Annotated in this window: 96 protein-coding genes (1 of these 96 running past the window's edge); 56 read left to right on the top strand and 40 right to left on the bottom strand. The window is 60.8% G+C overall.

Annotated elements, in window-relative coordinates; translation table 11 throughout:
• Positions 1 to 538, bottom strand: the 5' portion of a protein-coding gene (locus HUU46_14665; protein NUM54886.1) for an arginyltransferase. The gene continues 203 nt to the left of window position 1, outside the view; only the first 538 of its 741 coding nucleotides appear in the window; its start codon is at positions 536 to 538; its stop codon lies off the left edge, out of view.
• Between the two features lie 109 nt (positions 539 to 647).
• Here HUU46_14665 and HUU46_14660 point away from each other — a divergent pair, with 109 nt between their 5' ends.
• The 8 genes from HUU46_14660 to HUU46_14625 all read left to right on the top strand — a co-directional run bounded on the left by HUU46_14660 (position 648) and on the right by HUU46_14625 (position 8,867).
• The gene (locus HUU46_14660; protein NUM54885.1) at positions 648 to 1,364 is read left to right on the top strand and encodes a hypothetical protein; all 717 of its coding nucleotides are present in this window, start codon (positions 648 to 650) and stop codon (positions 1,362 to 1,364) included.
• Between the two features lie 31 nt (positions 1,365 to 1,395).
• On the top strand, positions 1,396 to 3,237 hold the full coding sequence (locus HUU46_14655) for a ferric reductase-like transmembrane domain-containing protein (protein NUM54884.1): 1,842 nt from the start codon (positions 1,396 to 1,398) through the stop codon (positions 3,235 to 3,237).
• Positions 3,238 to 3,267: 30 nt separating this feature from the next.
• Positions 3,268 to 3,792 (top strand): DinB family protein, encoded by a 525-nt coding sequence (locus HUU46_14650; GenBank protein ID NUM54883.1) that lies wholly within the window; start codon positions 3,268 to 3,270, stop codon positions 3,790 to 3,792.
• A gap of 37 nt (positions 3,793 to 3,829) precedes the next feature.
• Positions 3,830 to 4,597, top strand: coding sequence for an NRDE family protein (locus tag HUU46_14645; protein NUM54882.1), 768 nt, complete (start codon positions 3,830 to 3,832; stop codon positions 4,595 to 4,597).
• Positions 4,590 to 6,233, top strand: coding sequence for a VTT domain-containing protein (locus HUU46_14640; GenBank protein NUM54881.1), 1,644 nt, complete (start codon positions 4,590 to 4,592; stop codon positions 6,231 to 6,233). Before HUU46_14645 ends, HUU46_14640 begins: the two co-directional genes overlap by 8 nt.
• Positions 6,234 to 6,322: 89 nt before the next feature.
• On the top strand, positions 6,323 to 7,198 hold the full coding sequence (locus HUU46_14635; GenBank protein NUM54880.1) for a GNAT family N-acetyltransferase: 876 nt from the start codon (positions 6,323 to 6,325) through the stop codon (positions 7,196 to 7,198).
• Positions 7,198 to 8,034 (top strand): 1-acyl-sn-glycerol-3-phosphate acyltransferase, encoded by an 837-nt coding sequence (locus HUU46_14630; protein ID NUM54879.1) that lies wholly within the window; start codon positions 7,198 to 7,200, stop codon positions 8,032 to 8,034. The genes HUU46_14635 and HUU46_14630 overlap by 1 nt, the downstream gene beginning before the upstream one ends.
• On the top strand, positions 8,031 to 8,867 hold the full coding sequence (locus HUU46_14625; GenBank protein ID NUM54878.1) for an alpha/beta hydrolase: 837 nt from the start codon (positions 8,031 to 8,033) through the stop codon (positions 8,865 to 8,867). Before HUU46_14630 ends, HUU46_14625 begins: the two co-directional genes overlap by 4 nt.
• A gap of 28 nt (positions 8,868 to 8,895) precedes the next feature.
• Here the strand turns inward: HUU46_14625 and HUU46_14620 are convergent, their stop codons facing one another.
• Positions 8,896 to 9,774, bottom strand: coding sequence for a hypothetical protein (locus tag HUU46_14620; protein ID NUM54877.1), 879 nt, complete (start codon positions 9,772 to 9,774; stop codon positions 8,896 to 8,898).
• Between the two features lie 408 nt (positions 9,775 to 10,182).
• Here HUU46_14620 and HUU46_14615 point away from each other — a divergent pair, with 408 nt between their 5' ends.
• The 7 genes from HUU46_14615 to HUU46_14585 all read left to right on the top strand — a co-directional run bounded on the left by HUU46_14615 (position 10,183) and on the right by HUU46_14585 (position 15,623).
• Positions 10,183 to 10,701 (top strand): hypothetical protein, encoded by a 519-nt coding sequence (locus tag HUU46_14615; GenBank protein NUM54876.1) that lies wholly within the window; start codon positions 10,183 to 10,185, stop codon positions 10,699 to 10,701.
• 16 nt (positions 10,702 to 10,717) lie between these two features.
• A complete protein-coding gene (locus HUU46_14610; GenBank protein ID NUM54875.1) occupies positions 10,718 to 12,169 on the top strand; it encodes a DUF1800 domain-containing protein in 1,452 nt (483 codons plus the stop codon).
• 165 nt (positions 12,170 to 12,334) lie between these two features.
• Complete coding sequence (locus tag HUU46_14605) at positions 12,335 to 13,456, top strand: DUF1501 domain-containing protein (GenBank protein ID NUM54874.1); 1,122 nt, start codon at positions 12,335 to 12,337, stop codon at positions 13,454 to 13,456.
• A complete protein-coding gene (locus tag HUU46_14600; GenBank protein ID NUM54873.1) occupies positions 13,449 to 14,153 on the top strand; it encodes an RNA polymerase sigma factor in 705 nt (234 codons plus the stop codon). The genes HUU46_14605 and HUU46_14600 overlap by 8 nt, the downstream gene beginning before the upstream one ends.
• A complete protein-coding gene (locus tag HUU46_14595) occupies positions 14,150 to 14,728 on the top strand; it encodes a hypothetical protein (protein NUM54872.1) in 579 nt (192 codons plus the stop codon). The genes HUU46_14600 and HUU46_14595 overlap by 4 nt, the downstream gene beginning before the upstream one ends.
• 1 nt (position 14,729) lies before the next feature.
• Positions 14,730 to 15,218, top strand: a complete 489-nt coding sequence (locus tag HUU46_14590; GenBank protein ID NUM54871.1) for a hypothetical protein — start codon at positions 14,730 to 14,732, stop codon at positions 15,216 to 15,218.
• A 105-nt stretch (positions 15,219 to 15,323) separates the two neighbouring features.
• Positions 15,324 to 15,623, top strand: a complete 300-nt coding sequence (locus tag HUU46_14585) for a hypothetical protein (GenBank protein ID NUM54870.1) — start codon at positions 15,324 to 15,326, stop codon at positions 15,621 to 15,623.
• Positions 15,624 to 16,511: 888 nt separating this feature from the next.
• Here HUU46_14585 and HUU46_14580 read toward each other — a convergent pair.
• The gene (locus tag HUU46_14580; GenBank protein NUM54869.1) at positions 16,512 to 17,333 is read right to left on the bottom strand and encodes a hypothetical protein; all 822 of its coding nucleotides are present in this window, start codon (positions 17,331 to 17,333) and stop codon (positions 16,512 to 16,514) included.
• A gap of 147 nt (positions 17,334 to 17,480) precedes the next feature.
• On the opposite strand from HUU46_14580, the gene HUU46_14575 reads away from it, so the two are divergent.
• Together HUU46_14575 and ruvC are read left to right on the top strand one after the other, a co-directional pair.
• Positions 17,481 to 18,230 (top strand): YebC/PmpR family DNA-binding transcriptional regulator, encoded by a 750-nt coding sequence (locus HUU46_14575; GenBank protein NUM54868.1) that lies wholly within the window; start codon positions 17,481 to 17,483, stop codon positions 18,228 to 18,230.
• 5 nt (positions 18,231 to 18,235) lie between these two features.
• Positions 18,236 to 18,724, top strand: coding sequence for a crossover junction endodeoxyribonuclease RuvC (gene ruvC, locus HUU46_14570; protein ID NUM54867.1), 489 nt, complete (start codon positions 18,236 to 18,238; stop codon positions 18,722 to 18,724).
• A gap of 10 nt (positions 18,725 to 18,734) precedes the next feature.
• On the opposite strand, the gene HUU46_14565 is transcribed toward ruvC, so the two are convergent.
• From HUU46_14565 to HUU46_14535, 7 genes are all read right to left on the bottom strand, one after another.
• Positions 18,735 to 20,090, bottom strand: a complete 1,356-nt coding sequence (locus HUU46_14565; protein NUM54866.1) for a sigma-54-dependent Fis family transcriptional regulator — start codon at positions 20,088 to 20,090, stop codon at positions 18,735 to 18,737.
• 2 nt (positions 20,091 to 20,092) lie between these two features.
• A complete protein-coding gene (locus HUU46_14560; GenBank protein NUM54865.1) occupies positions 20,093 to 21,289 on the bottom strand; it encodes a PAS domain S-box protein in 1,197 nt (398 codons plus the stop codon).
• Positions 21,258 to 21,689, bottom strand: a complete 432-nt coding sequence (locus tag HUU46_14555; protein NUM54864.1) for a hypothetical protein — start codon at positions 21,687 to 21,689, stop codon at positions 21,258 to 21,260. The genes HUU46_14560 and HUU46_14555 overlap by 32 nt, the downstream gene beginning before the upstream one ends.
• A complete protein-coding gene (locus HUU46_14550; GenBank protein ID NUM54863.1) occupies positions 21,690 to 24,926 on the bottom strand; it encodes a tetratricopeptide repeat protein in 3,237 nt (1,078 codons plus the stop codon). It abuts the gene before it with no gap.
• A gap of 268 nt (positions 24,927 to 25,194) precedes the next feature.
• Positions 25,195 to 26,109, bottom strand: coding sequence for a dihydrodipicolinate synthase family protein (locus tag HUU46_14545; GenBank protein ID NUM54862.1), 915 nt, complete (start codon positions 26,107 to 26,109; stop codon positions 25,195 to 25,197).
• Positions 26,110 to 26,196: 87 nt separating this feature from the next.
• Positions 26,197 to 27,162 (bottom strand): alpha-E domain-containing protein, encoded by a 966-nt coding sequence (locus HUU46_14540; protein NUM54861.1) that lies wholly within the window; start codon positions 27,160 to 27,162, stop codon positions 26,197 to 26,199.
• Between the two features lie 4 nt (positions 27,163 to 27,166).
• A complete protein-coding gene (locus HUU46_14535) occupies positions 27,167 to 28,603 on the bottom strand; it encodes a circularly permuted type 2 ATP-grasp protein (protein ID NUM54860.1) in 1,437 nt (478 codons plus the stop codon).
• Positions 28,604 to 28,803: 200 nt separating this feature from the next.
• Between HUU46_14535 and HUU46_14530 the strand changes: the two genes are divergently transcribed.
• The 5 genes from HUU46_14530 (at position 28,804) to HUU46_14510 (ending at position 35,081) form a co-directional block, all read left to right on the top strand.
• Positions 28,804 to 28,986 carry a (4Fe-4S)-binding protein gene (locus HUU46_14530; GenBank protein ID NUM54859.1) on the top strand — a complete coding sequence of 61 codons (183 nt, stop codon included), beginning with the start codon at positions 28,804 to 28,806 and terminating at the stop codon, positions 28,984 to 28,986.
• A gap of 9 nt (positions 28,987 to 28,995) precedes the next feature.
• Positions 28,996 to 29,769, top strand: coding sequence for a prolyl oligopeptidase family serine peptidase (locus tag HUU46_14525; GenBank protein NUM54858.1), 774 nt, complete (start codon positions 28,996 to 28,998; stop codon positions 29,767 to 29,769).
• The gene (locus tag HUU46_14520; protein NUM54857.1) at positions 29,766 to 30,983 is read left to right on the top strand and encodes a hypothetical protein; all 1,218 of its coding nucleotides are present in this window, start codon (positions 29,766 to 29,768) and stop codon (positions 30,981 to 30,983) included. Before HUU46_14525 ends, HUU46_14520 begins: the two co-directional genes overlap by 4 nt.
• A 129-nt stretch (positions 30,984 to 31,112) precedes the next feature.
• Complete coding sequence (locus HUU46_14515; GenBank protein NUM54856.1) at positions 31,113 to 33,326, top strand: alpha/beta fold hydrolase; 2,214 nt, start codon at positions 31,113 to 31,115, stop codon at positions 33,324 to 33,326.
• Positions 33,327 to 33,395: 69 nt separating this feature from the next.
• Positions 33,396 to 35,081, top strand: coding sequence for an alginate export family protein (locus tag HUU46_14510; GenBank protein ID NUM54855.1), 1,686 nt, complete (start codon positions 33,396 to 33,398; stop codon positions 35,079 to 35,081).
• Positions 35,082 to 35,300: 219 nt separating this feature from the next.
• On the opposite strand, the gene HUU46_14505 is transcribed toward HUU46_14510, so the two are convergent.
• The 8 genes from HUU46_14505 to HUU46_14470 all read right to left on the bottom strand — a co-directional run bounded on the left by HUU46_14505 (position 35,301) and on the right by HUU46_14470 (position 51,223).
• Positions 35,301 to 36,773: a hypothetical protein gene (locus HUU46_14505; GenBank protein ID NUM54854.1), complete on the bottom strand. Its 1,473-nt coding sequence runs from the start codon at positions 36,771 to 36,773 to the stop codon at positions 35,301 to 35,303.
• Between the two features lie 5 nt (positions 36,774 to 36,778).
• Positions 36,779 to 39,718, bottom strand: coding sequence for a c-type cytochrome (locus HUU46_14500; GenBank protein ID NUM54853.1), 2,940 nt, complete (start codon positions 39,716 to 39,718; stop codon positions 36,779 to 36,781).
• A gap of 52 nt (positions 39,719 to 39,770) precedes the next feature.
• The gene (locus HUU46_14495) at positions 39,771 to 41,849 is read right to left on the bottom strand and encodes a DUF1080 domain-containing protein (protein ID NUM54852.1); all 2,079 of its coding nucleotides are present in this window, start codon (positions 41,847 to 41,849) and stop codon (positions 39,771 to 39,773) included.
• 148 nt (positions 41,850 to 41,997) lie between these two features.
• A complete protein-coding gene (locus tag HUU46_14490; GenBank protein ID NUM54851.1) occupies positions 41,998 to 43,539 on the bottom strand; it encodes a hypothetical protein in 1,542 nt (513 codons plus the stop codon).
• A 129-nt stretch (positions 43,540 to 43,668) separates the two neighbouring features.
• On the bottom strand, positions 43,669 to 46,338 hold the full coding sequence (locus tag HUU46_14485; protein ID NUM54850.1) for a SpoIIE family protein phosphatase: 2,670 nt from the start codon (positions 46,336 to 46,338) through the stop codon (positions 43,669 to 43,671).
• A gap of 72 nt (positions 46,339 to 46,410) precedes the next feature.
• On the bottom strand, positions 46,411 to 47,985 hold the full coding sequence (locus HUU46_14480) for a TolC family protein (GenBank protein ID NUM54849.1): 1,575 nt from the start codon (positions 47,983 to 47,985) through the stop codon (positions 46,411 to 46,413).
• A 241-nt stretch (positions 47,986 to 48,226) separates the two neighbouring features.
• Positions 48,227 to 50,251 carry a DUF2723 domain-containing protein gene (locus tag HUU46_14475; protein NUM54848.1) on the bottom strand — a complete coding sequence of 675 codons (2,025 nt, stop codon included), beginning with the start codon at positions 50,249 to 50,251 and terminating at the stop codon, positions 48,227 to 48,229.
• A gap of 93 nt (positions 50,252 to 50,344) precedes the next feature.
• Complete coding sequence (locus HUU46_14470) at positions 50,345 to 51,223, bottom strand: alpha/beta hydrolase (protein NUM54847.1); 879 nt, start codon at positions 51,221 to 51,223, stop codon at positions 50,345 to 50,347.
• A gap of 90 nt (positions 51,224 to 51,313) precedes the next feature.
• Between HUU46_14470 and HUU46_14465 the strand changes: the two genes are divergently transcribed.
• From HUU46_14465 to HUU46_14450, 4 genes are all read left to right on the top strand, one after another.
• Positions 51,314 to 52,189 (top strand): glycerophosphodiester phosphodiesterase, encoded by an 876-nt coding sequence (locus HUU46_14465; protein ID NUM54846.1) that lies wholly within the window; start codon positions 51,314 to 51,316, stop codon positions 52,187 to 52,189.
• Between the two features lie 80 nt (positions 52,190 to 52,269).
• The gene (locus HUU46_14460) at positions 52,270 to 53,400 is read left to right on the top strand and encodes a dipeptidase (protein NUM54845.1); all 1,131 of its coding nucleotides are present in this window, start codon (positions 52,270 to 52,272) and stop codon (positions 53,398 to 53,400) included.
• Positions 53,397 to 54,083 carry a hypothetical protein gene (locus HUU46_14455; GenBank protein NUM54844.1) on the top strand — a complete coding sequence of 229 codons (687 nt, stop codon included), beginning with the start codon at positions 53,397 to 53,399 and terminating at the stop codon, positions 54,081 to 54,083. Before HUU46_14460 ends, HUU46_14455 begins: the two co-directional genes overlap by 4 nt.
• A 192-nt stretch (positions 54,084 to 54,275) precedes the next feature.
• Positions 54,276 to 55,631, top strand: a complete 1,356-nt coding sequence (locus tag HUU46_14450) for an MFS transporter (protein ID NUM54843.1) — start codon at positions 54,276 to 54,278, stop codon at positions 55,629 to 55,631.
• A 63-nt stretch (positions 55,632 to 55,694) separates the two neighbouring features.
• On the opposite strand, the gene HUU46_14445 is transcribed toward HUU46_14450, so the two are convergent.
• The 8 genes from HUU46_14445 to HUU46_14410 all read right to left on the bottom strand — a co-directional run bounded on the left by HUU46_14445 (position 55,695) and on the right by HUU46_14410 (position 65,502).
• Positions 55,695 to 55,937, bottom strand: a complete 243-nt coding sequence (locus HUU46_14445) for a hypothetical protein (GenBank protein ID NUM54842.1) — start codon at positions 55,935 to 55,937, stop codon at positions 55,695 to 55,697.
• Between the two features lie 258 nt (positions 55,938 to 56,195).
• On the bottom strand, positions 56,196 to 57,068 hold the full coding sequence (gene lepB, locus HUU46_14440) for a signal peptidase I (GenBank protein NUM54841.1): 873 nt from the start codon (positions 57,066 to 57,068) through the stop codon (positions 56,196 to 56,198).
• 239 nt (positions 57,069 to 57,307) lie between these two features.
• A complete protein-coding gene (locus HUU46_14435) occupies positions 57,308 to 60,700 on the bottom strand; it encodes a M4 family metallopeptidase (GenBank protein NUM54840.1) in 3,393 nt (1,130 codons plus the stop codon).
• A 329-nt stretch (positions 60,701 to 61,029) separates the two neighbouring features.
• Positions 61,030 to 62,592, bottom strand: a complete 1,563-nt coding sequence (locus HUU46_14430) for a polysaccharide biosynthesis C-terminal domain-containing protein (GenBank protein NUM54839.1) — start codon at positions 62,590 to 62,592, stop codon at positions 61,030 to 61,032.
• Entirely contained in the window at positions 62,589 to 63,746 is a 1,158-nt protein-coding gene (locus HUU46_14425) for a glycosyltransferase family 4 protein (protein NUM54838.1), read from the bottom strand. Before HUU46_14425 ends, HUU46_14430 begins: the two co-directional genes overlap by 4 nt.
• 51 nt (positions 63,747 to 63,797) lie before the next feature.
• The gene (locus tag HUU46_14420) at positions 63,798 to 64,358 is read right to left on the bottom strand and encodes an MBL fold metallo-hydrolase (GenBank protein NUM54837.1); all 561 of its coding nucleotides are present in this window, start codon (positions 64,356 to 64,358) and stop codon (positions 63,798 to 63,800) included.
• The gene (locus HUU46_14415; GenBank protein NUM54836.1) at positions 64,355 to 64,867 is read right to left on the bottom strand and encodes a pentapeptide repeat-containing protein; all 513 of its coding nucleotides are present in this window, start codon (positions 64,865 to 64,867) and stop codon (positions 64,355 to 64,357) included. The genes HUU46_14420 and HUU46_14415 overlap by 4 nt, the downstream gene beginning before the upstream one ends.
• A 2-nt stretch (positions 64,868 to 64,869) precedes the next feature.
• Positions 64,870 to 65,502: a hypothetical protein gene (locus HUU46_14410; GenBank protein NUM54835.1), complete on the bottom strand. Its 633-nt coding sequence runs from the start codon at positions 65,500 to 65,502 to the stop codon at positions 64,870 to 64,872.
• Between the two features lie 123 nt (positions 65,503 to 65,625).
• Between HUU46_14410 and HUU46_14405 the strand changes: the two genes are divergently transcribed.
• Together HUU46_14405 and HUU46_14400 are read left to right on the top strand one after the other, a co-directional pair.
• On the top strand, positions 65,626 to 66,837 hold the full coding sequence (locus HUU46_14405) for an ABC transporter permease (GenBank protein ID NUM54834.1): 1,212 nt from the start codon (positions 65,626 to 65,628) through the stop codon (positions 66,835 to 66,837).
• A 39-nt stretch (positions 66,838 to 66,876) separates the two neighbouring features.
• Positions 66,877 to 67,323 carry a DUF1569 domain-containing protein gene (locus HUU46_14400; protein NUM54833.1) on the top strand — a complete coding sequence of 149 codons (447 nt, stop codon included), beginning with the start codon at positions 66,877 to 66,879 and terminating at the stop codon, positions 67,321 to 67,323.
• Positions 67,324 to 67,330: 7 nt separating this feature from the next.
• Here the strand turns inward: HUU46_14400 and plsY are convergent, their stop codons facing one another.
• The 5 genes from plsY to HUU46_14375 all read right to left on the bottom strand — a co-directional run bounded on the left by plsY (position 67,331) and on the right by HUU46_14375 (position 70,984).
• Positions 67,331 to 67,966, bottom strand: a complete 636-nt coding sequence (gene plsY, locus HUU46_14395) for a glycerol-3-phosphate 1-O-acyltransferase PlsY (protein ID NUM54832.1) — start codon at positions 67,964 to 67,966, stop codon at positions 67,331 to 67,333.
• A gap of 226 nt (positions 67,967 to 68,192) precedes the next feature.
• Positions 68,193 to 69,545: a ribosome biogenesis GTPase Der gene (gene der / locus HUU46_14390; protein ID NUM54831.1), complete on the bottom strand. Its 1,353-nt coding sequence runs from the start codon at positions 69,543 to 69,545 to the stop codon at positions 68,193 to 68,195.
• Positions 69,545 to 70,102, bottom strand: a complete 558-nt coding sequence (locus tag HUU46_14385) for a CDP-alcohol phosphatidyltransferase family protein (GenBank protein NUM54830.1) — start codon at positions 70,100 to 70,102, stop codon at positions 69,545 to 69,547. The genes der and HUU46_14385 overlap by 1 nt, the downstream gene beginning before the upstream one ends.
• Positions 70,103 to 70,143: 41 nt before the next feature.
• Positions 70,144 to 70,521, bottom strand: a complete 378-nt coding sequence (locus HUU46_14380) for a response regulator (protein ID NUM54829.1) — start codon at positions 70,519 to 70,521, stop codon at positions 70,144 to 70,146.
• Between the two features lies 1 nt (position 70,522).
• On the bottom strand, positions 70,523 to 70,984 hold the full coding sequence (locus HUU46_14375) for a hypothetical protein (GenBank protein NUM54828.1): 462 nt from the start codon (positions 70,982 to 70,984) through the stop codon (positions 70,523 to 70,525).
• 352 nt (positions 70,985 to 71,336) lie between these two features.
• Here HUU46_14375 and HUU46_14370 point away from each other — a divergent pair, with 352 nt between their 5' ends.
• The 5 genes from HUU46_14370 (at position 71,337) to HUU46_14350 (ending at position 79,355) form a co-directional block, all read left to right on the top strand.
• On the top strand, positions 71,337 to 75,017 hold the full coding sequence (locus HUU46_14370; protein NUM54827.1) for a beta-galactosidase trimerization domain-containing protein: 3,681 nt from the start codon (positions 71,337 to 71,339) through the stop codon (positions 75,015 to 75,017).
• 4 nt (positions 75,018 to 75,021) lie between these two features.
• Entirely contained in the window at positions 75,022 to 75,711 is a 690-nt protein-coding gene (locus HUU46_14365) for a WbqC family protein (protein NUM54826.1), read from the top strand.
• Positions 75,708 to 76,694: a DegT/DnrJ/EryC1/StrS family aminotransferase gene (locus HUU46_14360; GenBank protein NUM54825.1), complete on the top strand. Its 987-nt coding sequence runs from the start codon at positions 75,708 to 75,710 to the stop codon at positions 76,692 to 76,694. The genes HUU46_14365 and HUU46_14360 overlap by 4 nt, the downstream gene beginning before the upstream one ends.
• A gap of 95 nt (positions 76,695 to 76,789) precedes the next feature.
• Positions 76,790 to 77,899 carry an undecaprenyl/decaprenyl-phosphate alpha-N-acetylglucosaminyl 1-phosphate transferase gene (locus tag HUU46_14355; GenBank protein ID NUM54824.1) on the top strand — a complete coding sequence of 370 codons (1,110 nt, stop codon included), beginning with the start codon at positions 76,790 to 76,792 and terminating at the stop codon, positions 77,897 to 77,899.
• Between the two features lie 184 nt (positions 77,900 to 78,083).
• Positions 78,084 to 79,355 carry a hypothetical protein gene (locus tag HUU46_14350; protein ID NUM54823.1) on the top strand — a complete coding sequence of 424 codons (1,272 nt, stop codon included), beginning with the start codon at positions 78,084 to 78,086 and terminating at the stop codon, positions 79,353 to 79,355.
• Positions 79,356 to 79,370: 15 nt separating this feature from the next.
• Here HUU46_14350 and HUU46_14345 read toward each other — a convergent pair whose 3' ends face one another.
• Positions 79,371 to 80,285 carry a type II secretion system protein gene (locus tag HUU46_14345; protein NUM54822.1) on the bottom strand — a complete coding sequence of 305 codons (915 nt, stop codon included), beginning with the start codon at positions 80,283 to 80,285 and terminating at the stop codon, positions 79,371 to 79,373.
• A 145-nt stretch (positions 80,286 to 80,430) separates the two neighbouring features.
• Here HUU46_14345 and HUU46_14340 point away from each other — a divergent pair, with 145 nt between their 5' ends.
• Genes HUU46_14340 through HUU46_14330 form a run of 3 tightly spaced genes read left to right on the top strand, consistent with a single transcriptional unit; the run spans position 80,431 to position 85,344 of the window.
• Positions 80,431 to 82,566, top strand: coding sequence for a UvrD-helicase domain-containing protein (locus HUU46_14340; GenBank protein ID NUM54821.1), 2,136 nt, complete (start codon positions 80,431 to 80,433; stop codon positions 82,564 to 82,566).
• The gene (gene pheA, locus HUU46_14335; GenBank protein NUM54820.1) at positions 82,563 to 83,633 is read left to right on the top strand and encodes a prephenate dehydratase; all 1,071 of its coding nucleotides are present in this window, start codon (positions 82,563 to 82,565) and stop codon (positions 83,631 to 83,633) included. The genes HUU46_14340 and pheA overlap by 4 nt, the downstream gene beginning before the upstream one ends.
• Positions 83,634 to 83,667: 34 nt before the next feature.
• Complete coding sequence (locus tag HUU46_14330; protein NUM54819.1) at positions 83,668 to 85,344, top strand: peptidylprolyl isomerase; 1,677 nt, start codon at positions 83,668 to 83,670, stop codon at positions 85,342 to 85,344.
• On the opposite strand, the gene HUU46_14325 is transcribed toward HUU46_14330, so the two are convergent.
• From HUU46_14325 to rpsD, 3 genes are all read right to left on the bottom strand, one after another.
• Positions 85,341 to 86,759: a DUF1501 domain-containing protein gene (locus HUU46_14325; GenBank protein ID NUM54818.1), complete on the bottom strand. Its 1,419-nt coding sequence runs from the start codon at positions 86,757 to 86,759 to the stop codon at positions 85,341 to 85,343. The two genes, HUU46_14330 and HUU46_14325, sit on opposite strands and share 4 nt — an antisense overlap.
• A 108-nt stretch (positions 86,760 to 86,867) precedes the next feature.
• A complete protein-coding gene (locus tag HUU46_14320) occupies positions 86,868 to 89,960 on the bottom strand; it encodes a DUF1553 domain-containing protein (GenBank protein NUM54817.1) in 3,093 nt (1,030 codons plus the stop codon).
• 138 nt (positions 89,961 to 90,098) lie between these two features.
• A complete protein-coding gene (rpsD, locus tag HUU46_14315; protein ID NUM54816.1) occupies positions 90,099 to 90,707 on the bottom strand; it encodes a 30S ribosomal protein S4 in 609 nt (202 codons plus the stop codon).
• A gap of 221 nt (positions 90,708 to 90,928) precedes the next feature.
• Between rpsD and aroD the strand changes: the two genes are divergently transcribed.
• On the top strand, positions 90,929 to 91,633 hold the full coding sequence (aroD, locus tag HUU46_14310) for a type I 3-dehydroquinate dehydratase (protein NUM54815.1): 705 nt from the start codon (positions 90,929 to 90,931) through the stop codon (positions 91,631 to 91,633).
• 329 nt (positions 91,634 to 91,962) lie between these two features.
• On the opposite strand, the gene recG is transcribed toward aroD, so the two are convergent.
• Positions 91,963 to 94,005, bottom strand: a complete 2,043-nt coding sequence (recG, locus tag HUU46_14305) for an ATP-dependent DNA helicase RecG (GenBank protein ID NUM54814.1) — start codon at positions 94,003 to 94,005, stop codon at positions 91,963 to 91,965.
• Between the two features lie 560 nt (positions 94,006 to 94,565).
• On the opposite strand from recG, the gene HUU46_14300 reads away from it, so the two are divergent.
• The 15 genes from HUU46_14300 to HUU46_14230 all read left to right on the top strand — a co-directional run bounded on the left by HUU46_14300 (position 94,566) and on the right by HUU46_14230 (position 106,148).
• A complete protein-coding gene (locus HUU46_14300; protein NUM54813.1) occupies positions 94,566 to 94,868 on the top strand; it encodes a hypothetical protein in 303 nt (100 codons plus the stop codon).
• 164 nt (positions 94,869 to 95,032) lie between these two features.
• Positions 95,033 to 96,094, top strand: a complete 1,062-nt coding sequence (locus HUU46_14295) for a hypothetical protein (GenBank protein ID NUM54812.1) — start codon at positions 95,033 to 95,035, stop codon at positions 96,092 to 96,094.
• Between the two features lie 673 nt (positions 96,095 to 96,767).
• Positions 96,768 to 97,679, top strand: a complete 912-nt coding sequence (locus tag HUU46_14290; protein ID NUM54811.1) for a hypothetical protein — start codon at positions 96,768 to 96,770, stop codon at positions 97,677 to 97,679.
• Positions 97,676 to 98,605, top strand: coding sequence for a hypothetical protein (locus tag HUU46_14285; protein ID NUM54810.1), 930 nt, complete (start codon positions 97,676 to 97,678; stop codon positions 98,603 to 98,605). Before HUU46_14290 ends, HUU46_14285 begins: the two co-directional genes overlap by 4 nt.
• Positions 98,606 to 98,678: 73 nt before the next feature.
• The gene (locus tag HUU46_14280) at positions 98,679 to 98,978 is read left to right on the top strand and encodes a HigA family addiction module antidote protein (protein ID NUM54809.1); all 300 of its coding nucleotides are present in this window, start codon (positions 98,679 to 98,681) and stop codon (positions 98,976 to 98,978) included.
• A gap of 78 nt (positions 98,979 to 99,056) precedes the next feature.
• Positions 99,057 to 99,302 carry a UPF0175 family protein gene (locus HUU46_14275; GenBank protein ID NUM54808.1) on the top strand — a complete coding sequence of 82 codons (246 nt, stop codon included), beginning with the start codon at positions 99,057 to 99,059 and terminating at the stop codon, positions 99,300 to 99,302.
• 118 nt (positions 99,303 to 99,420) lie between these two features.
• On the top strand, positions 99,421 to 99,684 hold the full coding sequence (locus tag HUU46_14270; protein ID NUM54807.1) for a UPF0175 family protein: 264 nt from the start codon (positions 99,421 to 99,423) through the stop codon (positions 99,682 to 99,684).
• Positions 99,665 to 100,159, top strand: coding sequence for a DUF3368 domain-containing protein (locus HUU46_14265; protein ID NUM54806.1), 495 nt, complete (start codon positions 99,665 to 99,667; stop codon positions 100,157 to 100,159). The genes HUU46_14270 and HUU46_14265 overlap by 20 nt, the downstream gene beginning before the upstream one ends.
• Positions 100,160 to 100,182: 23 nt before the next feature.
• Positions 100,183 to 101,265 (top strand): aminopeptidase P family protein, encoded by a 1,083-nt coding sequence (locus HUU46_14260; protein ID NUM54805.1) that lies wholly within the window; start codon positions 100,183 to 100,185, stop codon positions 101,263 to 101,265.
• On the top strand, positions 101,262 to 101,819 hold the full coding sequence (efp, locus tag HUU46_14255; GenBank protein NUM54804.1) for an elongation factor P: 558 nt from the start codon (positions 101,262 to 101,264) through the stop codon (positions 101,817 to 101,819). Before HUU46_14260 ends, efp begins: the two co-directional genes overlap by 4 nt.
• A gap of 31 nt (positions 101,820 to 101,850) precedes the next feature.
• Positions 101,851 to 102,342 (top strand): acetyl-CoA carboxylase biotin carboxyl carrier protein, encoded by a 492-nt coding sequence (gene accB / locus HUU46_14250; protein ID NUM54803.1) that lies wholly within the window; start codon positions 101,851 to 101,853, stop codon positions 102,340 to 102,342.
• A gap of 115 nt (positions 102,343 to 102,457) precedes the next feature.
• Positions 102,458 to 102,895 carry a four helix bundle protein gene (locus HUU46_14245; protein NUM54802.1) on the top strand — a complete coding sequence of 146 codons (438 nt, stop codon included), beginning with the start codon at positions 102,458 to 102,460 and terminating at the stop codon, positions 102,893 to 102,895.
• 47 nt (positions 102,896 to 102,942) lie between these two features.
• A complete protein-coding gene (accC, locus tag HUU46_14240; protein ID NUM54801.1) occupies positions 102,943 to 104,286 on the top strand; it encodes an acetyl-CoA carboxylase biotin carboxylase subunit in 1,344 nt (447 codons plus the stop codon).
• 30 nt (positions 104,287 to 104,316) lie between these two features.
• Positions 104,317 to 105,249 (top strand): hypothetical protein, encoded by a 933-nt coding sequence (locus HUU46_14235; GenBank protein ID NUM54800.1) that lies wholly within the window; start codon positions 104,317 to 104,319, stop codon positions 105,247 to 105,249.
• 116 nt (positions 105,250 to 105,365) lie between these two features.
• Positions 105,366 to 106,148, top strand: coding sequence for a sugar phosphate isomerase/epimerase (locus HUU46_14230; protein ID NUM54799.1), 783 nt, complete (start codon positions 105,366 to 105,368; stop codon positions 106,146 to 106,148).
• A gap of 611 nt (positions 106,149 to 106,759) precedes the next feature.
• Here HUU46_14230 and HUU46_14225 read toward each other — a convergent pair.
• The 3 genes from HUU46_14225 to HUU46_14215 all read right to left on the bottom strand — a co-directional run bounded on the left by HUU46_14225 (position 106,760) and on the right by HUU46_14215 (position 108,783).
• Complete coding sequence (locus HUU46_14225; GenBank protein ID NUM54798.1) at positions 106,760 to 107,167, bottom strand: acyltransferase; 408 nt, start codon at positions 107,165 to 107,167, stop codon at positions 106,760 to 106,762.
• Positions 107,168 to 107,412: 245 nt separating this feature from the next.
• Positions 107,413 to 108,093, bottom strand: a complete 681-nt coding sequence (locus HUU46_14220) for a 6-carboxytetrahydropterin synthase (protein ID NUM54797.1) — start codon at positions 108,091 to 108,093, stop codon at positions 107,413 to 107,415.
• Positions 108,094 to 108,783: a radical SAM protein gene (locus HUU46_14215; GenBank protein NUM54796.1), complete on the bottom strand. Its 690-nt coding sequence runs from the start codon at positions 108,781 to 108,783 to the stop codon at positions 108,094 to 108,096.
• 190 nt (positions 108,784 to 108,973) lie between these two features.
• On the opposite strand from HUU46_14215, the gene HUU46_14210 reads away from it, so the two are divergent.
• Positions 108,974 to 110,842 (top strand): hypothetical protein, encoded by a 1,869-nt coding sequence (locus HUU46_14210; protein ID NUM54795.1) that lies wholly within the window; start codon positions 108,974 to 108,976, stop codon positions 110,840 to 110,842.
• Positions 110,843 to 111,424: 582 nt separating this feature from the next.
• On the opposite strand, the gene HUU46_14205 is transcribed toward HUU46_14210, so the two are convergent.
• Positions 111,425 to 112,126 (bottom strand): DUF1559 domain-containing protein, encoded by a 702-nt coding sequence (locus HUU46_14205; GenBank protein ID NUM54794.1) that lies wholly within the window; start codon positions 112,124 to 112,126, stop codon positions 111,425 to 111,427.
• A gap of 468 nt (positions 112,127 to 112,594) precedes the next feature.
• On the opposite strand from HUU46_14205, the gene HUU46_14200 reads away from it, so the two are divergent.
• The 3 genes from HUU46_14200 (at position 112,595) to tsf (ending at position 115,053) form a co-directional block, all read left to right on the top strand.
• A complete protein-coding gene (locus HUU46_14200; protein ID NUM54793.1) occupies positions 112,595 to 112,933 on the top strand; it encodes a ferredoxin family protein in 339 nt (112 codons plus the stop codon).
• Positions 112,934 to 113,595: 662 nt separating this feature from the next.
• Complete coding sequence (gene rpsB, locus HUU46_14195; GenBank protein ID NUM54792.1) at positions 113,596 to 114,447, top strand: 30S ribosomal protein S2; 852 nt, start codon at positions 113,596 to 113,598, stop codon at positions 114,445 to 114,447.
• A 3-nt stretch (positions 114,448 to 114,450) separates the two neighbouring features.
• Positions 114,451 to 115,053: a translation elongation factor Ts gene (tsf, locus tag HUU46_14190; protein ID NUM54791.1), complete on the top strand. Its 603-nt coding sequence runs from the start codon at positions 114,451 to 114,453 to the stop codon at positions 115,051 to 115,053.
• The last annotated feature ends 290 nt before the right edge of the window (positions 115,054 to 115,343 follow it).

Genomic DNA, 115,343 nt, shown 5'->3' with positions numbered 1-115,343 from the left:
AAAAGTTCACTGTCGAAAGCGCATCGGGCAGTTCGTCGATTACACCAAGGCCGACCAGTCGTCCGTCCTTCCACAATTGAAATTCACGCGTACGCGGGCCAAGGCACGTATCGACCAGAAACCGCCGGTAGGAATCTTCATCGGGCAACTCGCGCAAATCCTGGTCGTGCTGGTGGACGAGGTAGCGCTGTTGCAGCGCAAGTTTTTCGGCGGAGTACTCCGCGGGTGCGACGCGCGACTGAAACACCCTGACCCCGCGGTTCCAGATGCGGCGTTGCTCTTTCGACTTGCAGAACGACTCGACCGGCACGCGAATGACTTTGCACTCGTTGCAGCCCTTGCAGTCAGGCCTGTAGACGTGCGTGCCGCTACGCCGGAACCCGGCGTCGAGCAGCTTGTCGTAGATGTGCTCGACCCACAACCCGTCGAGATACAGCAGCCGCATCTCGCGGTCCGGCAAGTACGGACAAGGGCAGCGCCCGTGGCCGAGGTACGCCATCTCGACCAGTCCGGCGGTCATAATTTCCTGCAATTTCATTGCTTGTATAATCGGGCCATCGGCAAACGAATTCCAGTGACATTGTACCGCGCGCATCGCGAATAAACGGAGCGAGGAATGGTGTCGTAGGGAAGAAACCTGAACGGCGATGTTCGTCTCAATTGTCACAATCTCGGTGTATGGCGCCTGCGCCTATCTCGCGCTTGGCGCAGTGGCAACGCTTGCGCTGCACGCGCGAGGGTTACGCATCCTGGACCACGCGACGGCCGGCGCGCCAATATCCTTTCGCGTACTGGTCACACCGGGCCTTATCGCACTTTGGCCGATCATGCTGTGCAAGTGGCGAAAGGCCGCGCGCGGCGGTGACGGCGCCGGCCGGCCCGATGCGCCAATTCCAGCATTGCGCCTGCGCCAAATCCATGGAATCGCAATCCGGCTGCTCGCGCTTCTCATTCCCGTCGCGGTCGGCGCAGCGGTCATGGTGCGCGCGCCGGTCGCCGTGATCGGCGGGGCAAACCCCTTAACGGACGCTCCGCCGCTGCGCGACGTTGCGTTGGAGCGCTCCCACGCGTTCGAGGGGTTTCCGATCGTGTTGCGCGTGCGGACGGACGATCTCGGATCATGGCAAGTGGAACTCGACGCAGAACGCGAATTGGATACACCGGCGCTGGGGCTTTACTGGCTTGACGGCCCTGGCGAATCCATCGTACCGGGAACCGGCGTCTACCTCGGCAATGTCTGGGGCCCAGGCGCGCGCCGCTTCGCCGTTGACGGTGAAAGGCTCTCCAAGGGCGGCTCGCTCGTGCTCTATTCCTTTGCAGACGCCGAGGTCGTCGCGCGCGCCTCGGTCAAGGCGCCGTCATGATCGCGCTTGCGCAATACGCAGGGCGGGCCTCATGTCGGTGAAGTACAAGGGCGTCGGCTGGAACCGGCAGAAGCGCATCTACGACGCGACGCTGGCGTCGCTTGTGTCGGCGTCAATTGTGCTGTTCATCGTCGTATCCATTGTTAAGAACCCCGGTAGCACCGCCGAAACGCTGATGATTCGGTCCACATCGTGGACGGCAATATTGCTGCTGCACGTCATCCTCTGCATCGGCCCGCTGGCACGGCTCGATGCGCGGTTCTTGCCGTTGCTCTACAATCGCCGCCACCTGGGCGTGACAATGTTTTTCCTGGCGTTTGTCCACGCCGCGCTCGCCATATTTCAGTTCCATGCACTGGGCAAGGCGAACCCCGTCGTCAGCGTGTTCACCGCGTATCGCGCAGACTACGATCCGTTCAATGGACCGGCTGGCAGCCTCGCACAATTTCCGTTCGAGCCGTTCGGCGCGCTGGCGCTGGTCATACTGTTCTTGATGGCGGCGACCAGCCACGATTTCTGGCTGCGTAATCTCGGTGCGTCGTTCTGGAAACTCATGCACCTGCTTGTTTACGTTGCGTACGGGTCCTTGCTCGTTCACGTCGCGTACGGCGTGCTGCAAAGTGAACGTAGTCCCATCTATATCGGCGCAGCCGCGCTCGGCGCAGTCGTCGTACTCACGCTCCACCTCCTCGCGTATCGAAAGGAAGCAAAGACCGATCGCGCGAAAAGCGCTGCCGAACACGACGGCTATCGCTTTGCATACCGTGCGGAAAGTATTGCCGAAGGCCGCGGCAAAGTGGTGCGCGTCGGCGGCGAACGCATCGCGCTGTTCCGGCACCACGACCGCATCTTCGCGATGTCGAACGTCTGCCGCCATCAAGGCGGGCCGGTTGGCGAGGGCCGCATCATCGATGGCTGCGTTACGTGCCCCTGGCACGGTTGGCAATACAAACCGGAGGACGGATGCAGCCCTCCCCCATTCGCCGAAATCATCCCGACGTACAACGTGCGCGTGATCGACGGCGGCGCATATGTGCACCCAAATCCGAACCCAACGAAAACCGTGTGCGACGGCGCGGCGGCGAACGGCGCTTCGCCACCTGCCGAATCGAGCGACTTCTACATCGGCTACATCAAGAAAGCGCCGGCGGGACCGGCCCGGTTCGCGCGCGGTACGGTGGCCGCGATCGCATTCATCGTCCCTGTCGCAACCGTACTCATTGCCGCAGCGCAATCCTCAGTAGACCGCGGCCGGTACGAATTCGGCGTGGCCCGCACGTTCGAGGGGACGTTGATCGAGCACCCACTTCCGCTGCTTCGGATTGCGAGCGCTACCAACGACGCGCGTAGCTTTCCGTTGGCGGGGTCTGGTAAATCGGGTTTACCGGATTTCGCCCGGGGACTTGACGGCAAGCGCGTTCGGTTCGAGGGCAGCCTTATCGTGCGCGACGGGCTGGCCATGATCGAGATGAACGACCCGGATTCATTCAAGGTCCTGGGCGAGTCCGGCAGTCCTGTAAATACCAGTCGCGCTGCCGAATTGGGCCGTGTTAGACTGACTGGGGAACTGGTGGACACCAAGTGTTACTTCGGCGTTATGCGGCCGGCGACGGGCAAGGTACACCGCGCGTGCGCGGTGCGCTGCCTGGACGGCGGGGTGCCCCCGGGGTTGTTGCTGCGGTTGGAGGACGGATCGAGCCGGGTGGTCCTGCTGGCCGGTCTACAAGGACAATCGCTCGATTTTGACTCCCAATGGGCGGCGCTCACCGTCACGGCGGAAGGTCCGCTCGAACTGCACGACGGCGTCCCCGTACTGCGCACGCGCGCACTCGAATTGAAGAAGCAAGGCGCCAGTTCGGCGCCGCGCGAATGAAGTGTCCCGGAAACGAGGAAGCAAACACGTATGCAACAATCCCTTACTGCAGCACCCGCCATCGATGGTTGTTTGGTCGCGTGCGTGCGGACCCTGGACGCCGTAGATCAATACGAGAAAGCCGGCGGCCCCTATTCCGCCGTCGGACCGCACCTGCGGCACTGCCTCGATCACGTGATGTGCTTTTTGCGCGGACTTCGTTCCGGCGTCATTGAATACGACGCGCGCGATCGCGACGTGCGCGTGGAAACGGACGCCGACTACTATCGCGAAATTGTACGGCACGCGATGGACCAGCTCGCGGCGATTTCGCCCGCCACGCTCGCGAATGCCATCACGGTGTGCCAGATTTCCGCGCCGGGGGCGCCGCTCGTGACCGTCGGCAGCACCGTCGAGCGCGAGCTGCTGTTCTTGTCCGGACACACCATCCACCATCTTGCCATTGTCACCCAAATCGCCAAAGAACGCGGTATCGCGATTTCGCCGGAGTTGTCCGTCGCATTTTCGACCGCGGCGCATCGCGAAGCCCTCGAGTCCGAATCGCCCACGAACTGAGTCACCAGCGCGAAAACCCAATTACGAGACCAGAACCGTGTGTACGGTAACTGTCCATCGCACCTGCGATCGCCTTCTCGTCACCATGAATCGCGACGAACGCCGCGACCGTGCGCCGGAGAATTCCCCGGTGTTGCATCACGGTGACATCTCCTGGCTCGCCCCATCCGACTCCGAGCGCGGCGGCACGTGGATTGCCGTGAACGAACTCGGGGTCGTGACATGCATCATGAACGGGTACGTCTCCGGAGAGAGTCCAGCCCCGCCCGCGTCCAGCAACGTACCGACCCGTGGCGCAATCATTCCCCGGTTGATAGAACGCGGAGGATTGCAGGACATACGGAACGCGCTCGTGCGCGAATTCGACCCCGCGCCGTATCCCTCCTTTACGCTAATCCTCGCACACCACGGCGCGGTCGAATCCTTCGACTGGAGGGGAAACGGCATGCTTGCAGACAGGACGCACGACGACGTTTGGTCTGCGTTTTCGTCGTCATCGTGGAAAACCGACGAGGTCATCGCCTGGCGCATGCGCGCCTTCGACCTATGGCGCGCGGACGGATGTAAGATGACGAATGACTTGCCGTCTCTGCACCTGCAACACCCCGACGGCATGCGCGAATGGTCCCCGCTCATGGATCGCGAGCACACGTGCACCCGCAGCATTACGCAGGTCGAAATCGCACGGGGCCGTGACAAAGCGGTCATGCGCTACTGGCGCCGCGATGCGCTCGATGCGGGTCGCGCGCCTTTCGTCACGACTCTGCCGCTGCACCTTGAGCAATCGTTGACGCACCATGGCTGACTACTTCGCGAATGCGCTCGATCAACTCGCAGCCAGCCCGATCCTGCAGGGCATGGTGGCCGCGCTGGCGACGTTTATACTCGAAGACCCCACAACTATTACCTGCGGCGCGCTGGTGGCAGAGGGCCACATGCTGTTCACCACCGCACTGGTGGGCTTGACGCTCGGCATTGCCGCGGGCGATTTTGGACTGTACGCCATCGGACGTCTCGTAGGCCCGAGCACCGTCGCGTGGGGATTGTTGTCCCAGGAGCGGCTTGATCGCGTGAAGCGCTGGTTCGACCGCAACCTGATACTGGCGGTTGTGCTATCTCGGTTCATGCCGGGTACCCGCCTGCCCACCTACGTCGGCGCGGGAATCTTTCAAGCGTCACCCATCCGGTTCCTCGGCGCGGCAATCGCCGCGTCGCTCTTGTGGACGCTTGCGTTGCTCGCGGTTACCGTCAAGCTCGGACAAACCATATTGCCTATGCTTGGCGCGTACCGATGGCCGGTGGTCGTTATCATTGTGGCGCTTCTCGTTTTCGCGCAGCGGCGCGCCTCGAAGCACCTGTCCGCGGACGACGCTCCCGCGCAACCGGTGGTTTCTTTTTTCGAATTCTGGCCTCCCTACATCTTCTATTTCCCGGTTGGGCTCTATTACGCGTGGCTCGCACTCCGGTTTAGGGGAACGACGCTGCCGACCGCCGCCAATCCGTCAATCTATTCCGGCGGACTTATACGCGAATCGAAGTCGCAAATCCTCTCGCTTGTGCCGGAATCGCAACGGATGTGGATTCAGCCGTTCTGCATGTTCACGCGCCCTTCCGCCGATATCCCGATCGAAACCGTGCTGCGCGAGGCGCTCGATGTGATGCGTAGCGCCGGTATAGATTTCCCAATCGTCGCGAAGCCTGATAAGGGCCAGCGCGGTGCGGGCGTGCAACGGTTGCGGACCGAAGACGATCTCCGCGCCTACTTGGAATCCTTTCCGCCAAATCTGGAAATCGTGTTCCAACAACTCGCCGACCTTCCGTGCGAAGCGGGGGTGATGTACTACCGTTACCCCGGCAGTAACCGCGCGGCGATCCTGTCAATCACGCTGAAAGAATTTCCGACAGTCGTGGGCGACGGCGCGCATACGTTGCGCGAACTCATCCTCGCCGATCCGCGTGCGCGCATCGTCCGGCGCGTCTATTTCAATCGCCACGGCGCGCAACTCGATCGCGTCCTGCCCCCGGGCGAACGTTTTCCGCTGGTGTTCGCGGGCAACCACGCGCAAGGCACGGTTTTCAAAGACGGCACACACCTGGCAACGCCGGCGTTGCTCGCTCGATTGCACGGCGTCGCGTCGTCAATGCCCGGCTTCTACTTCGGCAGGTTCGATATCCGCTTTACCGAACTCGATGCCTTCCTGAATGGAGATGACGTTCATATCGTCGAAATCAACGGCGCGGGCGCGGAGTCCACCCACATTTGGGACGCCACGATGACCCTCCGCGGCGCGTACGGCGCCCTGTTCCGGCAGTGGCGCATTTTGTTCGAGATTGGCGCGGCGAACCGCAGGTGCGGCGTGAAGCCGCTCAACCCGTTTCGGCTGCTCGGCGACTGCATCTGGTACCGCGAATCGTCGCGCCGGTATCCGCTGGCGCACTGACTGGTAAACACTATCCTAACCGTTATTTTGTAAATGCATTACAATGAATAGCCCAAGGGCGGCGCACACGGGCGCTAGGAGGCGGCCATATGACGCATGACGAAAGCGGTGTCGTGCTATCCGCAGTGCATTTGGACGCCCCCCGCGCGCCGCTGCGCATAGAAGCGTCCGGCGTTTCAGCGGACTTTCGGGCCCGATGGAACTCGACCGATCTACTCGCCTTGTCCGGCGCGAAAAAGGGGAACTACGTTTCAGGACTTGCGTGCTCGGACCGCTGCCTGGACGAAGTGCTTCGCCTGCGATACGAGGTATTCAACGTTGAACTCGGCGAAGGCCTCGCCCATTCGGCGGTGACCGGCCTCGACCGCGACGAATTCGACGATCAGATGACGCATATCGTGCTGTTCGACACGGCGGGTCAGCGCGTCGTCGGCACCTACCGCGTGCAGACCGTGATGCACGCGCTGGCCCACGCGGGCATCTATTCCGCCCAACTCTTCGAGTTCGCCGGCCTCGATCGTTACTATCCGCGCATGATCGAAGTCGGCCGAGCGTGCCTCGCGCAGGACCATCGAAACCTCGCCGCGATCATGACGTTGTGGACGGGCCTCGGAGAGTTCATGAACCTGTTCGACCAACAATTCCTGTTCGGATGTTGTTCGCTCACGACGCAGAATCCCGATGACGGGTGGCGCGCAATGAAGACGATCCGCCAACGGAAATTCCTGCACCGGGAGATTTTACTCCGTACGCGTCCCTCTCACTCCTGCGGCGACGCCGCGCGCGAGCACGACCCCGAGCTCGGTCCGGCCATTCCGCTGCCCAAATTGTTCCGCACGTACATGCATATGGGCGCGAAGGTCATCTCCGGTCCCGCCATCGATCGCGATTTCGGGACGGTCGATTTCCTCGTGTTCATGGACGGCAAAGGCGTTTCGCTGTCGTCCCTGGATATCCTCCGTTAATGGATTCGCGCATCGAACACGCGCCTGCCGCAAACAGCGCGCGGGCGCGTTCCAGCGCATTGCGCGCCGCGTGGCGCGTCAGTCTGCTCTTCGTGGGAAGCGTCGTCTTCCTGCTCGTTTGGATTGTCGTGAAGAGCACCGCGCGCTCGAAAGAACATCTCTACGAGCGTGCCGCACGCTGGACTGGGCACTGGGCGCGGTACTGTCGTTGGGCGGCAGGCTTCCGAGTGACCGTATCGGGCGCGCGCCCACCCGCCGGCGCGCTCATCGCGCCGAACCACCTCGGTTACGCGGACGTGCTGGCGATCGGATCGGTGCTGCCGTGTTTCTTCGTCGCCAAGGTCGATGTCGAATCGTGGCCGTTTATCGGCATGCTGTTCACCATTTCGCACAACATCGGCGTGCCGCGCGCGCGCGTGAAGGCTTTGGTCGAGGCGACTACGCAGATCGCGGACCGGTTGCGCGCGAAGCAGTCGGTTTGCGTGTTTCTCGAAGGCACGTCGAGCGGGGGCAATCGGCTCCTGCCGTTTTATCCGCCGCTGGTACAGCCCGCGATCGATGCGAACGCGCCCGTGTGTCCCACGGCGATCCGATGGATACCGGGCGACCCGGCGATCGACATTTGTGAAGATATCGCGTATTGGCGCGAGGAACACACCTTCGGCCCGCACGCGTGGCGGCTCCTCGGATTCAGCGGCATCCGCGCTGAAATCGCATTTGGAACGCCCATCGCAAGCGAAGGACACACCCGCAAATCGCTCGCGGCGGCTGTGCAAGAATCCGTCGCGGAGTTGTTGGGCATATCCGAGTCGCCGCTGCTCGCCACGTCCCCATGAAGCGATGGCTCATTCGCCTTACCGTAGCCTTCGTCCTTCTCTTGCTGTTGACCGTAGGCGGCGCATGTGCCTTGTTCACCTTCCTTGATATTCCGCGGGAAGCGCCCGGCGTCCCGCGTGACGCGGTTTCCATTGATGACACCCATACCGTGAGTTACCTGCACGCCGGCGATCCGGCGGCGCCGCGCATTGTTTACGTGCACGGTTCCCCAGGACGCGCGACGGACTGGGCGCGCTACGTGGTAGACCCAATCGCCGGATTCGAGTCCCTTGCGATCGATCGCTTTGGATTCGGCCAATCGACTCCCAAGGGCCCCGAGCCATCGCTGCGGGAACAGGCCCGCGCCATCGAACCGTTTCTCGTCGAGCGAAATGGGAAATGGCCGATCCTCGTCGGCCATTCGTTGGGGGGCACGATTATTTGTCAGGCCGCCATCGATTACCCGGATAGGGTCGGCGGCCTTGTCATTCTTGCGGGCGCGCTCGCGCCGCAGTTGGAGACGGTTCACTGGTATCAGCGCGCCGCCGATTTTGCATTCATGCCTTCGTTGCTCCCGCGCGACCTCACAACGAGCAATCGCGAACTCATGCCGCTGAAAGCCGAACTGAGCGCACTATCGGAGCGCCTGGGCGAAATTACATGCCCCGTAGCAATCATCCACGGGAAGAAGGACATGCTCGTGCCCGTGGCGAACGCGGACTTCATGCGCGAGCATTTCGCCCGAGAAATAGTTCATGAGTTCTCAGTCTTGCCGGACCAGAACCATTTCCTGCCTTGGACCGTTGAGTCCAAGGTGCGCGAATCGATTCGCAGTCTCGCCGCGAGAAAGTAGTACCTTCAAACGCGCTTTCGGTGCAGCGTTACGGCGCGACCCACACGCGTGTCTCTTGGATCACCTCCGGTACCCACCGCTTCACCGTTTCGTAGTGCCCCTCGACGATATAGCCGGTGCGCGGGTCGCGCGCTTCGGGCACCCAAATCTGCTCGCGCTCGTAGTACCCGCCGCCGACCACTTCGCGCCGCGTCTCGTAACGGCCCGTCGGGCTCGGCTGCACATACGCCGGAGCAGGCTGCGTGTACACCGGCGCCTGCTGCACGTAAGCCGGGACCGGCGTGCGCACGCTCGGGCTCGACACAATCGCGCTCACGACGTTGCCCACCGCGTTCGCAATGGCTGCGTCGCGCATCGCGTCCGCGTACTCCTCGTTCGACTTATGCTGGTAGTACGAGTTGTAGTACGGGTACGCACCGTATCCCGGATAGCCGCCGCCATACCCCGGACCATACCCGTAGCCGCCGTAGCCGCCGATCTGCGACAGGCCGTACAGGAATTTCTCGACATCGGACGATTTGTCGTGATCATCGTCTAATCTCGACAGCGCCTCCAGAACCGGGAACGGCGTGCTTGGATAGTTGCGTCCGCTGTTGTTCGCGCGCGAGATTGCGTCCAGTATCGGGAACGGCGAGCTTGGCGCGCGCCCCCGGTCGCTGCCCGCCCGTGAGATCGCATCGAGCAGCGGGAACGGACTCGACTGGTTCCGGCCCGCGATACGTCCCAACTCACCCAACGCCTGCGGCGCACGAATGCTGGGCACCTTCCCGATACTTCCGGTGGACCGAATCGCGCGGCCGGGCTTCCCGGCGCTGCGCCCGCGCTGCGCCTCCGCCAATGGCGAGCCGACAAGAAACAGAACAAGTAGAACTGCTGACAAAATTGAGAATTGTGTTCTTGCGCCCACGGCACCTTCCTCCAGGGTTGCGTTCCCCGATGGACAATAGACGCTCAAACCATCGGGGTATTCACGGATACCGCAGACCGCCTGAAAATCGCCTCAATGTACGCTGACCGCAGACGCGATGGCTAATGCCTACATCAATGCGCACAAAGGGCTTGCAGATATTTCGTCAATAGTGTACCCCTCGTTTCGCAAAATGCCGAAGTCGGTATCACCGTCGTTTGCCGTTATGCCATAGCAGCGCCCGAGACCAATCCGCCTGCCATCCTCCTGGCTTCTGTATCGCGACTCCTCCCTCCGAGTGCAACACGTTGGGCTACATAATGAGGTCACGCGTCGCACGTCCAGGCGCGTAACCCTTCCGCCTCGGGCGGTGTACACCGGGGTAGAACCCAACGGGAGGAACTACCCATGATCATGGCGGATGTATTCAAAATCCTGTTCATCATCCTCGGAATACTGATTACGACGGTAGCGTACTGGCTCTTGTTCGAGGCCTTGTTCCGGCGCGTTGTCGAACGGGCCAGCGTGGTGTACGAGACCAGCCCGTACAAGGTCGTGCTCGTCGGCGCTGTTGTCGGTGTACCGCTGTTTATCGCGAGTCTCGGCCTTTTGCAGAGCGCGGCGGGCTTGAAACTCATCGGTGCTGTCCTCATGTCGGCGCTGCTACTGGTAGGGCTTATCGGCTCGGCGGGGCTGGCGCGGCTAATCGGGTGCCGCCTGGCCTCCGCGACCGATAGCGCCTACCCGTGGCGGCGTGTTTTGCGCGGCGGCATGGTGCTGTCGATCACGTTTGTGCTGCCCGTGGTGGGCTGGTTCGTCATGCTCCCGCTGACGCTGGCGAGTGGGGTTGGCGCATTGATTCTGTCGCGCTGGGGCCAGCGCGCCGCACAGACCGTGCCTCCCGCTGTACCGGTCGCGAATGCATAATCCCGGGTCGAGCGCCATGCGAATCTCACGCCGCAATTTCCTTCACGCCGCAAGCGCTTTGTCCGCCGCGACGGTGATGGGCTGCGATCGTGCGGTCCGTTTCGTGGGCGTTCCGCAGCCGCCCGGAATGCCGGGACCGTTCGCGGTGGCGGCTGCAGCGACCGTCGATCCAATCACGCACGTGTTGCGCCGCGTCACCTTCGGACCACGCCCAGGCGACCATGCGCGCGTCGCGGGGATGGGGATCGACGCGTACCTGGAAGAACAGTTGCATCCCGAGCGGATCGACGATTACGAATGCCACAGCCTTGTGCGCCGCAACGAAACGGTCGCCGCGCCGCTGGGCGAGTTGTTCGAATACAAACAGGACCTGCTGTTGCGCGAACTGACCCGCGCGTCGATGCAGCGCGCCATTTACAGCAAGCGGCAACTGTACGAGGTGATGGTCGAGTTTTGGACTGATCACTTCAACATCGCGCAATCGAAAGGCGACTGCGCGTGGTTGAAGACCGCGGATGACCGCGACGTCATCCGCAAGCACGCACTGGGCAATTTCAAGGACATGGTCCGCGCGTCGGCGCTGAGTCCCGCCATGCTCTGGTACCTCGACGGACGCGTGAACCGCAAGACCAATCCGGAGGAGAAACCAAACGAGAACTACGCGCGTGAACTGCTCGAATTGCACACGCTCGGCGTACACGGCGGCTACACACAGCGCGACGTGATGGAAGTCGCGCGATGCCTGACCGGGTGGACCGTGCGCTCGGAGCAACGGTTCTTCAAGGGCCGTGTCGAATTCCGCAAGCACTGGCACGACGACGGCGAGAAGTCGGTCTTGGGACAAACAATACCCGCCGGACTGGGCGAACAGGACATCGACCGCGTCATCGAGATCGTCACGGCCCACCCCTCAACCGCGCAGTACCTCGCGTGGAAACTGTGCCGCCGGTTTATCGCCGACTCACCGCCGCAACCCGCGGTGGACGCCGTCGCGAACGCATTCGCGGAATCGGAAGGCGACGTCAAGACGACCCTGCGCGCGCTGTTCGCCACGGAAGCGTTTCGCTCGTCGAAGGACGCGAAGTTCAAACGCCCGTTCCGCTTCATCGCGTCGGCGCTGCGCGCTACGGCGGCGGAATGCGATCCGAACGAAGCGCTGTATCAATACCTGCTGCGCATGGGTCACACGCCGTTCCAGTATCCGACTCCCGACGGGTACCCCGAGGAAGCCGAGCATTGGATGGGATCGATGTTGTGGCGTTGGCACTTTACCGCCGCGCTCGCGCAGGACCGAATCGCAGGCACGCGGGTCGACTGGAAAAAACTGGACGAATGCGCGGGCAGCGAGCAGATGCTGGTGGCCCATTTGCTCGGTCGCAGCGCGACGCCGCTGGAAAACGAATGCTGCGCACAATCCGCCGCCGGCCCAGTCTTCATGATCGCGTCCCCCGCGTTCCAACGGTTTTAGAATGAGATTGATGACACCCATGGAAGGAATGCGAACCATGAGAGCCCTGGGAGAATCCTCGCAATTTCGCCGACGTACATCTGCATCTCCTGTTCGTCTCATTGCTCCCATTCTTCCCATAGCTCCCATTCCTCCCGCAACCCCCATCGGCTTGGACTCCTAACCATGCAAAACACAGGCTTCATCAACGGAAACGGCGACTCGAAGAACGCCCTCGTCGTCATCTTTCTCCGCGGCGGCGCGGACGGCCTCAACATGGTCGTGCCAGTCGAGGACGATGCGTACTACAACGCGCGTCCGTTAGTCGGCATATCCAAACAATCGACTGCACCCCTCGACGGGACCTTCGCGCTCAATCCGCAGCTCGCGCCGCTCGCCGATCTCTACCGCGCCGGCGACCTCGCCATCGTTCATTGCGCCGGCTCCGAGGACCAGACCCGCTCGCACTTCGAAGCGCAGGACTCGATGGAGCATGGCGGTACCGGTGGCGGCGGCTGGCTTGGACGGTATTTGCGCTACCGCCCAAACGGCCCCGGCGGCCCACTGGCAGCCGTTGCCATCGGCAGTGCCGCCCCGGAGGCCTTGCGCGGCGCTCCCGCGACGGTCGTCATGGAATCCTTCGCAGATTTCGCGCTCGGCGAACGCGCGCCCGCCGCGATGTCCGCGCTCGAACGCCTCTACGCACCCGAAACGGACGCGCTCGGCGTCGCCGCGCGCTCGACACTCGCCGCGCTCGGAAAGATCACGCAACTCGACGAGAAGAGTTACACGCCAAGCAACGGCGCAAACTATCCCCAGGGCCAACTTGGCGATGGACTCTGCCGCATCGCGCAAATGCTGAAAGCGAATGTCGGATTGGAAGCGGCCTGTCTTGATCTCGGCGGGTGGGATTCGCATTTCGCGTCGGGCGCCTTGATGGACCCCCTCATGAAGCAGTTGGCCGAAGGCATGGCCGCGTTCCACGCCGACCTGAACGGTGCGATGCGCAATACCACACTCGTCGTGATGACCGAATTTGGCCGCCGCGTGTACGAAAACGCGTCGCTCGGCACCGACCACGGCCGCGCCAGCGTCATGTTCGTCATGGGGGGCGGCGCGCGCGGCGGCAAGGTATACTGCGACTGGAAAGGTCTCGCTATGGACAAACTCGAAGCCCCCGGCGATTTGCCGGTGCAGAACAACTACCGCGACGTGCTTGCGCCCATTCTCGCGCGGCACAGCGGCATGTCGGATTTCTCGCGCGTATTTCCGGACTACGCCGTGCTCCCGTTGGGGATCTATGCCTGACACCGCGTGGTTGACCGCGTTTGTGCGCTGGCCCGACAATGGCCCGCGCGGCCGCGCCGCATCGCGCTGGCCTGGCCGTGTGCTTGCGCACGTGCGTCAACAGGAGAACGCGGTGGCGGGGGAGACCCAGGGCCAGAGTGCCGGTGCCGCATGGGAAGCCGAATGCGTCGCGCGCGTGCTGTCCGGCGAGCGCGGCGCGTTCGACGCGCTCGTCGATGCCTACACCGCGCGCATCTATACGCACGTGTATCGCATGACGCGAAACCGCGAGGAAGCCGAGGACGTCGTCCAGGAAACGTTTCTCCGGGCGTACCGAAATCTCGGAAGTTTTGACCGCGCGCGCCCGTTTCGCAACTGGTTGTATACGATCGCAACGAACCTTGCGCTGAACGCAATTCGATCGCGGCAGCGGCGGGGATGCGGTATTGCGCTCGACTTCGATGACGTTATGGACGCAGTCCATACGCAAGCGGAAGACGCGCGGGACCTCGCGGCGCGCGGCGAGTTGTCCGACCGTCTGGCGCGCGCGGTCAGCCTGTTGCCCGCGCAGCCGGCCGCGCTCGTACACCTGCACTACATGGAAGGAATGACGATTCGCGAGGCGGCGGACACGCTGAACATGAACGAAGAAGCGGCGAAAGTCGCGTTGCACCGCGCCCGCAAGCGCCTGCGCGAATTATTGGATAAAGAGACATGACGAACGAGTGCGGCATATACCGCGCGCAATTGCGCGAGGCGTTCGATGCGGGTGCGGGACCTCCAGACGGCGGCCACGCTTCAACGTGCGCCGAATGTGCCGTGTATCGCGATACCTTGTGGTCAATTGCCGCATCACTTGCCGCGATGCCGCTCGAAGTCCCGCGCAATGCGCTCAAGCAACGCGTAAAAATGCGTCTGGCCGCGGAACCCTCGTACGCAAACGACGCCCGCTGGTGGCTGCCCGCGGCCGCGGTTGCCGCATGTGCGTTACTCGTCGGTTTGACCGTGTATTACGCTGTGCCCACGGACCCGTACCTGTGGTGGGACTACGCGAACCAAACCGCCGCCACGCCGGATTGGCTGCTGCGCGAGATGTCAATCACGGAAGACGTTGCGGCGGTGCAGCGGTACTGGAGCGACTTCACTGCCGTGTTCGCGTCAGTCTCGTCGCCGTTACTCTGGGCGGTCGCCGCGGCGGCTGTCGTGCTGCTGGTGTGCCTCAACGGCGCCGAAGCGTATCGTCTGCGCCTCGCGGCCGGCGAACCCGTGCGCAACCGAAAGTGGAGAGCGTAGGATGACCCCGGAGAAAGCCCTTGGTTTCATGGCGGCGCTGCTCGGGCTGCTCGCCGTAAAGGCCGGGTGTGTCGCGATGAGCGTTTGGCTCGACAAGTCCGCGCCGGCGTTCACCGCCCGGGCATTGAACGTTTACCAGACGCGCGGAAAGCGCTCGTTTGTGTTGGGGGTGGTCAACGGCCTCCTGCTTTTCTTTCTGTTCACCGCGCTTACAAACGCGCAGCTCAAACCGCTGGGCGTACTGGGAATCGTGATTCTGCTCGCAACGGCGGCCGCGGCGTTGACGGGCTACATGATCGCGTACAACGACATCGGTCAACGGCTGCGCGGCGAACGCAACTGGTCGGCGACACAAACGATTATCTACGGCGGCATCACCATGGAAGCGGCATTTATGGCGCCCGTCATCGGGCAAGTTTTTTCGATTGGCGTGCTATTTCGTGGCTTCGGCGCGGTAGTCAGCGCGCTGTTGTCTCGCGGTAAAGTTTGAAATGACGCAACCTTTTGGGGTTAAACAAGCTTTGTTTGGAACGAGGCGATTCCGCTATCATCTTATGGTGACATGATTAGGGCGTCCAGCGGAGATACAAGTTAGATGCAGAATCAGCAGGCAGGGCTCGGAGAGGTGGTCGCAAACGCCATCGAAGAGGCACAAAAGGGCACGATTCCCCACATATACGCCAACGGATTTACAAACGCGCTCGGATCCGGCGATATTGTTGTGGTGCTGCAGCGGAACGGCCCACCCGCCGCTGTTTTGAATTTGTCGTTTACGGCAGCGAAAAGTTTGTCACAGAAGTTGAATGAGCTCATCGCCAATCTCGAAGCTTTGACCGGTAACACGATCATGACAACAGACGACATCAATAACAGCTTGGAAAAAAGTCGGAAATGAACGGCTACTCAACGATGCCTTGTCTTCCGCCAACTCAACCGCAGATAGATCCGCGACCGCTCGCCGTACGAAAGATCGAGACGTTTTCAAGACTGGGCGAAGGGTGGTCGTTTGGTGATGGCCTGCGGTTCGAAGATTCTGTGATTAATACTGCTAAGTCTCTCGTCCTTCACGCGCGCAAACACGGATTTCTCGAATCGGATGCCTTTCCTGGCATGCAAGGCGACGTTCTAATAAGGATCTATCAGGGTCTACATTGTTTGGAGTTTACGGTTAGAAACGAGCGATGCATAGATTATGTCCATGAAGTGGAAGACGCTGAGATAGAATCAGAGGACGATCTGACACTTGATGCGTCCACAAGCAAGATTCAGGAACTGAGAAAGGATCTATGCGAGTCATTCGACTTCTCCAAGCCATACATTTCGACAGAAGGGGGCGTCGCTTCACAAGTCCTGCCTTCCAATCGTCTGGAAAAGATGGTGGTATATCGGTCGTGGATGAAGTTTGCATACGACAATTGGGACATACAGTCTGCGAACACGTCTCCAAGTTTTACACGAGCGTTGCAGGCAGTCTGATCGTCTTTTGGTCCTTCGATACCGATAATCTTCCATTCGAATGCACGTTGGAATACGTCCCGAGTCCAACCGGTGACAAATGCCACGTCAATATCAGGAATGTTCGAGACAAAGACGCGAAACGCTATTTCAAGACTGTCGCTACAACTGATTTCTACGTTTGCGAAGGTACTGCTGCTCGTCATCTGACCGAAGAAGACTTTGATAGAATCGCGCGCATTTCCGATCGGTATTTCTTTGGCCAGCAAGGTTAGGTGGGGCGTTGCGCTCCTGCTAAGATTCTTTTGGTCGGTAGATCGATTCCAACCTAATTCTCGTAGGCTTTCAGTGCCCGTGTGAAATCGTCCGCATCGAACACAAACCCGAACAGCAGCGCCACGCGCCACAACGCCAGTTCTTTCGCGAACTGATTGTGCGCCGACTCCTTGCTTTCAATCGCAACAACTGCCTGCCGAATCGCGGAGCACATCAGCCCGCGCTGGTTCATGTCCACCATTCCGCCGGGCGAGATCAGCAGACATCCGTCGATCGCGAATCCCGCATAGATCAAATGGTTCACGCCGAGCTTTTTGCACACGGCAAACAATTGGTGTCCATCCTCGCAGATGTACTCGTTGTCCAGCGGTCTTGCATACGGATCGAAATCGAGCCGGCCGAATCCCTTATCGATGTCCGCGAGGTTCGCAGTCCCCGGAAACACATGCGCCTGCTTGAACTCCGACAATTTGTCGCGCAACGGGTCCGATGCCGCATGCTCCGGCCCGTCCGGCGCGGGCCCCGCCAGATCAACGGCCGCCTTGTGACCGGGATACTTCTTGTAGTAACCCGCGCTGCTTACGACATGCATCAGCGGCAGCGGCGATTTACGCACCGCACTCAGCAGTTCGGGGAACACATGTTTCGCCACGTCCGCCGCGCGCGGAATATACGGCACCGCGCAATGCCACCCAGGGAACTGCTCGTAGGTCCCGCAGTCCCACGCGTGCATCACTACGACCGCGGTGTGGTCCGGTGCGAATTCCAGCTCAGCCTTCTTCCACCCGCCGAACCCATGTTCCGGCACCGGCAGCGTGAAGTCCGCGCTGAAATGCTGGTAGTAGTTCGTGACTACTTTGAGCGGATTGGCCATGATCGATACCCACGTAATTGCCGCAGCTTGTGTGAACTATAGTCCTCGCGGGAATTGCGCGCAAACGGCATCGGTTGGTATACTGTGTGCCGCAAAATCGGGTCTTTGAAGGGCAAATGCGGCCCCGCGCCGCGCAGAAGGGTAGTCATGTCCGGACATAGCAAGTGGAGCACCATCAAGCGCAAGAAGGGCGCGCTGGACGCCAAGCGCGGCAAGATATTCTCGAAATTGGCCAAGGAAATCACCGTCGCCGCAAAACTCGGCGGGGGCGACCCGAACGCGAACCCGCGCCTGCGCACGGTACTGCTCGCCGCGCGCGGACAAAACATGCCCAAGGACAACATCGATCGCGCCATTAAGAAAGGGACCGGCGAAATCCCCGGAGTCGTGTACGAAGAGACGCGCTATGAGGCCTATGGCCCCGCGGGCGTCGCCGTCCTCGTGGATGTCCTTACCGACAACAAGAACCGCACCGTGTCCGAGATTCGCCATATCTTCACGAAGAACAATGGCGCCATGGCTGAGGCGGGCGCGGTCGGTTGGAATTTCGACCGCAAAGGTCTCATTACCGTTGCGAAAACAGGCTTGACGGACGACGAAATCTTCGAGAAGGCCATCGAGGCCGGCGCCGAAGACGTCGACACCGATGGCGACATGTACGAGTTGAAGACACTCGATGCCGACCTTCACGCCGTTGTCAACGCGCTCGAGCAGATGGGCATCAAGGTTGAAGAAGCGAAACTGACCATGATTCCGAAGACGACGGTTAAAGTCGAGGGCGCAAACGTCGGAGCGATTCTGCGGCTGATGGAATCGCTCGAAGATAACGACGACGTGCAAGATTTCTATGCGAACTTCGATATTTCCGACGAGGACATGGCCGCGGCCATGAACTAGCCCGCATGCGCGTGCTGGGGTTCGACCCGGGTACCGCGACGACCGGCTACGGTGTCGTCGAGGGCAAGGGCACGCGGCTCACGCACATTGCGCACGGCGTCATCTCGACCCCCGCGAATACGCCCTTCTCCGCGCGCCTGCACACGATCCACGAGGAAACCGCGCGCCTCATCGCTGAATACCGCCCCGACGCCGTCGCGGTAGAAAAGCTCTACTTCTCGCGCAACGTGACCACCGGAATTTCCGTGGCGCAATCGCGCGGCGTCATCGCGCTCGCCGCGGAAATGGCGGGCCTGCCGATCGGCGAGTTCAGCCCGCTGGAGGTGAAGAACGCCGTTGTCGGCTACGGCAAGGCGACGAAGCAGCAAGTGCAGAACATGATCAAGATTCTGCTCAACCTCGACGCGGCGCCTCGCCCCGACGACGCTGCTGACGCACTCGCACTCGCCATTTGCCAAGTACACGCGGGAAAAATCACGCGGTCACTCGAATGACCGCTACCGGTTAACGCCCCTGGTATTCCTTCAGCTTGTTGCGCAGGGTGCGCACCGATATGCCAAGCACCTCCGCCGCGTGCGTGCGGTTTTGGTTGTACTTTTCAAGCGTGCGCAGAATCAGCTCCTTCTCCATGTCGCCAACCGTCGTCCCAATGCGCACGGTCACGCTGTTGCCGTTACCGCGATTGGCGCGGGAAGGTCCGAACGAGAAATGTTCCGGTCCGAGCACGCGCGCGGACGACAGTACCACCGCGCGTTCGACCGTGTTCTGCAACTCACGCACGTTGCCGGGCCAGTCGTATTCGATAAACAATTCGACTGACTCCGGCGCGAAGCCGGTAATGGGCCGGTTGTTCTCCTGCACGTAACGCTTGAGGAAGCAGTCCATCAGCGCGGGGATATCTTCTTTGCGCTCGCGCAGCGGCGGCAACACAATGGGGATTACGTTGAGCCGGAAGAACAGGTCTTCGCGCAACTGGCCTTTTTCGACGGACTCCTCGAGATTTCGGTTGGTCGTGCAGATGATGCGCGTATCCACCTTGATCGGCGTGCTGCCGCCGACGCGCTCGAACTCGCGTTCCTGCAGCGCGCGCAGCAGCTTGGGTTGCAGCTCTATCCCGATCTCGCTGACCTCGTCCAGCAACAACGTGCCGGAATCGGCCAACTGGAACCGGCCTATCTTGCGTTCGTGCGCGCCGGTAAACGATCCCTTCTCGTGTCCGAACAGTTCGCTTTCGAGAAGCCCCGCGGACAGCGCCGCGCAGTTAACCTTGATGAACGGACGATCGCGCCGCGCGCCGCCGAAGTGGATCGCGCGTGCCACGAGTTCTTTGCCGGTCCCGCTCTCTCCTCGGATGAGGATTGTCGCTCGGCTGTCCGCGACCTTCTGGACTTGCTCGTACACGCGCTGCATCGCCTCGCTCGATCCGACCATCGCGGAGAAATCATAACGCCTGTTCAGTTCCGCGCGCAGGTACTGGTTTTCCTGCGCGATACGCTCGCGCTCGAGCGCGCGCGACACGGCGAGTTCCAACTCGTCGGGCGTGAACGGTTTCATGATGTAGTCGAACGCGCCTTCTTTCAGCGCGGTTACCGCAGTGTCCACCGTCCCGTAGGCTGTCATAATGATGCACGCCGTCGCGGGCGAATGCGCGCGGATGGCCCGCAACACTTCGATACCGTCGATTGGCTGCATCTTCAGGTCCGACACGACGACATCGAACGTCTTCGCGCCGGCCATCTCGATGCCTTCGCGGCCGTTCGATGCGATCGATACGTCGTGCCCCGCGCGGACAAGCGCTTCCTGCACGTACTCGCGCATCAACGACTCGTCGTCGATTACCAGAATTGCTGCCTTAGCCATATTCACTCCGCCCGCGGTAACGCGATAGTAAAGGTGGACCCCGCGCCCGGCGCGCTCGTCGCCGCTACACGACCTCCATGTGCCTCGACGATTTTCAACGCGATTGCCAGCCCAAGTCCTGTGCCTTTTTCCTTCGTCGTGAAGAACGGCGAAAATATCTGTTCCAATTGCCGCGGCGTCATGCCACACCCGTCGTCGATTACGCGCAGTTCGATCCATCCATCCACCAGCGCAGATTCAATCCGAATCTGACCGTCCTGCTGGATGCTTTGCACGGCGTTCAACAGCAAATTCAGCAGCACCTGCCTCAGCTTGTCGGGGTCGCCGGCAACATGCACAGACCCACTTACCGCATTCTCGATCGATAGAGTCCGTGCGCCACGGTCCACATAGCTGAGCGCGGACGTGACCAATTCGCGCAGCGGAACCGATTGCCGCCGGAGTTGCAGCGGCCGCGTAAACTCGAGCAGATCGGTGACGACGCGTTCGAGTGCCTTTGCGCCAGCAAGGATTTTCTCGACGAGCCGCGCGCGGGGATCCTCGTCGACAATATCGCGCGCAAGCAACGCGGCAAACCCGCGAATGCCCCCGAGCGGATTGCGAATTTCGTGCGCGACCGTCGCCGCCATCTGTCCAATCGCCGCAAGGCGATCCTGATGTTGTAGCCGTGTGCGCAGGGATTCGATCTCGGTTTGGTCCTGAAAAACCTTTACTGTGCCGATGCGCCGTAGCGATCGATCGAACAGCGGCGAATCGCATTCGCTGACCCGCACCGCGCGTCCGTCCTCCGCGCGCAATTCCCGCCCGTGCCGGCCGGACGGCACGGCAAACTCGCGCCCAAACACGTCGATAAACGGCTGGCCGACGGCGTCGCGCGCATCGTAGCCGAGCACGCGACTCGCCGCGGTGTTGAACGTGGTCACGATTCCCAGCGTGTCAACCGCAATGACGCCGTCGGACATGCTTTCCATGATCGAACTAAGGTAGTCGGTCGTGATTGCGAGTTCGCGGTTCTTCGATTCCAGTTCGCGATCGAGCTCTTGGAGGCGCGCTTCGAGCCGGCGATAGGACTCTTCCATCGTCTGCGTCGTGCGTGTGAAGATTTCGAACGCGTCCGCGAGGGCGCGGATGTCCGCGTCCTGCCCAAACGGCGTCAATCCTTGCGCGCTAGGCGCGTTTGTCGATGCGATCGAATTCACTGGGGTCGATGGTCCTGTACCGGTCGATTACGTTTTGTCCGCGCCGGATCGCCTCCCACTCGCGTTTTACGGCCTCGCGCCGTTCGCGCGCGTTACCCGCTGCGACGGTTACGAATTCCTCGAGGCGCCCGGCGAGGCGCGCCGCCTCCGCGGCGAGCGCGCGGACCGGCGCATACTCTTCCGCGCCGTGCAACTTCGAATTCCATTCGCGCAGCAGCGCGTGAAACTCCTGTTCGAGGGCGGCGCTTTCGCGCGCATGGGCGGACGCGAGCTTCTCGGCGTCCTCCAATTCGCCCGCGTTCAGCAGCGCGAGAATTTGGTCCTGTTCCGCGAGCATTTGCTTGTAAAGTGCGATTTGCCGCGCGAAATAGTCGCTGATGCGCTCGACGATGCCCGTCATCTACCCGCCCTCGGCGATCACGGCGCCGCCGCCGCGCAAGCGTTGTTCGAGCCGCGCATACTCCGCCTTGATACGCGCATCCTCCGCGTAAGGCGTATCGCCCGACGCGAGCTCGTCCAGGATGGGAATGCTGCTCGCGTAATCGTCCAGTTTCAGCATCGCGTTCGCACGCTGAAACGTGGCCCAAAGCGCATCGCCCGACGGCGCGGTCGCCTCGCCGGCGGGTTCCTCGTCGTCCTGCGCGGGTTCCGGCGCCGGTGGGACTGCGAGCGCGTACGCGTCCAACGCTCCGCGGTAATCGCCCGCGTTAAACAATGCGTCGCCCCACAGCGCGGCGGTTCGCTGCAATCGCTCTCGTTCTTCCGGGTGTTTCTCGACGTAGGTGTCGAAATCGCTCACGAGGATGCGCGCGTGCGCCGTCTTGCCGGTTTCGAGGCAGGCCCGCACGAGGTACTCGAAGTCTTCGGGTGTCCGCTCGACGGGATACAGCTCGAACGCCTGTTGCATCTTGTCGAGCGCCGCCACCGCGTCGAGGTCAAGCATGGCGCGGCCTTGCGCCATGAGAAAATCGAAACCGGCTTTTGACGGCAACCGTGCCGTGTCCACTTTACGAATCACGGGAAGCGCGGAACCGATCGCCCCATTTTCGAGCAACACAGTCGCCGCGTGCGCGAGCGTTTCCGGATCGGTTGCGAGCGAGGCGACCTGTTCGTACGCGGCGGTCGCACGCTTCTTCAGGCCGAGGTCCGTATAGATATCGCCGAGGGCGGACTGAATGGCGAGTTGCTTGCTGGACGCATTGGGCGCTTCGGTCAGCGCCATAAGCCGATCGATCGCGCCCGCGATATCGCCGGCCGCATACTGCTCGCGGCCCAATGCGACGCCTGCCTCGACTGCCTGCTCAGTGTCCGGATATTTCTCGATGACCTTGTTGAATACTTCCAGCGCTTTTTCTTTTTCCGCAAGTTCCGAATACTTCCGGCCGGCGTCGAGCAAGACCTCGGGATCGTTCGCGCCCAGTTCGTCGGCCTTCACCAGCGCTTCGGCCGCGGCCCGCGTATCGTTCGTCTTGCTCAGCATCAGCGCGCGGTTCTTTGCGACGGCCGCGTTCTTGTCGAAACGCTCCGCCGCCTGTTGCGCCAGGTCAATCGCCTGCCGGGAATCGCCGCTCTCGTCCATGGCCTTGGTCAGCTCGACAACAGCCTCAGGCACGCGCGAACTATCAGGAAAGAAATTGAGCAACTCACGCGCCACGCGCACGGCGTCAGCCGGTTTGCCGGCCTTGCGGTAGGCCTTTGCGAGCTCCACGTACACGGCGTCATTGCCGTCCACTGTTGTCGACGTTTGCAGCCGGTTCTCGAGCGCCCGGATCGCGCCTGGCGTGTCGCCCGACGCATCGGCAATTCGCGAAAGCGCAAGTGCCGCTTCCGCGCCGACACGCGATTCCGTCCGCTCCGCCGCTACCGTCGCATACGTCGCGATTGCGTCGGCCACGCGGCCCGTGGACTCGTAGCACTTCGCGAGCATCATCTGCGCTTCGCTCTTGTGCGGCGAATCGGGAAAATCCTGAACGATGCTCGTCAAGGCCTTCTCAGCGTCATCGAAGTAATTCAATTGAAACGCGAGCCGCGCGAGCTGCAGAAGCGTGTGGTCCCGGTTTGGTGTGGTGGGATAGTTTGTCAGGATGCGCTCATACGTGTCCCGCGCCGTGGTGATGGCGCCGGTTCGTTCGTACAACTCCGCCTTCCACTCGAGCGCCTCCGGGTTGCGGGAGTACTTTGGCGCGAGCGCGATGACGTCCTCGATGTTCTTCAGCACCGTCTCGATATCGACCGCTTTTGGCTTTGGCGGCAACGATCGATAGCCGGCCTCGACGTGCAAGAAGCGCGCTTCGTTCAGCAGCAGACCCGGTTCCGCATGGCGGATTGCCGCGCCCAGCTCCCGCATCGCGCTCACGTATTCCCCCTTTCCCATCAACTCGCGCGCGACTGCAATAACTTCTTCCAGGTCGCGGTGTTCCACTTCGGCGGCCGGTTTTTCGAGTGTTTCCGGAGTGGCCCGCTGTGACCATAAGTACGCAAAGGTACCCGTTCCCACCACAAGCGCGGCCGCGATGGACGCCGCGACCTTCGCGGGGAACTTTGCATCGCGATTGAGCCGCCGTTGCACGACGGGAGAGGCGTCTTCTGCCGGCTCCCGCGCCTCGTCGGCCGGCTCACTGACGAGCGACACTTGCGGAGTCGGCATCGAGATGCCTAAATCGGCAAAATCGTCGTCCGAAAGCGCGACGGCCTCGGCCTCGCCTTGTTTCAGGTCCACGCCTTGCGGGGCCGATGCGGCCTTGGGTGGCGCTTCCGGCGTCGCCGCGGCCTGCGCAGCCTGCGCCAAGAGCGAATCGATCAAGTCTTGCGCGAGCGGCTGTTCGCCTGCCGTCGGGTCCGGCACGGCGGCGGCAAGGTTCTCAAGGCCAACGTTCGCCTGCGCGTTCTCGCGCGCCGCACGTTCGACGGGGTCGTCTTCATCCGTCCGCGTCGCGATGGGTAGTGGCGCGACGGGTTCGGCCCGCTCCATCGGGTGCGCAGCAAGCAGGGCCTCCAGCTCGGCTTGCCCCAGCGTTACGGGCGCGGCATCCACGCTAATTGCCGCCTCAGACGGATCGACCGGTTCGATGGGCGACAGCACGGCGTCCAGTTCGCCGCCGCCCAATTGCTGTTCCGGTTCGCCACCGGAAATCAGCTTGTCCAATTCCGATTGAGTCAGAGTGGCATTGTTCTGGTCCATACCCGCCAGCGGGGTGTCGTCGCCCAACGCATCCGCTGCGTTGCCCGACGCGGCCAAGGCGTCGATATCGGCCTGTTCGACTTTTCGCAATGCCTGTTCGGCGGCAGCGAAGTTTGTCGGGTCCGCTTCGGCTGCTGCCAAAAGCCGGTCGATCTCCGACTGGTCAACAGCCTGGGATTCCTGCGGCGGCTGCGTCGAGGATTGCGATCCCGACTTTTGACCATGCAGTACCGCGTCGATCTCGTTCTGGGACAAGAGGCCGAGGTCATTTCCGGGCACGAACGGTGGCGGGGCAGGGACGTCCTCGGGCCTAAGCTTCACGTTGCCGGGCGGTGGGGCTGACTTGGTCACCGACTGCGCCTGCGCCAAGGCTGCGTCTATCTCGTCTTGGTCGATGAAACGAGGAACCGGCGATGAGCCACCGCTCGCCGGATTACCGGTGTTAGGTCCGCTCATGTCCCCTGAACTCCGTGCCGAGATTCCCACTGCCAGCAAGGCACGAACCGTGCCGACTCGCCAATTCGCTTCATCGCACAATATATAGTGGTATTCACAGGCATAGTGGCATATCTTGCCCTATGCTAGCAGAATGCTTTAGATGAAGCAAGAAAAATCGGCAAATTTTTCCATCGACATCGACAGGTAATCGGCAATACTTTCCCAGAAGGATGGAACTGTGCAGAAGTTGCCGACCCGTCGCGTCGGCAACTGAGGCGTGTCGAGGCTACCCGATGACAGCGCGAAGGTCGTTTTCTATTTCGACTGCCAGCGCGATGAGTTCTGCCGCTCGGCGCTCCTGATAGGCGTCGAAGGGCGTAATCGGATTCCGCACGCGCGCTGTCGCGTAGATGCCCTGCGTGTGCAATAGGCGTTTGAAGAAGTGAATCGAGATGTCGAGATGTTGGTTCGAGAAAGCGAGAATCGGGCAGAGCCGATGAAACAAGGCGACTGCGCCGCTGCGGTCATCCTCAGCGTATTGCGAGAATATGCGCGCATACGCGCGGTGCAATCCCGTGGGCATGAACGCGTGTACGCCGCGGTCGAGTCCTTCGATCATCTGCGTCACTGCCCACCCGCCGGAAACGTGCAGGCGCCCCGCCGTTGCATTCAGCACATTTGTGTACTTTGCGCCGGCATTAGCAGTCTCTATCTTAAGGCACCGAAACGACTCTACCTCGTCGAACAATTGGACAATCAAGGGAAGAGGAAGTCCGCTTCCGGTGAAATCCCAGTCTTGCAGCATAAGAAAGTTGGGCTGCAACTCCGCCAACCCGTGCACGTCGCGGCGGTAGGATTCATCGCTTTCGTACGGAATGCTGACCAATATGCCCGCACAGCCCAATCCGATTAGGTCGCGCGCCGCCGCGAGCCGATCGGACTGACAGGGCGCGGATGCGCCGCCGATGACCGGCACCCGTCCCGACGTGGTCGTTACCACGCAGTCGACAACGGCCAACCGCTCGTGCGCGGAAAGCTTGCCTACCTCGGACGCCATCGCCGGAACGAGAAAACCCGCCACGCCTGCATCGATCGCGTAGGCTACGTTTCGACGGACCCCATCGAGGTCCAACGTGTCGTCACTAAGGAATGGCGTATTGAGGACGGTGACAATACCACGAAGTTCGAGCAGTTCTTTCATATGGCCCGATTATCGCGGAGAATCGGGTGCGATTACGAGCAGCGTGAAGCAGGAAGCGTGCGCGCCCCTCGGTATCGTGATGCCGAATTACCTGCGCACCGGTTCCACGGGATGCAGCGCAAAGTACGTATCGAAGATCGCGTCGCCTACCTTGTTGAGCTTGAGCTGCAAATCGTCGAGATACTCGTGCAATCCTTCGGTGACAATGGATTGAATATCGGCGTACGCCAGTTCCGAAGCGAGTTGGCCGATGCGTTGTTCCGCCCTGTTGCTGAAGGAGTCCTCCGGCGTGTGTGAGATGGCGTGGAGCGAGTCTTCCGCGGCATGCACGCAATAAAGCACGGCGCGCGGAAACTCGCGGTCGAGCACGAGAAACTGCGCAACGCGGTCGGGCTCGATGCTGCCGTGGCGTTTGCGGTAGGCCTCGAACGCGCTCACCGAACGCAGCAGCGCGGACCACTGGATGGAATCGAAGGCGTCGCCTACGTCGACCCGGGACGGCAACGCGAGAAAGGTCTTGACGTCCAGAATGCGCAGCGTCTTGTCCGCCCGCTCGATGAACCGGCCAAGACGCGCGAAGTGCCAGGCTTCCCCGTGCGGCATGCAGTTTTCGGTAATGCCGGTGAACAGGTGGCTTTCGCTCTTGACTTGTTCGAGAAATTCGTGCGGCGAATCGAAGAACGAACGCATTTGCACGGCTTCACGTACCATGATGTAGAACGTGTTGACGTGCTCCCAGATTTCCGACGGAATAATCTCGCGAATCGTCCGCGCGTTCTCGCGCGCAGCGCTAAGGCACGAGAGGATCGAGTTTGGGTTCAGGGTATCGAAGGCCAGGAAGCGGAGCGCCGTTTCGCGCGTCGGTTTGCCCAACCGCCCGACGAACGCGTCGTAGTCACCGGTCGTCTGAATCGGCGCTTCCCACTGCTCACCGTTCATCGACGGCAGGTCGAGGTGCAGATGGTAATTGACGTCGACGAACCGCGCGACATTGTCCGCGCGCTCGATGTATCGGTTCATCCAGTAGATCGAATCGGCAACTCGGCTCAACATACGGCTACTGCTCCTCGACCACCCACGTGTCTTTGCTGCCACCGCCCTGCGACGAATTCACCACCAGCGATCCCTTCTTGAGCGCCACGCGCGTGAGCCCGCCCGGCAGCACGTAGATGTCCTCGCCGTACAAAATGTACGGGCGCAGGTCCACGTGACGGCCTTCGAAATGGTCGTCGACGATCGTCGGCACGCGAGACAGCGACAGCGTGGGCTGCGCGATGTAATTCCGCGGGTTAGCCTTGATCAAATCGGCAAACTTGGCGCGGTCCTCGGCGGACGCGTGCGGCCCGACCAGCATCCCGTATCCGCCGGATTCGTTGGCGGCTTTTACGACCAGTTTGTCGAGATTGGCGAGGACATGGTCCCGCTCCTTGTCGTCCCAACAGACAAAAGTCGGCACGTTGGGAATGATCGGGTCCTCGTTTAGATAATACTTAATGATCTTCGGCACGTACGCATAGATGACCTTGTCGTCCGCCACACCGGTTCCCGGCGCATTTGCAAGCGCCACCCGGCCCGCTTTGTACACGTCCAGAATACCCGGCACCCCGAGCATCGAATCCGGCCGGAACGCCATCGGGTCGAGGAAATCGTCGTCGATCCGGCGGTAGATGACGTCCACGCGCTCGAACCCCTTCGTGGTGCGCATGACCACGTAGCCGTCTTTCACCAGCAGGTCGCGCCCTTCAACGAGTTCGACGCCCATCTGCTGCGCAAGAAACGAATGCTCGAAGTAGGCGGAATTGTAGATGCCGGGGGTCAGCACGACGACTTTCGGGCGCGCCACGCCTTCGGGCACCAGCGAGATCAGCATGTCCAACAGGCGCATCGGGTAATCGACCACCGGACGCACCAGCAACGCCTCGAACACGAGCGGAAACGTCTGCTTCATTACGTCGCGGTTTTCGAGCACGTACGACACGCCGGAAGGGCAGCGGAGATTGTCTTCCAACACGTACACGGTGCCGTCGCGGTCGCGTACGAGGTCCGTGCCGGTGATGTGGCACCACACGCCGCGCCGCGGGTTCAGTCCGATGCACTGCGAACGAAACGACGAGGCCGATTTGATCACGTGCTCCGGAATCACGCCATCGCGCAAGATTGCGCCGTCGTGATATACGTCGTCGATAAACTTGTTCAGGGCGAAAATGCGCTGCTTCAGGCCCTTCTCGATGCGCTCCCATTCGCCGGCCCTGACGATGCGAGGGATGATGTCAAACGGGAAGATTCGCTCCGTGCCCGCGTTGTCGCCGTAGACGTTGAATGTGATGCCCATTTCAAAGAGCGTTCGCTCCGCGGCGTGTTGGCGTTCGCGCAACAAATCGGTGCCGAGCAAATTGATCTTCTCGACGAGCACCTGTGCCCCGGGGCGGGGCTCGCCCGGCGCCTCGAACATCTCGTCATAGAACCCCTCGGGGTCGTACGCGCTAAAACCCATGCGTATGCATTACGCTCCACATCCCGGAAAGCCCACGTGGCGGCGCTGAAGGCTCCTAGCGCGAAAGGCGGGTCCACGTGCTGCGCCATTGATACGGCGGAAGTATACATGGGGGGCGGCGGATTTCCAACAAACTGGCGCGTGGCGGTTGCATTGCGAACCACCGCCGGGAATACTACTTCCCAGTGGAGGTGTGAACCATGCTCAAAGTTACGTGGGACGAGGATACCTGCATCCACAGCGGCGATTGCTGCACGCTGCTACCCAAAGTATTCCGCGAGGAGAACGACAAAATCGTCATCGACAATACCCAGGCCGCCGAGGACGCGATCCGCGACACGGTCCATCGGTGCCCCTCGGGTGCGCTGCGCATCGAATCGTAGTGTCAAGCGATGCAGCCAGGTAATACGCGACGGCGCGGGTCTCGCGCAGCCGCAGCCGCAATCGCTGTCCTAATCCTCGCCGGCATGAACCTGGGCTGCCCCCGGCGTGACCCCGTCACGGCAGGAAACTTCGCGCACCGCCTGTATCGATACCAGATACAAGTCGGAGGAGAGAAGCCTTGGTACATCGTATACGTACCGGACAATTACGACCCTGCGACGCCAACCCCCCTGATTCTCTATTGGCACGGCCTGTTTCAAGCGGGGACGGATGGCGCCGCGCCGTACCGGGACGGAATCGGGCTCGCTCTCGATTCGCACCCCGAACTGTACCCCTGCCTTGTCGCGCTTCCGCAGCTACCCTATTTCATTTCCATAGAGGACGGAAACGCGATATTCAACGCGGTCCTTGAGCAACTCAAGCAGGACTACAGCGTAGACCCGGAGCGCATCTACGTTGCGGGTGCGTCGACCGGCAGCATCCGGGCGATGCATTACGTCATCGACACGCCGGACATCTTCGCGGGTTTGTTCGCCATTGCCGGTTCGGTCGACGTGGAGTATGCACCCATGTTGACCGACATTCCGATCTTCATCGCCCACGGCGACGCGGACCCGGCGACGCCCGTCCAGACATCCCGTGATTTGGTGGATGCGATCAGGGAATTGGGTGGCACCGTCGAGTACGTCGAAATTCCCGGCGCGGACCATCAAATCTTTTACATGACGTATTCGCGCCCAAGCCACGTAAACTGGCTGCTGTCCCAGCGCCTAAACCCATGAAGTTCGTCTTCTTCCCGCTCTCTCAGGTTCTCGCGCACGTATCCCGGAGTTACGAGGTCGCGCGTGTCCTGCGCGACCGCGGACACGACGTAGTGTTCGCGGCCGAAAATACGACGCACCATCGTTCCCGAATGGACATTGTGGCGAAGGCGGCTTTCAACACGGTACCCGTGCGTGAGCCCAACTTCTCTTACCTCTGGGAAAGGATGACGACAGCGGGATTTCGCGGGACCGTGGGCGCCGTCTGCTCACCGGCTAAATGGATGCCCGTTGGCGAGATCATGGAAAGCCAGGTCGAGGTCATCAAAGCGGAACGGCCGGACGCCGTGGCCGGATTCGCAACGATGTCCATGAGCAACGCCGCGTATATCGCCGGCGTGCCCGCCGTCAACGTATACAACGCCTACTATATCGACGGCATTCTCTCTCGCCGGATGTGGCGCTTTTATTGGGACGCCTACGATGCCGTGTTTCTCGCGGCAAAACGCCGCGGCGTGTACGCGAAACACGGCAAACCCGCAATACGCGCCGTCGACTTATTCCTGTCCGTACCGCTGCTCTCGCCGGACCTGCCCGGCATGTACGAGACGAGCGGCGTGTTGCGCAACGCGCGCATGACAGGACCGATCCTGTTCGACTATCCGGCGCCGGCGCCTGACTGGTTTTCGGAATTGGACGACGGGACGAAAAACGTTTATCTCACGATGGGCTCGACCGGCGTCCTGGACGTCGTGTTGCGGGCCGCGCTCGATTCGCTTGCGAAGCTGCCATACCGTTTCATCGTTACCACAGGCGGACAAGTCGATCGCGGCGCCCTGGGCGATCTGCCCACGAATTTCCGCATGACCGATTTCGCGCCCGGCGCGGAGATTCTGAAGCGGTGCAGTGCCCTCGTCTTTCACGGTGGAAACGGCAGCATGTACCAGGCGCTGCAGCACGGCGTGCCTATGCTCGCCGTGCCCACGCACAACGAACAACGCATCAACGCGCGCATCGCTGCGGGTCACGGGTTCTGCCGCATATTGGAATTGCGCGACGCGGTGAACGGAATGCTTGCAGGCGCGGTTCGCGAAATCGTCGAGAGCGAATCGTGCCGATCGTCGGCGCAACGCATGGCGGGACTCGTACGAGCGAGCGATGGCGCAAACACCGCGGCTGATATCATCGAAAACACGGCGCGTGAAGGACGGCCGCCGGGCGCAGCATCGAATTAGGCCACCCGGCGCTCAAGGTTTCGCGGCATGATACCGATAGATTGTCGGGGAGTCATCAATGGGCTATAGTGCCGACGCTAGCCGGCGAGTCCGGCGCCGTCCAATGGAGTCGCTCACAAAGGGATCGCGATGGGAGCAATCGCACTAAAGTCCACCAAATGGGCCTTGGACATCGCCACGAAGCTCATCAAGGCCAACATTCGCGTCCATAACATCGACGGGATCAAGGACGACATGGCGATCATCTATGTCGTTAACCACTTCACTCGCATCGAAACCGTGCTTCTCCCGTATGTCCTCCATAAGTACACCGGCAAGGAGATTTGGTCGCTGGCCGCGGCGGAACTTTTCGTCGGCAGGATCGGCCAATATTTGTTGTCGATGGGGAACGTATCCACGCAGGATCCCGATCGCGACAAGATCATCGTCAATTCGTTGCTCACGGGCGAGCACCCGTGGATCATCTTTCCCGAAGGCGGGATGATTAAGGACAAAAAGGTAGTCGATCCGAAAGGCGAGTTTAAGGTCTACAGCAAGGGCATCCGCCGCCCGCCGCACACCGGCGCGGCCGTGCTCGCGCTGCGCGCGGAGTACTACCGCCAACGGCTTGCGTGCTTCAAAGACCGCGCGGACAAACAGCCCGCCATCCAGCCGATTCTCTCGCATCTCGGCCTGCAAAATGTCGAGCAGGCCCTGCAAAAGCGCACCTTCGTCGTGCCTGTGAACGTTACCTATTTTCCGATTCGCGCGCGCGAGAATATGATGCTCCGCGTAGCGCGGGCGTTCGCGAAAGACCTCAGCAAACGCGCCATCGAGGAGTTGTCCGTCGAGGGCACTGTCCTGTCGAAGGACACCGACATCGACGTGACCTTCGGCGATCCCATCGAGGTGGGCCACTACCTGCAGGAAACCGACTGCAAGCTGCTCGTCGAATCGATCGAGACCGATCTGAACGCGCTGGAAGAAGACCCGGAATCCGGGTTTAACGAGGCCGCTCGGCGTTTGATGATTCGGTTCATGGCGGACATCTACCGCAACACCACGGTAAACTACGATCACATTTTCGGAACACTCATTCGTTATCAGCGTGCCCGCAAGTTTACCGAGCGCGCGTATCGTAACCGCATCTTCCTGGCCGTACACCAGATCAAGCAACTCAATCAGCACCGGCTGCACCACTTTCTGGACAAGTCATACCGAGACATCATCTACGAAGATTCCGCGCCGATTTTCACCGACTTCCTCGACTTGTGCATTAACGACGGAATTCTCATCAAAGAGGGAAATGAGTACGTGCGCAACTCCCAGATGCGCACGGGGCAAGGCGACTTCCACAGTGTGCGCAAGGACGAAATCACGACCGTCATCGCAAACGAGGTCGAGCCGCTCTCCATCCTCACGGGAATCATCCGAAATGTCGCGGCAATTCCCAGGCCCGTGCTGTCCGGAAAAATCCGCGAACTCTTTCTCAAGGAAGACAACGAACTTTTCGAACTGGACTACGCGAACTTCGCGAAACCCGGTGAAAGCCGGCCGATGGACGTCGGCCGGCCGTTCCTGATTGCGCCGCCGAAATACAAGGCAGGCATGGTGCTCGTGCACGGCTACATGGCGGCGCCGCTGGAAGTCCGCGCAATGGCCGAGTTTTTCGCGCACCACGGGTTCGCGGTGTACGGCGTGCGGCTGCGCGGGCACGGCACGTCGCCCGAGGACCTTGCACGAACGCCGTGGGAAGACTGGTACGAATCGCTGAACCGCGGCTACGCGATCATCAAGAGCCTGACCGATTACATCGTGCTTGGCGGCTTCTCCACGGGCGGCACGCTTGCCCTACTGGCGGCGGGGCGCAAGAAAGACAAGATTAAAGCGGTGTTTTCCATCAACGCGCCCCTGCAATTGCGCAACTACATGGCGCGTTTCGCCTCGCAACTGGTGTCGATGAACAGCCTCATTACGCGCCTGCGCGGCGGGCAGGGCTGGGAATTCATCGAGAACCACCCCGAGAACAAGCACATCAACTACGCGCGCAACCCTATCACCGGCGTGCGCGAACTGGGTAAAGCGATGTCCGCGATGGAGGGCGTGCTGAAAGACGTCTGCGTCCCTTCGCTCGTCATTCAAGGGTTCCGCGACCCACTGGTCGAGCCGTCGAGTGGCCAAAACATATTCAGCCAGATCGGCACGCACCAGAAGGAACTGGTCGTCCTAGATTCCAGCCGCCACGGCATTATCAACGGAGACGGCGCAATCGAAGTCTATGACCGAATCGAACGCTTCCTGATGTGGACTCGCGAGCGGGAATCCGCGGGAGGGATGGCCGAGGCGCGCGCCGAAGCAGGGTAGGTTCAAGAAGGTGCTTGACGAAACGCCCGTCATTTGCATAACTACACTTCACGACCGGGGGTGTGAAACATGCGAATTCCGACGTATTTACTGGTGGCCGGCATCTTTATTCTCGCCGCTGCGCCGGCGCCCGGCGATCTCCAGAATGTCGAGATCGGCGGCAAAATCGAAATCTACGGCGCGTGGTATTCGAACTTGTTCGAGCGGAGCGGGAACGCCGAGCGCATTCCAAACTTCTTCTTGCCCTCGCGGCCTATAGGCCCATACAACACTGCGTCTTGGCTGCGCGCGGGTGACGGTGGACACAACGCCGATTATTGGGAGCAGCGCACACGACTCCACGTGCTTGCCGACTTCACGAACGAAGTCACCGCGTTCATCGAGCTGGACAACGTGTCAGGATGGGGAGACGATTTTCGTTCCGACTACCTGACTGGCCGCGACGCCCGCGGGAACTCGATCGACGGAATCGATATCCATCAGGCTTATATCAGTGTCGACAAACTCTTCGGCCTTCCTGCGCAATTACGCATCGGGCGGCAGGAGTTGGAGTTCGGTTCCGGCTGGCTCATGGGAAGCGATTCCGGACCAGACCCGTTCGTCGGCCTCTCCTTCGATGCAATGCGCCTTACGATCGGAGATGAGACAATGCGCATCGACGCGTGGGCAAGCAAGCTCGCCGAGCGTGGCGCAAGCGAGCAGGATGGAGACGTCGACTTCTACGGCATGTACGCCACGTGGGCAATTGGTGACGGCAGCGCGGGTATCATGCCCCAGAACATGCGCCAGATGCTGTTCCCCATGCGGGTCGTCTATGGCATGTACGACGCATTCATGCGCAACGGCCCGTTTCGCGGGCGTACAGCGCCCGTATCGTCCAACCTGCAGTTCGACGCCTACTACATGTATCTCCGCGACGCGGGCAGCCTGAACGACACTAATTTCGCCGCGCCAATCGAATGGCTGGAAGACGCCGCAAATCTGGATGACTACGATGCCACGCAGTTGCACACCGTGGGCGCGCGCGGGGCGGGCACGTGGAGCGGGTTCGACTGGGAAGCGGAGGCGGCCTACCAGTGGGGCGATGCCGATTCCACCGGGTTCCTGTTCAAGCCAGCCAACCAGCTCTACGGCGACGATGACGCCGAATACGATTCGTGGGCCGGGCACTTCGAAGTGGGATGGACGACTCCGCTCACGTGGAGCACCCGCGCGTTTCTGGGCGGCGCGTATTACGGCGGCGAGGACAACCGGGACATTTCGTTTCTCGAGTGGCTCAATCCGTTCGACCGTCCGGATAGCAGCGTTTCGTTCAATCGCCTGTTCACCTCGTGGCTCGAAGACATGTTCATCGACGTGACCGCAATGTCGAACTTCTGGAAAGGTTATATCGGCGTAAACGCATACCCGAGTGAACGCGTGGAACTCGGACTGACATTGTCGTACCTCGAATTGATCGAAGGGTTTGACAGTCCGGTTGGCGTTACATTCGGTGACTGGAAGGTTCCTGTTGCGCCCGCGCTTTCGTTCTGGACTGAGGACGGCTCGAAAGACCTCGGCTGGCAGACGTCCCTTTGGGTTACCTACGCGTACTCCGACAACCTCACATTCGAGCTTGGCTGGTCCCACTGGTTCACCGGCGACGCAATTGGAGAGGGTATTGCGTTTACCGACGAATATGGCCTGCGCAACATCGGCGGCCGCAGCGACGACGACCAGGACTTTGTCTACTTCTATACTTCGATCGAGTTCTGATCTCGATGTGAACGACTGTTGCCGCCGAATGCGAGGCCGGCTACGAACACGAAATCGGCTGCGCCGGCGGTGGGTGTCCCCGAATTCCCGAACGCCGATTTGCACTGGCCTCGCTTGGGCGGATTACGGTCGAGTCTGGCCACAAACCCGGACGGTACGTGGTTACCCCTTTTTGAGTTTCGTACACGAGGCGCAGTGGATACCGCCTCGACGCGCGCCCTATTCCGCGCCCACGATGTTCAACGCGTATAAGCGCGCGTCCTTCAGCGCAAACTCCAGCCGAATCAACTTTCCGCGCAACGCGACGGCTTTTGCCTTCCATTCAATCGGAGCATCGAGCGAGTCGCCCGTAATCGGCGTGCAATCCTCGTATGAAAACCCGCGAACGGGCCCTCCCGTGTCGTCGAGTACGCGCACTCGAATCCCACCGCCGCTCGCATTGGCGTTGATGGACAGCGATTCGCCAATGAACGTGAATGGAACCGTGCGCAACACGCCAGGCGTTTTACCGGCCACGCGCGCTACGTACCGGTCGCGCTTCATCGTCACCAACCCGATCTGCCGTTCCTCGAATCGGTTCACCTTGTGGCCGCGCGCGTATCCACCGTAGTAGAGATACACGTCGCCGCCAACCGGGACCTGCTCGTCGATCCACGCGTGTGCGTGGTCCCACGCCCCCTTGCGCGGGTCCGGATCGAAGAAGTGCGCGGTGTCGCGAAGCCAATGCACGCCGTCGTGGGACCACGCCAGCGCCGTATACCCGACACCGTACGCGTCGGGCGGGTCCGGCGGATCGTCTGCTTTCAAATCGTCCCGCAACACTTTTACCATGCCGATCACGGTGCGCCCACGGGCAAGGTAACCGTCCATCGCGTAGAACTGCGTCTCGCCGTCATCGACTTCCGTAGACGGCAGCACGACGTAGTGCGGGACCGACCACGACTTCAAATCCGTGCTGAGACTGTGCATGGTCACGCGCCGGTTGTTCTTCCAATCGTAGCCGGGTCGATAGACGGAAATGGTAGCGACGAAGCGGTTGCGGACCGGATCGAAATACAAACCGTTGATGTCATGACTGTGTTTGACCACCCGCGAGGGATCGAGGGGGGACCATGCGATGCCGTCCGCGGAGCCGGCCAGACTCAACCAGCCGTCGATATGCCAAGCGTAAATGTACCGGCGCGTCAACTCGGGCGCATTCGCGCCGGTATCAACGACCGCGACACCGAACTGAATTGGCCCGGGATCGTTGAGCGTGCGCGCCGGGCGTTCCCAGCGAATTCCGTCTGTGGACTCCAAGTACCCAATGCGCGAACGGTTCGAATCCATGGCATCGGTGTGCCGCCCGTACCACAGCCGAAACACATCCTTCTCCTCGTCGCGCAGGACTGTCATGTACGGCTGAAAACACCCATCCTCTTTGCCGGTCACGATGGGGTTCGGAATCGATTCCCGACGCTGGGGACTCTCAACTTCGCGCGAGACGTTTTCGCTCGCGTCGATGAAGTACTCGTCCAGAAACAGGAGCGGGCCCGGCGGGGGCGTGAACGTGGGGGGCGCGTGGACCACGCGAGCGTGGCCATAGATCAGTTGTTTCGGATCCTGGGGTAACGGCGTGTCGTCCGCGTTTCGTTGCGCATTTGCGCCCATGGCGGCAAGCACCGCCAGAATCGCGGCCCAGTAGGTACGCATGGCTCTTACTCCTGTGGCGGCAAGGCTGCTCTCGCGGCGTCCTCCAACATTTTCCGGTCGGGATGGTGCAGGAATTCGAGCAGGTCCGCCATACCCTGCACGTCAAACGCTGCCTCCAATCCTTGCGGCATCAGCGACTGATCGCTGACGGTCATCTCCTCGATGTTCTCCCGCAGCACGGTCGTTTCGATTCCCGCCGCCTGTCTCAGCGTGATGCTCGACGCCGTCTCGCCGCCGAGCACGCCGTTGACGATCTCGAAGTCCACGGTCGAGATCGTGTAGTTGATGTAGTCAGGCGAAATCTCCGCGCTCGGATCGACGATCGAGTGCAGCAGTTGCTCCTTTGTCTTGCTCGCAATGCCGCTCAGATCGGGTCCAACGTGCTGGCCAACGCCTTGAATCGTGTGGCACGGCAGACAATTCAGCGCGAACACGCCCGCCCCGCGCGCACGGTCGCCCGCAAGATCGAGCGCCGCGGAATACGTCCTAATCACGTCCGCCTTCGCGCCCGCGGTCGAACTGACGAAAAGCGATGCCGCGCGCTCTCTTAACTTGGGGACCGGATACGCTTTCAAGGTTTCGCGCGCGGCCGGATCGATCTCCAACGGCGACGGCGTGCCGGCGCCGATGGCGTCCAGTAGGACCGTTGCGGAGTCGGGCGATCGTACCATGCTCGCGACCAACGCCCGCTGAGCGGGCCGCGTCAGCTTGCGCCAGTCCGCGATCATTGACGCGACCACCGCCTGGTCCCCGCCGTTCACCAACGCATCCAGCGCGGCGTTCCGCACGGCGTCGTTGTCGCCACCGGCCAGCAGCTTCTTTACGGTCTCGACACCGGACGGATCGGGGTCCTGCGCCAACACGTACACCGCTGCGGCGCGGAGAAAGTCGCGCGCGTCGTCCTTGTGCGCAACGTAATCTGCCGACGCGAACACGCGGCCCAGCGCGGCAATCGTCTCTCCCGTTAGTCCTGCGGGCGGATCGATGAGCCATTGACGCAAAGGCTTCTTGGACTGCGAGAGTCCCCGCGCGAGGCCGGAGAACATCGCCAAATCCGGCACCGCCGTGATGAATTGCTGGCGCGCGATCGCCGCCAGCAGCGCCGTGATATCTTCCGAGTGCCCGGACTTGCCCACAACTTCGCACAACGCGCCGAGGAACTCGAATCTGGCGAAGGCGTACGCATCCATGTCGCCTTGTGAACGCTCGAATAGCGCAAGAATGAACTTCAGGGTCTCGGCATTCGTACTGCCAAGCAGTGCGAGGCGAAACCACGGGTCCACCGCGTCAGTCTGCGCGATCTCGAGACAAATCCCCACGCGCGCATCCGCGGAAAGACTTCCCGCGGATGCCGCCAGTTGGAACCGAACCGCGGGATCGGGGTCGGCGGACAACTTCGCCATCGCGACAAGGACCTTTGGGTTTGCCGCGCGCGTTTCGCCCAGCAATACGGCCTGGCGGCGCACGCGCGCGTCGTGGTCTTCCAGCGCCCCGGCCACGGTCGCGTCGTCAAGCGCCTGCATTCCTTCCAGCGTCCACAGCGCATGGATGCGGCCCTGCGGCGTGGATGCGGAACGTACGACTTCTTTTAGCGCGGGCACGGTCGATGCATCCTTCCGCGTTACCAACAACCGCTGCGCTTGTGCGCGGTACCACGCGTTTGCGTGATCCAGGATCTGCACCAGATCGCCCGGCGCCGCGCTCGAAAGTTTCTGGACTACATAGCCATCCGCCGGCCACTGTCGCGGACGAACGCGCCAGATGCGTCCCAGCGTGTCGCCGTTGCGCCAGTTCACGGCGCTGCGCATTCCCTCCGGCACGAAATCAGGGTGCTCGGTCCACTCGCGCGCGAAGTCCACCACGTACAACGCGCCATCGGGTCCCGTCGCAAGGTTCACTGCCTTGAACCACAGATCGGTTGACGCAAGAAATTCGACGCCCGCGTCGCCGCGCCGCGCCGCGAAGGTCGGGCCGTTGGGCTCCAGCACCATACGGTGCACCAGGCTGGTCACCGATTCGCACACAAATGCGTTGCCGGCGTAAGCGGGCATTTTGTCGCCACGATAAATCGTCAGGCCGCAGCTCGCATTCCACGAGTCGATGACCTCAGTGTTGAATCGTTGCTGCTTCGGGACAACCGGGAAGATTCGCAGGTCCTTCGCTGCTATGAGGGATTCGGTCGAAGTAACGGCAAGATGCGGATTGCGCGTGAGGTAGCGCTCCTCGATCGCGACGTGACGGATCGGGACGGTGTTCCACGAGAGAAAGCGATTGCCCCAATCGTCCTGACAGATTCCGAATTGACTGAAACCCGCAATCGCTTCGACCGCGCTGCCGTCAGGCTTGAAACGCAAGTCTCGATGCCGAAGCGGAATTGCCGTCTCCGGCCCGTCGTCTGGCTTGCGTACCTCACCGTCGCTACGGCCATTGGCCGCGTAAATCCAATTGTCCAAGCCCCAGAACAGCCCGTTGATCCGCAACTGCTCGTTGCCTTCGCCGAAGCCGGTGAGCACGACACGCCGCTCGTCCGCGACACCATCCCCGTCATTGTCTCTTAGAAACCAAATGTTCGGCGCCGCCGTCACGAGCAGCCCGCCGTCGTATGCGAGCGCGGAGTTCGGAAACGGCAGGTTGTCCGCAAAGACCGTAGCGTGCTCGTAACGTCCGTCTTGGTTTTCATCAGTCAACCGGCGAATGGTTCCACCCACTGGCCCGGCCGGGTAATCGCGCATCTCGACAACGTACATGCGTCCGTCTTCGTCCCACGTCACAGCGACGGGGTCGATGACGTCCGGCTCGCTCGCCACACACTCGATTGTCAACGAGGAATCGGCCAGGCGCAGTGCGGCCCGCACTTTGTCAACCGGATGATCGGCCGGATTGTCTTGAGCATGGCCCGCAGCGGCCGCAACGCACATCAAAACGGCAAGCACAATAGATTTCATGTTTACTTCTTTTTCCCCCTGCGGACTGACTCTCGATATTCCTACGAGAGCGTTACATTGCGAACAGCTCGTCCAGCATTCGCACAACTTCGTCCACAATGGCTTCCCCGGTTCCAATCTCGCAATAACTGTGGTAGCCGAACCACGTTTGGTAGCCCCCGCGCTCGTAGCCCTTTCGGTCGCCGACGTAGCCGATCCAATCGTTGCTCAACTCGGCAACCACCGTGTTTGCGAACGGCGACCGCCGCTTAATTTCGATTCCCAACACCGTGAAGTACTCCGCCGGCACACCGACAACGGCGACATCGCCAATCCGTATCGCCTGCAGGTACGTTTCCCGGGCTTCGCCCTGCTGCGCGCGCATTTCTTCGCGCATCGTGCGGAACACGCCAATCGTGTACTCCGCCCCCGCGGGGGCGCGCTTATTCACGTAGGAACTCACCTTCTGTTCCTCGGCTTGCTCGTCGAATGTGCGCACCTTAAAGGTGAAAGGACGCCGAATTGCGCCCAACTTTGGGATGCGCTGCGGCGCTCCTTTATCGATCGTGTTTTTGATCGCAGCCTTCATTCGCTCGATCATTACCGGTGTCGTCAAGTACAAGTTGTGCGTGGAGCCGGAAGCGCCTTCGAGGAAGCACACAGTCGCCCCATTCTCTTGCTCGATTTGCTGTGCCGCGAGTCCGTAGTACGATGGCGAGCGCACGCTGCCCGAAACGGTGCCAATCGTATGCGTCGAGTGGTTATACAGGATTGAGCGCAGCTTTGCGTCTGGGCCATAAAACGCGAACACCGGCAGCTCCGGATCGAACGGATCGGTCGGGCGCACGCGGTCTTCATGCGGTCCAATCCAAAAAATCGTATTGTCGGCCAATAGCAGCCGGCTGTTTTCGCCGACGCCGTATTCCGCGCCTAGCGCATAGTTGAACGTGCATCCGTCTTCGAGTTTTGCGTGCGCCCGTTTCACGGCTTCAACGATGCCGTTGCGCACGGCCTTGCGAAACCGCTCCTCGGGGCCGTACCCGTGTACGCGAATCGTGCTCGGCGCGCTGTGCGTATGCGATGCGTTCACCAGCACGCGTTCCGGTGGAATGCCTGTTGCGCTCTGAATCTCGGCGAGCGCGGAGTCCACAACCTCGCGCGTTACGAACAGGACGTCACAGCCGACGAACGCGAGCGCGCCGTACGGCTCCTTACTCACGACCAAGGCCGTCGCGCGCAGTTGGCCTTCCTGCCCGTTTGGCTTCCACGGCCCGATGCCGCCCGCCATGACCATGTCGTTGTCGCCGATAAGGTTCGCCGCGGCGGCGCCGACCGCGAGCGTCGCGTCCGGCCCTTCGATGGGCGCGGGCTTTTCTCCCGGCGCGGGCAAACGCTTGATCTCGATGTTGCGGTAGAAGAGTTCCGCTGCTTCGATCTCGAGCGCAATGCGCCCTTTACTCAACGGCCGCGGCGGCGCGCCCGACTCGTGATCGGCATAGCGGATATTCTCACACCGGTTCACGAGCTTGCCGTTGAGAATGTGCATCGAAGTGCTGCCGTGACAGATGATTTCGAGCGTGTTCCATCCCTCGAGTTCGTACATGCCGCGGCGCTTTTGATACGCGATACCCGGGCCGCCGAGCGTGCGCGCCTCGCCGCCGTCAATAGAATCGAGAAACGTCGCCATCTCGTCCGCTTTCGTAGCGGGATCGATCCAGGTGTCGCACGCGACACCGTACAACGCGATCAAGTCGCCCACGTCGTCTACTTGGATTTGATATTGCAGCGATTTCGGCCAGACTGCGTCGTCGCCAACGATGTGGTAATAGACTCCGGCGTCGCGCGGCAGCGCCAGGCGCGGCTCGAACGTCTTCCCGCCCCACTTGTACTCGATGCGAAGGTGATAGTTCTCGAATTCCGTCTCCGTGGAAATATAACCCATCACGACGTTGCCGCCCTGCGGCGCGTGCTTGTAGAGGTGAATAACGCCGTCTTCTACGGAAACGACCTGGTCCGGGTCGGCGCCCTTGCCGAGTTGTTGAAGGAACGTGTACCAGCCCGTCAGGTCCTTGCCGTTGAACAGCGGCTCCCAACCCGCCTGATTGCGCACGCCGCCGTCGATTTCAGCGTGTACCGCGAAGGCGCCATTCAAAACCGCGACAGCCGCAAGCGCCGCATGGGTCCACCGAACTCGCACGAATTGCACTCCACGTTTCGCCAAGAAAATGGCGCCACCCAAGAACAGAAAGTATGGCGAATTCGCGCCGGGACTGTCCAGAAATCCGGGGGTGGAAATCGCGTTACGGGATTGTCACCGCGTAACAATAGAAATGCTCGCCGTATCTGCCGAGCGGCTCAATGCGAAGCGCCTTGGCTGCTTCGTGTTGAATCGCCGAGTCTTGTTCCGTGTTCCGATCGCCGAATGCAACGAACAGAAAACGGTCGATATTCCGGGCGCGTAGCCCATCGAGCAGTCTTGCGAATTTCTCGTCATCGAACGCGGCGAAGAAATCTTTTTCGTCCATCAATCCGCCGAGTTCCAGCGTTGCCTCAACGCGCGACACGGCCAGGACGCTCTCGTCGCGCTCGGCAATGAACGTGTAGGCGGGCAGTACGCGCGTTCGGTACGCTTCGGCGAGCCAACGTGTTTCGTGAAGCGCGCTTCGTTTCATGCCCAACAGTACGGTCAACAAGAGAACGATGGCCGCCGCGGCGCGAAGCGCCCGCGATCGCGGTAGTGTCCGCCATGCAAACGCGCAGATAAGGATGATAAGAGCAAACTCGATAAACGCGAACCGAGGCCCAATTTGAAACCCACCATCGGATGGGACCATGAATACCATCAGCGGAAAGAAAAGCAGGGCAACCGCAAACAAGTACGAGGATTCGTTGCGCCAAGCGAAACGTTTCGTCGCGGCAAGTGCGCCGAGGAGGAAGACCATGAACCCGCCCACGGGCGCATAATGCACGGTCAATCTGGCGAGGCGCGCGAAGCGTTCCGCCAATACGCCCCATCCCAGCGCCGAATGTTCCCCGCTGGTCATTTGAATCCCGTGGGTGCCGAGCGCGTAGCCGTAGAAAAAATAGTTGAGCGCAAAGAACAGGACGATCATCCCGGCTGCCGCGCTCGAAAACAGAAACCAACCCCGAATCCCGAGCGCCGCCTTGCGCCACACGAACATCGCGGGTATCAGCACGGCAATAAGCGCCAGAGTCTCCGGCCGAAACCACACCGCGAGTCCTAACGACGCACCTGCGAGCGTCGGCCCAATCCTGCCCGGCTCTTCGTCGTCATAACGCAGTGTGTACAGAACGGGGATGATCGCGAGTGCAAGGCCCGGCGTATGCTCCCAGAATGTAGCTCCGTATAACGTGACCGGCATGGCGAATATAAACGCAAACATCAACAGCGCGATCTTCCATGCGTCAAGACACGCGCGCCGCATCGCCAGGTACATCGAAATCCAAAGCGCCCAGAGCGACACCACCGGAAGGATATAGTAGCCACGCACGCCAAACAGCGCATAGAACGGCGCGCTGAAAAGTGGAAAAGGGTATGGAAACACCGAAAAGTATTTGCCGTCCATGTCGAACATGTAGTTGCCGACCGCGCCCGGGTGCAGGCCGGACGACCATAACTCGCGTACCCATTCCTTTTCCGTCAGTCGCAGATCGACGTGCATCGTTCCGCGCGCAAACTGTTTCGCCATGAGGTTCTTCAGGCCGCCGTCGCCGGACCAAAACACTTCCTCCGCCGGAACGAACGCCTGCAACGCGACCGTCGTCACGACACCCGCCGCGATCACAACCCAGCAGGCCCTCCGGCCCCATAATTCAGTCACAGGTAGTTACCCCCAAGTCTCGGTCAAACGCTGCGGATACCAATTGGAATTGCGTCAGCTCCGGCGCCGCAATTGTAATGGAGGAAATGCCGCCCAGGCATACGTTCGGAGTCCATCCGTGGCGGCGCCTCAACTCAAATACCGCAACGCCAGCAGCGTTATGTCGTCGTGCCGCGGCGCGTCGCCGGCGAACGATTCAACGTCCTTCACCACGTGCGCTACCAGCGGCGTCGCAGGCATTCCCGAAACGCCGCGCAGCGTCTGTTCGAGCCGTTCCTCCGTATACAGGATGTTGGATTCGTTCATGGCCTCGGTTACGCCGTCCGTGAACAACAGGACGCTCTCCCCCGACTTCAGCGCGATCTCGCCCTCACTGTACTGTGCTTCCTCGAATACACCAAGTATCAACCCGCCAGTTCCATCAAGCGGCTTGACGCCCCGCGTTGAGGATACGCGAAAGGGGGGAGGATGCCCTGCGTTCGCGAAGGTAATCTTCCCGGTCGGAACATGCAGCACGCCGTAGAACAAGGTCACGAAGAACGCCGCCTCGTTCTCCTTGCACAACAGCCGATTAACCTGCGAAACGCAGTCCGATACCGACGGCGTCGAAGCCGCCGTCGCTTTCAAAATTGTGAGGGTCATTGCCATTACCAGTGCACCGGGCACGCCTTTGCCCGACACGTCGCCGATCGCAAAGGCGAGCCTTTCGTCGTCGAGAAGATAAAAGTCGTAGAAGTCGCCCCCGACGTTTGCGGCGGGAATCATTTCCGCGTAAACCTCGAATTCGCATCGATGCGGAAACGCCGGAAATTGTTGGGGCAGAAACGATCGCTGAATCGTTCGCGCAAGTTCGAGTTCGGTCTCAATTTGGTGGAGCTTCTCCTTCATCTCCTGCGCGCGCTTTTGTTCCGTGATGTCGCGGACGAACGAGGTATAGATAAACCGCCGCCCCTCGCGAGACGCCGAAACCGAAAACTCGGCGTAAAACTCCTCGCCGTTTTTTCGCTTCGCCAGCACATCGCGCCGCGTACGCCCGCGGCCGGAGCGAAGGATATCGAGAAACTCCTGCGCAACAATCTCGTGGATGGACTCCGGCACAACGAGCGAAATAACCGGCTGTCCGATCGCTTCATCGCGCGCGTAACCGAAGACTTCCTCCGCCTTGGCGTTCCAGCCGATCACGGTACCCCGATTGTCCGCGATGATGACCGCGTCCAGCGCCTTCTCGATGATGAGACGGTTGCGTTCCTCGCTCTCGCGCAGGCGCGCCTCGGCCGTTTGTCGCTCGTGCGCTTCCAGCGCGAGCGCGACAAAATCCGCAAGCGATGCAGCGAAGTTTTCTTCCTCCAAGTTCCATTCCCGCGCGGCGCCGGTATGCTCGTTGCACAGAATCCCGATGAGCCGCTGTCCTGTGCGGACCGGCGCGTCCAGCATGGATGTGATTCCCAACGGCGCGAGGTAACTATCCGCGAACTCGTATGTGCTCGGATCGCGCGCGGCGTCCGACGCGGCAATGATTCGGTTCTCGGCGAGCGCCCTGAAATAGATGGGGTAATCGGTTCGCGCCAGCTCGGCGCCTTTGGAAAACTCGCCCTTTGACCGAACGAATAGGCAGATACAGCGAATCGCGGAGAGGTCCGACTCCGCAATCCACACGCTCGACCGATCGACGTCAAGCGTCTGCGCCGCGGCCGTCGTGATTTGCCTGAGCGCGGCATCGAGATCGCCACGGTCGATCGCGTCGCTTCGCGCAAGCGTCATGAGCGCTCTGCTTTGCGTCGACAATCGTTCACGCCCGGCCTGAAGCAAGGACTCGACGCGTGCGCGCGAAGCGATCTCCTGCTCGAGCTCGACGTTCTTAGCGGTCAATTGCGACGTCTTGCGGCGTACCTCGAGCCGCAGTAGCGAGTTGACGCCGACGCCTATCAACGCAAAGGCCGCTAGACCCAGCACCGCCCACTTCCACCACCATGGCCACTCCATCAGCGGGACGTTTCCGAGCCATTTGTCCATCGCCACGCTATAAGCCGAATTCGGGTCGCGCTTCATGCGGCGCAGGTCGGCGTCAATCGCGTCGCGAATGTCTCCATTCTTGCCCTTGGGAAACGCGATACGCACCTGGATCGGATCGAGCACGATCGAGCTGCGGCGCACTCCGTAGTCGCTTTCGAGCTGCAAGCCCGCGATGCGGCTGAACAACCCTGCGTCCACACGCTTATGCTCGACCGCCTGCATCAGGTCTTTGTAGTCGTCATACTCGACGTAGTGCACGGCGATGCCGAAGTCGCGCAATAACCGCTGAAGCGCCGCGTAGTGCACGTCGCCGCGCATCACCGCAATGTGTTTCCCCTCGAGGTCCGGTATGCCAAGCAACGTCGAGCCCGGGGGCACATAGACCTGCGCCCACGTCGAAAACAGAGACTCGGACGTAAAATCGAATCGCTGGGCGCGTTCGTCCGAATACCCAATATCGAGCAGGACGTCGATCTCGCCGTCTTCCAGCCGGGCGAGGCAGTCCTGCCACGTGCCGTATACAAATTCGATCGGCCACTTTCGCGCTTTGGCAATCTCGGAAACGATATCGACCTGCAACCCCGCGGGCCGCGTGTCGTCGTCGAGGAACACCATGGGCCGGTTCTCGTAAATGCCGACCTTGATGGGCATGCTGCGTTCCGCCGCGATACTTGGAACGGAAACGGTAAACAGCGACGCGGCGAAAACCACTGCCGCGTGACGCAACCGGCCGAACAACCGGCGCATTAGAACGGTGACTTTGTCTTTGTGTGGGTGCACTTGCATCAACCGGGCTCGCGAGTGCGTACTCTACGCCAAGACCTCGGTTGGAGTCACGCGCAGAACCGGAGACGGACACTACTTGCCGGCGGGTTTCTCGTCCTTTGAGACGGTCGCGACGCCATCGGCAACGGAATAGCCGGCAACCGTCTCGCCGGTGCTCGTGCGCACCCGGTGCCATGTCGCCTGCAATGCGACGCGCGCGAACGCGAGGTTGGCCTGGGCAGAAATCAGGTCGCGCTGTGCCTCGTTGAGCCGCACCAGCGGTTCCACTTGGCCTTCATAACCCTTCTGCACGAGGTCACGGTTCTCCTGGACCAGGACCGCGTTCGCGCGCTGCAAGACGAGGCGTTCCTGGGCGGCGCGCAGATCCTCGACGGCGGTCCGCACGTCGGACGCGACCGACAGTTCGGTCTCTGTTACAAGATGTTGCGCTTCGGCCCGGGCCGCCTTTGTTTCGCGCAGCCGCGCCAGATTGCGCCCGCCTGCAAACAGTTCATATGTTCCGGTCACACCAATCGTGGTGCCGAAGTCGTCCTCGCGAAACTCGAGGTTGTTGTTCCGCACGGCATCTTTCGAGACGTGCGCGCGGACTGTCGGATAGAAAAGCGATTTCGCGCGGCCAATCACTGCGTTCGCGCGTTCGATGCCCAACTCGTTCACCTGCAAGTCGGGGCGGTGCTCCTTTGCGTACGCCACGAGCCGATCGGGGTCGGGCGGCTCTAGCGTTTCTAACGACGCTTCTTCGAGCGGCGCGAGGTCCATCGTTTCCGGAAACTTCGCCTCCGGCATGGCAAGCAGTTCCGCCAATGCGATGAGCGCCATCGCGTAGCTCTGGCGCGCCGTGATCAACGCCGCACGCGCCGCGTTCACACGGACCTGGAAGTTCAGCACGTCGCTGCGCGATCCCGTACCGACTTTCTTGCGCAATTCCGCCTGTTTCAGTTGCAGTTGATTGAAGGCTTCGTCCGCTTCCGCGATGGCAATGTTCTCGCGAGAAAGCTGCGCCGCATAGTACGCTTGTGCGACCGCGTCGAGCAGAATGCGGTGTGCTTCAATCAGCGCGGCCTCCGTCTGCAGCTCGCCGAGGCGCGCCTCCAGTATCGCGAATTTCCGATCGAACCCGTTGAATACAATCCAGTCTGCCGCCACGCTGATTGTGTACGCCTCGAATTCGTCTTTCACCGCATTCCGCGCGTCGATCGAATACAGCGACGTTTTCAGCAAGTCCTGCACGATTGCCCGGTCCGTATTCGGGACGACGAGCGGGACGGGTTGAATCGCGGGATTGAACAGGCTCGAAATATTGTTGCTCACGATCTGCGCAAAGGTCAGCACTTCGCCCTGCAAGCGCGCCTGAGTGCCCAACGCGAACGACGTCCAAAACCCGTTCGATGCGGCCCGCTTGGCGAAACTGTAGTCGCTCTCCGAAATCCACGTGTTTGACGCCGACGCCGTCGCGAACACCGTCGGAAACCAAGCAGCCCGCGCTTGCTTCACGCGCGCCGCCGCCTGCGTCACGCGAGCTTCCGCGGCGTCGATAGACGGACTGTCCCGAATTGCCATCTCCTGCGCCATGGCAAGGTCGAGCAGCGTCTCGACCGCGGCTTTCCGCGCTTCCATTTCGGTGGCGGCGGCACTCGGTGAACTCATTTGCTCGGCGGTTCGCTCCGGCTCTGGAGTCGCTTCCTGTGCTTGGACGCTAATCGCCAGACATGCCGCCAGGGCAAACAATCGAAAGGTCATAATCCTGCCTGTACTTCTGTTGTTGCGGATCACGCTCGGGACCCGGAACGAACCGCTCCGTGTCTATTTCGATGCCGGCCAAGCGACAAAGGATTAATCCCTCGCATCCGGCGCTGAAAGCCTAACAGGGACTTGCGCACGATGCCAGCTACCACGGCGCTGGAGCGGTCGGAGCCTCGGCAATCTTTTGTTCGCAATATGCTGCAAGCGTCTTCGCCGTGGTGTCTTCCGGCGCGGATGCCGGCACCCGGTCAAACTCCGCTTTCGCGCGTTCGAATTGACCTTTCTTCATGTGTGCGCGCCCAAGATTGAGCCGCGCCATATGAAATTCGGGATCGAGTGCGCACGCCAGCTCGAAGTAGCGCTGTGCATCATCCATCAACCCGTAGCCCGCGGCCGCGCACCCGATGTTATTCAGCGACTCCTTGTTCTCCCTCGCGACGTGGGCCGCCCGCTCGAAGGCGTTCAGTCCCGCCGCCCGGCGGCCCGCGTCGAACTCCGCCCGGCCGCGCGCAAAATAGTATTCGGACAGGATGACCTCCGCAGACCAGTCATCCTCGAAATCCGACTCGTCCACCGATCGCCACGCATAGCGGTCCCACGGCGAATCGGGTTCGATGGGTTGCGCCGCGGGAGCATAACGGTAGAGCAGACCCTCGTTATACACGAGGATACCGTTCGCGCGGCGTTGTGCGGTGGTGTACACCGGACGCCCGCTGTTGTGTACCAACCACTCGAAGATGACCTGTTCGTCCTGCTCCGTCGGAATCTTCTGGAACGTCGCGCGCACCTCCTCCGGCATGTCGCGATACACACTCGCGATGGGATATCCATACGGGTTCGCGATCAGCACGTCCGGCCGCATCCGCTCCACGATTTGAAAATACATCACGGGAAACAGCGACAAATCGCTGTCGCCGAAATAAATCGCGCCCGGCGCGAGCGTCGCCAGAATATTTCGCGCGTAGTCGGACGCCAGGAAATACCTGCTCTTGTCGTTGCGGGAGAAGTTCGCGATGAACGGCGCAGCGACTGCAGCCACGCACAACCCCAACGCAACGACCGCGCGTACCGGCAGCCGCGGCGTCGCTGCGCACACCCCGGCGATCGCCGCGCCAATAAAGATGGCCGAAACCAAATACGCCGGAATCCAATACGTTGTGTTAAGCCAGATCGATAACCGGTCCGGGCCAAAATTTGGAATAAGTATGCCGCCAAGCACCGTGCCCAGCCATGCGAGAACCAGCATGACGCATAACGCAGGATGTTCGCGTTTCCACAACACGAGAAGGCCGAACGGCGCAAAGAGGCCGACGCCCATTGTGAATTGGCTCAGATAGACGCTTCCGAACGTCCTCGCCTGATCGAAGAACCGCTCCCATGATCGCGGGCCGTCCGTGATCATGAATCGGTACTGCGCCCGCGTCACCACGTCGACAAATGCGGGCCACGTCTCCGGGTTTCCCCAATCCATAGCCGGGTTCGCCATCGATCGAATAGGCAGGTACAGGTATACCGAAAGCCCAAGGAACGCGGCCAGCAGGGTGATAAGGTGCATCGTCCAGGCGCCCCACCGAAGGCCGCCAATCATGAGCACATACGCGGCGAACGCCGGCGCGCACAACAAAAGCACGTGGTGGTTCGCCAACCCCACGCCGAACAGGAATCCCGCCGCGTACAACAGACCGTTTCGGCGCGACTCCGCCCACAGGATGAGCAGCAAGATGCACGCCGCCGTAACGAGCGCGTTCAGCGAATACACTTCCGCGATCACGCTCTGTTCCCAAAACTCGAGCGAGAACGCCAGCGACAGCGCGCCGGCCAGTGCCGCAATCCGGTTGCGCGCGACAATGCAGAGTATCAGCGCCGTGCACAACACTGCGCCGCTTCCGCACAGCGCGGACAGCAGGTTGGCCCGCCACGCCGCGTCACCCGCGTACACGATCGTCATCACGATTTTCGCCGCGATGCACCACAGCGGATAGCCGGTGGGGTGGGGGATGCCGAGTGTCTCGGCCGCCGCAATCAGTTCACCGCTGTCTTCGCCATAGACGGTCGGCGCAAGCGTCCTCAGGTACACGGCAAACGAAATTGACAACGCGGCGGCGCCGGCTGCGTAATCCGCGAAACGCAACACGCGCGGGTACCGCACGTGCAACCGCGGTTGTGGCATTTCAGACGCACTGGCCATGATCAAGCCGATTGTAGCGGCTTGCCCCGCGCCATTTCCTGCTTCCACAAATGTGGCGCAAGTATGCCGCCGTGATTACCGCAGCGTTGTGACGAATGAATCGAACGCCTCGAGTACCTGCTCCGGCGCTTCGACCTGCGGATAGTGCCCAATCCCCTCGATCAGTACCACGTCCGCGTCTGGGACAATCCTTGCATACGTCTCCGCCATGTGACGCCCGGACACCGGGTCTTCCGGCCCGTTCACGAATCGGCGCGGCACGCTCGCCGCTTGCAGCGCGTGGACCCACCGGTCCCGATACTGCATGCGCTCGCGCATGTATCGAATGACCTTGTGCAACACGTAACGCCCGCCGTTATGCTCGATCAGCCTCCAAAACTGGGCCAGTTCTTCGCGAGACGGTTGCGTGTTCGGCCCGAAGATTTCGGAGAAACTTCTGTTAAAGGTCCGTTCGTTCGTGAGGCGGCCGATCAGCGCGCCGAACGGCCCCGCAAGCAGCTTCTGCATGGGCCGCGGCCGGTGTTCACCGGGAATGATGCCGCCGTTCAGAAAGCACACGCCGCGAATGCGCAATCCATCCGCTCCCGCCGCGTTTCGCTCTTCAAACCGCGCGAGCAGTTCCTGCGCCACGGTGTCCCCATAGTCGTGTGCAAGGATAATTGCAGCGTTCACGCCAAGGTCCGCCAACAACTGCTCGTGCAGCGTCGCCTGGTCCCGCAGCGAATACTCGTACGCGCGCGGTTTTGCCGAGAAGCCAAACCCAATCATGTCCGGCGCAATGACCCGAAAGCGCTTCGTCAGTTCCGGCCAAACCCACGCCCAGTCCCACGAGGCGGTCGGAAATCCGTGTATGCACACCAGCGGCTCGCCCGACCCTTCCTCAACGTAGAATATTGGGTATCCCCTGTAATCAAAATGCTTTCCTTTTGCGCACCATGCGTCCAATGAAGTCATACTCAGGCCTCTCCTCGCCTCGTCGTCCTCAGATACAGCCTGTGTATAATACGCACTTCGCGGATTGGCGCGACAATGGGAGCCCATCGAATGAGGTTTTATGCAACGCTCTGCGCGGCAGTACTTGCGTTCGCGGCTGCCGCGTCCGCGCAATCGCCTGCGCACAAGCCTTTCTTTTCCAAGCAAATCCTTCTCGGTGCGCACCGTGGCGGCGCCTCCCAATGGCCGGAGAACACGCTGTATTGCTTCCAGGAAGTGTTGAAGGCCCATCCTGACGTGCTGCTCGAAACCGACGCGCGCCTTACGTCGGACGGGGCCGTCGTTCTAATGCACGACAAGACCGTCGACCGGACGACAAACGGCACGGGCGAAGTCTCCACGATGTCGTTGGCGCAGGTGAAGGCCCTCGACGCGGGACACAAATTCTCGACCGACAACGGCGCGACCTTTCCGCACCGTGGAAAAGGCCTGACAATTCCGACTCTCAAGGAAGTGCTCGACGCGCTACCGGGCTCCCATGTCCTTGTCGAGCTCAAAGGCGAACCCGCGCTCGCCGACGCGGCAATCGCCGTCATTCGCGATGCCAAGGCCGAAGACCGCGTATTGCTCGCATCGTTCGTCCCGCCGACGATGGACCGCGCGCGCGAACTGGCCCCGTCGATGGCCTACTGCTACGACATGAAAACCGGCACGTCCCTGCTGATGGCATTGCGTGGTCCCAAGTGGGCGGACTATTTGCCGCAAGCGGATGTCCTCTCGATCGATCAGGGTATGATCGCCCGCTATAACATGACCTCCGAAGAAATTAAGAGAATGCAGGAGAAAGGGATTCGATTTCAGGTCCACACGATCAACGATCCGCACCGTATGAGGGAGTTTGTCATGCAGGGCGTGGACAGCATTCTTACCGACAACCCGTCCGAGCTCGCCGCGGTCATTGCCGAGTCCAGGACGGCAACGAAGTAACCCCGGCATCACGTGACAAGCGGGAACCCGTGTTGAAGAAACGGTTAATACAGGCGGCCGGTTGCCTCCTGACACTTGCGATGATCGGCGGACTTGCCGCGTTCATGTTCGTGCCGCCCTTGTTCGACTACTACAACAACGCCGTCGTTCGCGACGCACCGTTCGCGCCTTCCGCCGAGGCAAAAACGTTGCACGACGCCCTGTTCGTGGCGGATTTCCATTCGGACTCGCTGCTGTGGAACCGAGACCTCCTCGTCGAGAACGCGCGAGGCCACGTCGACCTCCCACGACTCGCGAAGGGCAATGACGCACTGCAGGTGTTCTCCGTGGTTACGAAGACGCCCAAGAAAATGAACTTCGAGATGAACTCCGGCGATACCGATAACATCATTACGCTCGCGATCATGCAGCGTTGGCCGAGAAACACCTACTCGAGCCTTCTTGAGCGCGCCATTTATCAGGCAGAGAAGTTGCATGCCACGGCGCGCCGGTCGAACGGCGCGCTTACCGTCATCACTTCCGGCCGCGGATTGGACGCGTTCCTCGACAAACGCAACGAAAATCGGAATGCTGTCGCGGGTATCCTGAGCATCGAGGGTATGCAATGCGCCGAGGGTAAACTCGACAACATTCAAACGCTCTACAGTGTAGGCTTTCGCATGATGGGTATTACCCACTTCTTCGACAACGAACTCGGCGGCTCTGCGCACGGCGTGTCCAAGGGCGGCCTTACTCCGTTTGGCCGCGATTGTGTGAAGAAGATGGAAGAGCTGCACATTCTCGTCGATGTCGCTCATGCGTCCCCCGCGGTAATCGACGATGTGCTTGCCATGGCTACGCGCCCGGTCGTTCTGTCGCATGGCGGCGTCAAGGGTACCTGCAACAATGTTAGGAACATCAGCGACGAACATATCAAAGGCATCGCAAAGACCGGCGGCGTTGTCGGTGTCGCGTACTTCGATACCGCCGTGTGCGGGAATGACGTAAAGGCCATCGTCGCTGCGATTCGATATGTCGCGGACATCGGCGGAATCGATCACGTCGGGCTCGGCTCCGATTTCGACGGCGTCGTCACGACTCCGTTCGATACGGCGGGTCTCGCCGAGATCACCGAAGAACTCCGAAAGCAGGGTGTTCCCGGCGTCGACATCGCGAAAATTATGGGCGGCAACGCGCTGCGCTTGCTTCGCCAGTCCCTCCCCGAATCGTGACGCGCGTTCTCCGCGAGGCGGACTTGTATCCGCCGCTGCGCGACTATCTCGAAGCCATCGGTTACACCGTCCGCGCCGAAGTGAACGGATGCGACGTCGCCGCTACCAGGGGGGACGAGCTGATCGTGATCGAACTCAAACGAACGCTCAACGTTTCTCTGTTGGTCCAGGCCGTCGAGCGCCAACGCGCAACCGATTCCGTCTACATTGCGATTCCCCGGCCCAAGGGCGGCGCATGGACGCGTCAATGGCGCGGCGTCCGGCGCTTGTTGCGGCGGCTCGAGGTCGGCCTCATCTTCATTGCGCCGCGATCGCGCATACGCCGGGTCGAGATCGTTCTCCAACCCGAACCTTCCCAACGGCGCAAGCAAAACAAGGTCCGCCGCTCCATGCTCGAAGAAATGACGGGCCGCAGCGGCGACTACAACACCGGCGGCAGTAGCCGCCGTAAACTGGTCACAGCGTACCGCGAGGCCGCGCTCCGCATCGCGCTGAAGCTCGCCGAAAGCGGCCCCATGACCACCCGAGCGTTGCGCGCCCTCGGCACAGGCCCACGCACGACGCCTATTCTCTACGATAACGTCTACGGCTGGTTTCAGCGCGTCGCCCTGGGCACCTACGCCCTCACCGAAAAGGGCCGCAACGCCTTGGTCGAATATGCCGAACTCGTAGCGCGTTTTTGATCGTTTCCATGTTTCTCCGCAGTCATTTCGTTATCGTGTACCGGTTCCGGTAAACTATCACGTTTAGGAATCCGCCCGTCTCCGGGAACGAATTCCCCGCGCTGCGGATTGCTACTGGGGCGGCCCCGGTACGCATATACCCGCGTATCCGCATAGGGCGCGCGTCCCGGCCCGTTGGCAAAAGGACTTATTGTGGGTATCCCTGTCATAGCGGACTTCAGCAGGTTGACCGGCGGTTCGCGCCGCTTCCTGTTCTTCATCGTCTTCAACGTTGTTTCCTGGCAATGCATCGTCGGCCCGGCGATGATCCTGTTCGCCCGCTCGCTCGATATTCAGCCCTCGCTGGTTGGCTTCCTGATTTCCTTTATGCCCCTGTCCATGCTGCTCGTCGGCCTGACCGTACCGCTGGTAAACCACTACGGCCCGAAACGCGTCATGCTCACCGGCTGGCTGCTGCGCAATCTGCTCGCCGGCGCGGTCTTCCTGATCCCACTCGTGCGCGGATGGGGTCTTCACTACGCGCAGTTCGTGCTTGTCGCGAGCATCCTCGCATTCTGCATTTTGCGCGCAATGGGTGCCGGCGGTTGGTTGCCCTGGCTTCACGAGCTGGTGCCCGTCGATCAGCGCGGCGCCTATTTCAGCATGGAAGCCGCGATCACCCAGTTGACCAGTGTCGCCGTTGCGCTGGTTCAGGCGGTGCTCCTTACCGGCCCAGCCGACGACTGGCGCTTCCTCATGGTCTACGGCATCGGCATAGCCGCCGGGTTGGCCAGCCTTGTATGGATGGCGCTGATCCCCGGCGGCGGTCCGACCCGCGCCACGGCGGCGCCGGAAGTAAGTTACGTCGGCTACCGTGCCGCGTTTCGAGACCACGCTTTCATGGCGTTCGTCGTCACTGCGGCGTTCGGCTATTCCGCCCTGACCTGGCTGCTCGGTTCCGCGCTCGTGCTGTACATGCGCGACGCGCTGACGCTGACGCCCGCTGTCATCATGAGCATTACGGCGGCAGGCAGCATGGGAATCTTCCTCACAATCGCATCGTGGGGACGTTTCGCCGACTACGCGGGCAGCGCGGCCGCGATGTTTTGGTCGATGCTCGGCCACGCCGTCTGCGCCCTCCTGTGTATGGCGCTCGTGCCGGGCGCGGCATGGACCAAGGTCGCGCTATGGTCCGTTTTTGTCGTTGCCAGCGTGTTCAACGCCGCGTTCAACGTTGCCGCGAACCGCGCGATGCTCGGTTACATCTGCGCGCAGCGCCGCGTCGTCTACTCGAACATTTGGAGTATCGGCACGTCACTCGCCATCGGGATTACGCCGATCGCGGCTGGGTACCTCATCGACCATCTTCACGGCGTGGGGTTCTACGCATGCTTCTCCCTGGCGGCGTTATTCAGTGTCGCATGCGGGTTCTTGAGCCGCGTCTTTGTGCGCGAGGCGAATCGCGGCGCCGCGGCCGCACCCATCGCGCAGGCCGAGCCGGCAACCGCGCTAAACCAACCCGCCGGCGCGGCGCCTTCCGCTGCGGACGCGACTCGGCTCGCATCGTGAAGAAACGGTGCAAGCTGCGTACGGAAGCTTCCGCGCACGCGCAACGAAGACGCTCGCCGGGAACTATCTCGCCCGGTTGAATTCCGGTCGCATTCGGTAGGGATCGGACGATTCGGCTATCTTGAGGAGGTGCGTCTGCTGCTTTTGCAGCGCCTGCGAGATGCGCCGCAGCAATTCGTGGTCCACCTTGCGATCGGCGGCAATCGCACCGTCGATCTCCGTCGATAAGTACCGTAAGGCAGTACTCATCTCTTGCAGCAGGTGCATCGCCTGCTGCCGATACTCGTTGGCCTGTATGGTTCTCATGGGTGTCTAGCGCCCTCCAGCCGCTATCCCTATGCGGCCCGCATGGGACCCCGTGCCACTTCGCCTCGACGTCGAGACTTGGGCTTAAGTGACGCAAGACATGGGCCAAACGGGACTTCGACCTTAAGTCATTATCTTGCAGGCGGGTAGGCGTTTTCGCGGGAACAGGCAAGTACGTTGTGTGTTCGACCACAACAACTGTGTTGTCACGCGTGACAACCTGTTACCAAGCGAATCTCGCCGAATCCGGGTGCGCCGTTACGGCGCCGGAACGTCTGAAAACGCGGCGGCATGGTTTGCCAGCGAACCTCGCCTCCCCGACGGCGCGTAGACAAACCACACGCGGCCCACCAAATCAGCAATTGGCCTTGGCCCCCACGCGCGGCTATCCTCGCTATCGTTTCGGTTGTCGCCAAGCAGGTACACGTTTCCGTCAGGGACCGTCGTCAACGCAAGCTTTCCTTCCGCCGGTCCGTTTGTGTACGTCTCGCCGACGGGCTGCCCGTTGACGAACAGGTTGCCGTTCGCGATCTCAATCGTGTCAGCGCCGAACGCGACAAGCCGCTTGACCAGGAAGTCGCCGGGATTCTGCGGATCGGGCAGCACGACCACGTCGCCGCGTTCGTAGCGCGGCGGGCGGACCGCGATAATCCGGTCGCCCGGCTTCAACGTCGGCTCCATGGATTTCGTCGGCACTTCGTAAAAACGCATTCCCTTAACGAAGTACAGGTAGAAAAACGGCAGCACGATGATCAAAAGCGCGACGCTGACGATGTTTCGAATGTCTTTCGCCGAAATCATCGATCCTCCCAGGCCCCCGGAAACTGCGGCCCGCTGCTTAACGTTTACCGCCGCCGGAATCTCGTACGGCTTCGGTTCGAAGATGGACATGTCAATGGCCTCGCCGTCCGAGTCGTCCTCCTGCTCCCGCGGCACGGCGTCGCCCGCCGCTTTTGCCTCGTTCAAACGCGCCTGAATCTGCTCGTACCGCTTCCTCAGATGGTCGCGCTGCCGCAGTAGATCGATATTCTCCGGCGAACGCTTCAGGTCCTTGTGAATGTAGCGAAAATTCTTTCGAATGCGTTTCGCTTCCGCATGAAGCTTTGCGATTTCGTCGCCGTCTATTGCCATTTTGCCCTACCCAGTATGAATCCCGACGCGCACCGGACTATTCCGTCATGATACTTGGCGCCGAACTCGAAAAACGAACAAGACAGCACGAGACTCTTCAGGGGGCATCGGTCCGCGTCGAAGGTACTTTGGCGGTCGCACGATACGGTTTGCACGCGCAGTCCAATGCGCCGGCCCCAAACGAAAAAATGCGAGGCGCCAACTGCGTTGACGCCTCGTCATACGGTATCGACTAATACCTAACGCTTCTCGAGTATATAGTTGATCATCGTCTGAACGTCTGAGGCGTCTTCCTTCCCGTCGCCGTTCACGTCCGGATCGATGCCCTGCTCGGATGTACCCAACAATCCGCGCACCACGAGTTGCAGATCAACCGAGTTCACCTTGCCGTCGCCGTTGGTGTCCAGCTTCATGTCGGCCCCGACGCTTACCGCGTTCGATAGTACCGGGGCGCCGCGCAGGTATATGGGTTGCCCGCCATACGTCCCGATGGAAACGGTCGCCGGAAGCACCTGGAAGTACCATAAGTCGCCCGGCTTTGTCGCCGCGCGCGGCACGACCGTCAGGTTCGTGTACGCCGGCACGATGGCATTGTCCTTAAACCAGTAGATCGTGGACGGACCCTGCGGCAAAGACGGATGCACGTACGTGTAGCTCGCAACGAGATTGTCGCTGTCCGTCGGCGAGGTCGGCGTGAGCGACAGATTCGTCGCCTGCGGCAATACATCTGATGTAACAACAATAGCGGTGATAATCTGGCACGACGTGAGCTGGCCCGCAGCGGCACACAGGATCATGCCGTACACACCGTCTGAGACGCCTGTCGTGTCCCAACTGAACTCCCCAGTCTGTGCGTCGAGCGTTGCCCCAGTCATCTGAGGTACACCGAGCTCAGTCAACGGGAACATCGCGTAGGTCGGTGGACCCTGCGTCGAAAGCGCCGTTGCCGTGAACTCGTGGACCGTGCCCGGTTCGAGGAACGCAATCGGTACCGGTTGCAACTCGAGCCCTACCGAATCCGGCAATGAATTCAGGTTGGAATCGGCCGGGTCCGCGCTTTGGCCGTTGAGTATGTCGTTGACGTCCAGCGGTACGCCGTTTCCGTCGGAGATGCCGACGACGGCGCGCTCGGCGGTAAGGGCAAGATATGTGAACCGGATTTGTCCGCCATAGAACAACTCGCACTGCACCGTGTTTCCAAACGTTTCGCCGGGTGTGCCAAGGTTGCTCGAATCAAAAGACGGTACCTCTTCGAATGTGATAACCAGTCGATCATCGAGTGTGCGCGCCCAAACCTCTCCGCCGCTCCTCGGGTCCAGATCGGAGTAGAGGAACGAAATTCGCGGCGTCGCAAAGTGGCTCGTTCGGCTTATGGTTGGGTTAAGGGTCACTGCCTCGTACTGGTCGGTCGCCGCGGCAATGAACCCGTTCGCCGAGACAATCAGGTCACCCATTAATCGTCCAAAAAACGGGATCGGAATACTCGATTCGAATGCGACCGCCCCGTCATCCGCCATCGAGAGCAAGAAGTAGTCCTCCTTCGCTACAGGAAGCGTCCCGTCAAAATTGGGCGCAATTTTTACCGCGCTTGCACCGTGCGCGTCGTACGTCGTGTAGTTAAAGTACACCTCAGGCTTTTCCGTAGCGGGGCCGATAAGCGGCACTGCGCCGGCGGGAACGATCGTAATCTGCGTGTTCGATAGGTCAGTCCCGTTCGAAAACGCTTCAGTCAAAAAGTTCACATCAACCCCGACTGTCCCGCGCGCGAACAGCGGTAGGTTGCCTGGGAAGCTGCCACTACGGGGAAAGATGCCGTAATAAAAGTCCGTCCCCGCGCCGCCGCCCGGCGTATCCACCAGGCTTTCAGCCCCATTGATGACCGAGGCGATAACGGTGCCATCGGTATTGTTCACCGGGAACCGGTCGGAATTGCGGACAACATCTACTCCAGTAAAATCGCCACCTGTCGGGTTTTTCCACGTCAAGGCGACGCGGCTGTCACCCGACCGGCCCGCGGCGCGGAAATGGCGCAGCGGATCGAACTTAAACTCGAGAATCCGCGTCGCGTACAGCGCCCGCTCAACATTGTCGATTTCGTCATCGTTCAGCCCGAGGTTCTCCGCCGCGACAATCAACTGGTTGCCGAAGTCGGGGTAATCCGAACCCTCGCCGAGGAGATTGGTCTGGCACTCATAGTAAAGTTCGGCCACGGTCGGAATGCCCATGGGGTCGATGATGTAGCCATTGAACGTGTCGCCGTCGGTTAGGAGATAGCACAGTTTGTTGCTCACGCCGGAATTCGTGTGGACACCTCCATTGTCACTCGAATCGAATACCCAGAATGGCCCCAAATACGTGTCCGGATCGGACATGGCCGGCGGGTTTTTCATGCTGCGAATCGCTCCGCGATTCGCAATGTCCTCACCAACTAGCCACTTGACTTCCGGCGTATCCGTTCCGGCTGCATTCGCCAAATCGATAAATTCGCCCCAAACATCTGAGAATGATTCATTAAGCGCGCCTGACTCATACGAATAGATTAAATTCGACTCATGTTGCGTTACGCCGTGTGTAAGTTCGTGGCCGACGACGTCGTCAGTCACCCAGCCTTCGCCGAAGAACATCCGCACGCCGTCCCAGAACGCATTTCGGAAAGGGCAGAATCCATAGCAAAAGCGCACGGTGGCATCCATCGTCATACCCGCGCCGTCTATGCTGTCGCGGCCGTGTTCGGATAAGTAGAAATCATACGTGTCGCCGTAAAAGTCGTACGCGGCATCCACATCGTGGATGTTTGTGGCGGGCTGACCTTCCGCGCGCCGCAAAGTTCCGATTGCGTCCGGCACGTTCTCCGCGTCGTAGATGGTGCGATTCTTCGCCTCGAGGATCATGGGTATGCGCAGGGCCGTTGCGCCGCTGTGCGCGTCTATCAATATCCGCTCCGCGATCACCACGGCGGCGCCTGCGTTGCTCGCTTCAACGATGTAGACCAATCGCACTGCGCCTGTTGCGCCGATCACCGGAGGCGCATACAAGTATAGCGCGGGATCGTTTGTCTCAAAGTCGATGCCCGGGTTTTCGTCTTCCAGTACCCCGGCCGCTAGAATCGCCGCTTCGTCGCCATCCAACAATGGAGTCAGCGACAACTCACCCGAGTACACGCGCGGAGCGTCACGCATTATGTCGCTCAGGATGGAAACAATTCCGCCGTCGGGCTTCATCTGAACAATCGCCTGCGCGCCGAACACCGGGACGCCTTTGTACACCTGATCCAATTTGACGAACGTGCGCGCGTTTTCCGACTTCACACGGTTGGTTGTGAACGTCACCCCGGCGTGAATTCCGAACGCAGCGTCGTGTTCTTTCAAGAACGACTTGGCGATCGCGTCTGGCGCGCCCGCCTTCTTTGCCGATGGACTTGGTTGAAATGCGTTACCGGAAGGCGCGGCGACGTGGCGCAGGTAGCCCTCCGGGGTTGTCGAACTGCGGGGATTGTCCAGCATGTTAGGGCCGGACATCGTCGTCAGCACGCCGCGCACCGCATCTTCGGTATCCGCCAGCGCGTACGGCGCCGACGCGGCGCACACAAAAGCCACCCCCACTGCAAAAATCACAAGCTTGCCGGACCGCATGAAACCTCTCCCGCGTGAGAACATTGCGCCATACTGCCTCGCGGCGTACAGCACATCCTCCGTTGTTCACGCAATGGTGCGTCCCGTACCGCTCTGCTTGCGAAAAGCGCCCCCGCGGCAAGCACATCGGTACACCCTAGGCCACTACCCAGTCAGTACCTCTACTGGTGTACGTTAAAATTCGCAGACCACACACGCGCCATCGCCGCGCCAGAAGATTTCAACACACCGGTAGTTAATGGCATCAGAATACGCGTGCGATCAATACGTGTCAAGTGCCATCTCGACGTGCCTGGAATGTGCACTCGTGCCGGGGGCCTGCGTAAGCGTCAATCGCATTTCGGGTTGTGCTCGCGGATTGTTTGCACCTGCCCACCCTTGATGGTGGTTATTAAATGACGCAAATGAATAATTCCAATAAATTCTAGCGCGGCCAGCGCCAACGCGAGAAGGAGCGCTCCCGATACGGCGCTCGTGACCGGGTGATCGAGATGTATGAGCCCATAGCGCCTGAGCACGTGCGCAGCGAGCCCGCAGCCGGCGCTTATCAGCACGCTGACCATGATCGCCTTAATGGATACCCGAATCGCCAACGCGCGGCGAATGACGACAAGGCTGGTACCCATGACGCAGGCATATCCGAGCACTCCCGCGATGGCGGCGCCGCGGATTCCAAATGCATACGTAAGCGGCACGCTGAGCGCGACGTCGAAGACGAGTCCGCAGATGACCGCTACGCCCGCAGCCCTCGCCTGGTCGATTCCCGCGAGCACGTGCAGGTTGATATACGAAAGGAAGAACGCAATGCCCCCGACTGCCAACACGTCAAACGCGTCCCCTGCGTTCAGCACGTTTTTCCCGAACAGCGTCGTCATGAGCACGTCCGAGCCGGACGCGATAAGCACCCCCGCGGGCAACATGACTCCAATCGCCGTGTCGTAGATGCGTTGCACACCCTCGGTCAATAACGCGTACTCCTTACGGAGCCACAAGGTCCGCACCATCGGCAACAGGCTGATGCCCGCCGCGATCATCAGGCTGTACATGATCGTGATGGTGGGCAGTGCAATCTGGTACGCGGCCGCGTCGAGAAGTTCCTTGCGCACGAGCGAAATGATCATCGTATCGACGGAAGAAAACACAACGATCCCGCCGAACCCGGCGCTCAGCCACTTCCCCGAATCGAACACGTGGCGCACGGCCTCCGGACGCCACGTGAAGCGCGCGCGAACTATATGCGGGAAAGACACCCACAGCGCAATGGCCAGCACCGCCGCCTCGGCAAGTGCGCCGAGGGTGTACGCCGCGGCGGTCGCGCGGATTCCCCAACCGGCGTGCAGCAACGCAACAGCGCTGCCCAAGCACAAAATCGCGCGCGCAAGGTCGGCGGCGTTGCGCCAGGCAATGGCCTGCAAGCCAAGCAGCACCTGCTGCGCGCATTTGAACATCAGCACCAGCACCGCGTGCAGCGCGAGAATGCGGAACAACGACGCCGACGCCGGGTGCGCAAGCGTGCGGAACAACGCGGGCGCATCCGGAAACGCCGCCACCCACGGCGCGGCCAGGGGCGGCACGGCCAAAAAGGCGGCAACGACGAATGCCGTGATGAATCCCTGGGGAACAAGCGATCCCAACGCGATCGATTTGATTGCGCTGGGATCTCCTTCCTCGCGATAGCGCGTGATGAACGGCACCAGCCCCGGATCGAAACCGAACGTGACGATGGTCTGTACGATCATGACGCAGGAAAACACGACGTAGAACAGGCCGTACTCGTCCTGCGACAGGTTCTTGTACAGGACTATGCGCAACACGTAGAACAGCGCCCCGGTCAGCAGCGTTGTCAGCACTGTCAGAGCCGCGTGCTGCGCAAACTGCCGGGCGTAATTCATGCCCGATTACCCATGGCGCAGCGCACAGCGTCTACAAATGCGTCCGCGGCGCGCTCAATCGTGAACGGCGCGATCGATGCTCGCGCGGCATCGCGCATCGCACGGTGCCGCTCCGGGTGAGCGAAGTACGCGTCAATGGCGCCTGCGAGCGCGTCGGGGTTGCGCGCGGGAACGACGAATCCGTTTTCGCCGTCGCGGATGAGGTCGGGCGTCGCGCCGCACGCGTCGGTCGCAATCACCGGCACGCCGCAAGCCAGCGCTTCGTTGATTACCAGCCCCCAAACTTCCTTGCGCGAGGGCACGATCAAGGTATCGCCCAAGGCGTAATACGCGGACATATCGCCTGGCTGGGCAAACCCCGCGAATACAACGCGGCCGGAGATACCCAATTCCTTCGCGCGCGCGCGGTACTTCGTTTCGTGTTTGCCACTTCCCACGAGTACAAGCGTTATGTCGCTTTCGCCCAATTTCGAAAATGCTTCTATCAAGTCTCCAACACCCTTCAAGTCGAGCAGGTTTCCGCAGTAAAGCACAACATATTTCGTCGCTATTCCCAGCCGCGCCCGCAATGCAACGCCATCCGATGCCGCACACGCATTTGCGAAATCTGCCAGTTCGACGGTGTTGTGGGCGAGGAACGTCTTGTCCGTGTTCGCGCCGAGCGACACGAGATATTCTTTTGCGCGCGACCCGTATGCGACCCACGCGCCCGCGCCGCACACCAGCGTGCGCACCCACGGCTTGGTCACGCGCCGCACGAATGTCGTTTCCGCCGGCGTGCTGCCGCTCCACACGATAAACGGCGTTCCGGTTCGCCTCGCAAATCGCGCAGCAAGGAACGCCGCCGGCGTATCCCACCCGCAGCAAATGATTGCGTCTGGCTTCAGACGCGCCAATTCGCGGCGCAACGTGTAGTTAATGAGGACGACGTTGTATCGGCTGCCAAGAGGAATGGTGTAGTGGGGCAACGTCCGAATCCGGGCACGCGCGCCCGGCGCGTCCGCCGGCCACGCGCGCACGGATCGAATGTCGCCGAGTATCCACACGTCAAGATCGAAGCGTTCGGCGAGGGCCTCGAACAAGGGGATGCGCGTCGGCGACAGGAAGTTGTGCAGCAGCACCACGCGCACCGATCTCGAATTCCACTCACTCATGTTCGCGCATGGTAGGCGCGCGCGGGTAACGATGCAATACAGCGGGTCCCTTTACACGAAAAAAGGATTGTATTTCTTCTCGACTGCCACGGTACTGGATGGCCCATGCCCGACGTGCACCAGCGTGTCGTCCGGCAGCGTGAAGATGTGCTTTCGGATCGAATCAAGCTGCAAATCATAGTTCTCTTTCGATCCAGTGCCGCCGACCGAGCCCGCGAAGAGCGCATCGCCGGTAAAGACGTGTCCGGGAAACGCAAGGCTTAAGCCGACCGGCGTGTGGCCGGGCGTCGAGTAAACGCGCCCGGTGAGCGATCCCAACCGGACTTCGCCGCCGTGTTTGACAATTCGCGCGCCGCAACCACCGACGGGAGACGTGCCCGAAATGACCTCCGCGCGAAACCGCTTCACGTACTCGCTCAGCCCGTCGGTGTGGTCGAAGTGATCGTGCGTGATGAAAACTTTCGAGAGCGTCAGCCCATTCTCGGCAAGAAAGGCGCACACGCGCTCGTCGAAATCGCCCGCATCGATCAGCATCGCGTCGCGCGTCGTGGGGCACGCCGCGATGAACGAATTAACTTCGTTTACGTTCAGTAGAAAGTGCTTGACGATCATCGCCGCACCCCCTCAAGCGTCGCACTTTCAAAATTTGCCTGGCCCTCGGCCCCGCGCAGGTCCGCGCCGCTCAGGTTTGCACGCCGGAAAATCGCGCGCGTGATGTCGGCACCGCGAAACGACGCGCCTTGAAAGTCGGCGTTGCCCGGACGCGAGTAATACAGGTTTGCGCGGTCGAACCTGGCGCGATGCCCCCTCGTTCCCACGAGGTTCGCGCGCTGCAAATTGGCGCCGGTGAAATCCGCATCCGAGACGTCCGCGCCGCCGAGGACAACAAACTCGCAGTTGGCGCCCGAAACGTCCGCGCCGCTCAAATCGGCTTCATCAAGGATCGTTTCGCGAAGGTTCGCTTCGCGCAAATTGGCCCCGGAAAGATCGGCGTGGGAGAGACGCACACCGCTCAAGTCCGCTCCGGACAGATCGACGCCGCGCAGGTCCGCACCAGTCGCGGAGCCGGAACGTATCAATTCGAGCGCCTGTGCGCGATCCATCGCCGGTGCGTTGCCCATGATCAAAAATCGTCCTGGCCACTGACCTTCTGCTCGATCCAGTCCCCGTAATACGCGGCCTCCTTCACGGCTGCTTTGATCTCGGACTTCGTGACTTCGCTCGCGAGGAAGCACATCGTCAACACAAACCGCTCGTCGTCGCCTTGCTTGGCGAGTGCGACTGCGCCCTGAATCAGCTTCATGTTCGCGCGCAGCGCCCACGCGTACGAGGTCTCGTCCGCCTTGCCGCAGATAGTGTACACCTGGATCAGCGCGACGCCGTCCGCGCGACTGAACCGGCGGATGTGAACTGCCTGGGTGCGGCCGTCCTTCAACTTCACACGAACAACGTAGCCCTCGTCGTCCGGCTCGACCTGCCTCACCCCCTCCTTCGCGCATGATTTCGCAAGTTCGTCGAATGTCGGCGGCGTGGACTCGAATTTCGGCTTCACGCCTTTCAACGCCGCGGACGCTCTGCCGAGCATATCGTCAACGGACCGCTTCACGTCCACGTCCATCTCGTCGCTGGCATCCTGCAACGCATCGAGCGCCTTGGTCGCCACCTTGCCGAGCAGCTCGACGGCGTCGCGCCGCGTCACCCAACCCGCGCGCGTATCTCTGATTTTTTCGATGGCCCCGTCAATCTCTTCCCACATGGTCGTAACTCCTGCGCACCGAACGTATTGTAGCGAACGCTACCAGCCGGTGTCACCGTTGCGCGGCGGGTGAAGCGCCGCGCAACCGGATGCTATACTGCATAGTCTAAACGCAGGATAGCTATGTCTTGGCTTGAATACATGCGCGTTGCCCTCGATTCGGTGGCGCAGAACGGGGTCCGCTCGTTCCTGACGATGATCGGCGTTACGATCGGCGTGCTTGCCGTCATTTTGCTCGTCGCGCTTGGTGAGGGCGCGCAGGCCTATGTCGCAAAAGAATTCGCGGACATGGGCACCAACCTGCTTATCATCACGCCCGGCAAACAGGAAACCTCCGGCATGATGCCGATCATCGCCGGCAGCTTCCGCAAGCTCACGTACGAGAACTCGAAGGAGATTCAGCGCAACGCAGTCGGCATCAAAGAGGTGTCGCCCGAAGTGCTCGGCGCGGGCTCGGTGAAATACCGCGACCGCGAACGCGACACAATGATCCTCGCGGTGACCCCCGCCCTCGAACGCATCCGCGACGTCCACGTCGATATCGGGCGCTTCCTCAACGAAAACGACATCGAGAAGAACAACAAAGTCTGTGTGCTCGGCGCGGGGCTGCGCGACGAGTTGTTCGGCAGCACCAACCCGCTGGGCGAGCGCGTATCCATCAACCGGAGCAAACATCTCGTCGTGGGCGTGATGCAGCGCAAGGGCGTCACACTGGGGATCGACGCGGACGATATCGCGCTCGTGCCCCTGCTCAGCGGGCAACAGATGTTCTACGGCGGCGAAGACGAGCTCTACCAAATCGTCGTCCAGGCAAACAGTCCGGATGAGACGAAGGTCGCGACGGATTCCATGAAAAAGATTCTCATCGCCGCGCACGACTACACCGAGGATTTCACCATTCTCGACCAAACGTCCATGCTTGCGACGCTCGACAAGATATTCGTTGCACTCAAGGTCATGCTCTCGGGCATCGCGTCAATTTCGCTGCTCGTCGGCGGTATCGGCATCATGAACATCATGCTGGTGTCGGTGCGTGAGCGCACGCGCGAGGTCGGCATCCGCAAGTCCGTCGGCGCGACCCGCCGCGACATCGGCATGCAATTCGCCATCGAGGCGATTACGTTGAGCTGCATCGGCGGCGTTGCCGGAATCCTGCTCGCCTACGCGGGCACCTGGGTGATGCGGCAGTTCTATCCGTCGTTTCCGATCGAGGCGTCCATGTGGTCCATTGTCGTCGCGTTTGCGTTCAGCGCGACGGTTGGCATCTTTTTCGGCGCGTACCCCGCGCTCAAGGCGGCGAGTGTTGACCCCGTCGAGGCCTTACGCTACGAGTAAGCGCGCAAGTCGCGATTCGCCGCAAGTACAATCATTACCGTGCGCACCTTCGATCACGATTACGTTAACGACATCATCGCCCGCCTAAACCGCATCAAGCCCGGCGCGAAACCCGTCTGGGGAACCATGACGCCCGAACAGATGATCGGGCATCTCGCGTTTTGGGTGAGATACTCGATGGGAAAGGGCGAAGCGCTTCCGTTCGCCGGAAACTGGCTCACGCGGAACGTAATTGGTCCGCTCACTTTGAGTGGGTGGCTGCCCGTCCCGCGCAATCTGAAGGTCGAATCGAAATTGTCCGTTCCCCAACCGGTCCCGGCTGACACCGAAACCTTTCACGCCGTGCTCGAAACGTATTTGGAGCTCGTGCAGTCCGGAGAAATAAAACCCCACGCTCACCCGTTCTTCGGAGATATCGGAATCGATGGGTGGGCGCGTATGCACGTGGTGCATTTCGAACACCACCTCAGGCAATTCGGCGTGTAAATCCACGCTACTTCAATTCTTTTGAAAAAACTTTGCTTTCCTCGCCGCGGATAATTCGGCCGATGTTCGCGCGATGCTTCACGATGACCAGCAACGCGACGATCGTCACCACGATGCGCAGCGCCCAACCTCCCGGCATCAAGTGCGTCGGCGCGGTAGCGACATCGTGCGGAATGAGATACACGCCTGCGGTCATAGCGATGGCCCCGCCGATCGAACCCACGCTGACCATCCGTGTCGCAAATACCAAAACAAAAAAAGTAACAGCCGCGGCAAGCGTCGGCAATGGACACAGCGCGAGGAACACGCCGAGACTTGTCGCGACGCCCTTGCCGCCTTTGAAACGCAGGAAGACCGACGCGAGGTGGCCGAGAATCGCCGCGATACCGCACGCCAGCGCCGCGTACGGCCAGTCGCTCAGCCGCGAGACGAACAACACCGGAATCAGGCCCTTTAGCGCGTCGCCCGCCAGCGCGGTCGCGCCAAGGCCCTTTCCCAACACGCGCATCGTGTTCGTCGCGCCGATGTTCTTACTGCCGTGTTCGCGGATGTCAACCTTGCGCAGCCACAACCCCAGCCAAAGGCCCGTGGGGACCGAGCCGAGGACATACGACGCAACAATGGCGAGTACCGTCGCTAACATGCCGCCGTCTTCCACAATTGAACGAATTTGGATTCTGGATTTTGGATTCTCGATTGAAGACCAACCTCGTAGGCGCAGACCCTCCGCCCGGCGTTGTTTAGGTCCTTCTTGTCCTTTGGGTCGTTTCGCTCTTGCTCCGCGCACATGAGCGAATCGCGCGCACCTGTCGCCGTCCACTGCGCGCCGCCATACTTCCAATCCAAAATCCAAAGTCCAAAATCCAAAATCACCCCTCCTCCTCCCGCTTCTCGCCCTCGCGCAGCTCGAGCACGACCGGCACACCGTCGAACCCGTACTTCTCGCGCAACTGGTTCTCGATGTGGCGCAGGTAACTGAAGTGGAAGAACCCCTTCTTGTTTACGAACAGCACAAACGTCGTCGGTTTCACGCTGACCTGCGTCGCGTACTTGATGCGCGCGATCTTGCCATGATGCAGCGCGGGCGCCTGGTTCGCGCGGAGGACCTCGACGAACTTGTTCAGTTCGTGCGTAGGGATTCGTTTCTCCGCCTCCGCCGCCACGCGATCGATGTACTCGAAGACGGTAAAAACGCGCTGCCGCGTCACGTTCGAGATTGTCACGCTCGGCACGTGTTTCAGGAACGGCGCTTTGAATTCAATCTCGTCGGCAAGGTCCTTGAAGCGCCGTTCCTTGTCTTGGACCAGGTCCCATTTCGTCCACACGAGAATCATCGCCCGGCCCTGCTCGACGATGTAGCTGACGATGCGTTTGTCCTGTTCGGTGATGCCCTCGTCGGCGTTCATCAGCACGAGGCACACGTCCGCGCGGCGCACGGCGCGCAAGGATCGCGCCACGCTGAACCGCTCGACTTCCTTCCGGATACCCGCCTTTTTTCGCAGGCCCGCGGTATCGATAAGAAGATAGTCTTTGCCCTTCCACCTGAAATCGATGTCGATCGCGTCCCGCGTAGTGCCGGGGGTATCGTCGACAATGCTCCGCTCCTCATTGAGAATCGCGTTTACGTACGACGACTTGCCGACGTTCGGCTTGCCGAGAATGGCCACGCGCGTCACCTGCCGCTCCTCGATCTCCTCGACGTGCTCGACCTTCTCCGGCAGGTGAGCGGCGATCGCATCCACCAGATCCTCGATACCAAGCCCGTGCCCCGACGACACGGCAATCGGATCGCCCAACCCCAACTCGTAAAACTCCGTGCGGTTCTCGCGAAGTCTTGCGTTATCGAGTTTGTTCGCCGCGACGATGATCGGCTTGCTGTGCTTGAACAGGTTGTCGCGAATGTCGAAGTCGCCCTTCGTCAACACGTGCTGCCCGTCGATGACAAAAACGATGATGCTGGCCTCGTCCAGCGCCGCCTTCACCTGTTCCTGCATCTTGTGCGTCACGGGGTCGGTCGGGTCCTCGACGATCCCGCCCGTGTCCACCACCCGAAACTTTCGACCATCCCACTCCGCGACGCCGTACGCGCGGTCGCGCGTCACTCCCGCCTCGTCGTGAACGATCGCGCTGTGGCGTCCCACAATGCGGTTGAACAGCGTCGACTTGCCCACGTTGGGCCGGCCGCAGATCGCGACCAACGGCAGTTTCGCTTTGCGCGCCATCAGGCTTGGTCCTCATTTCCGACTTGTTTGATCCCCGCGCGGAGGTAATCGGCAAACGAAACGATCGCGACCGCCAACGTGAAATACAGAATCCCGAACACAACGCGCGGCGGCAATTCGAGCAGCACCGCGATAATGAGCGCCATCTGAAACGCCGTCGTCAGCTTGCCGCTGATTTGCGGCCGCGCCCGCACCGGCCCGAAATACTCGTTGATCAAGTATGCGCCAATCACGATGATCACGTCGCGCCCGAGTATGATCACCGGAAACCATGCGGGCACCGGTGTGCGCAGTTCCTCGTTCACGGCCAGGAATACGAGCGCAAGATTGATCAGCAGCTTGTCCGCGAGCGGATCGAGCACCGCGCCCAACTTCGTCTTCTGGTTGTACGCGCGCGCGATGAACCCGTCGATGCCGTCGGAGATCGACGCCGCCACGAACACACCCAGCGCGGCGTAACGAAGCCACTGTTGATCCCGTGTGTAGGACATGATCAACACGACAAACACGGGCACCAAAACGAGGCGCCCAACGGTAATGCGGTTTGCGAGAGTCATTCGGTTTGTCCGGAGCGGGCGCTGCGCGAAGAACGGGCCGGCTACACCGGCTGAGGCAGGTGCCGCTTGATCTGCGCGACAAGCTCCGCCGGCGAGAACGGTTTAAGGAGCAGGGTCGCCGCGCCGGCTTCGAGCGAGCGATCGCGCGCATTCGGATTGTGCGCCGACGACACGCACAATATCGGAATGTGCTGCGTCTGCGGGTTCGCCTTCAACTGTTCGCACACCTCGTACCCGCTCATCATCGGCATCATGATGTCCAGGACGATAAGGTCCGGCGTCTCGTTCTCCGCAAGATCCAGCGCGCTGATTCCGTCGTACGCGCTCATCACGTCAAACCCTTCGCTGTTCAGGGTCCGCGCGATAAACATCACCACATCCGGCTCGTCGTCCACCACTAGGATTTTAGGCGATTTCACGCTATCTCTCCGTTCGTCTTGTGCCCCGGTCCCCCACGCGAAAATCGATGGTGTGCATTCGCACCGGACTGCGCTGCGTCGCGCGTGCGCGCTGGTCCGCGTAGCGCACTTTCGTTTCCTTTTGCTCGAACGCCCGCTGCAGGATTTCGACTCCGTGATCCATAAACCCGTCCGGCACGTCCGCGTTCCGGACCACCGTGCCCTCGACCGGCGACGACAGCGGCACGCGAAACTCCTCGTCCCGCATCAACTGGACCAGCACCATCGTGCCCGGCGCCAGCGAATCCAGCATCCGAATGCACATCCCGAACGGGTTAATGTTGATGATCACGCCCTGGTTGATCAAGCCCGGCACTTCCTTGGGCCACACCAGGCACGGCCGGCACGTCTCCGTGCGCGGCGCCCGGCGGTTGCCCCGCCGCAGCGACCGGCTGTCACGGCTCATGATCATGTCGTCCGGCATGCTGCCACCTCACCGCCCCCCTGCGCCCAAACCGCCCGTTGCAACTGCCGGGCGCGCGCATACTCTATCACATGCGCCGCGCCATAGCACCTAACTCCCGGTTTCGCTATGATAAACACATGTCAACTGAGAACCGGGATGCCCGAACTGTACAACCCTTACCGAACTGCCGGGCGCTCGCGTCGATATGCCAAGTAAAGTAATCGTGAACGATCCACAGCGGCATTGTCTCGCTGTACTTCAAGGCGCCATGCGAGAATTCGCCGCCTCGCTGTCGAGCGTGGTATGCCGTCGCGCGTGGTATGGCAGTAATGCTATTCAATGTGTGATCTCGAACTTGCGGGTTCGCCGGTTGAGCGCCGCTATCGTATACTCCACGGCGCTCCTTGCGTCGTACGCCGCGCTTGCGTTTCCCTTCGGAGATTCGTCCCCAAAACTCGACTCACGCGACGCGGCCTTCGCGCCTATCGTCATTCCGCCGCTCGAGGGTGGCGTGCAGTGGGGTGTGCCGTTGGACGGAGGCCCGTTGCGCGTGCTGTTCATCGCGCCGCGGTTTGCGTTGCGCGACGCCGCGGAGCTGGCCCACCGCCTCGAGATGCGCGCCGAGGTTGTCCCGCTGTGGGACGCCACACACCTCGGCCGCCCAGACGCGTACCCGCGCAAAATTCCAGGTACGTCGCACGATGAAGTGGTCCACGATCTACTCGACAAACTCGACAGAAAGCTCGATGCCATTGTCGCGGCCAACTTCGATTTCAGCGTATTGCCCCCGGAAGTGTTCCAGGTCTTGGCCGACAGAGTCCGCGGCGGCACTGGCCTTGTGCTCGCCCATCACCGGCATACCCTGCCGGACTCACTAAAAGCGTTTCTCGACGAGTTCGCGCCGGACGAATCGGGCGCGATCGTGACCACCGGACTCGGCGCGGAGCGGACGGCGGAATGGACCTCCGGGCTCGGCTTTGTTCAATGCGGCAGGATAGGCCAAGGCCGCGTCGTTGAAATCGACTATCAGGGCGAATGGCCGCTCGCCCATTGTCTCATTCCCGCGCTCGCGAACCCGCTTCTCGCCGAACAGGAGGATTTCGACACCTACCTTTCGCTCGCGGCGCGTGCTGTACGTTGGGCGGGTGGGCGCGACGTGCCGGTAGCCATTGCCGGCGTCAGCGCAAAGCCCGCGCCCGGCCCCGAGGAAATCCAAATCCCGCCGGGTCTCGAGGAAATGGTCGACGCAAACCTTCCCACCGGAGCCACAATCCTCCATCCGTTCCAGCTTCAACTCGCCGCGCCCGCGGACAAAACGTATGTCGTGCGCGCCGGCGTCCGCCAACGCGGGCGTAACCAACCGCCTATTACGATTACGCCAAAGCGCGATGCGCTTCGCAAGGGATCGCAAACCCACGATTTCGTCGTCGTCGCGGGCGCAGGCGAATACTGGCTCGACATTTGGCTTCTTGATGGCGACAAGGTCGCCGAATGGTACTCCGAAGTGGTCACGATCGATTCGTGGCCGAGCATTGCTGACCTCGCATTGAGCAAGTCCTTCGTCCTTCCGCAAGACAGTATCGGGATTACGTTCACCATGCCCGCGCGGCAACGTCCGTGCCTCGCGATGGCCCGCGCGACTGACCCCCTTGGGCGGATCGTGGCCGAACGCCACCAGCCGATCCCGCCGGAAACGGCATTGGTGCAACTCGGACTCGGCTTCGCCGACCTCATCGGCGACATGGTCAAAGTGGAGGTTTTTGTCTCCGATCGGGATGCGGTCGTCATGTCCGAGTGGGACGCGCGTAACTGCGCCTACGCGTACAAACACCTGCCCGTCCGTGGTCCAAATCCCACGGACCGGTTCGATGTGGTCGCGGACGTGTCCGGCGGCGTCGAGTTCAATGCGCGCGCAAATATCCGCAGCCTCGCGGCGCAGGGTTTCGGGGCCGTTTCGTTTCCCGCGACGGAGGAGTCGCTGCGTGTCATGACGTCGCTGGGGCTGCGCGTCGTGCCGCAGATCACGTCATATCTGCCGTATCACTCGCCCCCCGCCGAAGTCCGCGCGCCGTGTATCAACAATCCCGAGTTCATCGCATCGGAGCAGACCTATCTCAAAGGCATGGCACAACTCGTGCGCGACTACCCTACGGCCGCCGTGTCGCTCGGCGAAGGCAATTGCCTGAGCGCGGCGCGGGAGGACCTGTGCAGGTGTACCCACTGTCTGGCTGGATTCGCCGAATACCTCAACAAGACCTATGCCGGCCTGGATGCGCTGAACCGGGCATGGGGCACATCGCACGAATCGTTCGCCGCCGCGGCGCCGGCTACGGCGCAGCAGGCGCGCGACAACAAGCGCTACGCTCCGTGGATCGATTTTCGACTGTTTATGGACGCGAGTTTTGCGCGCACTCACGTTTCGGCCCGCGGGGCCGTACGCATGGCGGATATGCGCTCGCGCACGGGGCTCGTGGCACGGGCGGCCGACGAACTCTACTCCGGATACGACTGGAGCGCGCTCGCGTCGCAACTCGATATGCTTGCGACACCAGCCGGCTTGCGCGCCATCGAGATTGCACGCGCGTCGCGGCCTGCATCCGGAATCGGCGGGATTCAGTTGCCCGCGGACCTCTCACCGGAAACACTGCGATGGTTACCGTGGTACGCGTTGCTGCACCGCGCGCACAGCATATGGTGGCCCGACGTGACCGCGAGTACTGCCGCCGTCCCCGCGATGGCCGCTGTCGATCCGTTCGGAGATGTCGCGCCGTTCGCGCCGGAGTTTTTCGGCGAGTCCACGGCGCTCCAAGGCGGCCTCGCCCGCCTCTGGCTCAAGTCCGCGCCGTCGAAGGCGGATATCGCGATATACACCAGCCGGACGAGCGCGTGGTTGAACGAGGTGGACAACCAGTTCGGCGTGAGTTCCGCCGAGACCGAAGGCGCGTTTGCCTCGGCCCTGAGCGCACTCGGTTACGCGTACGATTTCGTGCCGGCGCACCGCGTCGAAAAAGCGGGCTTCGCCGGATACCGAGTGTTAATTCTGCCTATGGCGCGCGCATTGAGCGACGCGGAGGTAGCGGCTATCCGATCGTTCGCGGCGGCGGGAGGGTGCGTCATTGCGGACATTGCGCCCGGTGCGTTCAACGAACACGGTGTGCCGCGCGAATCTCCGCCGCTGGCGGATACGTTTGGCATTCGCTATGCCAACGCATCCCGCGCCGCCCCGCCCGCGAACGCCTTGGCCGAGCTGAAAATCGACGGCCACAAAGTCAGCGGCGACTTCGCGGATGTCCGCGCGGACGAAGGCGTCGAACCCGCCGGCGCGCAGACCGGCGGGCTGGCGAATACAACACCCGTGTGGTTATTGCGCTCGGAGCAGCCGCTTTCGCTCCTGATAAATCATTCCGTCAACGCTCCGGCGCTCGACCGGGCGCGCGGCATGCTCGACGAAGTGCTGCGGTCCGCGGGCGCGACGCGCACAGTCGAATTCGAGTCGCGCAGGGGCAGAGTATTCCAGGGAGAACGCTTCGCCGCGGCGTATGGGAACGCAGCCCTGGTCGCCCTGCTCGCGAATCGCGACACCACAGACGAGTTGCAGAAGGTCAAGCTGAAATTCGACCGGTCTGCGCATGTATACGACCTGCGCGCCGGCATGAAGGTCCTGCGCCCCGCGAAAGTCGAGGCCGAACTCGTGCGCGGCGGCGCGGCGCTCTACTCCGCGCTTCCCTACGAAATCGTCTCGTGTACGCTAACTGCACCTCCATCGGTACAGGCCGGCGCGCGCGCGCCGCTGCACATCGCGCTCGACACGGGAAAAGCCACGCCCGGAGACCACCTGGTCCGGATCGATGTGTTCGCCGTGACCACGGAAACCCTCGTCCCCCTGCCGCACTACGGTCAGGAAATCGTCTGCGAGAAGGGCGAAGGCGACGCCTACGTTCCGTTCGCGCTGAACGATCCCGCAACGCGTTACCGCATTGTTGCGCGCGACCTGCTAACCGGCGTTTCCGGCGAGGCGCTCGTCAATCTGACTGTGGGCAGGCTTCACTGATCGTATGGTGTGCGGAATTCACCAACTGCATTATCTGCCGTGGCTGCGGTATTTCGACAAGATTGCGCGCTCCAACGTGTTCGTCGTGCTCGACAACATTCAGTACAACAAGAACGGCTGGCAAAACCGAAACAAGATCAAGGCCGCGAACGGCGCTCTGCTACTGACGGTCCCCGTCCACGCGCCGCTCGGTTGCACGCTGGACAATGTAACCGTTGACAACACGCAGCCGTGGCGGAAAAAGCACTGGTCCGCCATCGAACAGAATTACCGGCGCGCGCCCTATTTCGCCGATCACGCGCCGTTTCTGAATTCCACCTACAAACGCGAATGGTTATCCCTCAACGAACTGAATCGACACATGCTCGAATACTTCATTCACGTGCTTGGTATTCAAACGCGCGTCGTCTACGCAAGCGGAGTCGACGCGCCCGGAATCGCGACCGATCGGTTGATAAACCTCATTCGGGCCGTCGGCGCCGACTCGTACTACAGCGGCGCATACGCCATCGGCCAATACCTCGATACCGCGCGGCTCGAGTCCGAAAAAATTGCGCTCAAACTGCAAGACTGGCGGGCGCCGGTCTATCCGCAATTCCATGCTCCGTTCGTACCCGACTTGTCCATCGTCGATCTGCTCATGCATTGTGGCCCGAATTCTCTGGATGTCATCCTCGGAAAGGCCGGCGTGTGAACTATCGGGTCCGTCATAGCGCACCGTTCGTGGGCGAGGAAGAAATCGCGGCGGTCACGCGCGTGCTGCGCTCGGGACGGCTTGCTCAAGGGGCGGAAGTTGAATCGTTCGAGCAGGAATGCGCGGCGTTCGTCGGCAGGAGATATGCCGTCGCCGTCAGTAGCGGGACCGCGGCGCTGCATCTTGCCGTCGAAATACTGTGCCCGGGCGGACGCGTTGCGCTGCCGTCCTACGGCTGCGCATCGCTGATAAACGCCGTGCGCCTGGCGCACGCAGAGCCGGTATTGTGCGACATCGGACCCGACTTCAACATCGACGCAAAGACAATACCTGCGCAACGCAACGCAGTCATCGTCCCGCACCTGTTCGGCGCGCGCGCGGAGCTGCCCGGCGGTCAATGCGTAATTGAGGACATCGCCCAATCCATCGGCGGTCCCACGGGACGCGACGGCGTTGTTACCATCGTGTCGTTCTATGCCACGAAACTGATAACCACCGGCGAAGGCGGGATGCTGCTCACGGACGACGAGTCGATCGCGCGCGCGGTCCGCGATCTGCGCGACTACGATAATCGCGACGAGTTCCGCATACGCTTCAACTACAAACTCACGGAACTGCAGGCCGCCCTTGGCCGCGAGCAACTCAAGCGGTTGCCGGCGTTCATCGCGCGGCGAAGGGAGATTGCATTGGCGTACAACGATGCGTTCCGCCCATTGCCGCTCGTATTGCCCTCCGGAAGCAACCACATCCATTTTCGGTACGTCGTCAAAACGCCCGCGCGCGACGCGCTCGAAGCGCACCTGAACGTACACGGTATCGAAGCCAAGCGCCCCGTCTACAAGCCCGCGCACCACTACGTTTCGGCACATTGCCCCGCTTCCGAACGCGCCCACGCGGAAGCATTGTCGATTCCCGTGCATCTCGGGATGACGGACGACGACGTGCGGTTTGTCATCGAGGCCGTCACGGCGCACTTTCGCTAGGGATTGCGCAAAACGCGAACTCGAATTTCGCGGCACAGGCCATTACGATTAGTTCGCCGCGCGACTCGGCGCGGCGCAGGGTGGGCGGGGAATTCATGCTCGATCGACTTCACTACTGGCCGCGGACGTACATCCTCGCCGGATGCGTGTCGTTCATCGTTGCGGCGCTGCTAATGCCAATCGCCATTTACGTCCTCCGCCGATACGGCATTATCGATCACGTTTCCGAGAACAAAATTCACGAGCATCCTGTGCCGCGCGCGGGCGGAATCGTCATCTTCCTCGCGTTTGCGATTGGCGTGCTGCTGCCGAACTACCGCGACAATCCGATGAAAGGCGTGATGCTCGGGTCGGCGGTGTGCCTGCTGGTCGGCGCGATCGACGACTGGCGCGGCGGCGTGCCGGCCGTGCTGAAGTTTCTCACGCTTGTCGGTGTCACCTACATTATGTCGCGGTACGGCGTACTGCTCAGCACGTTCGGGATGTATTGGCTCGATCTCGCCCTCACGATTCTCTGGATCGTCGGCGTCACCAGCGCTTTCAACGGACTCGACAACATGGACGGCCTCGCCGGCGGCGTCTCGGCCATCGTCTCCACCATGTATCTGATCATCGCGCTGCAGGTCTTCTTCGTCGTGGGCACGGAGACCAGCCTGTCGTGGTTCGGGCTGCTTGCGTCGGGGCTGATCGGCGCAAACCTCGGCTTTCTCATCTACAACTTCAAGCCCGCGCGCATCTTCATGGGCGACGCGGGCAGTTTCTTTCTCGGATTTACGCTTGCCGCGCTTGGCGTCATGGGCGAATGGAGCGAAAACCGCATCGTTTCCGTTTCGATCCCCGTCTTGATTCTTGGTGTGCCGATCTTCGATTTCGCGTACATTCTCGTCGCGCGCATTATTCGCGGTGAGACCAAATCGATTCGGCAAATCATCGAGCATTGTGCGCCGGACCACTTATCGCACCGGCTGGTCTGGATTGGGTTCTCCCAGCGGAAGGCCGTAATGTTCATCTACCTGATTTCCATCGCGATGGGAATCAGCGGCGTCTTGCTCCGCAACAGCACCAGCTACGTCGATACGGTCCTTGCGTTCGCCCAGGGCCTCGCGATCGTCGTAATCGTCATCGTGCTGATGTCTACCGCCGCGCGTACGCACAAGGCCGCGATTGACGAGGAAGTAAACAGATTGGATACGGGGGAGAAATAGGGTGTCGAAACGCTCAGCCAGTTCCACGAACTACCTGATAACAGTTACTATTTGTGCTTGTGCTTGTGCTCGTGCTCGAGCTCGTGCTCGTGCTCGTAATCGTACTCGTAATCGTACTCGTAATCGTAATCGCCTTACTCACTCCGAACCACGCCTCGGACTGTGGCTAACCCCACCCTCGATATTGATCGCATTTCTGTTTAACGTGATGCTTGCCGCAAACGCACTCGCCGCAGGCGAGAAACCGGCCGGATCTCTGAACGTTCGCGATTTCGGCGCAATCGCAGACGCCACGAGCGACAACACCGCCGCGTTTCAGAAGGCGCTTGACGAAGCCGCGGGCCGGAAACTAAACGAAGTGTGCGTGCCCGAAGGCCGCTACAGTTTCACCGGCAGGCTCATCGTTCCAAAGGAAGTAACCCTGCGCGGCACATTCGACTACGCGCCGTCCCACGCCGGCATTCGCGACAAGTCGGATGAAAAGCCAGAGTATGGCTCGGTGCTGCTCGTGCGCGGCGACGCCGGAAACGACGCGTCGCCCGCCTTCATTACGCTTCAAACCAATTCGGTCGTACAAGGCCTTTGTGTCTTTTATCCCGATCAGAAGGAAGACACACCGGAGCCGGTGAAGTATCCATACACAATCGCAATGCGCGGCAACAATCCCGCCGTGATCGACTGCGAGTTGCTCAACCCCTACAACGGGATCGACGCCGGCCAGAACCAGCGCGCGCTTATACGCAACATACACGGCCAACCTATTCACATCGGCGTGTACGTAAACGATATCTACGACATTGGCCGCATCGAAAACGTCCACTGGAACCCGTGGTGGTCCATCAACACGCCGGTCTACAACTGGCAAATGGACCACGGCGTCGCGTTTCAGTTCGGCCGCACGGATTGGCATTACGTACTCAACACGTTCTGCTTCGGCTACCACATCGGCTACCACTTCACCGAAACCAAGAGCGGCGTCACCAACGGCAATTTCCTCGGCATCGGCGCGGACAACTGCCAGACCGCCGTCGTCGTCGAGAACAGCGCGCCCTTCGGTATCCTCATCACCAACGGCGAATTCGTTTCGTTCAATGGCCCCGACCCGACGATGGTGCGCGTCGAGAAATCGCACACCGGCGCCGTGCGCTTCGTCAATTGCGCGTTCTGGGGGCCGTGCAACCGCAACGCGGTTATCGACGGAAGGGGGACCGTGGGGTTCAGCGACTGCACGTTCGTGCAATGGGGTCACAAGGGCCAGGTCGTCAATTCGATTGAAGCGTTGGGCGGCTCACTGCTCGTGCGCGGTTGCGAATTCCGCGAGGACAAACCGCAGGTCTGGTTGAAGGAAGACGTCCAGCGCGCCGTTATCACCGACAACCTTATCCGCGGCGAAGCGCGTATCAAAAACGAATCGCGCGGCGCCGTTGTCATCGAGGACAACGCCGCCGCGCGATAAACCCTCTTGTGCCCGTTACTCTGACTTCCAGATGAGCGGCGCCGCAATGCCTTTGTTCTGCAGGTCCGGCATATCGGGATGCGCCTTGGCCTGGCCTTCCCGCAGGCGCGCGCGATAGTCGAAATCGAGAATGTTGTCGTTGCCGGCGTCACGCGTGGCCAGATACGCCGCGCGCATGCCCAACACGTAGTACGCCCTCTGCGGCATCGTCTCGCCTGTGCTCGTCAGCCATGCGCTTTCGTTCGGTGGGCTGATGATGCCTCGCGTGTTGTTCAGCGGCCCGACGCTCAAGAGAACAAACGCGTCATATTGCGGCGGCGGGAACAGGGTCTGGTCACCGACAAACGCCGGATTCCAGGCCGCGCCATTCCATGCGCCACCGCCGAGGCGGTGCATCCGCTCCACGTCCTTCTTGTAGTACGGGACGTAGACATACGGGCGCTTGCTCCCCGTCATCGACGGGAACGCAGTCAACAAGCTGCCCCCGGGGTACGGATCCGCGTTCGGCGCAATGTTCAGGAACCCCGTGTCGCCCAGCGGGATGAACTCCAGCATCTGCAACGTGCCGTCTTCGTTCGTGTCGTAGTTCTGACTGAAACGATCATAGGCGTCGCCGGAACTATTATATGCGTCAATGGCCACGTCAATGCCCGCCTCGAAAGTGTAAGGATGGTGATTGTAGGTCGCCGGGGCCGCGCTTTGCTGCGAAAAAAGCTGGTACCCGTAGCCTGGGGGGTAGGTTCCCTCTTCGGTAAAATACCCGTGAAGCGAGGTTGAAATCGCTCGCATGTCGGCGACAGCATCGGTAATTTTTGCTCGTTCCAGCACCCCGGGCAGCACCACCGCCGTGAGACCGGCCAGGATGGAAATGATGGCGATGACCGTCAGCAGTTCGATTAGCGTAAACCCCGCAGCGCGCACCGTTTTCATGAGGCACCTCTCCCGTTATCTCGAACGGCTCCAACGGGATGATACCATGCGATCTAGAGACCGTCAAATGACAGCTTGAAAATCGGCGTTTATCTCCGTACACTTTTTGCTCCCCAGGCTGCGCAAATTACGAAAATTGACACCCATGATCGCCCTCAATACAGCCCAACAAGATGCCGTCCTACGCGGCGATGGCCCAGCCCTCGTCCTGGCCGGCGCCGGGTCCGGGAAGACCCGTGTCATCGTCGAACGCATTGCGCATCTCGTCGCCGAAAAGGGGGTCGATGCGCGGAGCATTCTCGCGCTGACCTTCACGAACAAGGCCGCCGAAGAGATGCGCAACCGCGTCGCCTCCCGGCTCGGCGTGGAGAAGGTCGGCGCCTGGCTGGGGACCTTCCACAGTTTCGGGCTCTACATACTCCGCCGCGAGATCGACCGCCTGAATCGCTCGAAGCAGTTCACTATCTTCGACGACGCTGACCAACTGTCGCTTATGAAGAAGCTCATCCGCGATCTCGGCACACAGGCCGCGTCCATCTCGCCGCGCGACGCGCTTTCGTGGATCAGCCGGCACAAGCAGGACATCGCGACGCCCGATCTCGCCGCCGCCGCCAACCCCGGCGAAAACGCGCTACGTCTGCTTTGGACCCGCTACCACGACGCCCTCAGGTGCGCCAGTGCCGTCGACTTTGACGACCTGCTGGTCCTCACCGCGCAATTGTTCGATCAACACACGGACGTGCGGCACAAATACGCGGAACGCTACCGGTACGTGCTCATCGACGAGTACCAGGACACCAACCGCGCCCAGTATCTTCTTGCGCGCCACCTGTCGAGCGTTCACGGCAACATCTTCGTCGTCGGTGACGAAGACCAAAGCATCTATTCCTGGCGCGGGGCGAGCATCCGCAACATCCTCGATTTCGAAAAGGACTTTCAAGACTCCCGCACATTCCGCCTTGAACAGAATTACCGCAGCACCGCGCCCATACTCAAGGCCGCGAACGCCGTCGTGCGGAACAACATGTCCCGGCTCGGCAAGACGCTCTGGACCGCGAACGAAGGTGGAGACCCCGTCCGGTTTTACGAGGCCGCCGACGCCGAAGCCGAGGCGCAGTTTGTCGCCAACGACGTGGTCGAGAAGAAACTGTCGCCCGCGCAGGTAGCGGTGCTGTTCCGTACGAACGGCCAAGTCCGGCTTGTGGAAGAGGCGATGCGCCGCAAAGGCCTCGCGTACATCGTCGTGGGCGGCGTGAAGTTCTATGGCCGCAAGGAAATCAAAGACGTTCTCTCGTATCTTCGCCTGCTTGTCAATCCCGCGGACGACGTCTCGTTGCGCCGCGTGTTGAACGTTCCCGCGCGCGGCATCGGCGCTACCACACAGGAACTTGTCGAACAGTACGCCGCGTCCCGCGGGCAATCGCTGATCGAGGTGCTGCGCGAGACCGAACTCGACCAGTCCATTACGCCGCGCGCCCGCCAGTCTATCGCCGAGTTCGTTCACCTCATCGACGACCTGACGATCGAAGCCAAGTCCGCGTCAACGTCTGTCCTTCTCGATTTGCTCCTGTTGCGAACCAAGTACCGCGAATACCTGCAACAGGCCGATGAAAAGGACTACCGGACGCGCCTCGAAATGGTGGACGAATTCCGCGCCGCCTGCGCGCAATTCGACGCGAAAGGCGGCGGCGGGTTGCTCGCCTTCCTGCAGGAATTGTCGCTTGTGTCCGATGTCGATTCGTGGGACGCAAGCCTTCCCGCGGTCACGCTTATGACTTGCCACAGCGCGAAGGGCCTTGAGTTCGATCACGTCTACTTGGTAGGGTTGGAAGAGGGTCTGCTTCCGCACGCCAGTGCGCTCGAATCCGAAGAAGACATCGAGGAAGAGCGCCGGCTCTGCTACGTTGCAATGACCCGGGCGCGTGTCAGCCTGACCCTGTGCGCGGCAAAGTCCCGCGTCGTATTTGGGGACGGGTTCGGCGGGCGGGAAACCTCGCGGTTTGTCGCGGAAATTCCCCGCGATCAGCTTACGTTCATCGGTGGCGAGCAGCCACGGCAGAATTCCGGATCGATGCCTGCGTCCGCTGCGCCCGCGGCGCCGGGCGGGCTCAAGCTCGGCACGCGGGTCTGGCACGCCCAGTTTGGCAAGGGCACGGTCATGTATACTTCCGGCTCCGGCGCGAGACTGCGCGCGCGGATTCGGTTCGAGAGCGGGCGTTCGCGCGATTTCATGGTGGCCGCCGCCCCGCTCAAGGTGCTCGACGGAGACAAGAAAAAGTGACGCTTGAAGAATTGCGGGAGCGGATCGACGCGCTCGACGCAAAAATACTCGAATGCCTGAACGCGCGCGCGAAGTGCGCGATCGAGATCGCCGAAATCAAACGATCGAACAACCAGCAGTACTACGTCCCCGAGCGCGAAAAGTCTATCTACGACTCCGTCCGCGAGAAGAACCCGGGGCCGCTGCCCGATCCCGCTATCAAGGCAATCTACCGCGAAATCATCAGCGCCGTGCGCGCGCTGGAAAAGCCCGTCGACGTCGCGTTCCTCGGCCCGCGCGACACGTTCAGCCACATCGCGGCGCTGAAGGTCTTCGGCTCGCACGGCGCGTATCATCCTGTCGCAACCGTCGACGACGTGTTCACGGAAGTCGAGCGCAAACGCGTCGACTACGGGCTCGTGCCCGTCGAAACCTCCATGGGCGGTGGGTTGAGCGACACGCTCGATCGTTTCATCTCGTCCGACCTCACCATCGTTAACGAAGTCATGCTGCACATTCAGCAAAACCTGTTGTCCAACGGGCCGCTCGACGCTATCACGAAGGTGTACTCGAAGGCCCAGCCCTTTGCGCAATGCCGCGGCTGGTTGAAAGCGAACCTGCCGAACGCCGAACTTGTCGAAACTCCCAGTACCGCCGAAGCCGCGCGCATCGCCGCGTCTGAACCGGGCGCGGCCGCAATCGCCAGCGAACTCGCCGCCGAAACGTACAACATCGGCATCGTCGTGAAGGGCATCGAAGACAGCCCGAATAACTTCACACGCTTCTTTGTCGTCGGGCGGCACCTGGCGCGTCCAACGGGAAAGGACAAGACCGCGATTCTCTGCGCGATCATGGACCATCCCGGCGCGCTGTACGAATTGCTCACGCCGCTGGCAAAAGCCGGCGTCAACTTGACGCGCATCGAGTCGCGTCCCTCGCGCAAACGCGCGTGGGAATACGTGTTCTTCATCGACATGTTGGGACACTGCGAGGACCCTGCGTTGAAGGGCGCGCTCGACGAGGTCGCGAAACAGTGCAAGGAATTGAGGGTGCTTGGTTCGTTCCCCCTGGGCGAACTGGAAGGGTAGTTGCGAAGGCGTATCGAGGAGGCTGTAGTTCGTCATGAATAGGTTGGCCGTAGTATTGGTTGTTGCGATAGGGCTTGGCGCGGTCGCCGGTGTGTATTGGTTTCGGGCCAACCGCCTGACCGCCGCGGACATAGCGGAAATTGCCGAAGCGCAAAAGCGCGTCGAAGCGATCGACAGCGACACGGCGGCGCAGTCTGACGAACTCGATACGCCGTCAACCGAATCGACACCCACCGAGGCCCCTCCAGTCCGTCCCGCGGCCGAAAGCAACGAGCAACAAGCTGCGCCCGCGGAGCCGGCAGCCGCCGCGAAGGACGCGGACCTTCCACCGGTGATTACGGTGATCCCGAATGAGTCCATGCCAGCGAATACGCCCGAGAAGTTCACCGTGCTCTTCAAGACGACCAAGGGACCCTTCGCCGTCGAGGTCACGCGCGAATGGGCGCCAAACGGCGCGGACCGCCTTTACGAACTCGTCATGAAGAAGTTCTTCACCGACATGCGTGTCTTCCGCGTCGTTGACGGGTTCGTCGTGCAGTTCGGCATCCCCGGCGATCCAAACGAATCGGTCAAGTGGATGGACAGCAACATCCCCGACGATCCCGTGAAGCAGAAGAACGCCGAAGGTACGTTCACATTTGCCGCGGGCGGAATGCCGAACACGCGATCGACGCAGGTGTTCATTAACCTCGGCGACAATTCGGGCCAACTCGACCATCGCGGGTTCGCGCCCGTCGGCAAGGTCGTCTATGGAATGGACGCCGTGAAGTCGTTCAACTCCAAATACGGCGACGCGATAACGAATCTCCAGGACCGCATCATGGGAATGGGCAATGTATTCCTTGACCAACAATTCCCCGGACTGGACACGATCAAGCAGGCCGTCTTCGTGGAAACGATCGAGGACGCGGCGGCGGTGGAAGCGCGTAAACGCGCGGAGCGCCAGGCGGCGGATGACCCGGCCAAGACGCTCGCCTCCGAGACCGCTCCGGATGCGTTCAAGGTAAGGTTCGATTGCTCCATGGGCACTATCGTGGTCGAGTGCAACCGCGCATGGGCGCCCAACGGCGCGGACCGCTTCTATACCCTCGTAAAGAATGGATTCTACAACGACGCAAAATTCTTCCGCGTTGTGCCAAACTTCATCGCGCAGTTCGGTTTGCCCGCCGACCCCAAATTGCACGGCTCGTGGCTCGTGAGCCGAATTCCCGACGATCCGAAAAACATCAGCAATACCGAGGGTACAGTCGTGTTCGCGAAACCGGCGAACGTAACCAATGCGCGCTCGACCCAGATCTTCATCAATTTGAAAGATAATTCGGCGGAACTCGATGGGCAGTCCTTTACGCCGTTCGGCAGGGTTGTCGAGGGAATGGACGTCGTCAAGAAGATCAATTCCTCCTACGGCGAAACCCCCGAGCAGAGGCGCGTTCGCAGAGAAGGCAACGAGTATCTGAACGCGAACTTCCCCGACCTTGACGGCATCAAAACTGCCGTCATCGTCGAGGAATCGCCTAAGGAAGAACCGCCGGCGGCGGACACCTCGCCCTCGCCATCCGAGACGGCGCCCGCGTCGTCAGACGCCGCGCCCACCGCTGCGGAAACTGCGCCGCCGCCGGCCGAAGCAGCGCAACAGCCGGCGCAGGAGACACAGCCCGCGACGTCACAGGAAATCGCGCAACCGCCCGCCGACGCCGCGCCCGCGCCCTAGGCGATAATCTCGCGCGCGATGCGCGCGGGCTCGACGCCGGTCAGCCGCGCATCGAGCCCTTGGAACCGGTACGTAAACTTTTCGTGATCGAACCCGAGTTGGTGCAGCAACGTTGCGTGCAGGTCGCGCACGTGCATCCTGTCTTTCGCAACGTTGAATCCCATGTCGTCGCTCTCCCCGTAGACCGTTCCGGGTTTGAATCCGCCGCCGGCGAACCACATCGAAAACGCGTTCGGATGGTGGTCGCGCCCGTCGTCGCCGTCGCCCTGCACCATCGGCGTGCGGCCGAATTCGCCGCCCCAGATCACGATCGTCTCATCGAGTAACCCGCGCGCCTTCAAGTCTTTCACCAGCGCCGCGCACGCCTGGTCCGTGTCCTTGCAGTTCTTCTTGAGGTCGTTGCGCAGATTACCGTGCTGGTCCCATGCCTCGTGGAAGAGTTGCACGAAGCGCACCCCGCGCTCGATCAGCCGCCGTGCAAGCACACAGTTCTTCGCGAACGACGGTTCGTCCGGTTTCGCGCCATACATTTCGAGGATGTGCGCCGGTTCGTTCGAGATGTCCATCAGGTCCGGCGCGCTCGCCTGCATGCGAAACGCAAGTTCGAACGAATTAATGCGCGTCGCAATCTCGGGATCGCCGATCGTTTCGAGTTGTTTCCTGTTCAATTCGCTCACGACATCGAGCGTGTCGCGCTGCGCCGCGTCGTCGATGCCCGGCGGATTCGATAAATACAGCACCGGATCGCCTGTCGTGCGGAACAGCACCCCGTCGTGGACCGTCGGCAGGAAGCCGCTGCTCCACACGGCCGATCCGCCGCTGGGGCCCTTCGATCCCGAGCTGAACACGATGAACGCCGGCAAGTCTTTGTTTTCGCTGCCGAGCCCGTAACTCACCCACGAACCCATGCTGGGCCGCCCGAACTGCTGCGATCCCGTGCTCATCAGCACTTGGCCGGGCGCGTGATTGAACGCGTCCGTCGTCATGCTCTTCACGATCGTGATGTCGTCCACAATGCCGGCAAGGTGCGGCAGCAGTTCCGACACCCATGCGCCGCTCTGACCGTGCTGCGCGAAATTGAAGCGCGGTCCCAGCAGCCGCGAATTCGGATCGATGAACGCGGCGCGGTAGTTCTTCAACAATTCCGCGGGCGGCAGTGTGCCGTCAAATTTCGCGAGCTCGGGTTTGTAGTCGAGCAGTTCGAGGTGGCTCGGCGCGCCCGCCATGAACAGGTAGATGACGTGCTTCGCACGGGCCGGGAAATGCGGCGCCTGAATCGTCTGCGCCGCGGAAGCAGCGCCGCCGAGCAGTTGTCCCAACGCCGCCGCGCCGAGGCCCACGCCACACTGTTGCAGGAACCAACGCCGCGCGATCGTCGGGCCGTGTTGTCCCACGTATTGATTGTGGTTGCACATCGGCATAGCTAAGTGTCCTTTCGGCCTACTGCCGCGTAATCGCTTCTAACTCGTTACCAACTTTCCAGTTGGTAACGCAATCTTGAGAAGCTCCGCTTCGTATTTACTTCACTGCCGCGTAATCGCTTCGTCCAAATTCAGAATCACGCGCGCGGCAAGCGTCCACGCCGCGAGTTCCGCGTCGACGTCCCTGTTTGCATCGTCCGCAGCGAGAATCGCGCCCGGCGACAACTCGCCCGCGGCGATGCGCGCCTGCTGCTTGCTCAGAAACGTTTCGATCGCCGCGGCTTCGTCCGCGCCCGGCTCCCGCGAGACGCACCGTTGGAACGCATACGCGATACGCGATTGTGTCGTTGTACCGCCGTGCGCCAAGGTCTCGGTCGCCAATCCCCGCGCACACGCGACGTACAGTGGTTCGTTCAGCGTCGTCAACGCCTGTAACGGCGTATTGCTGCGCACGCGCCGCGTGCACGGCGCGTCGCCCACGGGCGTGTCGAACACCTGCAACGCGGGATACGGCACGCTCCGGAACCGGAACGTATACAGCGCGCGGCGGTATTGCCCCTCGCCCGTATCGATGTTCCAGGTCTTCGGCCCATAACTCGCCGGCGGTTGAAATAGATACTCCGGCGCGGGCGGATACACGCTGGGCCCGCCAACCCTCGGGTTCAACAGGCCGCTCGCGGTAAGCGCGGCATCGCGCACCGTCTCGCCTTCGAGCCGGTACCGCGCCCCGCGCGCCAGCAACTTGTTGTACGGGTCGCGCTCGTAGCCGCCGGGCGTGACCTTCGACGATTGCTTATACGTTGCGGACGAAACGATCAAACGATGCAGCCGCTTCACGTCCCATCCCGATTCCATAAACTCGACCGCCAGCCAATCCAACAATTCGGGATGCGTCGGCATGTCTCCCTGCGTCCCGAGATCGGAACTCGTCGCGACGATGCCCTGACCGAAATACTGCTGCCATACGCGGTTCACGAACGATCGCGCCGCGGTCGGCGAATCGCGCGCCACGAGCCACTTCGCAAAATCCAGCCGGTCCGGTTTCCCCTCCACGTGCAACGCATTCAGAAACGCCGGCACGCCCGGTTCGACGGCTTCCGCGGGTTTCAGGAAGTCGCCGCGTTCGAGCCGGTGCGTTGCGCGCGGCGTTTCGCGCTCCCCGAACACCAACTGCGTCGTTCCGCCCGGCGCGGACCGCAGCAGCGACTGAATGCGCACGTTCGCGTCCGCAAGTTCCGGCGCTGTCGCGCGCCACTGCGCGAACAACACCCGTTCCTGCTGCCCGCTGCGATGGTTCGCCGCCAACGCGGCCTCGACCCGCGCAGGCAGAATCTGGTTCGGAAGCGCGTCACTGTCGGTTACCGAAAAGCGGAACCGGCCAAGATTGTTGTTCTGGTTGTCGTCGCTGTTCCATCCGCCGTGCTGTTGGGCCGGTCGAAACGCGATCGCGTGGCCGGGCGGCACCTCGAGCGGTTTCGCGAGCGTAAAGATCGCGTAGTGCGGTTCGTTGCGGTGGAACGGATCGATGTCCGTGGTCCACGCGGTCTCTGCCTTGCCGTCAATCGCGAGTTCGATAGGGCCGGTAATGCGGTTTTCTTTGTCGCGTTTCGGAAATTCCGTGCCGAGCATTCGTTGGGGCGGGTTCACGTCCGCGATTGCCGAACCAATATCGACCTTCGTCCACTTGTCCCAATCGGCGATGGGAGTCCCTTCCGGCGCAATGCGCACTTCCATCTCGGACAGCGCGGCCGCACCATAGATCGACCGGCCCGGACCGCCGCGCGGCAGGTTGGGATCGGGCAACAACTCGAGCCGCACCGCGGTGATCCGCGACAGCGTCGTCTTGCCGAACATCTTGGGCTGGAACTGCGTCGGCGCGTAGCCCTGCGCGAGGTACGAACGGTCGCCCTGCTCGATGCACTTCTGCCCGCCCGCCGTTGTGTCGTCGAACTCGAGCGCGATGGGTTCCCACGCGGGCTGCGGCAGCGCCTTCACCTGCGCTTCCCACGCGGCCATGCGCTCACGCCAATCGGGGAGCGTGGCCTTCGCGCTGTCCTCGATGTCACGCACCTGCGCGAGAATCGATTCGCGCTCCTGCCGTTCCCCGGGCGACAGCACGGTCACGCACGCCTCGTGCTCGTTGTTCAGGAACGACATCATCCGGTAATACTCGGTCTGTGTCAGCGGATCGTACTTGTGCGAGTGGCATTGTCCGCATTGCACCGTTATTCCGAGCACCGCGCGCCCGATGATGTCCATCCGGTTGAACTGCGCTTCCATGCGGAACTGCTCGGGATCGATGCCGCCTTCCTCGTTGATCATGCTATTTCGCAGGAACCCCGTCGCGACGGTCTGGTCCTGCGTTGCATTCGGCAGCATGTCGCCGGCGATTTGCTCGATCACGAATTCGTCGTACGGCTTATTCTCGTTGAACGCATTGATCACCCAGTCGCGCCACGCCCACACGAACCGAGGCTTGTCCTTCTCGAAACCGTCGGAGTCGGCGTACTGCGCCGCGTCCATCCAATGGCGCGCCCACTTCTCGCCGTAATGCGGCGAGGCCAGCAGCTTTTCGACAAGATTGCCGTACCAGTTCTCGCCCGCGTCGGCCCGCGCCTGCGCAAGTTCGTCGAGCGTGGGAGGGAGGCCCGTGATGTCGAGGTACAGTCGGCGCACCAACGTCTCGCGGTCCGCAGCCGACGAAGGACGCATTCGCTCCTTTTCAAGCCGGGCGAGGATGAAGTTGTCGATCGGATTCGACGGCCACTCCAGATCGTTCGTCGCGGGGACGGTCGGACGAACCGGCGGCACGAACGCCCAATGCGCCGACCACTTCGCGCCGTCCGCGATCCATTGGCGAATCAGCGCAATGTGCTCGTCCGGAAGCGCCTCGCCGTGCTTGGACGGCGGCATGCGTTCTTCGGGATCGGCGCTCGTGATTCGGCGGATGACCCCGCTCTCGTCCGGTTTTCCGGGAACGATCGCCGCGCCGTTGTCCCGGGCCGCAATCGCTTCGTCCCGCACGTCCAACCGCAACTTCGCCTTACGCGCCGACTCATCCGGTCCATGGCATTGGAAGCACGCGCGGCTGAGGATGGGTTGGATATGCCGTTCGTACGACACCGGCTCGGCTGCCGCCATCGCGCCGGCGAATGCCACGGAGATTCCAAGTGCCGCAAATGATCCGGTTCGCATTGTGTGCCAAGACCTCGCAGGGCCGCATCGAACAGCCTGCCCACTAATCTAGAGATTGCGACCCGCGCGCGCAACCCCGTGGAAGCAGAATCGGCGGGCCGTTTCCGGCCCGCCGATGGAAGAGAACCAGCGCTTCAGTTAGCGCGAGTAGAAGCCGATTACGCCCGCTGTGTCCGCCTTGAACGGGATCGTCTCCGCGTTCGGCGTCGCGGTCATTTTGCCTTCGAAGGAGTTGGCGGCGCGCTCGAGGTATTCCGGCATGACTGTGGGCGGGTTCTCGACGCACGCGACGATTCCGGGAATCTTCCGGCTCGTATCGCGGACGGAAACCGCCATGCCCGACTTCACCTGAAACGACGGCTTGTCCACCTTCTTGCCGTCCACGCGGATGTGGCCGTGAACGACCAACTGGCGCGCGGCGGGAATCGTGTTCGCAAAGCCGAGCCGGTACACGATGCAGTCCAACCGCGACTCGAGCAGCATCAGCAGGTTTGTGCCGGTGACGCCGCCCATGCGCTGCGCGCGCTCGAAGGTGCGGCGCATCTGCCGTTCGAGCAGGCCGTAGTGCATCCGGATTTTCTGCTTGTCCAGGAGCTGCTGCCCGTATACGGACGATTTCTTGCGCATGCTCTGGCCGTGCTGACCGGGCGCAAAAGGCCGGCGCAACGACGGGCACTTCGGGCTGCCCCAGATGCACGAGCCCAGCCGGCGGCATAGTTTGTGTCTCGGACCACTGTACTTGGCCATAACCCTTTATAAATCCTTTGTTTGGGCAGTGTTCGCCCTATGCAATACTCACGTGTTTCGGCCCCTGCGGAAGCAAGAGTTCAACCCAACCCGGGGGCCGCCAAGTCCAATACCTTAGCCTATTTCCAACTCCCAAGTCAAACGCCGCGGCCATCGAAATTTGCGCCACAGCGTTGCAGCTACACTATCATGCGCTCTTGCGCATAGCCATGAGTACAACCATGATTCACATCGGCCAAATCGCACTCGACGGTTCTCCGCGGATTGCCGTGCCTTTTCGCGACGGCAACGACCCGGCGTCCATCGCACGCGCCGTCGAACTGGGCATGCACATCGCCGAACTGCGGATAGACCAATTCGCGAATCGCGGCGCGGACCACGTGCTGGACGAGATTGCGAAGTTCAAAGGCATTCCCGTTCTCGCGACGATCCGTTCCGCCGCCGAGGGCGGCAACTGGGCCGACAACGACGAGATACGCTTCGATCTATACAAACGAATACTCCCGCACGTGGATGCGGTTGACATCGAGCTCTCCTCCAAGGCCATCGTTTCAGACGTTGTTTCTGCCGCGCATGCGCACGGCAAGCCCGTCGTCCTGTCGTTCCACGACTTCGCGAAGACCCCGCCGCTCGATGCGCTGAACGCCATCGCGCGTGATGCGCGCGACGCCGGCGCGGACATCGCGAAGGTCGCGGCCATGTGCCATTCGCAAGACGACGTGCGCGCGCTGACGCGCTTCACGCTCGATAACGCGGAAGAAGGCGTGGTCGTCGTCGGCATGGGACCCATCGGAGTTGCGACGCGCGTGTTGTTTCCCGCGCTCGGATCGTTGTTTACGTTCGCCGCGTACGGCGAGGGTACCGCGCCCGGGCAGTTGCAGCTCGAGCAGATGGCAGAAATCTTCGCCGAGATCTATCCGAACTAACGCGCCCGTCGTTTGCTCACCTCGTTTCGTGCTCGTGCTCGTGCTCGTGCTCGTGCTCGTAATCGTGAACTCGATTCGTCGGCATTCCGCAGACAAGAAATCAAAGCGGAGCTTTTCAAGAGTGCGTTCCCAACTGGAAAGTTGGGAACGAGAATAAAAAATCCGGGAACGAGAAGATCGATTACGAGCACGAGCACGAGCACGAGCACGAGCGTGAGCATGAGCATGGGCACGATTACGAGCACGATTACGAGCACGAGCACGAGCACGACGAATACGATAATGCCGCGTGCTTATCGCGGGGTCTGCGTTTTGATTCCTCGCTGTCGTCATGCATTCACCTCCTCAAAGCGCGCTGCCGCTTTCGCCAACGCTGCGTGGTCCGGCATTCGCAACCCAGGGTCTACCTTCAGCAAATCCTCCGCATCGCGCCGCGCGGCATCGAGCAATCGCGCGTCGCGCACAAGATCGGCAACGCGGAGATCGCCGATGCCGGATTGCCGCACGCCCTGAAACTCGCCCGGTCCGCGCAGTTCGAGATCGGCTTCCGCGATCTCGAACCCGTTCGTCGTGGCGCACATGATCTCGACGCGTTTGCGCCCGTCGTCCGTTTTGGGCTTGCCCAGCAGAAAACAATGCGATATTTCGCTGCTGCGCCCGACGCGCCCGCGTAGTTGGTGCAATTGTGTCAAGCCGAATTGTGATGCATCTTCAATAATCATGGTTGTCGCGTTGGGACAGTCGATACCGACCTCGATCACGCTGGTGCTGACCAGCACGTCGAGTTCGCCGCGTTTGAACGCGTGCATGACGGCGTCCTTTTCGCGCGGCGCGAGCCGCCCGTGCATCAACGCGACGCGCAAGCCTGTCAGCGGTCCGTCCACCAGTTCGTCGAAATGTTTCGTCACGGCTTTCGCGTCGCGCGCACTCGATTCCTCGACCAGCGGGCAAACGATGTACGTCTGCAATCCCTTCGCCGCCTGTTTGCGCACGTAGTCGTACATGTCCGCAACTTTTGCAGGCGGAACACGGCGCGTCTTCACCGGCGTGCGGCCCGGCGGTAGTTCGTCTATTACGCTGATGTCCATGCCGCCGTAGACGGTAATGGCCAGTGTGCGCGGGATAGGCGTTGCGGTCATCTGCAAAATGTCCGGTTCGAGACCTTTTTCCGCGAGCGTGCTGCGCTGCATTACGCCGAAGCGATGCTGTTCGTCGATGATGGCCAGGCCCAATTTGTGAAATTGCGTGCTGCCCTGGATCAGTGCGTGCGTCCCGGCGACAACCTGCGCGCTGCCGTCCGCGATGCGGTCGCGCACGCCGCGCGCGTTCTCCGTCGAACCCGTCAGCACGGCGATTTCTATGCCGAGCGGCGCGAGGTAATCGCGCAGTGTGATCGCGTGTTGTTCCGCGAGGATTTCCGTCGGCGCCATGACGGCGGTTTGGTATCCGCCGTCCGCCGCGGCTGCGATGGCGTGCAGCGCCACGATTGTCTTGCCGCACCCGACGTCGCCCTGGAGCAATCGCACCATCGGACGCGCGGACGCCATGTCGCTTAGGATATCGTCGATCGATCGTAGTTGGGGTTTTGTCAGTGCGAACGGCAAGTTCTTGCGCAATGCGGCCAGGTGCGGGCCGTCAATGGTATGGATGTTTTTCTTGTGTTCGTGATAGCGGCGCGCGCGCGCGGAGAGCACGCCGAGCTGTATGCCGAGCAGTTCCTCGAACGCGAACCGGTTCCGCGCCGTTCGCGCGGCGTCGAGCTCATCGGGAAAATGAACAACGCGCATTGCGTCATTGGCGAGCGGGAATGTATGGCGTTCACGAATTGCCGCCGGCAAGGTTTCCGGCAGCGGCTCCGTCAACGCATCAAGCGCTGTCCGCACCAGCCGCCGCAGCATCCGCTGCGTCACGCCTTCGGTCAATCGGTACACCGGCACAATTCGGCCCGTGTTCAGGAGATCGTCCTCATCGCCGGTCAACAGTTCGTAGTCCGGGTTCCGAAGCGCCGGGCCGTTCCACTTTCCAACGCTGCCGGTAAAGAATCCGCGGGCGCCCGGCTTGAACACTCTCGCGAGATACTCCTGCCCGAACCAAACCGCGCGCAACGTGCCGGTCTCGTCCTTCAGCGTCGCCTCCGCCAACGACAACCGCCGCCGCAATCGCACCACCTTCGACTTCACCACCTCCGCGAGGATTGTGACCGAGTCGCCTTCGCGCACGTCACTAACGGGCGTGATGTTGCGCCGATCCTCGTATGCCCGTGGAAAATGAAATAACAAGTCGCGCACGCTCCCGATGCCGAGCTGCGCCAACGCCTCCGCGCGCTTCTCGCCCACGCCGGTAAGCGACAGAATAGGATCGTCAAGTTTCATGGTTTGTCTTATTCACGCGATACCCGAATACGAACCGAAACCGCCCATACTATCGACAACCCCGCGGCGTCTGCACTTCAAGCGGCGCGCGGTGTTGCGCTCTCATTACATAGTCCATCGTGTTGCACTGCGACGAGGTACCCACGGAGGCTATTTGTCCGCAGATGGCGCAGATGGACGCAGACAGAAGATTTCGGTGTGGGTTGCGCGGGTGGAGAGCGGGGGCGAGATCCGGGAACGAGGGTGGTTCGGTTGACGAAATATGAAATTACTCGCGGAATTAGAAGTATTCATATTAACTCGTTACCAAATTTCCATTTGGTAACGCGCTCTTGAAAAGCTCTGCTTTGACCTAACTCGTTACCAAGTTTCCAGCTTCTAACGCGCCCAACGATGGCTCGGCTTCGAACGCCGTTTGAAAAGCTCCGAATAGCTTGCCTACGCACTCGTGCGCTGAATTCGTTGCGCCGACGAGCTACTTATCAGGAAGGTGACATTCGCAAACCATCCGCGATGACATCACGCTCGATAAGCAAATCGAGTACCTCGACATCGCCGCCGTGACGAGCTACGTCGATGCACCCGAACTTTGGCGCTACTGCCCGGCGCGATATGAATCGGTCTGCGATGGAAAACGATCCGCTGCCGGCCTGACGAAGGAAGAACAAAGCAGAGCTTTTCAAGAGTGCATTACCAACTGGAAAGTTGGTAACGAGTTAACCAACGAAGAACAAAGCAGAGCTTTTCAAGAGTGCATTACCAACTGGAAAGTTGGTAACGAGTTAGGCAACGAAGAACAAAGCAGAGCTTTTCAAGAGTGCGTTACCAACTGGAAAGTTGGTAACGAGTTAAGAGTGCGTTAACGAAGAACAAAGCAGAGCTTTTCAAGAGTGCGTTACCGACTGGGAAGTTGGTAACGAGTTAACCATGTCTCAGGTTGGACATTAACGAGTTAACGAGTTCGTTGGCGGGAAGATAAGTGCTTTGGGAGTGCAACGCCGTGGGCTATGTGGCGGAGGGTATAGGCGTGAGCATGGACAGGATGGACGGTATGGACGCGATGGACCAGAAGGAGCCGGAGGTGCGGCGGACGGCATTGGGGTCGCCGTGTTCGCCGGTTTGGGATGAGGGGCATGTGGCGTTGGTGGAGGCCACCGAAGTGCGCCTGGGCAAACGCATTTGCGGGGCGCGGACGTTTTCGGGAAACCCGTGTACGCTCGAGCCGAACCATGCCAATGGCCGATGCAAGTTTCATGGCGGGTTCGATTTGACCGGGGCGCAGCCGGGAAACCGAAACGCGGTGGTGCACGGGTTGTATTCTCGCGCGATTCAGACGTGTGGGGAGCATTGTCCGTTGTGGAAGTCGTGCCCGTGTGCGGGGCCGGACGTGGCGAAGCTGGACCCGAAGGAGCGGCCGCGGTGTCCGTACGAGGTGGCGGCGTTCAACACGGCCGAGACGGACGTGCGGGCGCAACTGGCGGCGAAGCGCGCGCAGGCGTTGCCGGCCGGCGAGGAGGCGCAGCCGCTGGACCAGCACGTTGCCGCGGAGATTGCGATGGTACGCGTGGTGTTCATGCGGGCGGCCGCGGCGTTGGCGGCGGGGCCGGTCGTGGACGCGACCATCGTGACGGGGGAGAAGCGTGGGATGACAACGACGAAGCCGAGCGCGTATCTGCAGGCGTTTTTGCGGGTGTCGAGCGAGCACCGGCGGTATGTGCAGTTGTACCGGTTGACGGAGTGCGCATCGGCGCCGGACGCGGTGTTGCAGGAGCAGGACCGGCGCGCGCGGTTGGACACGTCGCTGTTGGCGGAGGACCTTGCGGGGTTGGAGCGCGAGGCGCCGGTGGTCGAGGGGCGCGCGTGGATGTACGTGCGCGCCGCGAACAAGCACGCGCGCGCGGGGCACCACGACGACGCGAAGAATGCGTTTAACCGCGCGGCGTTTTTGTCGCCGCGGGTGGCCGAGCGCGCGCGGGACGCGACGTCGCAAGATTACATGTCGCTGCTGGATCGGATACTGCCGCCGAGGAACCGTGCCGCGATGTCGGCCGAGATAGTTGGGGTGCCGTCGCGGGCGGATGATTCGTGACACGGGAAGATAGAAGAATCGATTACGATTACGATTACGAAGCACAAGCACGAAGCACGAGCACGAGCACGGGGATGAGCGGGATCGCGGGTGGATAGTTCGTGAGGGTGGAGTGAGGCGCAGAGAGTTCAAAGCGGAGCTTTTCAAGAGCGCGTTAACGCGGGACTGCGAGCGGGTAACTCCGCATCTTTTCGTGCTCGTGCGCGTGCTCGTCATCGTAATCGTAGCGCGAGAACTCGAACTACAAACCACGATTACGACGATGAGCACGAGCACGAGCACGAGGGAAGAGTGGCGCGCGGGAAGATCGAAGCGGATCTTTTCACGAGTGCGTTAACCGATTGGCGGCTGGTAGTCGTGCGAAGAAAAGCGCCGCTATCGGGGCGCACTCCAAGGCGCTACGCGCGGGCTTTCGATGTCGGCTTATTGTGTGGCCGTGACAGTGGCGTCGCAGAGGTGCGGGCGGATGATTGGTGACGGGGGCGGATGGAGGAATCGACTGCGAGTACGATCACGAGCACGAAGCACGAGCACGAGCGGGATCGCGGGTGGATAGATCGTGAGGGTGGAGTGAGGCGCAGAGAGTCCAAAGCGGAGCTTTTCAAGAGCGCGTTACGAAATGGAAATTTCGTAACGAGTGGGAAAGATTGCGGTTCCCAGTTCGTAGTTCCGCGTGTACGCGGTCCGTGGCGCGCTGAGAATTGCGGCACTTCCGAATGCTTTGCTGGTACAATATCGTTGGAACGAGACTTCGGTGGAAGGAACTCCCCCCGAGGAGGGTAGTACATTGCGCGCAGTCACGGCGCAACGGTTCGCGCGATGGCTGTTTGCACTGGCCGTGACGCTCCTTGTCGTCATTGCGGCTCCGTTCGCAATCCGCGCAATGCTTCGCGCGCGCGCAAATGCCGAGTGCGAACATACACTCCGGCAAATCCATGCCGCACTGAAAAACTACATGCAACACGACTACGATGGCCGGTATCCACCCTTGTCTCGGGATCCGGGGCGATTGATGTTTGAACCGAACCTTATTCTAACAGCCACTCTCAAAATTGAAAGCGATTCTCGGCTCGACGACACCCAATACTGGTATCTCGGCTGGATGATTCCGAACGAACGCAGCGGCTTGGAGTGGATCGAACAGTATCGTGCGCACGCACCGAATGTAGACGCGATACCGGAGCAAAAAGGCGTCTGGCCGGATGTTGAAGATGACCTCGCGGCTCGACAACGGGAATTAGAGGTAGCGTGGCTTAAGACCCATCCCGATGGCAAACCTCGCCCGAATGTCAAAGACTCCTGGCCTGTTGCCCACCCCTTCTGGGAAGAACGTCGCTTCTACTGTCCGGTCCGCGATGGAATGGAACGCTTTCTAATAACTGAAATTGGAAATCCCGACCCTTCTTCACATTTGCTGTCGTTATTGCCGATCGTAATAGAACGCCCCGAACGCCACCGCGATGGCGGGCATGTGCTGTATATGGATGGCCACGTCGAGTTCGTGCCCTACCCCGGCAAGTTCCCAATGACACCCGCCTTCATCGAAGGCCTGCGCTCATTGGATGCGTTGGAGAGACAACCATGATGAAGAATTCATTTGCCGGTGTGGTCTTGGTTCTTTGCGGAATCTCGCTGGCATCGGTTGCTGTAGCGGATGAAGAACAAATCAGCTTCGTGCCGGAAGTGGAACTTGAGGGCGGGTATGCGGAGATACTGTATCTTGGACAAATCCAAGGCGCGATTCTGCCCAAAGACGACGCAGACACGCGTGAACTCATGCGTTGGTTGCCGGAAAATTTCCTTGAAACGGCGCGACGGTTTATAAGACTACAGTACCTTCCGGACCTTCAATACGTCGAACAAAACCTCATACTGTCGCGAGTTCCAGGTTCGGATCTTCCCAATTATTCCGGCCAAGATTGTGCGTACTTATCTTTCACAGCCGACGGGCGGAATTTGCTCCTGGCCACAACATATGGCGGACGCCCGCTTATCGGTATATCTTTCAATCTTACACAAGCCGAGCGCCAGCCATTCGAATCCAACGCGGTACAAGCAGTGGTTAAGCGCCTTCTCGATAAATACCTCATCGATGACCCCAGCGCGCCATTCACTCCGAAGGCGTCCAAAAAAATGAAGCGTGGCATTGTGTTGCTCAATGCGTTTGACGGGAAAGTGGGTGGCCCTGGACCGATCAATTATCGACAAACCATGCTTGCTATGTTTTCCGACGCCGGGCTCAGCATGACCTTCTGGAGCGACCGGTTCACAGAGGCTGGATACATCGACGTTCCACCGAAATGGGACCCTCCGCCTGACAAGTACTTTGATCACTTCTTAAAACCACGAGAAGAGGCCGACGAGTCTGTCCAACCCGACCCGCTTGGGGTGCCCGATGCGACGGGGCGTTATCCAAATCCCCACCCGCAGCCTCCACCGAACACGAGGGTCGATAGCAGAATAGATCCGCGAATGGCGCCAAAGAAGTCGAAAGGTAGCCCGAACACGTAAATGGTACGGTAGGGCAAGTAATGGTATTTTCGATTACCATTGAGGTGGCAATTTAGTGAAGAAAGCGCGTCCAATTCCACCAATACATCCTGGAGAAATCCTCCAGGCGGAATTTCTCGAACCATTGGCGGTGAGCCAATATCGCCTGGCGCGCGATATGAATGTGTCGCCACGCCGAATTAACGAGATTGTCCATGGAAAGCGCGCCATCACTGCGGACACCGCGCTTCGGCTAGCGCGCTATTTCGGTACGACCGATCGGTTCTGGCTGAATCTGCAAGTTCATTATGATCTCGAATCGCAGCGTAGAAAGCTTGGCGCGAGGCTAAACCGAGAAGTGGTGGTGCGTGGGACTGCTGCGTCGTCCCGTTGACGGTCTCACACGGTCCTTCACTTGGTGCGGATTGGCATTTCACGGCAATCCGCTATAATGGTGTAGAGGTACTTAGCAATGACTATCACGATTCCAGATATTGCCGCGGAAGCGCTTCACGTCGCCCCCGATGCGGTAACCGACGAAGTGCGAATGGTCCTGGCCGTTAAGCTCTTTGAAATGGGCCGCATGTCATCAGGGCTTGCCACCGAGCTCGCCGGTGTGCCAAAGCCGGTCTTTTTGCAGCGGCTGGGCGAGTACGGTGTGAGCGTGTTCGACATCACTGAGGAAGAGTTGAAGGCGGAGGCGAAGGCATTTGAGTGACGCTCTTTGTGACACGGCAGTCATTCGTTACCTTCATTAAATTCGCCTTATCTAATTCTCGTTTATACTTGGGTTGTATGAGTCGTACTGAAGTTTATGTCAGCGGAGTTTCATCACAATGAGCACTGTCACTCTATCCATACCAGATGAGACAGCCGAGGCGCTTCGCGTCGCGCCAGAGGCCGTTGGTGACGAATTGCGCATTCTCGCAGCCATGAAGCTATTCGAAATGGGTCGATTGTCCTCCGGCAAAGCTGCTGCTTTGGCGGGCATCCCGCGCACGGTGTTCTTAATGAAGCTGGGCGAGTACGGCGTAGACGCGTTCGATTTATCGCTCGAAGATCTCGAAAAAGAGGCCCGGCTTGGCCCATCTGATTTGTGATACCTCGCCGATCCAGTATCTGCATCTCGCTGGTCTGCTGAATCTTTTGCCGGAATTGGCCGCGCGCGTTTCGATTCCAAGATCTGTCGCGCGCGAGCTTGATATTGGGCGGACATTAGGCGTCAATTTGCCAGACATGTCGCGGATGCCTTGGTTGACTGTCAGCGAACCGCAGCACAGGCACCAAGAACTTTGTGATTCCGATCTCGGACCTGGAGAGTTAGACGTTCTTTCACTCGCGCTTGAGCGATCGAATTCGATTGCAGTCCTTGATGACAAGGCAGCGCGTAAAATGGCGGAGTCGCTTCAGCTCCCATTTATGGGTACCCTCGGTGTTCTTCGAGAAGCCAAAGCGCAAGGGCGATTAGTGACCGTCCGGCCAATTATGGATAAGCTTCGATCGGTTGGGTTCTATCTATCGGATAAGACGTATTCTTCGATACTGACGGCAACGGGCGAAATAGATCCCAGTTAATAGCGCAAACTATCGGAGATTTCGTGGTGCACAGTCCATTACCTTTAGCTTCCGTTCGTACCCGCCTTGCCGATTCCGGGTGCGATGCGTTTCTCAGTTTTGCGCCGGCGACGAACCAGTGGTTGTCGGGGTTTCGGGGGTCTACGTCGGCGATCATTGTGACGCAGTCCGACGCGATCTTTCTGAACGACTTTCGCTACACGGAGCAGGCGGCGACCCAGGTGACGGGGTTCACGCTGCAGGAAGTTCCCGGCAACATCCAGGTGCGGGCGGGGGAGAAGCTGGCGGCGCTTGGCGCCGAGAGCGCCGCGTTCGAGCCGGGGTATATGACGGTGGCTGAACTGGACTATGTGAAGTCGGCGTATTCCGGCCAGCTCCGGGCTGTCCCGGACATCATCGGTCCGCTGCGTATGGTGAAGTCGAAGGAGGAGATTGACACGATTCGGGCGGCGGGACAGTTGGCGGAAGGTGTCCTGGCGGACATGATTGAGGACTTGAAGCCGGGAATTACCGAGCGCGAGCTGGCCGCGGAGTTCGAGTACGAGTTCAAGGCGCGGGGGGCGTCCGGGGCGTCGTTCGACACGATTGCCGCGTTCGGGCCGAAGAGTTCGTTGCCGCACGCCCAGCCGGGGGATAAACCCTTGGAACGGGGCGACATCGTGCTGCTTGACTTCGGGTGCAAGTTCGACGGGTACTGTTCTGATTTGACTCGTACTTTTGCCTTCGGTACGATCCCCGGCGCTTGGTTTGAGGAGATTTACCAGCTCACGCTGACCGCGCAACGCCGCGCGCTCGAGGCCGTCGGGCCCGGGAAACCCTGCCGTGAAGTCGACGCCGTCGCGCGCGACATCATCGCGCAAGGGGGCCATGGCAAACACTTTGGCCATGGTTTGGGTCACGGTGTCGGGATTGAAATCCACGAGTCCCCGCGCCTTAACCCTGAGTCGACGGCTGTGCTTGCGCCAGGCATGGTGGTGACGGTCGAGCCGGGCATCTACATTCCCGGGCAGGGGGGAGTGCGCATCGAGGACCTCGTGGTGGTGACCGAGGACGGGTGCGAAAACCTGAGCAGGGCGCCAAAGGAACTGAGGATTCTGGGAACATGATTTCGACCGCGGACTTTCGCAACGGTCTGGTCGTCAACCTTGATGGCCAGTTGATGGAAATTGTCGAGTTTCAGCACGTCAAACCGGGCAAGGGCGGCGCGTTCGTGCGCACCCGGTTTAAGAATGTCTTGACCGGCCGCATTATCGAAAAGACGTTCCGGTCCGGGGAAAAGATGGAAGATGTGCGGCTCGAGGAATCCGGGTGGCAGTACCTCTACCACGACGGCGACCTTTATCACTTCATGGATCCCGAGTCGTACGAACAGATTCCCGTCGGCGAGGCCACGGTCGGCGACAACGCGAAATGGTTCAAGGAAAACATGATGATCAACCTCGTGTTTCACGACGGGAAGGTCATCATGGTCAAGGTGCCGATCGCGGTCACGCTGAAGATCACGAAGTGCGACCCCGGCATCCAGGGCGACCGTGCGACCGGCGGGACCAAGCCGGCCACGCTTGAAACGGGCGCAGTCGTTCAAGTACCCCTATTCATCGGCGAAGGCGAGGTCATCAAAGTGGATACCCGCACCGCCCAATACATCGAACGCGCCTAGCCGCGCAGTAGTCCCTCGGGAGGGCTGCGAGTTGGAACTCGATAAACTCCGCGAGCTGATCGGAATTTTTGAATCGTCCGGTCTCTCCGAAATAGAAATTGAAGAAGAGGGCCGTCGGATTCGCCTCACCAAGGCGGCCCCGCACGTCGTCGCCCCACCGCAACTTATCGCGCACATGCCGTCTGCGGCGCCCATCGCGGTGTCCGCGCCAGTCGCGCAGGCGCCTTCCGGCCCTGCCGCGCCGCCGGTCCAGGACGCCGAACCCGAGCAGGACGAAGGGATCGTCATCATCGAATCGCCCATGGTCGGCGTGTTTTACGCCTCGCCCAGCCCCGGCGATCCGCCTTTTGTAAAGCCCGGCGACACCGTCGAGGAAAATCAGACGGTGTGCATCGTCGAGGCGATGAAGCTGATGAACGAGGTCGCGGCGAAGTTTAAGTGCACGATTGTGAATGTGCTGGTCGAGAACGGGGAACCGGTGGAGTACAACCAGCCGTTGTTTGCGGTGAAGCCGGTGGAATGATGCGAATGATGAAACTACTCACGTCCAACTTTCAGACGCCAAACGAGATTTCGTGCTCGTGCTCCTGCTCGTCCCTCGTAATCGAACTCGATACTCGAATTTGCGCGCGCGACCAGTGACTCCCCAATTTGATCACGAGAAGCTCGATGTCTACAAGGCAAGCTTAGAGTTCGTCCGCTTTGTCAACGAGCTTGAGAAGTCGATACCTCCGGCCCATCGAAATGCTCGCGACCAGTTGATTCGCGCGAGTCAATCGATCCCGCTGAACATTGCTGAGGGCAACGGCAAACGGTTTGCCGCGGAGCGCCGCCGGTTCCTCGAAATAGCACGCGGCTCCGCAATGGAGTGCGCGGCCATTTTGGATGTGCTCGTCACAGTAAGTGCATGCGACAGAAGTCAGATTGCGCCGGGAAAAGACTTTTTGCTGCGAATAGTCGCGATGCTTTCTAAAATGACTGAACCTCGCGAATCGGTCGCACGCGAAGATGGCGAATCGTACGGCGAGGATTCGAGTATCGAGTACGATGACGAGCAGGAGCACGAGCACGTCTAGGCAAGTTGCAGCGAATTGGTGCGTATGACGTCTAATTGCGAGAAGAAATGTTCCGCCGAATACTCATAGCCAACCGCGGCGAAATCGCCGTTCGGGTGATTCGCGCGTGCCGCGAGATGGGAATTTCGTCCATTGCCGTCTACTCGCAGGCGGACGCGGAATGCCTTCACGCGTCTCTCGCCGACGAGAGCATTTGCATCGGGCCGCCAAGCGCGGCGGAAAGTTATCTTCTCATTCCCGCGATCATCACCGCCGCCGAAATCTGCGACGCGCACGCGATTCATCCCGGCTACGGGTTTCTCTCGGAGAACCCGAAGTTCGCCGCGATGTGCCGGGAATGCAACATTGGATTTATCGGCCCGAGTCCGGAGGCCATCTCGCTCAGCGGCGATAAAGCCGCGTGCCGCTCGAAGGTGAAGGCGGCGGGCGTTCCGGTGGTCCCCGGCAGCGAAGGCATCATCAAGAACGCGGGCGAAGCCATGACGATCGCGAAGCAGATCGGCTTTCCCGTGCTGGTGAAGGCCGCGTCCGGCGGCGGCGGCAAAGGGATGCGCATCGCGCACAACGATGTCGCCCTGCAAAAGGCGGTGTCGATGGCGGCCGTCGAAGCACAGGCCGCGTTCGGCGATGACGGCGTATACATCGAAAAGTTCTTGGAGAACGCGCGCCACGTCGAAATACAGGTCCTTGCCGACGAGCATGGCCGAATCGTTACGCTTGGCGAGCGCGAGTGCACTATCCAGCGCAGGCACCAAAAGCTGATCGAAGAGACGCCGTCACCGCGCCTGACGAACTCGATGCGCGCGAAAATGTCGAAGGCCGCGTACCGCGCCGCGAAGTCGATGGGTTACTCGAATGCGGGAACCGCCGAATTCCTCGTCTCGCAGGACGGCTCCTTTTACTTCATCGAATTCAACGCGCGCATCCAGGTCGAACATCCCGTAACGGAAGAAGTCACGGGCATCGATCTCGTGAAGGAACAGATTCACATTGCCGCGGGCGAGCCCCTGCGCGTCACGTCTCCGCGCTTCCAGGGCCACGCCATCGAGGCGCGCGTGTATGCCGAAGACCCGGACGCCAACTTCGCGCCCAGTCCCGGCACGATCGCGAAATGCCACATCCCCGGCGGGCCTGGAATCCGCGTGGACAGCCACATCTTTCCCGGGTACACGGTTCCGCGCTATTATGATTCGCTTTTGGCGAAGGTGATCGCGCACGGGAACGATCGCGAGGAGGCCATCCACCGGCTCGCGGGAGCGCTGCAGGAGTTTACGGTGGTTGGCGTCAAAACGACGGCGCAACTCTGCGCGAAGATCCTGTTGAGCGACCGGTTCCGCCGCGGCGATTTGTCGCCGGAATTGATCGACCAGTTCGTTACGAAACCGAAGTAACCGCGGCGCGCGCCGCGAAGGGCTGCAATCATGCGCATCGTACAACGTGTGTTTTTGTATCTGATCTCAATCGCTATGATTGCGGCAGGCGCGGCGGTCGCGGCGTTGCCGTTTAACCAGCAGATGGGCGAGTACGCCGCAACGCTTCCCGAAAGGTGGATGGCCTGTCTCTTGATTGGGTGCACGGCCGCCGCGCTCGGAATCGTTACGCTGCTTCCGTTCGATCTGTTTCGCCGCAAGGGCCGCGGCATATCGTTCGCGGGTCCGACGGGCACGGTATCGATCCAAATCGATCCGTTCGAAGTCTCGCTCCGCAAAACGATCGCGAAGTTGCCGATGGTCAAGCGGGTATCCGTCGAGGTCACGCCGAAGGACAACAACCGCAAGGTGGGCATCGTGGCCGCCGTCTCGCTCAAGAAACCGGCGGACAGCAGCACGCGTGAGACCGCCGAGCGCCTGCGCGAGTTCATTGAAAAGGTGTCCCGGCAGATTCTGGGCGCCGACGAGGTCATGACCGTCGACGTAAGCATCCAGGATGTACTCATCGATCCGACGCAGACCGCGGAATCGTTGAACGGCATATTCGCCGCCGCGGAAAAGACCGTCGCCCCGGTCGAGCGTACGGTTACACCGGCCGCCGCGGCGGTCCCGGTCGCCGCGGGCACACTCGCTGCGGCTTCGACTGCCTACGAAGGGGAAGACGCGGAAGCAGACGAAGACGAATATGCCGCCGCGCCGGCCCAGCCCGATCCGGAGGCGGGCGTGACTCATTCGTCCGATTTGCTCACCTACGAAGAAGCGCAGGAACTCGAACACGCGCGGGCATCGAGTGTGGACACCGCGCACGACGTTGCACCAGTCGGAGATGACACGCCGGGCGAAACGTCGTTCCAGTCACTCGCCGTAGAAACCGGTGAAACCCAAGACGACGAGCCGAAGCCAAACACCATCGCATCGCCATAACGATACGATCGCAATGGGTGGCGCGAGGATCCGTCCGAGCCGCGTATTTGGAGAACCGCCCCGCGTTCGCCACCCTGACATAGCTGTACGCGCGCTATACCGAGGAAGGAGACGTCATGCGCCTGGGAACGGTCACCTACAACATGGGCAAGGACATGGACCTGCCCACGCTTATCGACTTTTGCCAGAAGACGGGGCTTGAGGGCGTCGAACTCCGTACCACGCACAAGCACGGCGTTGAACTCGAACTCACGCCGCAACAGCGCGCCGAGGTGCGCAAGCGATTCGAGGATTCCCCGGTCACGATCGCCGGCCTCGGATCGACGTACGAGTTTCACAGCGCCGATCCCGCGGTTGTGAAGCAAAATATCGAGGGCGCGATCCAATACGCCCAGTTGGCCGCGGACCTCGGCACGAATGGAATCAAGGTCCGTCCGAACGGCCTGCCCGAGGGCGTGCCCGTCGAGAAGACGCTTGAACAGATCGGTAAGGCGGCGCGCCAGGTTGCCGTATTCTCGGAGGGGATCGGCGTCAAGGTCCGGATCGAGGTCCACGGCAAAGGCACCAGCGATCCCAGGAACATGCGGGCGATCCTCGATCACGCCGACCATCCATACGTGGTCGCGTGCTGGAACTCGAACGGCACGGATATGGACGAGAACAAGTCGATCGCCGCCAACTTCGATTTGTTGAAAGACGCGATTGAGCACGTCCATATCAACGAAATCGGCGTGTATCAGTATCCGTGGCAGGACCTTTTCAATCGCCTCAAGGCGATGGACTACAGGGGCTGGTGCCTGGCGGAGATAGCGTACAATTCGGAACCTGAACGGTTCATGAAGTTCTACCGCACGTTATTCGATCTTTACACCGGAAACTACGCGTACCCGCGGCCATAGGATCGGTTTCCGCCGGCGTGCTTCTGGGCGGAATTCGCGCTCGTTCTTGTCCTCGTTGATCGAGTATTGACTTCCGATTACGACTGCCGAGCACGAGCACGAATGGCCACATTGGAATTGATATTGCGTTGAACCCACTCCGGAAACCCGATACCCAAAATGGAAAAGGGGCCGCGTCTCACGACGCAGCCCCTCGTAAAACAGTCCTGTGTACGTTCCTAACGCCACGGGCCTGAACGGTTCTCCTCGTTGAGATTCCCCAGATCGCAGACATGCAGGGCATGTCCAACCATGGCGTAGGAACCCGTACTCGGACTACACATAAGCTGGACCACCTCCTTCCCGGCGCCGCCGCGCATCCCGGCCGTCCACCACCGAACGCCTTCGTCGCCACGAGCCTTAAGCACATTCCGATTTTAACACATCGTCATGCGCATTCAAGGAAACATTTGATGGAACTGGTTTCTTCCAGGCAAGTATCCCTCGCGACCGCGCCAATTTGCATCCCGTCGTTCCGGTCCCTTTGGTTTTTTGGCATCGGGTCCGGCGATTGCGGGCGCGCACCGATTACTGGCGCGCACCGATCGCGGGCAGAGCGGCCAACGGTCCGGCTACATTTCTTCCATTCGCCGGTCTTTGCGAATCCCTTCGCGCGCGAGCAACTCCTGCGCCTCGGCGAGCTTCGCGGGCGGCACGTCGTCCGTCCGGTGCGCGACATACTTTGCCGGCGTACCGGCCCACACCTCGTACGGCCCGACGTCTTTTGTCACGATGCTGCCCACGCCGATCACGGCGCCTTCGCCAATCGTCACGCCGTAATTGATGTACGCCCGGCTGCCGATCCAGCAGTTCGGCCCGATGATGGTCGGCTTGATGATGAACGGCGTGAACCGCCAATGCTCTTTCGTACCGTAGATGAGGTGCGTGCCGTCGCGAATGATGACGCCCTCGGCCAGTCCGGTGTTTTCGCCGATCTCGACGTACTGCCCGCACTCGATAATCACGTTCCAGCTCACCATCGCGCGGTCCTTGAACACGATGCGTCCCTCGCCGCGCGTGCGGAACACGCAGTGGTCGCGAATGTGCACGTAGTCGCCGAGCTCGACGTTGCCGTCTACTTCGATGTCGCCGCCGTACAGGCGGACTTTCTTCCCTACCTTCGAAAACTTCCGCCGATTGATGAAGGTGTAGTACTTCCGCATCAGCTTGTTCATCAGGACCGATCTCCTCCGTCCGCCGTTAGTGTAGGTCCCTCACGTCCTTTTCATTCCCCGCGGTACACACACCGCGCCGTGCACGTCTCCGCCACGGTCACCGATCCCAATTCGCACGAGCGCGGCGCGAGACAATTCCATATCCACCGCGCCACTTGTTCCGACGTGGCGTTCTCCAACCCAGCAATCTCGTTCAGACACCGCCGATCGAGCGCATCATAGACCGCGCGCAGGTGTGGCTCCAACTCGTTCAATCGATTTGCCGCAACTTCCACCCGAAAGCTGTGCCCGTGCATGCGCCGGCACTTGTGTTCGAGCGGCACGTTCGGAAGGAAGTGCGCGGACTCGAACCCGAAACGGATGCGCGCCGGTTCGCCGAACGCATCGGCAGTTTCAATGCGCATCGGTGTGAACACGCAATCGCCTGCGATGCGCACGCGCACCGAATCGAAAAACGGTATAAGGCCTGTTAGGCGCGCGGTCAACCACCGTTCGACGCCGGCAAGCGACGATTCCGTCAGCCCGTCCACATCCTCGAGGCGCCGATGGTCCAGCGCGCGGTAGATGGGATCGAACGCGTCCGTAATTTCGCCGTAATCCACGAGCCAACCGAGTTGATCGTCGCAGTCGCCCGCGCACTTGATATCGACAACGTAGCTATGCCCGTGCAATTTTCCGCCACGCGCATGCGCCGCCTCGAACTGGAAGGTTTTGATCAATTCGACGCGCATCTAGACGCCCTTTTGGTCCGGCGGCCAGACGAATTTGTGCAACTGCAACTGGAACCGCACGGGCAGCTTGTCCGCAAGAATCCATTCCACCAGCGCCTTGGCCTCGACCGAGCCAAATACGGGCGAGAACAACACCTGATGGCACTTGTGCGCCAGGTCGTACCGCCGCACGACGTCCCGGCCCCACTCGTAATCCGCGCGGTCGGCAATGACAAATTTCACTTCGTCCCGTGCGGACAACCGGTCGATGTTCGACCAGTCGTTCTTATCCGCCTCGCCGCTGCCGGGGCACTTCAAGTCCATGATCTTGACGACATCCCCCGGCAACCGGTCGATTGGGAGCGCCCCGCTCGTCTCGCACAGGACGGTAAAACCGCGGTCCAGCAGCGCCTTCGCCAGCGTCCCGCAATGTTTCTGCAGGAGCGGTTCACCGCCGGTAATCTCGACCAGCGAACAGTCGAGCGCGACACACTCCTCGAGAATCTCGTCGACTGTCTTTTTTGCGCCGCCGTAGAACGCGTACTCCGTGTCGCACCACACGCACCGCAAGTTACATCCCGTTAGCCGCACGAAGATGCAGGGCAACCCGACCCATGTCGATTCGCCCTGGACGGATTTGTATATCTCCGTTACGGTGAGCGCCGGGTCGGACGTGACTTGATTGCCTGATCGCTCTGCTGTGGTCTTCATATGCGCCGCGCCTTCAGAAGGACTAACCTAACCTTCAATGATATCACCGCGGTCCATCCGGAATCTTGTCTGCACCGGATTCGAATTGCGCTGATAGACATTTCCACTTGCACCGGTTTCGGCTATAAACTTGCGGGAGCGCAAACAGGCGCCGCGCTTTGGGGAAACCTCGGATGGAGACTCACTGACCATGAATTACATTTGGCGTTTTGCCGCGCTCTTCGTGCTTGTCCACCAGTCCAACGCAGCGACTATCTACGTCTCGAAACTGGGTGACAACTCCGACGGCGCATCGTGGGCCGGAGCATTCACGTCGGTACAGCGCGCGTTGGACGCGGTACCCGACGACACAGGCGGTCATCGCATCGTGATTCGTCCGGACACGTACCTCGAGGCCAACCTCTATCCCGCTTACAGAGGCGCGAAGGACAACTACAACATTATCGAGTCCGACTACGACGGCAGTCTCGGCTCGGGCGCGACCGGCTACGCCGTGATCGATTCGAGCGATCCCAAGAGAGGGCTTCAGGCCGTTGACTGGTGGAGCCCCTTCAAAGCCAACCCGGAATACTCCGGCGTGGTGTGGGACCGCTGGATCGTGAAACGGCTTTACACCACGGGCGGCGACGCCGGTCTTTTCTGGGACCTGCCACCGAAGATCGAGCCATTCACGGTCGTTGTGGAAGACAGCGTGGGAATCGGCCGCGCGTTCGGCGGCGGCGCAGCACACTTCCTCGCGCGGCATGACGAACCCATCGTGTTCCGCCGGTGTCAGCTCTGGTGTCTTGATTGGTGGGGCGACGCCGCGGGCGCCTACGTGCGCGCGGAAAACGAGGCCAAGCCCGAACGTCCGGACATCTTCTTCGAGGACTGCACGCTCGTCGGCCCGGACAACGCCCTGCAATCCGGCAATCCCGGTTTCACGACTTATTCGCGCATCAAGCTGAAGAACTCGAGGCTTGTATCGCTGAATTTTTCGCAACCCCGCGGCACACCGAGCAGCGGCATTATCTACGCATCCATCGACGGCAAGCTGATGCACGTCGATCTCGAAGACTGCACGTTGATGGGGTACAAAGTGTTCGGCGCGAAGGAGGGCGAAGTTACGTACTCGATCGCGGGGTCCGTGCGCGCGTACGTGCAGTACGAGCAATCGGTCCCCGACGGCATAATCGCGCTCGGCGCGTGGCCGTTGGAGACTTTTCAGACCGTGCTTCCTCGTATCGCTCCGATCCCGTCGCGCGTTCTCACCAAGGAATCCATCGAAATCCCCAACATGGTCGAAGTGTCCCCGGAAGTCTGGAATGGCCGGCCCGTAATTCTCGAAGGCGTCCGGCCGGCCAGCGGCGGCGAATCTAAAGATCACTTCCTCGAAATCCGGGATACGGAATCCCGCGAAGTACTTGCGCGATTCGCAGAAGGCTACGGCCTGCCCTGCGCTTTGGTACACGATGACACGTTCTACGCGTTTGCGTCGCGGAACGAAAACAAGGATTGGAACGACGTGACCGTGTTCTGGTCGAAGGACTTGAAGGATTGGCAACAGCGTGTGGTGATCCAGCAGGAAGCGGAACACCTCTTTAATTCGAGTGTTTGCGCCGGGCCGGACGGATTTGTCATGGCTTACGAAACCAACGATTCGAAATACCCCGCGTTCACCGTGAAATTCGCGGCCTCGAAAGACTTGATGACGTGGACGAAGGTTCCTAACGCGATCTTCGGAACCGACCGTTACACTGCTTGCCCGTGCATCCGCTTCGCGGACGGCTTTTACTACATGATCTATCTCGAGCACCGCACTCCGCGGTGGTTCTTTGAATCGTTCATTGCGCGGTCGCGCGATCTCGTCACGTGGGAACTCGCCAAGTCGAATCCGGTGCTCACGCCCAATCTCGATGACGAAGGCGTCAACGCGTCCGACGTGGACATCCTGGAGTGGGGGGGAAAGACGTATCTTTATTATAACGTCGGTGATCAAATGACCTGGGGAAAGGTTAAGCGCGCGGTGTTCGACGGGCCGGCGGCGGCAATGTTTGCAGGCCACTTCGCGGACAAGTAGCCAGGAGGGACAGACACCGAGTTTCGCTTCGTCCTTCGCTAAAGCTACGGAGGACAAGCCGCGAAGCCTGCGCGAAAGTTGGTGTCAGTCCCGAATACCGCCCGGCACGGAGACCGGGCGCTACGATGACCCGCAAGATTGTATGAGCCAGGAGGGGCAGACACCGAGTTTCGCTTCCTCCTTCGCTAAAGCTGCGGAGGACAAGCCGCGAAGCCTGCGCGAAAGTTGGTGTCAGTCCCGAATACCGCCCGGCACGGAGACCGGGCGCTACGATGACCCGCGAGATTGTAGGGAATGGTCGACAGGTGTTATGAATCCTAAGTCTGATCGAGAAGTCGAGCGGCGATAGACGTTGTGCGGGAGTTCGAGTGCTCGATTACGAGTACGATTACGAGCACGAGCACGAGCACGAGCGGGAGCGCGAGCACGAGCACGAGCGGGAGCGCGATCCTCCTTCGCCTGATTGGCTTCGGAGGACAAGTCACGAGCACGATCCTCTTTCGCCCGATTGGCTTCGGAGGACAAGTCACTAGCAGAAGCAGGACAAACGGTGCGCATTTCAGACTTGCGACGCTGGAGACCCTAGATATCCGACCCGGCGATTCCGTCCTTCGTCAGGTTTGGGTTTCGCAGGCCGTCGTTTGACACTTTGATCTGGCTCGAGTCCAAGTACTCGACGTGTCCGTCCGCGAACAGATACAAGCGTTTGCCGCCCAGTCCAAACCAGCCCTGGTCATTCTCCCAGGCGGTGTGATTGGCGAACCATTCGCCAACCAAGACCTTCTTGGATGGATTTCGTACAGAGGCCATCGTTTGCGGTTTCGTTTTCACCGGATTCGAATAGTTGTCGGACACGCTATCCATTTCGTTGATTTGGTCCGGCGAGTGGTAGAACGCCATCGAGTACGCGTAGGACGTGCTCTCGTAGTCCGATTCCGCCGTCGGGTCCCTCGGGCACCAGAAGACGCCCGGGTTTTCCTTGTCGCCCGGGACATACTCCGCTATCTTAGTCCGCCACCCTCGGCCCATCCACAGCCAGTAAAACGGACTGGTGCTGACGGGGTCGGACGCGGCCGGATACCGTTCCCTGTTCTCCAAGGCATAGAGTTCGAACGCGATGCCAATCTGGCGCAGGTTGTTCGTGCAGTTTGCGCGCCATGCCGCCTCGCGCGCCCGCGACAGCGCCGGCAACAGGAGCGCGAAAAGGATGGATATGATCGCAATGGTCACGATCAACTCCAGCAGCGTAAAGCCGGAGATATGACGTCGGTCAGTGTTTACCATGAATACGTTGCACCGGGAAGAATGACAGAGAGAACTATTCTAACGGCGCCCGGCGTCCGGTGCAAACGCAACCGAGCGGCGCATTATTAGAGCAATTCACGTTTGAGCACACCGTCTGTTTGGCGCTTCTGCCGTGAGTCGTCACCTGTCCCAGGCAGGTCTGCTGCTTCGGAGGGCAAAGGAGGTTCGTACTCGCACTCGATACTCGAAAAGATCGAGTACGATAACGAGCAGGCGCACGAGCACGCGGTGCAGCCGGCCGTGGGACGCTCTATCAGCACGGAACATTCCGTTTTCGGAGCTACCAGGAATGAATGTCTGTGTCAGAGCGCCGCCTTGACACCCGCCCCCTCGGAATGCTACTTCTATCGCTTTCAGGGAGTTGGGCTTGGGTCGGATCGCACCGCGAAACTTGGGCGGCGCACCACCTTACTCCAGCGTTACGAGGCGTTTACAGGAGACAATTCCATGGCCCATATCGTCGCCGAACCATGCATCAAGTGTAAGTACACGGACTGCGTGGCGGTGTGCCCCGTTGACTGCTTTCACGAAGGCGCGAACATGCTCGTTATCGATCCCGACGAATGCATCGACTGCGGCGCATGCGTCGATGAGTGTCCGGTGCATGCGATCTATCCGGAGGAGGACTTGCCCGACAAGTGGTCGAACTGGGTCGAATTGAACAAAGAACTCGCGGCGGATTGGCCCGTCATTAACGAGACGGGCGAGGCCCTTCCCACCGCCGAAGAATACAAGGAAAAGGAAGGCAAGATCGGCGAGCTCGACCGCAGCCCGGCCAGCCGGTAGACACGGTCCATCTCATTTGTTCCTGATGGCGCTTCCAGTGCCGCCTTCGGAAGAGGAATCTCAGATTTCAGATTTGAAATCTCAAATGAAAGGAAGAGGGCATCGGGAGTCAGGAGTCAGGGCTTCAATCGATTGCGATTCGCCGAGCCGCACGATTACGAGTCGTCATGAACAGAGTTCTCCCTGAGATTATAAAGACTTGAGCGGTGCGCTTTCAGCGCGCCGTGACAGGGGCATGGACATTTTCCAGGGGCGATGCCCCTGGCTAGGGTTGCGTTGCGCCTTAGGCGCGCGGGACGAATCGTTCATTTTCTGAGCGGCACGAGCACGAGACGAGAGCAGCACGTCTCTTACTTGTAGATTAGTTCGATTCTGGTGGCCGCATAACTGGTGTGATTGCCGCGAATCGTGCGCCCCCCCTTGCGGAGTAGCCCCACGACTGGGTTCTGCCCCACCGCATTTGGCTGCGGCGTCTTGCCGGTGCGCCGATGTCGCGTCGCGGAATCGCTTATTTGCCTCCGCACAAGGCGTTATGCTAACCTTGATTGTTTCCAAATTCACAGGGGCCCGCCCTCATAACACGGACAGGGTGCCCTCCTACGCCGAGGCTACGGAGGGTGTTGCCGTGGGGCCCCGAGGCGTAACCCGAAGGGAGAAGAACCATGCCTGTCGTCACCATGAGGCAACTGCTGGAAGCCGGAATCCATTTCGGCCACCAGACCCGCCGCTGGAACCCGAAGATGGCGCGTTACATCTTTGGCCAGCGCAATGGAATCTACATCATCGACCTGCAGAAAACGCTGAAGCAGGTCAACAAGGCGTACCAGTTTGTGCGTGACAGCGTGGCCCAGGGCGGGTCGGTGCTGTTCGTCGGCACGAAGAAGCAGGCGCAGGAACCCATTCAGCAGCACGCGACGCGGTGCGGCATGTATTACATGACGAACCGCTGGCTGGGCGGGACGCTGACCAACTTCGAGACGATCCGCACGAGTATCAAGAACCTTATTCGCCTCGAAGAACTGGAATCGACCGGACAACTCGACAAGTATTCGAAGAAGGAAGCCGCGCGGTTGCGCCGCGAGATGACCAAGCTGCGCAAGAACCTGAGCGGCATCAAGAACATGGACAGCCTTCCGACGGTGATGTTTGTCATCGACGCGAAGAAGGAGGCGATCGCCGTGCGCGAGGCGGAGCGTCTGGGCATCACGTGCATCGGCGTGGTGGACACGAACGCCGATCCGGATGCCGTACCGATCCCGATTCCCGGCAACGACGACGCGATTCGCGCGGTCGGATTGTTTTGCTCCGTAATCGCGGACGCGGCGATCGAGGGCCGCACGCAGTTTGAAAAGGTCCGATCGGAACAGGCGCCGAAGGGTCCGCGCGTGCGCCGGATTCCCGCGGGCAGCAGTGCGGCCGCGTCGGAAGCGGTGGAAGCGGCGGAAGAGCAACCCGAGGCCGGTGAGACGGTTGAAGTGGGCGCGGGCGACGAAGCGTCTGAAGGAGAGATGTAATTCATGGCGGAGATTTCGGCAAAATTGGTGAAGGACCTGCGCGAAGCGACCGGCGCGGGAATGATGGATTGCAAGCAGGCCTTGACGGAAACGAGCGGAGAGTTCGATAAGGCCGTTACGTGGCTTCGCGAGAAGGGCATGGCGTCGGCTGCGAAGCGCGCGGACCGCGAGGCCAGCGAAGGCGCGGTTTCCTCGTACATCCACCTGGGCGGCAAGATTGGCGTGATGGCGGAAATCAATTGCGAGACGGATTTCGTCGCGCGCGGCGAGAAGTTTCAGCAGTTCTGCAAGGACATGTGCCTGCATATCTGCTCGGCGAACCCGAAGTACTTGCGCAGGGAAGACGTTCCGGCGGAAGTTGTTGCCGCGGAGAAGGACATCTACGTCAAGCAAGCGGCGGAGACGGGAAAGCCGGCGAACGTGTGCGAGAAGATCGCGGACGGCATGCTGGCGAAGTGGTATAAGACATCGTGCCTGATGGAGCAGGGGTTCGTGAAGGACCCGGATCGTACGATTGAGGAAATCGCGAAGGAGTTGAGCGGACTCATCGGCGAGAAAATCCAGATTCGCCGGTTTGCGCGGTTCCAGTTGGGCGAGGCGCTGTAAGAACGGCCAAATCCGTTTTAGAGCGTTTCGAGGCCGGCTGCACCGCGTGATCGTGCACCTGCTCGTTATCGTACTCGATCTTATCGAGGATCGAGTGCGAGTACGATGACGACTCACGGGCAGGAGCACGAAACAGACGGTGTGCTCAAACTTGAATTGCTCTAAACTAGATCGATTTGGGATCGAATTCCCGATTACGATTACGATTACGATTACGAGATAGTATGAGAAGGCCGATCTCCTTTGCGGGATGCTATAGAGTAGCTCCCAAATTTTAACGAGCTCGAGGC

The sequence above is a fragment of the Candidatus Hydrogenedentota bacterium genome, from assembly GCA_013359265.1.
In the GTDB taxonomy this organism is placed as follows: domain Bacteria; phylum Hydrogenedentota; class Hydrogenedentia; order Hydrogenedentales; family SLHB01; genus JABWCD01.
Note: the sequence above shows the minus strand (reverse complement) of the source record. Positions and strands in the feature narration are given on the sequence as shown.

Coding starts and splice junctions, on each gene's coding strand:
- HUU46_14525 (NUM54858.1), top strand. CDS start 28,996: ATGCAGCCAGGTAATACGCGACGGCGCGGGTCTCGCGCAGCCGCAGCC.
- HUU46_14465 (NUM54846.1), top strand. CDS start 51,314: ATGAGGTTTTATGCAACGCTCTGCGCGGCAGTACTTGCGTTCGCGGCT.
- HUU46_14535 (NUM54860.1), bottom strand. CDS start 28,603: ATGGGTTTTAGCGCGTACGACCCCGAGGGGTTCTATGACGAGATGTTC.
- HUU46_14635 (NUM54880.1), top strand. CDS start 6,323: ATGACGCATGACGAAAGCGGTGTCGTGCTATCCGCAGTGCATTTGGAC.
- HUU46_14625 (NUM54878.1), top strand. CDS start 8,031: ATGAAGCGATGGCTCATTCGCCTTACCGTAGCCTTCGTCCTTCTCTTG.
- HUU46_14580 (NUM54869.1), bottom strand. CDS start 17,333: ATGGCCAATCCGCTCAAAGTAGTCACGAACTACTACCAGCATTTCAGC.
- HUU46_14425 (NUM54838.1), bottom strand. CDS start 63,746: ATGAGTGAGTGGAATTCGAGATCGGTGCGCGTGGTGCTGCTGCACAAC.
- ruvC (NUM54867.1), top strand. CDS start 18,236: ATGCGCGTGCTGGGGTTCGACCCGGGTACCGCGACGACCGGCTACGGT.
- HUU46_14200 (NUM54793.1), top strand. CDS start 112,595: ATGGCCCATATCGTCGCCGAACCATGCATCAAGTGTAAGTACACGGAC.
- HUU46_14355 (NUM54824.1), top strand. CDS start 76,790: ATGCTCGATCGACTTCACTACTGGCCGCGGACGTACATCCTCGCCGGA.
- HUU46_14565 (NUM54866.1), bottom strand. CDS start 20,090: ATGGCTAAGGCAGCAATTCTGGTAATCGACGACGAGTCGTTGATGCGC.
- HUU46_14480 (NUM54849.1), bottom strand. CDS start 47,985: ATGAGTTCACCGAGTGCCGCCGCCACCGAAATGGAAGCGCGGAAAGCC.
- HUU46_14590 (NUM54871.1), top strand. CDS start 14,730: ATGACCCCGGAGAAAGCCCTTGGTTTCATGGCGGCGCTGCTCGGGCTG.
- HUU46_14610 (NUM54875.1), top strand. CDS start 10,718: ATGCGAATCTCACGCCGCAATTTCCTTCACGCCGCAAGCGCTTTGTCC.
- HUU46_14650 (NUM54883.1), top strand. CDS start 3,268: ATGCAACAATCCCTTACTGCAGCACCCGCCATCGATGGTTGTTTGGTC.
- HUU46_14520 (NUM54857.1), top strand. CDS start 29,766: ATGAAGTTCGTCTTCTTCCCGCTCTCTCAGGTTCTCGCGCACGTATCC.
- HUU46_14220 (NUM54797.1), bottom strand. CDS start 108,093: ATGCGCGTCGAATTGATCAAAACCTTCCAGTTCGAGGCGGCGCATGCG.
- HUU46_14320 (NUM54817.1), bottom strand. CDS start 89,960: ATGCGAACCGGATCATTTGCGGCACTTGGAATCTCCGTGGCATTCGCC.
- HUU46_14575 (NUM54868.1), top strand. CDS start 17,481: ATGTCCGGACATAGCAAGTGGAGCACCATCAAGCGCAAGAAGGGCGCG.
- HUU46_14385 (NUM54830.1), bottom strand. CDS start 70,102: ATGACTCTCGCAAACCGCATTACCGTTGGGCGCCTCGTTTTGGTGCCC.
- accC (NUM54801.1), top strand. CDS start 102,943: ATGTTCCGCCGAATACTCATAGCCAACCGCGGCGAAATCGCCGTTCGG.
- HUU46_14540 (NUM54861.1), bottom strand. CDS start 27,162: ATGTTGAGCCGAGTTGCCGATTCGATCTACTGGATGAACCGATACATC.
- HUU46_14555 (NUM54864.1), bottom strand. CDS start 21,689: ATGACGGGCATCGTCGAGCGCATCAGCGACTATTTCGCGCGGCAAATC.
- der (NUM54831.1), bottom strand. CDS start 69,545: ATGGCGCGCAAAGCGAAACTGCCGTTGGTCGCGATCTGCGGCCGGCCC.
- recG (NUM54814.1), bottom strand. CDS start 94,005: ATGAAACTTGACGATCCTATTCTGTCGCTTACCGGCGTGGGCGAGAAG.
- HUU46_14210 (NUM54795.1), top strand. CDS start 108,974: ATGAATTACATTTGGCGTTTTGCCGCGCTCTTCGTGCTTGTCCACCAG.
- HUU46_14365 (NUM54826.1), top strand. CDS start 75,022: ATGGTGTGCGGAATTCACCAACTGCATTATCTGCCGTGGCTGCGGTAT.
- HUU46_14325 (NUM54818.1), bottom strand. CDS start 86,759: ATGTGCAACCACAATCAATACGTGGGACAACACGGCCCGACGATCGCG.
- HUU46_14595 (NUM54872.1), top strand. CDS start 14,150: ATGACGAACGAGTGCGGCATATACCGCGCGCAATTGCGCGAGGCGTTC.
- HUU46_14205 (NUM54794.1), bottom strand. CDS start 112,126: ATGGTAAACACTGACCGACGTCATATCTCCGGCTTTACGCTGCTGGAG.
- HUU46_14435 (NUM54840.1), bottom strand. CDS start 60,700: ATGCGGTCCGGCAAGCTTGTGATTTTTGCAGTGGGGGTGGCTTTTGTG.
- HUU46_14505 (NUM54854.1), bottom strand. CDS start 36,773: ATGCGTACCTACTGGGCCGCGATTCTGGCGGTGCTTGCCGCCATGGGC.
- HUU46_14485 (NUM54850.1), bottom strand. CDS start 46,338: ATGCAAGTGCACCCACACAAAGACAAAGTCACCGTTCTAATGCGCCGG.
- rpsD (NUM54816.1), bottom strand. CDS start 90,707: ATGGCCAAGTACAGTGGTCCGAGACACAAACTATGCCGCCGGCTGGGC.
- HUU46_14430 (NUM54839.1), bottom strand. CDS start 62,592: ATGAATTACGCCCGGCAGTTTGCGCAGCACGCGGCTCTGACAGTGCTG.
- HUU46_14475 (NUM54848.1), bottom strand. CDS start 50,251: ATGCCACAACCGCGGTTGCACGTGCGGTACCCGCGCGTGTTGCGTTTC.
- lepB (NUM54841.1), bottom strand. CDS start 57,068: ATGGCAATAGACGGCGACGAAATCGCAAAGCTTCATGCGGAAGCGAAA.
- HUU46_14615 (NUM54876.1), top strand. CDS start 10,183: ATGATCATGGCGGATGTATTCAAAATCCTGTTCATCATCCTCGGAATA.
- HUU46_14275 (NUM54808.1), top strand. CDS start 99,057: ATGACTATCACGATTCCAGATATTGCCGCGGAAGCGCTTCACGTCGCC.
- aroD (NUM54815.1), top strand. CDS start 90,929: ATGATTCACATCGGCCAAATCGCACTCGACGGTTCTCCGCGGATTGCC.
- tsf (NUM54791.1), top strand. CDS start 114,451: ATGGCGGAGATTTCGGCAAAATTGGTGAAGGACCTGCGCGAAGCGACC.
- HUU46_14545 (NUM54862.1), bottom strand. CDS start 26,109: ATGAAAGAACTGCTCGAACTTCGTGGTATTGTCACCGTCCTCAATACG.
- HUU46_14585 (NUM54870.1), top strand. CDS start 15,324: ATGCAGAATCAGCAGGCAGGGCTCGGAGAGGTGGTCGCAAACGCCATC.
- HUU46_14230 (NUM54799.1), top strand. CDS start 105,366: ATGCGCCTGGGAACGGTCACCTACAACATGGGCAAGGACATGGACCTG.
- HUU46_14340 (NUM54821.1), top strand. CDS start 80,431: ATGATCGCCCTCAATACAGCCCAACAAGATGCCGTCCTACGCGGCGAT.
- HUU46_14415 (NUM54836.1), bottom strand. CDS start 64,867: ATGGGCAACGCACCGGCGATGGATCGCGCACAGGCGCTCGAATTGATA.
- HUU46_14605 (NUM54874.1), top strand. CDS start 12,335: ATGCAAAACACAGGCTTCATCAACGGAAACGGCGACTCGAAGAACGCC.
- HUU46_14530 (NUM54859.1), top strand. CDS start 28,804: ATGCTCAAAGTTACGTGGGACGAGGATACCTGCATCCACAGCGGCGAT.
- rpsB (NUM54792.1), top strand. CDS start 113,596: ATGCCTGTCGTCACCATGAGGCAACTGCTGGAAGCCGGAATCCATTTC.
- HUU46_14550 (NUM54863.1), bottom strand. CDS start 24,926: ATGAGCGGACCTAACACCGGTAATCCGGCGAGCGGTGGCTCATCGCCG.
- HUU46_14660 (NUM54885.1), top strand. CDS start 648: ATGTTCGTCTCAATTGTCACAATCTCGGTGTATGGCGCCTGCGCCTAT.
- HUU46_14510 (NUM54855.1), top strand. CDS start 33,396: ATGCGAATTCCGACGTATTTACTGGTGGCCGGCATCTTTATTCTCGCC.
- HUU46_14630 (NUM54879.1), top strand. CDS start 7,198: ATGGATTCGCGCATCGAACACGCGCCTGCCGCAAACAGCGCGCGGGCG.
- HUU46_14655 (NUM54884.1), top strand. CDS start 1,396: ATGTCGGTGAAGTACAAGGGCGTCGGCTGGAACCGGCAGAAGCGCATC.
- HUU46_14445 (NUM54842.1), bottom strand. CDS start 55,937: ATGAGAACCATACAGGCCAACGAGTATCGGCAGCAGGCGATGCACCTG.
- HUU46_14410 (NUM54835.1), bottom strand. CDS start 65,502: ATGTGGGAAGAGATTGACGGGGCCATCGAAAAAATCAGAGATACGCGC.
- HUU46_14345 (NUM54822.1), bottom strand. CDS start 80,285: ATGAAAACGGTGCGCGCTGCGGGGTTTACGCTAATCGAACTGCTGACG.
- HUU46_14500 (NUM54853.1), bottom strand. CDS start 39,718: ATGAAATCTATTGTGCTTGCCGTTTTGATGTGCGTTGCGGCCGCTGCG.
- HUU46_14460 (NUM54845.1), top strand. CDS start 52,270: ATGATCGGCGGACTTGCCGCGTTCATGTTCGTGCCGCCCTTGTTCGAC.
- HUU46_14600 (NUM54873.1), top strand. CDS start 13,449: ATGCCTGACACCGCGTGGTTGACCGCGTTTGTGCGCTGGCCCGACAAT.
- HUU46_14405 (NUM54834.1), top strand. CDS start 65,626: ATGTCTTGGCTTGAATACATGCGCGTTGCCCTCGATTCGGTGGCGCAG.
- HUU46_14330 (NUM54819.1), top strand. CDS start 83,668: ATGAATAGGTTGGCCGTAGTATTGGTTGTTGCGATAGGGCTTGGCGCG.
- efp (NUM54804.1), top strand. CDS start 101,262: ATGATTTCGACCGCGGACTTTCGCAACGGTCTGGTCGTCAACCTTGAT.
- HUU46_14470 (NUM54847.1), bottom strand. CDS start 51,223: ATGACTTCATTGGACGCATGGTGCGCAAAAGGAAAGCATTTTGATTAC.
- HUU46_14640 (NUM54881.1), top strand. CDS start 4,590: ATGGCTGACTACTTCGCGAATGCGCTCGATCAACTCGCAGCCAGCCCG.
- HUU46_14515 (NUM54856.1), top strand. CDS start 31,113: ATGGGAGCAATCGCACTAAAGTCCACCAAATGGGCCTTGGACATCGCC.
- HUU46_14270 (NUM54807.1), top strand. CDS start 99,421: ATGAGCACTGTCACTCTATCCATACCAGATGAGACAGCCGAGGCGCTT.
- HUU46_14225 (NUM54798.1), bottom strand. CDS start 107,167: ATGGTGAGCTGGAACGTGATTATCGAGTGCGGGCAGTACGTCGAGATC.
- HUU46_14375 (NUM54828.1), bottom strand. CDS start 70,984: ATGCCGGACGACATGATCATGAGCCGTGACAGCCGGTCGCTGCGGCGG.
- HUU46_14285 (NUM54810.1), top strand. CDS start 97,676: ATGATGAAGAATTCATTTGCCGGTGTGGTCTTGGTTCTTTGCGGAATC.
- HUU46_14215 (NUM54796.1), bottom strand. CDS start 108,783: ATGAAGACCACAGCAGAGCGATCAGGCAATCAAGTCACGTCCGACCCG.
- plsY (NUM54832.1), bottom strand. CDS start 67,966: ATGTTAGCGACGGTACTCGCCATTGTTGCGTCGTATGTCCTCGGCTCG.
- HUU46_14235 (NUM54800.1), top strand. CDS start 104,317: ATGCGCATCGTACAACGTGTGTTTTTGTATCTGATCTCAATCGCTATG.
- HUU46_14420 (NUM54837.1), bottom strand. CDS start 64,358: ATGATCGTCAAGCACTTTCTACTGAACGTAAACGAAGTTAATTCGTTC.